The following is a 115,343-nucleotide window of genomic DNA, read 5'->3' on the forward strand; positions in this document are numbered from 1 at the left end:
ATGATGAAGGAGAACGCCAGCGTGGTGATAGCGAGATAGAGTCCTTTCAGGCGCAGTGACGGCGCGCCGACGATGAGGCTTGCGATCGCCGGAACGAGACCCGCACCGATAAAGCCGACCAATGGCGGCATCTGGTATTTTGAGACGAGAATGGCGTAGGCGTAGGCGCCGGTGACCAGAAAGCCGACATGGCCGAGCGAAATCAGTCCGGTATAGCCGGTAAGAATGTTCAGCCCGAGCGCGCCGACGACGGTGATCAGGATGATCGTGACAAAGGAGAGAGCGTAGGAATTCAGTGCGTAGGGCGCGACGATGAGGGCCACGACCAGCACCGCCGACCACATCCAGACCGGAGGTGAGTCGACCAGCGCGACGAGTTCGCCGTAGGTTTGTTTGTAGTCGCCGGTGCGCATCGGCTAGACCCTTTCGATATCGCGTTCGCCGAAGATGCCGAACGGGCGGATCATCAGCACCACGATGATCATGACGAAGCCCGCGACTTCCTTCATGCCGGAGCCGAGATAGCCGCCGGCGAGATTTTCCGTGATGCCGATCAAGAGGCCGCCGATGCCGGATCCGAGCACGGCATCGAGCCCGCCAAGGATGGTGGCGGGAAATGCCTTCAGGCCGAGCTGGAACATTGCAGGTGAAAGATCGTAGGAGATGGCGAAGAACACGCCGGCGATCCCTGCGATCACCGACGACGCGGCCCACGCCGCCGCATGCACCCGCGGCGCGCTGATGCCCATCAACAGCGCGGTCCGGTCGTCGGCCGCCACCGCGCGCATGGCGACGCCGAACTTGCTGTAGCGGAAGAACGCCCAGATGGCGACCAGCAGCAGGAGCAATGTCGTGATGACGGCGATCTGGCCGGTGCGGATGCCGATGGCGCCGAGGCGGACGATGTCCCGGCCGAAGCCGACATCGAGGCCGTGCGGATAGGCGTCCCAGATGAAATTGATCGAGGAGCGTAGGATCACCGCGAGCCCGATCGTGACCATCACGGTGGCGAACAGCGGTTCGCCCAACATCGGGCGCATCACCACGCGCTCGATGACGAGACCAAGCACGATCGCGGCGATGATCGCGCCGATGGAAACCAGGAACAAATTGCCGCCGGCCGTGGTTGAGATGGTCCAGGCGATATACGCGATGATCATGGTCATCTCGCCCTGCGCGAAATTGACCAGGCCAGTGGATTTGTAGATCACCGCAAATCCCATCGCGATCAGGCCGTAGATGGCACCGATGGCAAGGCCGGAGATCAGGAGCTGCGTAAGGTACTGCATCAGGCCTCCGCCGGATAAATGATGGCAAGCTCGCGCGCAAACTTCTTCTCGATCATGGCGCGGCGAACCTTCTGGGTCGCCGTGAGCTCGCCGTCGTCGTGGTCGAGCTCCTTTTCCAGGATGGCGAAGCGGCGGATGTTTTCGACCCGCGCGAAGCGCTTGTTGGTCTCGTTGACGATGCGCTCGACCAACTCATGCACCGCGGGGAGTTGCGACAGCGATTTGTAGTTGGTGTAGGGCAGGGCCCTGTCGCGCGCCCAGCGCCCGACATTGTCGTAGTCGACCTGGACGATGGCGCCGAGATACTTCTTTGCCTCGCCGACCACGATGGCTTCCTTGATGAACTCGCTGTCTTTCAGCGCGTTCTCAATCTCAGAAGGCGCGATGTTCTTGCCGCCGGCGGTAATGATGATCGCCTTCTTGCGGTCGACCACGGCTATCTCGCCATTGTCGAGGACATCGATGATGTCGCCGGTACGCAGCCAGCCGCCGGGTTCGAGAGAGGCGGTCGATGCGTTCTCGTCGAGGAAATAACCTTTGAAGACGCCGGGATTCTTCAGGAGGATCTCGCCGTCGCTGTCCTGCTTCCATTCCGTGTGTGGTAACGGCAGGCCGCAGCCGCCGAGCCGGTGGTGGCTGTCGGTCTGGATGAAGGCGACGCCGCCGGATTCGGTCAGGCCATAGCCCTGCGACACCGGGCGCCCGATGATGTCGAAGAACCGCAGCGTCTCCGGCGAGATCGAAGCGCCGGCGCACAGCCGGTGGCGGCTGCGGGCAAACCCGAGATGGCGCTGGATGTTGCGGAACATCAGGAGGTACAGCGCTGCATAGGTCAAACGGTGCAGCCAGTTTTCCGATCCGTCCTGCCGGCGGTCCGACAGCTTGCGGCCCCAGGCCAGACAGGCATTGGTAAAACGCTGACGCAGCTTGCCGCTTTCGCCGAGCCGGAACAGAAAGCCCTGCTGCAGCTTTTCGTAGATCCGCGGCACGCCGACGAAGAAGGTCGGCGCGATCTCGCGGATATTGAGCGCCACCGTGTCGATCGATTCGGCAAAGCTGACGGTGCCGCCAAGGACAAGCTGCGTCACCGCCCCGTAGCAGCGCTCGGCGACGTGGCAGAGCGGCAGATAGCTCACCGCCTCAAACGGCTTGTCCGCGATGCCGACCGTCTCGGCATAGACATAGGCGGCGTAGATCAGGTTGTGGTGGGTGAGCATCGCGCCCTTGGGCGGACCTGTCGTGCCCGAGGTGTAGACGAGAATGCAGACGTCGTCGGGCGCGCCTTGCGTGATCAAGCGGTCCAGCGTCGCGTCGGCATCAGGATTGTCGCGTGCAAAGGTCCTGCCGCGCTCGCAGAGCTGTTCGAATGACATCAACTGCGATTGTCGGTAGTTGCGCAAGCCCTTGGTGTCGATGCAGACAATGGCCTCGAGCGCGGGCAAGCCGTCCTGGTTGGCCAGTGCGTCGAGCACCTTGTCGGTCTGCTCCTGATCGCCCGTGATGATGACGCGCGAGCCGGAATGGCGGACGATGTATTGCAGCTCGACCCAGGGATTGGTCGGGTAGATGCCAACCGCAACAGCGCCGATCATCTGGGTGCCGAGATCGGCATAGAACCATTCAGGCGTATTCTCGCCGGCGATCGCCACGCGGTCGCCGGGCTTGATGCCGAGCGACATCAGCCCGAGTGCGACCGCACGCGCGGTCTCGTAATAGTGATTCCACGAATAGGGATTCCAGATGCCGTATTCCTTCTCGCGCAACGCAAGCCTGTCGCGATGCAGGGCGGCGCGCTGACGCAACAGCTGCGGAATGGTGATGGCGGCATCCCTTAGCGCAACCCGCAGCTGGCTGGAGCCGGATGATTGCGCGGCCGCTTTTGCGGTTGCTTGCATCGGCGGGTGTACCGTTCGCATCGTGTCCAGCGTCGACATCAGGCGTTCACCCTGGTCTGCGCCGCGGGGCGGTGGCCGCCGAGATAGGCTTCCGCGACAGTCGGGTTCTGCCTCACTTCGGCGGGCGTTCCTTCGGCGATCTTGCGGCCGAAATTGAGGACGTGAACGCGGTCGGAGATGTCCATCACGATCCGCATCTCGTGCTCGATCATCAGCACGGTGATTCCGAGCTCGTCGCGGATATCGAGCACGAAGCGCGCGATATCCTCGGTCTCCTCCTGGTTCATGCCGGAAACCATTTCGTCGAGCAGCAGCAGTTTTGGCTCGCAAGCCAGCGCACGCGCCAGTTCGACGCGCTTCTGCTGACCGTAGGACAGTGTTCCCACCACGGCGTCACGGATGTGCTCGATCTCGAGGAATTCGATGATGTGCTCGATGCGCTGCCGCGCCTCGATTTCCTCCCGCCGGGTGCGGCCGAAATACAGCACGGCGTGGAGCACGTTGGAGCGCAGATGGGTATGGCTGCCGGTCAGGATGTTCTCGACCACGGTGCCGTGCTTGAACAACGCGAGATTCTGAAACGTGCGCCCGATGCCGATCGCGGCGAAGCGCCAGGGCGAGATGGTCGAAAGGTCGCTGCCGTCGAATACGATGCGGCCGCCGCTCGGCCGCAGCACGCCGGATATCATGTTGAACAGCGTAGTCTTGCCGGCACCGTTAGGGCCGATCACGCTGCAGATTTCGCCGGCAGCGACATCTAGGCTGACATCGGCGACGGCCTGCAGCCCGCCAAAGCGCTTGCTGAGAATTTCGGCCCTGAGCAGCGCCGTCACGACAGCCACCTCTTGCGCCGCTTGTAGTGCTTGACATCACGCAGGCTCTTGCGGCCGGAGGAGGAAACGCCGAGATAGAATTCGCGGACGTCCTCGTTGGCGGAAAGCTTTTGCGCCGTGCCATCAAGCACGACGCGCCCGGTTTCCAGGATGTAGGCGTAGTCTGCGATGTCGAGCGCCCGCTGCGCGTTCTGCTCGACCAGCAGCACCGTCATCTTCATCTCACTGCGCAGGCGGACGATCACCTCATAGATGCGGTCGATGATGAGCGGCGCGAGTCCCAGTGACGGCTCGTCGAGCGCCAGCAGCACCGGATCGGTCATCAGGGCGCGGCCGATCGCCAGCATCTGCTGCTCGCCGCCAGACATGTAGCCCGCGATCTGCTCGCGGCGTTCGAACAGCCGGGGAAACAGCGCAAAAACCTTGTCGCGCCGCTCGCGCGCCTCGGCCTTGCTCCTTGTATAGCCGCCCATCTGCAGGTTTTCCTCGATGGTCAGCGCCGGGAAGACGCGGCGGCCCTCGGGCACCTGCACGATGCCGCGCCGCACCAGCTCGTCGGGGGCGAGGCGGTGCACCTCGTCGTTGCGGAAGCGGACCGCGCCGTTCTCGATCGCGCCTTCCTCGGTGTGGAGAATGCCCGACATTGCTTTGAGCAGTGTCGATTTGCCGGCGCCATTGGAGCCGAGCAGGGCGACAATGCCGCCCTCGGGGACGGCAATCGACACATCGCGGATCGCCTCGATCGCGTCGTCATAGACGATGCGGATGTTGCGGAATTCGAGCAGCGCGGGCCTCTCGGGTGCCGTTTCTTCTCCCATCGCGCGGGTCTGGGTTGCCAGGGTCATCGCAGCGCTCTCAGCCGGCCAGCGGCACGCGCGGCCGCCGGGCGAGGATCGCATCGGTGACCAGCTTGGCCGTTTCCGCGCACGCCTGCGTACCGCCATTGCCATATTGCTTGACGGCATCGCCGACGCACCACAGGCCATCGATCCCGGTCTCGCGTGGAAGATCGTAACCGGCGCAGCTTCGTTGCGCCGGCCAATCGTCGCGCATCACGCGGATCGACAGGATTTTTGCCTTGTCGAAATTCGCAAACTGCTCGCGCAGGTCCTCCAGCGCCAGCGCGGTTTCTGCTTCTGAGTCGAAGTCGCCGAGTGCGGGGACAGGCACGGCATAAGCGACATAAAGATGCCAGCCGGCCGGCGCCAGTTCCGGGCAGGTCGCGGTGAGGTTCGCCATGTTGCAGAGCCGGCGCGTCTTGCCAAAAGTGACGATGCCCGGGTGCGAGATCAGCGGCTCGTGGCTTGCGATATTGATGACGATGTTGGCGGCCGGGCGCAGGTCCCTGCGCACGCGTTCGACATAGTCAGGCGGAAACGCCGCTTCGCCGCCGAGCGTGACGGTTGCCTTGGGACCGGCATTGCTGATGATGAGGTCGGTATCGATCCGCACCTCCCGGCCGTCCCGCATGACGCTGACCCCGTCGACGCGGCCGCCGCTGCTGTGAATCTTGACCGCCGGCGTCGCGAGCCAGATGTCGCCATTGCGTCTGATCACCGAGGCCAGCGAATTCCAGACGCCGATCGTTCCCTGCGGACAAAAGCCGAAGCGCTTGAATGCACCCTTGCTGGTGAAATAAGTGAGGAAGGCGCGCGCCGGCAGTTCGGCCGCGTTGCAGGCGAAGATCGACGCGCAAAGGTTACGGAAGAGGGCGTGTACGGTGGCGTTGCTGGTGTAGCCCTTCAACCAGTCTTCGGTTGATTGGCGCCCATCCGGCAGGTTGCCGGAGCGGGCGTCGGCGAATTTTTCCAGGATGCGCGAAGCCTGCTTGGTGAGTTGTCCAAGCAGCAGCGACCAGCCGCCGCGGCCGACATCGATCAGCTTGCCGTCGATGAAGAAGGAACTTGCGGGTTCGGGCGCACGGATGTCGAGGGGGGCGCCGACCGTGTGAAAAGTCTCCTCGAACACCCCGCCGAATTCGATGGCGATCGCGCCGATATTGACCTGAAAGCCGTCGATCTCTTCAGTTGAGGCGCGCCCGCCAATCCGGTCCTTGTCGTCGATCACAAGCGTGTGTAGCCCGGCATGAGCCAGCCGGGCCGCTGCACAAAGCCCACCGGCGCCGGCACCGATCACCACAACATCCACCCGTTGCTGGTTCACAGCCAATCCTCCCGAGAGCCGCGGCCGCCAGTTCGAGCCGACGTGTCCGGCTTGTCTTTGGGAAGGAGGATATTATAATCCGACTGTCCGTTCAATCAATTTTTTGATCTAAGTCAATTCGATCGAGCGACCTTCTGGGTTGCGGTGGATTGAGCGTACGGCAGCAAGCCTTTGCTAGGCCGTTGGTGTAGGAAAAGAAGTGCGGTGCATCGGACGGTGCCGGTGGCCGGAACAATTGAGAGCTTAGGATGGCCCGGACGCGCTCGGAGAATTACGACGACATTCAGCGCGGCATCCTGACGGCTGCCTGCGATCTGTTTGCCAAGCAGGGATACATGCGTGCCTCGATCGCGGAACTGGCTGACGCCTGCAAGCTGTCACGGGGCGCGCTCTATCACTATTTCGAGTCCAAGGAAGCGATCCTGTTCGCGATCCTGGATGCGCATGTCCGCCAGATGATCGCCGATGTCGAAGCGGCGATGGCCCGCCAATCCACGACGGTGGACCGCTTCCGCGCCGCTATCCGCGCCATCGTCGAGCTCAACGCGCGCTCGTCGAACGAGCAGCGCCTGATCCTGAACGATCTATCTTTCCTTGCTCAAGCCGAACAGCAGGCCATAAAGACGCTGGAGCGCCAGCTGGTCGACACCATCTCGGATCTGCTGATCCGACTCGATACGGAGGGCAAGATCGTCAAACGGTCGAAGAAGGTCTACACCATGATGTTGTTCGGCATGCTCAACTTCAGCCACACCTGGTACGATCCCAAAGGCGACATCGAGCCGCAGGAATTCGCCGACATGGTGGTGGACCTGTTCCTACACGGTTTTACAGCGCCGGCCGCGACAGGGGCGCCCTCCCGCAGGCAACATGCCTGAACTCAACTTTTTGCCATCAGCGCGAAATAGCTCGGTTTCGTCGCTTAAGCTGCACGAAGGTACGAAAACAGTGCCTCCGCAGTAGTAGGTTTCACGAAGTAGCGGACCAGCGACTCGACCGCCGATCGCATGGCGGCACATTATCTCCAGACACGGCACGACAGTCGTGAGCAGTAGGAATTGGGGGCTTCCAACCTGGCCTGCTGGAGCATCCTCTGAACGAGATCGGATCGTCGTTCGCGATGAGGAGAAGCGTCTGCCGGCGGACACATCGCGCCGGGCAGATCGTTGTGACGCGACTGCGGAGAGCATATTGCGCTCGGAATAAACGTTCCAGAGGCCGCGCATCTTTCCTAAAGATGCTCCGACCAGGAGTCAGTGATCCATGGCTCAAGCTGTTCGGGCTGCAAGTCCAGCCCCGTGCCGGGACCATCCGGAACCGCGAGCATGCCGTGCCCGTTAACTGATGGTGTGCCGGCAAGGCGCAGAAGCGGGTTGTCCATCATGTCGTACTCCACGAATGGATACGCGGCGCAAGCTCCGCCGCGGCGCGGTTCAAGCACAGCCGACATTTGAAGCGAGGCGTGGAAGTTTACGGCCGTGCCAAACACATGGGGCATGATGGGCAGGTCATAGGCTTGCGCGAGCGCCCAAACTTGACGAAAGCCGCTGTAGCCTCCGCATATCGAAAGGTCGGGTTGAAGGATATCAAAGGTGCCTGCGGCAAGAAAATCACGAAAGGCGCGCACGCTTCCGAGTGCTTCTCCGCCAGCGGTGGCGATCGTCGTGGCGCGCGCAAAGGATTGATAGCCCGGGATGTCTTCCGGCTGAACCGGCTCTTCGATCCAGAGCAGGTCGGCGCCTTCCATGAACTTTGCCGCGCGGATGGCGGCCGCTGCAGTATAGCCCTGGTTGATGTCGACCATGATGCCGATGTCGGGGCCAACCTGCCTGCGGAGCGCGTTTGCCATGATGCCATCGGCTCTCGGCTCAACGCCGCCCCGGGGTTTGATGGCCTTGAAGTTCAGCGCAAGATACTGGTCGACCTCGCGCTGATATTCCCTGTAGGGATCAGGCTGCGTTCGCACGAATGGTCCGCTCGCGTAAGCAAACACTTCGTTGCGTACCGCCCCGCCCAACAGCGTCGCCACGCTGATATCATGCATTTGCGCGGCAAGCTCGTGCAAGGCGATATCGATAGCCGATATCGCCATCATCGCCGCGCCGCGCCGATCATAACCGATCGCGCCGCACATCGATTGAAAGTGGCGGCCATACTCGGCGGGCGATTTCCCCAGGATCAGTTTGGCCAACCGAGCGCGGATAAAGGCGCCGGCGGCGTGAGGGGAATTGCCGGCCTCGCCCCAGCCGGCGAGGCCGCTATCCGTGCATATCTGGACAAGCAACGCGTCCCGTTTCCGGAACAGGTTGAGTGCGTTTCCCATCGGCTCGGCTAGCGGGAAGCTAAGATTGAAGCCACGGAGTTCAGTAATCTTCATGACAGCTCACTGGGTGTATGTGAGGGACAGAGGTCAGCCCGGCTGAATATTCCCCTTCTCGACGATGCGGGTCCATTTTGCGACTTCGTCATCAATGCGCGCCGCAAACTCCGACGGCGAGCTGCCAACAGAAACAAAACCAAGTTCCGTCACCTTGGACCGGAGTGGCTCGCTCCTGAAGGCCTTGCCGGCGACCTCGCCAAGCTTGTCGATGATGGGAGGCGGCAGCGCCGCCGGGCCGACCATGCCAAAGATCGGCATGGCGTCGACGGCCGGCAGACCGGCCTCTGCCATTGTGGGTACGTCGGGCAACTGTGCGACGCGGTCGCCTCCCGTAACTGCCAGCGCGCGAACCAGGCCCTGACGTACCTGCTGTGCAATCGCTGCGACGGTGCCGAACGTCATTTGTACCTGGCCACCAATCAGATCGGTGATGGCCGGCCCGCCTCCGCGATACGGCACATGAAGAATGTCGATCTCCGCTGCCTGTCGCAGTTGCTCTCCGGCCAGATGAATCGCGGTTCCAAGCCCGGCGGAGGCGAAGTTGATCTTGCCGGGCTGAGCTTTGGCGAGCGTGACAAATTCCTGCAGGCTGCTAGCGGCCACAGAAGGATGCACGACAAGAACGAGAGGCGAGGTCGCCAAGAGCGAGATCGGCGCAAAGTCCTTCTTGGTGTTGTAAGGAAGCTTGGTGCGAAACAGGCCGGGATTGATGACAAACGCGCTATCGACAACGCCGATGGTCTCGCCTTCAGCAGAGGCGGCCGCGATCGCCTGCGTACCGACCATGCTCGCGCCGCCGCCGCGATTATCGACGATGAAGGGGTGGCCCAGCGCACGCTCCAATTCCGGTGCAATCAGCCGCGCAATGATGTCGGAGGCGCCACCAGCGGCATACGGAACGATGATCTTTACAGGTCGTTGCGGGTAAGTCTGCGCTTCGGCTCGCCGCAGCAACGGCGAAACAGAGAGCGCAGCCGCCAGTCCTGAGCCGACGATGGTTCTTCGCGTCAATGAGCGCATTGTTCTTCTCCGTGGCCAGCCATCAATCGTTGAATTTGAAACCGGGTAGGGGCTCTCCCGGCGATCCCGGATCGGAAATCGAATCGCAATTGGACTGGATCGGGCTTCCAGCCAGGGCGGCCTGAACGAATGCAAGTTCGTCGGAGTAGGCTGCATGGACCGTTCCGTTGTGGGTCACGCCGGCATAGGTCTTCCAAACCACATTGCTGTTGGCGGCGCAGAGTGCTGCAACCGCAGCATATTGGCGTTGCGGCGGTATCAGCTTGTCGGCCAGACCTGTAGCGAGAAAGACCGGTACCGGCATTCGAACCGGACTCATTTCTATGACAGCGCCTAGACGATCCGCGATCTCTGGATCTTTCAGGCTGTTCGCCATGGTCAGGCCGTTGCTGCGAACGATTTGTCCAAGCTCTGCAGTGCATCCCTCCCGGGCCGCTTGCAGTAATGGCTTCCCCATTTCAGTAACTAGGTCGTCCGGCTTTATCGCGTCGTCCCGGAGAGCGCCGGCGATCATCATGAGAATGGTGTATTGCGGCGGAGATGAACGCGCCAAAGTCTGTTCGCTTGAAGCCTTCTTGGCCGCGTCGGGAAACCGGGAAACGATGCCGGTTGCGATCGATGCCTTGATATTGAGGTCGGGCGCGTAGGACGGCGCGAGACGTGTCGCTCCGAGCGAGGCGCCGGAGCCTTGCGACTGACCCGTAATGATGATGGCGTTGGCGATCTGCCCGTTCGAATGGCCGAGCGCCGCTCTTGCGGCATCGAGCAACGAGCGTCCCTCTGCTTCCCAATTGAGATAAGGATGTGGGCCGGGGCCGCCGAGACCCTGGTAGTCGGTCGCAACGACAGCAAAACCTTGTTCCAGCCAATTGTTGATGTACGCGCCATCGCGGGGCCGATGCCTGCTCCAGGATGGGGCGCACCTGTCGGAGACGCCGAGCGTGCCGTGCGCCCACGCAACAAGCGGCCATCCGCCTTGCGGCGCGGGTCGCTTCGGAAGATAGAGCGTGCCGCTGATCGGAATGATGCCGGACCGCCACCTTGCATCTGTCGAAGTGTAGAGAATTCTTCTGGCGGTCGCGGCCGCAACGATCTCGGGCTGATCTTGTATTCCTTCTTCGCGCAGCATGAGACCCGGCTTCTCGGGCAAAGCGCCGGTCCAACGGTAGAACGGCGACAAGTCCTGGTCACCAACGGTGGGCCCCTGGGGCAGTGAGTCGGCTGCGGCGTACGATGCGCCCGGATGAGGCGAGGCGCAGAGAGCGAGTGCCATGACGCCGATCCTTGCGAGTGCTTTCATTGCCTGCTTCCTCCTTTTGGCGCAGCTCGTGAGGCTGCACTCCTTTTGTACGCCGTCGCGTTGCTCGCTGCGGCGCTAAACCCTGCGTACCCGTCGATTGGGAGCTATTCCACCTGCAGTCCGATCCGGCGGACGACATCTCCCCACTTGTCCGATTCCGTCTTGAGCAGCGCAGCGGCTTGAGCCGGGCTTGTCGGACGCGGGTCGAGGCCGACCTTGGTGAACTGGCCGACCGCGTCGGGCTCCTGCAGCAGGGCATTGAGTGCGGCGTTGATCTTGGCGACGACGCCGTCCGGCATGGCTGCCGGGCCGTAGAGCGCGAACCACGTCTCGACCTGATAGTTGGGCAAGCCTGCCTCGGCCGAACTCGGCACGTCCGGCAGCAGCGGCGTACGCTGCCGCGATGGGACGACCAGGGGCCGCAATTTCCCGTCGGCGATGTAGGGCGCCGAGTTGCTGACTGTGTCGACCATCACCTGCAGCCGTCCGCCGAGCACGTCAGTCAGCGCCGGTCCATTGCCGCTATAGGGAACGTGCAGCATCTCGAACCCCGCCATGTTCTTCAGCAGCTCGCCGGCGAGATGCAGAATCACGCCCGTTGCCGAACCGTAGGCGAGCTTGGTCGGGTTGGCCTTGCCGTAGGCGATGAGTTCCTGCAGGTTGTTGGCAGGCACGCCCGGATTGACCGAGACCACCAGAGGCCCGGTGCCGATCAGCCCCAGCGAACTGAAGTCGTTGATCCCGTCATAGGGTGCGAGCTTGCGCAGATGCGGGTTCACCGCATGGGTGGATACGCCGCCCAGCAGCAGCGTGTAGCCGTCGGATGCCGACTTCGCGACGAATTGCGATCCAACAATCGCGCCCGCGCCCGGCCGGTTCTCGATGACGATCGACTGCCCCAGCCGGTCGCGCATGCGCTCCGCGATGAAGCGCGCGACAACGTCGCTGCTCCCGCCGGCTGCATAGGGCACGATCAGCTTGATGATGCGGTTGGGGTAATCGCTCTGTGCGCGGGCAAGCCACGGGGTTGCGAGTGCGCCGAGCAGGCCGAGGCTAGCTCGCCGCGTCAGCCCTTTCGCCGTTGTCATCCTGTCCCTCCCGGTTCTTCGCCGTTCGCAAGCCGCGCGGCGTTATTTTTCGCCCTTCGAGCATGCCCGCCGTTTCCGCCCTTAGCAGGCCGAAACCGCCCGCAATCGACCACCACATGTGGTCGGCGCGATGGACGATCAGGCATTCGAGGCTGCGCTGCATCAGGTCGCCCTCGTAGGAATGGCCGAGTGCGATGTGCGCGATCTCCTCGGGTAACCCGACTGCGATACAGACATGGGCGCCGTACACCGGGTGGCGCAGCGCGGGCGAACCGGCCTGCGATTTATCCGCTTCCCATCGCTTGCGGTTGGCGGGATCGAACTCCCAGGCTTTGCCGACATCGTGCAGCAGCGCGCCTGCCAGCACGATGTCGCGGTTGACCGCGGCTTCGGGGAATTCCTGCGCAAACTCGTCTGCAATCGCCATCGCGATTCGGGCTACGCTGCGCAGATGTGTCGCCTGGCTGCCGCGCTTCAGCGCGAAGACCCCGGGCGTCGCCTCTCCGGGAATGGCGGTAACGCGCGGAAAATCCGTTTCCGCCAATGCATAGGCCCAAGCCTCGATCGCCTTGTGGCGCAGTTCTGCATTATGGATCTGCGCAAGTTCCGGCAGATCCTCGAGCACCGTCGCGCGCAGCGCATCCGTGACGGGGCGGGGTAGGCGTCGGTCAAGGAAATGCATGGACAACCATCATTCGTCTCAAACGGATGTTGCCGCCGCCCACAACATAGTTTCAAATGCCGATTTGGTCATAGTTCATGCCTTGGAGTTATATATGGCGATCACCGTGCGGGAGATGGACGTGTTCCGCTGCGTGATGCAATCGGGCTCGGTGACCAGCGCGGCCATCACTTTGAACATTTCCCAACCGGCGGTCAGCCGTATGCTGCAACAGGCGGAGGAACGTCTCGGTTTCAGGCTGTTCGAGCGCGAGAAGAAGCGGCTGAAGCCGACGACCGAGGCGCAGTCGCTTTTCGCGGAAGTCATGAATGTGTTCGCGGCGATCGAGCATACCCAGCGATTGGCGGTTGAGCTTCGCGGCGGTCGGGCGGGCCTCCTGACGATTGCGATCGTGACCGGGTTCGGTCACACCATTGTGCCGCAAGCGGTTCGGCGCTTTCGCGCTGAACGGCCAGACGTCTCCGTTGTCATTCAAACGTTGACCGGGCCAGAGGTAGTCACCCGCGTCGCCCAAGGGCGAGCTGATCTCGGCCTGACTGTCGGCCCGATTGGGGATCCGTCGCTTGACAGCACAATTCTCTGCACGACCAAGCTCGGCTGCGTGCTGCCGGTCGGTCACCGGCTTGCAGCCAAGGCTGCATTGAGCGCGTCTGATCTTGCGGACGAGCCAGTGATTTGTCCGGGCCCGCATTTGTCGATCGGGGCCGCGATCGTCATTGCCTTTGCCGAGGCCAATCTACGCCTGCGCATAGCCATCGAGGCGTCGCAGTCGAATATCGCCTGCGAGTTGGTACGTGCCGGTGCCGGCATCGCGATACTGGACGGCCTCGGCCTGCTCAGTGCGCGAACCAATGACCTCGTCACGCGTCCATTCGCACCGCGCCTGCAAAGTGTCGCACGGTTGCTGAAAGGCACAAAACGGCCAGCTTCTCGTCTGGTGGAAGAGTTTGCCAGCGTCGTTCAGAGGGTGACAGCCGAGAGCGGCTTGTAACGAAGCAGAATCTCATCTGGTTGACGGAAGTGATTGCATCGCAATCTCAATCACAGAAGCTTTCGCAATCTTGCTCTGAGTGGCGCGCCAGCGAGGCTACAACGACTGCGAACCGAAGCTAAATTCTCCAATCTTCGGTTCGCGGTAGGCGCGATAACAAACTCGCGCGATAGGCTAGTCTATTTTCCCACCCGCTGCAGCCTGCAGTGCTATCTCGGCCCTCGGAATACACCTGATTTATAGAATCCCAGATGGCCATTGGGTGTCCTTCGTCGGTGTCGTTGACCTCTTCCCGCACGAACGGCGAGGGGTGAACTCCTTCGTCGGCATCGCGACGGTCGCCATGCGGCGCCGCTTGTCGATGACGACGGTTGCCACTGTGAAGGCTTGGGCAGCACGGAGTTTCGAAAGCGTCCGTCGCAGGCGACATCGGTCGGTTGCTTGAAATGTTCTTTATTTGTTCTGGCTAGCCAATGTCGTCGCTGCTGATATCTTGCCAGCGCTGGATTTGCCTATTAAAAGAGGCATTTCTGTCAATATTTGATAAAACAACTCTTATATGAGGCATTGCATTGAGCGGTACTGGCTATTATAGTGGGCATATATAGTTGGAATCGGCAGATTGACTATTATAGGATGCAAGTATGGACCTTGTCGAACTGGGGGAGCGTGTGAAGGCGGCCCGTAAATCCAAGGGATGGTCGCAGACCAAGCTGGCACAAGCAGCCGGCATCAGCCGCGCACGCCTGGAGGCGCTTGAGAATGCACGCCTTGCGGAAATGGGAATCAAACATCTGCTTCGCATCTTGAATGCGTTGGATCTCGACCTGCGGTTGACGCAGTTTAATCGCGGTCGCCCGACACTTGAGGATCTGGCAGCGGAGGAGGCTCGCTAATGCTCCGCGTCTGGACTGACCGGCAGTCCGCCGGACATTTGGACCGCCATGGACCGCGTGGGACAGCCTTCGTCTACGAGCCGAAAGTGGCAGCCGAACGTGCAGTCTCGATCACCATGCCGGTGCGAACAGCATCTTGGAATACGCAACATGGTCTCGCGCCGATATTCGACATGAATCTCCCGGAGGGGGCGCTCCGAGCATACCTCATGCGAAGTTTTGCCAAGGCGGCCGGAACATTTGATGATCTCGATTTGCTGGCAGTCGTTGGACGAACCCAGATCGGGCGCATTCGTTACTCCGATCTCGATGCAGAACTGAATGAGGACGTTCCATTCCAATCGATCGACGAGATCCTCAGCGCAAAGCGCGGTGGCGAGTTGTTCGCTTATCTGCTTGAGAAGTTCGCGGTCCATTCAGGGCTTTCGGGCATCCAGCCCAAGGTGATGATCCGCGCTGTCGAGGACGCGGGAAGTGCGGGTGATCGCCAGTCTCAGAGCTTCCGCAGCGCTACGCACATCGTAAAGTTCTGGGACCCGAACGAAAATCCCGAGCTGGCTGCCAACGAACATTTCTGCCTGTCGGCCGCAAAGGCTATAGGATTGACCGTTCCGGATTTCCAGCTTTCGGACAGCGGTGCCGCCATCGTTGTGAAGCGCTTCGATCTGCGGCTTGATGGCATTTATCTGGGCTACGAGGACTTTTGTGTCCTCAACGGTGTGCCCACTACCGAGAAATACAACGGTGGCTACGAAACGCGCTTATTCAAGCGTGCCCGCGAATTCATTGATCCGGCCGGACAGCGCAACGCGCTAGAGGATCTATTCAAGCTGTTTGTCCTCAATTGTGCACTTCGCAATGGTGACGCACATCTTAAAAACTTCGGTGTCATCTATGAAGATGTGAACGGTCCTGCACGTCTTGCGCCGGTCTATGATCTCGTCAGCACGGTGCCCTATTTGCCGAAGGACGGCATGGCGCTTACATTGAATGGCTCGACCGACTGGCCGGACCGCAAAGCGTTGGTGCGTCTTGGTCAAACCCGCTGCGATCTTTCCCTGCAGGCGATCAATAAGATCATTGAGCAGGCCGCGGACGTTCTGGCGAAGTTGGCACCGGAGGTAACGAAGTATTTCAGCGAGAATTCTGCTCATCGCGAGATCGGAGATAAACTTCTGGCGGCTTGGCAGACCGGCATTCGCGAGAGTCTTGGCTTTTCGAGTGACGTACTCGGATAGCAAGACGCTTTGCGACGTCGGCGCAGATGCGGCACCGTCTCAGGGCGTATGCTGCTACAGGCGACCGTGGTTTCTTCCATGGAGCCCGGATGACATTGAATCGAACCATGCCACTCTCGTTGGTTCGTTCGCGTGCAGCATGCAGCAGTGGCTCGGCGCCCGCGCAAAACCTCTAGAAGCAGGTTTTGCTGAGCATGGGTATTGTGCCTCCGCGCTACATCGGCTTGGCAACAGCGTAAGCATGCCAGCACCGGTGCTCCGCGCGTGGTTGGCAAACAGGATCGCAGGGGAGCCCAGGCTGGAAGGCAACTTTCCTTGCAGCCTCCAGGGAAATGTCTATCCCGGCTTGACAAGCGTCCATGCGCGTTCTCATTATGTTCTCATGAAGATTTCCGTCAGATCTCGCGGGTGAACGGTCGCGATGGCTACGACAGCCACGATCCTTCATGCAGACCTGGACGCCTTTTATGCCTCGGTTGAGCAGCTGCTCGACCCTTCGTTACGCGGTAGACCCATCGCGGTCGGTGGCGGGGTTGTGCTTGCCGCTTCTTACGAAGCCAAGGCCTTCGGGGTTCGTAGCGGCATGCCGGGACGGCAGGCACGTGAGCTATGTCCACAACTCATCTTTGTCAGCGGCCATTTCAAGGACTACCAACGGCTGGGCGACGCCGCCATCAAGGTGATCGGCGATTTCACACCCCTCGTCGAGCGGATTTCCATCGACGAGGCCTTTGCCGACGTTGCGGGCTGCACCCATCTTTTCGGTGCACCTGCTGAAATTGCGGCGGCAATCCGCCGGCGCGTACGCACCGAGCTTGGCCTGCCGATCTCAGTGGGTGTCGCGCGCACCAAGCATCTGGCGAAAATCGCTTCGCAGGTGGCCAAGCCAGACGGGCTTGTGGTTGTCGATCCCGACACCGAACTGGAATTCCTTCACGAACTAACCGTCGAACTGATGTGGGGAGTGGGTCCGGTCACGAAGGCGCGGTTGGCCGAGATCGGCGTGTTGACCATCGGGCAGTTGGCCAAGACACCAGGATGGTCGCTCGAACGGTTGCTCGGTCCCGCGACAGGCGAGAAACTCGCGGCGCTGGCGTGGAATCGCGATCCGCGGCAACTCAAGCCTCATCGCCGGGCCCGATCGGCCGGGGCGCAGTCAGCGATTGGCAGAAAGCCGGCCGAAGAGCAGGTTATTCGACCCACCCTGCTTCACCTTGCGGACCGCATCGCCGCGCGGCTCCGGGCGAAGTCCAGGCCCGGCCGAACCGTGACGGTCCGCGTTCGCTTCGCCGACCTGCACTCGGTCACGCGCTCGGTAACGCTCGGTGCGCCGATCTCCGCGACCGTGATGCTCGCTGGACTTGCCGAGGAACTGGTGCGCGCGGTCCTCGCAGATCACCCGGACGAGAAGATCATCTCGCTGTTGGCGATCTCCGTATCGCATCTCGAGGAGAACTGGGATTTGGAGCTGGAGCTTCCGCTCGGACTTGAAGATGAAGCGCGCCGTCCCGGCAGCAGGCTAGGCATGGCCCGTTGGACGGCAGACTGTGCTGTCGACAAGATCCGCGATCGCTTCGGATGGGATGCGATCGGATACGGCTCGGCAACGCTGGGTGTTTCGCGTTCGGTGCCTGACGAATTTCGTAAACTCGCCGAAAAGAATTTGTAGCCTCCGCCGGCACCTGGATCACGCGCTGGATCGGCGAAGTGTTTCCTGCGCGGCAACGCGCCGATAGGCGGCGAGGCCTACTGTTTCGGTCTTGCGCTCGGACTCGCGGCTGTTTCCCCTGGTGCCGCAGCTTTACCGCCTGCGCTTCGCCGTATCGCTCGGCTTCAGTCATCAGCGCGCGGTATTGTCGCCCATGCACGGCCGTGGACTTGAAATGTTGCCAAAGCCGAAGCGCGTCGCTCCCCCGCTACTCAATCCCACTATTTTCTCCGCTGAACTAGGATTTTCCACGAATCCCTACGACTGAAGGTGGCGTCTTCGGCAGATGGGCGCTCAAGTCCGGATCTATGCCTTTTATGAAGTCGCTCGGCCAACTGCGTGGCTTAAATTGCGTCTATATTGGAGGGGACTAACGCTCATTTCCGTGCGGAACATGAATATGAAGGCTGAGGTCGATGCATACCCGAGACGCAACGCAATCTCCGTGATCGGGAGTTCGCTGCCCAACAATTCAATCGCCTTGAACAGGCGGACACGCTGACGCCAGGCGCGCAAGCTCATGCCCACTTCGCGTTCAAAATGCCGGGTCAGAGTTCGTGCAGACATCCCAATCTCGCGCCCCCATTTGTCAGCGTGACGAGGATTGGCTGGATCGGCATAGAGGGCTTCACAAAGTGCAAGCAGAGCCGGGTGGGTGGGCCATGGCAGTGCTCCTGCGATGGGAGTTGCCCGTAGCAACTGATCAAGGATGAGTGCGGTAACGCGGTCGGCATAGTGACGATCTTCCTTCTTAAGCGAGGCCGCCTCTACGATGAGTGCCTGAAGAAGAGAAGACACATGAATGACCGTTGTCCCGGACGTCATGCCTTGGCTTGCTTCATCGGCTACCCACAGGCTTCGGAATTCCGCGCCCATGAGGGAGCCGACCGAGTGCTTCGTGCCGGTCGGCAGCCAGACGGCTTGTTCCGGAGAAATGACGACACTCCTTCCTTCGGCGCTGACGGTGAGCGCGCCTGAAATCGCGTAGACAAGCTGATTCCAGGTGTGACTGTGTTCGGCGAAGTAGCTTCTCGCGGGAAGCGACTGCACCCGAACGATCAAAGGCTTCGGCGATCCAAGGCCCTGCGGGGCATCGACCGTCTTCCAGCCAGCGTTCCTGGGTGATCTGTGACGTTTCATCGACATAAATTGGCATTCTGTAGAAGGAAAGGCCAGCGATTTCTCCCTACTCTGAGATCAGCGATCGCGTGCGGTTGTGGCGGTGAGGTTGACGCGCCAGAAGGCCAGGGAGAGACAGATGAGCGTCAGTCGGCGGGGAATCTTGGTGTCGGGAGCGGCTCTCGCAATCGGCGGCTTGTCCTCAACGAAATCCGGTGAGGCTTTGGCAGGCACTGTCCCGCCAGACGTCCCCGAATGGATGCGTGAACAGGGTAGGCCGATCCTGTCGCCGGCCTACGGACTGCCGTCGAAATTCGAGAAGGAGGTTGTGCGACGCATTCGGGAGCCTCGCGCCACCGACACCGAGGCCTTCAGCGTCACGCCGTTGCAGAACCTCCACGGCATCATCACCCCGAATGGGCTGGTGTTCGAACGTCATCATGCCGGGGTGCCCGAGATCGCGCCCGATCAGCATCGCTTGCTGATCCACGGCCTGGTGGACCGGCCGCTGGTCCTGACGATGGACGATCTCCTTCGGTTTCCTGCGGTCACCCGTATTCACTTCCTGGAGTGCTCCGGCAACAGCTCCACCGAATGGAGAAAGTCCGGCTACCATTCTGTCCAGCGCACGCACGGGCTGTTGTCCTGTTGCGAATGGACCGGGGTACCGCTCTCGACGATCTTGGGAGAGGTCGGACTGAAGCCGGATGCCAAATGGATCCTGGCCGAGGGCGCCGATTCGGCCGCCATGACGCGCAGCGTGCCGATTGAAAAAGCGCTCGACGACGCGCTGCTCGTCTATGCGCAGAACGGCGAGATGCTCCGGCCGGAGCAGGGCTATCCCGTTCGGCTGTTCCTTCCCGGCTTCGAGGGAAACATGTCGGTCAAATGGCTGCGGCGCCTGAAGATCGGCGATCGTCCGTGGCACACGCGAGAAGAGACCGCGCGCTACACCAACCTGCTTGCGAACGGCAAGGCGTATCAATTCGCATTCGAGATGGACGTAAAGTCCGTCGTGACCTTCCCGAACGCGGATCGCAGCTTCAAGGCCCCCGGGTTCTACGAAATCTCTGGAATCGCCTGGTCGGGACGCGGCCACGTCACGCGTGTCGACGTTTCGGTCGATGGCGGCGCCACATGGCGGCGGGCCACGCTGCAGGAGCCCGTTCTCAACAAGTGTCTGACTCGCTTTCGGCTGGCATTCGACTGGCAGGGCCAGCCTCTGGAGATCCAGAGCAGAGCCTACGACGACAAGGGCTGGATGCAGCCCACCCGTTCGAGCCTGATCGCCGCGCGGGGAACGAATCCCCGGTACCACTTTAACGCAATTCAAGGCTGGAAGATTGCCGCTGATGGAGGCGTCACCAATGCGAGCACTTAGCGCCTCCGTTGTTGTTGCCCTGGTCTTCTTCGCCGGTTCTGCGCTCGCGCAGCAAGCGCGGCTCGGCCTCGGCACGCCGGCTACGCTCGAACAGATCCGCGGCTGGGACATCGACGTGCGCCCGGACGGCGCCGGGTTGCCGCCAGGGAAGGGGACCGTCGAGCAAGGCGAAAAGGTCTATGCCGAGCAATGCGCCGCCTGTCATGGCGAGAAGGGACAGAATCCGGCGAAGGGCTTCGACCGACTTGTGGGGGGCAAAGGAACGCTGGCGACGCCAAAGCCCGTTCAGACGGTTGGCAGCTACTGGCCCTACGCAACAACGATTTTCGACTACGTTAATCGGGCCATGCCATTCACGGCGCCGAACACGTTGACGGCGGACGAAGTCTATTCGGTCGTGGCCTACCTGCTCTACGTCAACGACATCGTACCGCGGCAAGCGATCATGGATGCGCAGGAATTGAAGAAGGTGAAGATGCCCAACGCGGAAGGCTTCATTGCCGATGGGCGACCCGACACCGAGGACTTGAAATGCAAGGCGGATTGCAAATAGCCGGATCTACGCCGATGCCGAGCTTAACCGCGGGGCATCTCATTGACTGGCGGAGCAGTCGCAGCATGAACTTCAATTTTCCCGCTCTCAACCATGAGGCGGCGACGGCCGTTCGTCGAGAGCGCAGCAATGTCGTAAGGCTTGCTGTGGCTCAGGCCCTCGCGGGCGCCAATTCTACGGTCGTCTACGCAACCGGGGCTGTTGTTGGCGACATGCTGGCGCCCACCAAGACGCTGGCGACACTGCCGGTTTCCGTTTTTGTCGTCGGCATGGCCCTCTGCACACTACCGGCGGGCGCCGTCACCGAACGGTATGGCCGGCGTACAACATTCCTGCTCGGTGCAGGCAGCGGCATCCTCGCGGGCCTGATCGCGTTTCTTGCGGTCCTCCGAGCGTCGTTTCCGCTGTTCTGCACGGCGACTTTCTTCGGGGGCGTCTACGCCGCAGTGGTGCTCTCCTTCCGCTTTGCTGCTGCCGATTGCGCAGCGCCGGAACGGCGGCCCCGTGCTCTTTCCGCTGTGATGGCCGGCGGTGTATTCGCTGGTGTGATTGGCCCACAACTTGTGACGCACACCATGAACCTGTGGGGGCCTTACCTCTTTGCTGCGACGTTTCTTGGCCAAGCGGCGGTTGCGGCCTTCTCCGTAGTCATCCTGGCGGGCGTTCAGCTTCCTCCGCCAACTGCAGCTCACCAAAGCGGTGGAAGGCCGCTCGCTATGATTGCCCGCCAGCCGCGTTTTATCCTGGCAGTGATCTGTGGGATTGTCTCCTACCTGCTCATGAATTTCATCATGACGGCAGCTCCGCTGGCGATGAAGTTCTGCGGGTTGTCCCAGGAGTCAGCCAATCTTGGTCTGCAGTGGCACGTCATCGCGATGTACGCTCCTAGCTTTTGGACAGGACGCCTTATCGCGCGGTTCGGGTCATCCGCTGTCGTCGCCGTCGGGCTGACGCTCATCGCTGCCTCGTCGTCGGTGGGTCTGCTCGGCATCGACGTCGCGCATTTCTGGGCGACGCTGATCTTGCTCGGGATCGGTTGGAATTTCGGCTTCATCGGTGCTTCGGCGATGGTTCTGGAGTGCCATCGTCCCGAGGAAAAGGCGCGGGTCCAATCGCTCAATGACTTCGTGGTCTTTGGCACGATGACGGTCGGTTCATTCCTCTCCGGCGGGCTGCTGTCGTCCTTCGGCTGGTCGACTGTCCTGGTTCTGTCGTTCGTACCACTGCTGATCGCGTTGTTGGCGCTAATTGGCTTTTCGTATCGAGCCAACGTACAGCAAACCTAACCAGCATGGCGCTTGCAGCCTTGCCGATACAAAGGTCTTTGAGCCAGCCGGCTTGAGCGAGAAACGTTTCGAGGAGATGCGACATGAACGAAGCGGAGGCCCCAGTTCCATATATGGAGCGAACGCGCCACTATTACCGTGCTCTCGGTTACGCCGACGACTATGTCTGGGCGGCCTTTGATGATGTCCCCTTCACCCGGCCTGCCAAGCCAGTGTCGGACCTGCGTGTCGCGCTGATCACTACGGCTAGTCCGCTGGATTTCGATGGCGTGAAGCGGGTCTGGTCAGGTGCCGTTTCGCCGCCGCCGGAGAAGCTGCTTACCGACAATGTTGCGTGGGACAAGGAGTCGACCCACACCGATGACCGGGCCAGCTTTTTGCCGATAGAAGCCGCTTTCGAATTAATCGCCAAAGGAGTCATCGCCGGACTGACCCCGCGCTTTCACGGTGTGCCGACAGAATACAGCCAGCGAAAAACAAAGACCACTGATGCGCCTGAGATCCTGGCGCGCGTTCGACAAGATGGAGCGGATGCTGTAATCCTTTGCCCGCTTTGCCCCGTTTGTCACCAGACCGTGAGCCTGGTGGCTCGTCATCTCGAAGCGAGTGGAATCCCGACCGTCATTATCGGTTCGGCGCTGGACGTTGTGGAGCATTGCGGCGTTCCGCGATTCTATTTCACGGATTTTCCGCTGGGTAATCCGTGTGGGCATCCTTGGCGACCCGACATGCAGCGCGAGATCCTGCGCCAGGCGCTTGCCCTTTTTGAGACAGCGGAGGCGCCGCGAACGACTGTCAAGTCGCCATTTGCCTGGAAGGAAGAGGGGGGCGTTTGGCGGGCTCGATACGGTCGGGTCGACCCAACTGATCGAGAGCGGCTGCTCAAACTGGGCGACGAGCGGCGCCGTAAGCAGGCAAGAGCCAAGCAGGCGGCTGCCGATAGAGCATCATCCGAATGACTGCGAACTCGAAGGGACATTCCGTGAGCGTTCTTGAGGACCGATACGGGAACCGGTTGAGCACCAGCTCCAGCAACGCCCGCGACGCTTATGTGGTCGGCGTTGACAAGCTGCTGTCGGCCGGCTGGGACATTGATCAAGCCTTCCGTGAGGCGATCGCGTCCGATGAAAACTTTGCCCTTGCGCACATCGCGCTTGCGCGGAGCTTGCAGGTTCTCGGTCGGGGCCACGAAGCAAAAGATCCGCTCAAACGCGCGTTGGCGCTCGCCCCAGCTACGACAGCGCGCGAGCAAAGTCATATTGCGATCTTTGCCAGGATCCTGGGCGGTCGAGGCGCTGAAGCTGTTTCGATGATCGCCGAGCACATCAAGGATTGGCCACGCGACGCCATGGTGCTGGCGCCGGCCACCGGTGTGTTCGGTTTGATCGGCTTCTCGGGCAAGGCCGGGCGCGAGGTTGAGCAGCTAGCACTGCTGGAGCCGCTTGCCACGCACTATGGCGATGACTGGTGGTTTCGAACGGTACTCGCGTTTGCCGAAATCGAGCTGCATAAGCTCGATAGTGGTTTTAAGAACATCGAGGCCGCACTTCGCGGTTTTGCTCGCAACGCACACGCTGCGCATATCAAGGCCCACCTGTTCTACGAGAAGGGGCAGCGCGAAGAAGGGCTCGCCTATCTGGACCAATGGAATGCCACCTACCCACGAGAGGGGCAACTGCATTGCCATATAAGCTGGCATCTTGCCCTCTGGTCGTTGGAGACCGGAAGGCGGGATCAGGCATGGAAGGTCTATCGCGAAGCGCTGCATCCCGGCGGTTCGTGGGGCCCGCAGATCAATGTCCTCACCGACTGCGCTTCGTTCCTTGCGCGGGCCGAGATGGCAGGTGAGCCGCGATCTCCGGAATTGTGGAGAGAAATCAGCCAGTATGCGGCGAGGTGGTTTCCCAATTCAGGGATCATCTTTGCCGATATGCACAGTGCACTTGCCTTTGCAATGGCTGATGATACGGAGGCGCTTGCGAGAATCGTCGAGAACCCAAAGGGACCCGCTGCGGACATTCTGGTACCCATCGCGCGCGGCTTCGACGGTTTAGCGAGGGGCGACTGGACGCGGGCCGTCGATGAACTAAAGCCCGTTTTGCAGGCCCATGAAAGGGTAGGAGGTAGCCGCGCCCAGCGCGACCTCTTGGAATATTCCGTGACCTGCGCCTTGCTGCGCAGTGGTCGCGCCGACGAAGCGCGGCGCCTGATCGCTTCACGACGACCTCAGAATGCGGCGAGCGGCCTTCCGCTCGCCGGAATCTAAACCCGACCACTGCAGCTTTCCTGCGAGGAGAATTCCTGGAGGGGCGAGAAATTGAAAGAGGCGGCAACATGAAGCGATCCTATCGCGTCGCGCAGGTCTCAAAACCCGGCACGCTCGAAATTGCGGAACGCGAGACGCCGTCGCCAGGCGCGGGAGAGGTGCTGATCTCGGTTGAAGCCTGCGGGGTATGCGGCGCGGACGCTGCCGACATAGACCGGGCTGATCCCGCGCTGCGACCGCGGCGCGTCCCTGGTCACGAAGTGGTGGGTCGGATCGCAACGCTCGGCGCCGGAACGCCATCGATATGGAAGATCGGTCAAAGGGTTGGTGTTGGAAGGCTTGGCGGGCATTGCAACGAATGCGTCCAGTGCCGCCGGGGTGAATTTCAGCTCTGTCTCAATCAGCCGGTCGTCGGATCGTCTTGCGATGGCGGTTACGCGGAGATGATGAACGCCCGCGCGACCGGGCTCGTTTCAGTTCCGGATGAATTGAGCTTCGAAGAGGCCGCACCACTGCTTTGCACGGATGAAGTCCGGCCAAGCCAACTTCAGAATGGTGTTGACCATGAGGGAGGAGCGAAATGCGCATCAATGATGATCTGACGATTCCGGTGATAGTCCATGCCGCGCAGCTTCCATGGACATCAAGCCCGGCGGCCGGCGTCGACCGGCGTATGCTGTTTCGCATCGGCGACGAGGTGGCGCGCGCCACCTCGATCGTGCGATACGCACCGCGCAGCGCGTTCCCCCGCCATACGCACGGGGGCGGCGAGGAGATCGTCGTTCTCGACGGCGTCTTCCAGGACGAACACGGCGATTACCCGGCGGGCAGCTACTTCCGCAACCCGCCCGGGACTTCGCACGTTCCCGCATCGAAGGACGGTTGCACGATCTTCGTCCGCCTTTGGCAATTCCGGGAGAGCGATGACGACCAGATCGTACGACGGCCCGCGGAAGGTCGTCCGCTCGAGCCGAGATCGGGGGCGGCGAGCGCGATCGAATTGTTCGACGACGCATTCGAGAACGTACGTTTCGAGAGCTGGATGCCGGGCAAGGCGATCATGGTCGAGAACGCACGCGGGCTCGAAATGCTTGTTCTCGCGGGGAGCCTGTCGATCGGCGACCAGATGCTGACCTCGCAAAGCTGGGTCCGCTTGCCGGTCGGACAAGCGCTGCGCGCCGTCTCCGGTCCGGAAGGCGCGAAGGTCTGGGTGAAGGAGGCTCCCCTGCTTCATCCGGACGTCTGCCGACTGCCTTGAAGCGATTAGACCGAAGGAAAATTCAGAAGGCTCATTGATTTTGCTCATCTATTCAGCGGACTTTGATTCCGCCATTCGGTTCGATCCCTCCCGCCCCAGCCAGGGCTCAAAACGCCAGTCCGGCACGACCGCGGCGCCCTCTCGTGCCGGGTGCGCGGCAACTCGCCGGCAACCCGATGCGCACAAGCAGATTGCGGCGGACTCCGTTGACGACGCCGCGCAGGGACACGACATATCCTGTGCCGTCGATCCAGGTCACCGCTCGGGAGCAAGATATGAACGCGCCGCCAAAAATCGATCCCGTTACCGCGCGTTCTGACCGGGACGTGCTGCACTGGCTGACAAACGACACACGCGATGAGCGCTTCATTGACAATATTTTCGCTGAGATGTGTATCCGGGTCCAGCGAGCAGGCATTCCCGTCAAGCGGGCGTCGCTTCATATCCTGATCCACCATCCGCAATGGCTTGGCGCACGGATCATGTGGGCCGACGGGATGCGCGAGGCGGAGATTGCGAGGGTCGACTACGACGTCAGGGAGCGATCCGAGTACATCGGCAGTCCCGCCAACGAAGTCCATGACGGTGCCACCGAGGTGCGCGAGAATCTCGAACGGGACCCGTCACTGGGCCGCAAGCATGCCGTCTTTGACGAGATGCGGGCGAAAGGCCTGACCGACTATGTGGCGTGGCCGCTATGCCATACGCTCGGCAAGCGGCATATCGTGACCTTTGCAACCGACCGGCCAGGAGGTTTCGACGACGCGCATATCGCCAGCCTGTTGGAACTGTTGCCGGTTCTGGCGCTGGTCAGCGAAATCCGTGTCAAGAACCGGCTGGCGCGAACGCTGCTCGAAACCTATGTCGGGTCGCATGCCAGCGAGCTCATTCTAGCCGGCGCCACCAGGCGCGGCAGCGGGACGACGGTACGCGCCGCCATCATGATCTGCGATCTGCGTGATTTCACCAGGATCTCCGACAACTGGCCGCGCGATGACGTCATTGATCTTCTGAACGGCTATTTCGATGCGATGTCGGAGCCGATTGCGCGACATGGCGGGGAAATACTGAAATTCATCGGCGACGGTCTGCTTGCCATTTTTCCGCTCAGCCAGTCGTCGGCCTGCGCAAATCTGCTGCATGCCGTGGCTGAAGCCCGTCAGGCCATGCTTGTCCTCAACGAAAAAAATAGCGAAACCGGTCGTGAGCCGCTGAATTACGGCATCGGCGTCCACGTCGGAGACGTCATGTACGGCAATATCGGGTCGCGCAGCCGGCTCGACTTCACGGTCATCGGTCCTGCGGTCAACATGGCTTCGCGTCTCGAAGCGCTCACCAAACAGTTGGGAAAAACGGTGCTGCTGTCCCGCGCGTTCGCTGATTTCGTCGAAAACGATTTCGATCTCGAACGCGTCGGCGAATATCCGGTGCGCGGCTTCAACGACCCAATCGAGCTGTTTGCGTATCACGGCTGAACGACGATCTATCGCCAGGTGCCGGGCCGCCCCACGGGACTCGTCAAGCGGCCATTGTAAGCGAATGTCGATCTCGGCGGTTGCTAATCCCGCGACGCCGCCGCCCAGACACTGAAAAGACAGTAGAGCCACAGCTTTAGAGCCACTGATTCGCGTGCTCAGGCCATTCAGCGCAGTCGCTCCCAGATGTTGCCGGGACCGATCCTCTGTGGAGGCAGCTTCTATTTGGAAACGGCTGCCAAGCTATCGAAATCGCTACGGGCCGTCTTGAGCTTTTTCCAAATGCGCCTTGAAATCATTGGATAATTTGGCTTATTTTGATTCCGCCATTCGGAAGTTCGATCTCTCCCGCCCCGGGGCAGGCGCTCTGCCGAATTCGGCACCCTCAATTGCCATTGGCGCGGGAACAATGCACGGCCGCAAGAACGGTGCTATTGAGATGCTTCCCTTGCGACATCAACGGAATGCATCACCATCCAGGCACCCATGACCCCGTTCTTGTCGCGCTGTCAGTCCTGATCGCCGCGCTTTCTTCCTATACCGCCCTGGATCTCGCGACTCGCATGCGGGCCGCTTCCGGCTCCGCCAGCCTGGGCTGGCTTGGGGCTGCGGCCGTCGCCATGGGTGGCGGCATCTGGTCCATGCATTTCGTCGCCATGCTGGCGTTCAGCCTGCCCGGCGTCGAAATTTCCTACGATCCGCTCCTCACGCTCCTCTCGCTCGCCCTTCCCATTTTGGTCGCTGCCGCCGCGTTCGTCGTCGTAAGTCAGCGGTCGAATGCGCTCGTCGTTTCCGGCATTGGAATGGGGCTCGCGATCTCCGGCATGCATTACACCGGCATGGGCGCCATGCGGATGGCGGCTTCGATCCACTACGATCCCCTCTGGGTTGTGCTTTCCATAGCTATTGCGATCGGCGCTTCCATCATTGCGCTGTGGCTGGCCTTTCGCACGACGAGCGTGCTCGAGCGCATATCGGCCGGCGCCGTCATGGGCCTGGCGATCTCCGGGATGCACTACGCGGCCATGCGGGGCTCCTCCTTCGTTGCCACGGATGCCATTCTTGGCCGCGCAGTCCACGGCGCGGTTGGGCAGGCGCCGCTCGCGTTCCTGGTCGCGGGCACCACGATCGTCGTCCTCGTCATCGGGCTCGCCGCGGCCGTGTACGACCGCGCCTCGGCAGAACGTGCCGATCGCGAAGCCGAGGCACTCAGGCGAAGCGAGGAGAAATTTCGTCTGCTGGTGGAGGGGGTGGCCGATCACGCCATCTTCATGCTCGATCCCGAAGGGCGGGTGGCGAACTGGAATCTCGGCGCGCGCCGGCTGATCGGCTACGGCGACGAGATCATAGGTACCCACTACGCCATCCTTCACACCGAGGAAGACCGCGCGTCCGGCGTTCCTGATGCCGAGCTTCACGACGCAAAGCGGGAAGGCAAGTCAGAAGGCGAGGGCTGGCGCGTCCGCAAGGACGGCAGCCGCTTCTGGGCCGAGGAGACGATACGCGTGGTGCAAAACGAGCGTGGCGAGGCAATCGGTTTCGCCAAGATCGTGCGCGACGTGACGGAACGGCGCCGAGCCCAGGAAGCGCTGGAGCGCACCCGCGACGCGCTCGTGATATCGCAGAAGATGGAGACTGTCGGACAGCTTACCGGCGGCGTCGCCCACGACTTCAACAACATACTTGCCGTGATCCTGGGCAGCCTCGAACTGGCGAAGAAGCGCCTCCAGCCGGAAGATCCCAGGATTCATCGGCTGCTCGATAACGCGATTCAAGGTGCGCTGCGCGGCGCCTCGCTGACCCAGCGCATGCTGGCGTTCGCGCGCAAGCAGGACCTCAAGCCCGTCGTCGTGGATGTCCCGGAGCTGGTGCGCGGAATGGCGGCTCTCCTGAAGTTTGATCCAGCCATCCGGGTCGAGACCCGTTTCCCGATCGAGCTTTCGAAGGTGAAGGTCGATGCCAACCAGCTCGAGCTCGCGATCCTCAACCTCGCCGTCAATGCGCGCGATGCGATCGCGGCAGGTGGCGGGGTCATCAGCATCGCTGCACGCGAAGAGCATGCCATCGATGGCCTTGCCGAGGGACGATACGTCGCGCTCTCGGTGAGCGACACCGGATGCGGCATGGACGAGGAGACGCTCAGGCATGCGCAGGAGCCGTTCTTTACGACCAAGGGCGTCGGCAAGGGGACCGGTCTCGGCCTCTCGATGGTGAAGGGATTGGCCGAGCAGTCCGGAGGCGTGTTGCTGCTGAAGAGTCGCATCGGTGAAGGGACCACGGCCGAGATCTGGCTGCCCGCCTCTCAGGACGAAAAGCTGCCGGCGCCCCATGCGGCGGAGCCGTTGCGCGCCACGCCGCGCAGCAGTCGCCCGCTTTCCGTGCTGGTCGTCGACGACGACCTTCTCGTCCTCGACAGTGTCGCTGCGATGCTCGACGATCTCGGTCACGCCGTGATCGAGGCGCGCTCCGGCGAGGAGGCAGTCCAGCTTCTGCGCCGAATGCCGAAGATTGACATCGTGGTGACCGATTACGCCATGCCGGGGATGAACGGGTTGCTGCTTGCCGAGGCAGTGGCCGCCGAGCGGCCGGGCACGCCCGTGGTGCTCTGCACAGGATATGCCGAACTGCTGGGCTCGGTGCAGCCTGATCTGCCGCGCATTTCCAAGCCTTTCGATCAGGCGGCGCTCTTGGCCGCCATTGATGAGGTGATGCGCGCACAGGCAGCTTCGCGCTCGGTTTTGACCTTGCACCCGAAGAGAGCCTGACGTTGATCGGTCTCATCGCGTCTCAGTGAGCCGCCGGAGCGGCGGCTCTTCAGAAAGTCTTGCCGTCTCGTTTGCCATTGATCCATCCTCTTGGCCTAGAGGATTGCGGATTCAATGCCGTCATTTGTGAGATGCTTCACAGACATCGCAGGCCCAGGTTTGATAAAGACCTCCGCGCGGCCTGTCCCGGTGTCGGACCAAAACATGGACATCCGCAAGGACGATCCTGGCGCAAAGCGGACATCGTGAAATGTCAGCTCTCTCAAGCGCAGATACCGTTGCAAGTGCAAATCGAACAAACCCAAGCGCCTGCCGCGCGGTCGATAGACTGTGCTGTGAAGGCTTTGCAGCGGGGGAGCGATCTCCCATAATACTGACCCAACAATGCTTAGTGAGTATTAGACGAGTGGTATTATAGTACGGGTGTTGGGGCAGGCGGCGGATCGCTTCATTCACCCCTCATTGCGAGGAGGTTTATTATGGCCGATCGCGCGCGCAATAAGAACGGACTCGGCAAAGCCGTTACGTTCAACGTGATCACGCCGATGAATCGCTTCGGTACTTACGTTGTCCGACTGGCGCTTTGGATATTCGATCGCTGGAAATCAACTCAGAACACGGCCAAGGCGCTGGCGTTTTTGCCCTTCGTTCATTGGGTCGTGGTCAAGCGTGATTGCTTTCCGCGGGTCGACGACGGTCAGCCGGCGGAAAAGCTGAACTACGATTACTTGTTCTTTCTGAGCACGTTCAACGGCCCGTGGGGGCCTTACATCGAGGCCTTCGCCGACGTCCTCTATGTGCCGCTCGACATCGTATGGTTCTGGAGCATTCGCTATCCCATGGCGAGGCCCGTCGGGCCACTGAAGACGTACATTAGGCGCAATCAGGTCGAGTCGGATCACTCGTATAGCGCTTACCCTGGCGCTTCGGTACGCGACGTTCGCGCGGGCCTCGAAGTGCGCCGCGAACTCGATCAGTTTGCGAAAAATTCGTGCGACCTGGCGCCCGATAAATTTGAGACGGAGTTCAACCGCCTGCTCATGAGTGTGCAGAACAAGTTGGGTACGTTCGGTCCCATACCGGAAAAGTAATCCGATCGAGCGGAGTTCGCGTATGGCAAATCAAAACGGCGGAAAATACGGCTTTACGGGTCTGTTTCCAATCAAGCCTGGGAAAACAGCCGAGCTGCGCACATTTCTGCGTAAGCTGGACGAGAGCTTGAAATATCCGCGCGGTTCTCCCTTGAGCGAGGTGTCGATCGTCCACATGGCCCGCTTCGTTGTGATCGACAGACTTGCCTATCAGGGCACGCCGGCGAAGGTCGATGCACTCAAATCAGCCTATCTGCTGTTCGCCTGTGACTTCGATGGTTTCAGCATCGACGTTCTGATCCGTGCAATGGTCAAGTATATTCCGTGTGAATTAGAGGCCATTTGGCGGCACTGCCGTGGCTTTCCCGGCATCGAAAGCTGTGACGATCTCGCTGCGTATTTCGAGCAATGCCAGGTTACGACCAATTTGCTATTGGCCGACCGGCCCGACGCGAGCGTGAACGATATTCTGAAGGGACTGATGTATCGGCGCCGGCTGGTGAAGTTCATCAAGCACGTTCAGAAAGCGCAGCCAAGTCCGGCAGAACTCAAAGCCCGTTTCGAGAAGATGTGGCGAAGCCTGCAAGCGGTCAGGCCGAGCGCAGGGAAGTTGTAACGGCATAGCGATTGATAGTGGGGCCTGCGATGTTTGATTTCTCCAGTATTCAAGGCAATATTCTCCGCGGCTACGCCTCCTTTCAGCATGCACGTTTCATCTGCTTAGCGATTGGTGATGTGGGCGATGCCAGACGGTTGATGCAGAAACTGCTGGATGGGGGCCAAATTACTCCCGGCCAGTGGCAGGAAAAGCCGGACGCGACGCTCAATCTCGCCCTGACCTTCGAGGGACTGCGGGCCTTCGGCCTTCCGGAAGAAAGTCTCGCGACTTTTCCTGCTGAATTTCGCGAGGGCATGAAGGTTCGTGCAAAGGTGCTCGGCGATGTCGGCAAGAGTTCGCCGCAACATTGGGATGAGCCCTGGAAGACGAGCCGTGTGCATATTTTGGTGATGATCTATGGCAGGACGATGGATGCGCTTGAGGAGCGCTGCCGAACATTTAGGAAATTGCTGCCGGCTGGCATAACTGAGCTGGGTCCCGATCAAGCCGCCGAATCTTTCAGCAATGATGGCGGGAAGACGCGCCGTGAGCATTTTGGCTTCGCCGACGGGCTGAGCAATCCCGATGTCCAGGACGTACCGCGCGAGGCGGCGGCCAGCAAGGATATAGGCAATCCCGATCACAGCGGGCGATTTGGAAAAATTCCGTTGGGGGAGTTCATCCTCGGCTACCCCGGCGAAGGCGGCGATCTCGCGCCTATGCCGCTGCCGAACCTGCTTGCGCACAACGGGACATATATGGTGTTCCGCAAGCTCGCACAGAATGTGCTGGCGTTTCGAGACTACATCAGAGCGCAAGCAGAGTCGTTTTCTCGGACAATCCCCGGTGGTCTGCCGGATGGCGTAAGCGCGGAAGATTTTCTGGCGGCCAAGATGATGGGACGTTGGCAAGACGGATCTTCATTGATCGAGCATCCGCATAAGCCGGTCAAGTCTCTCGCCAATTCATTCGGCTATGCCGACGATCCGGCAGGCGCGCGGTGTCCACTGGGAGCACATGTGCGGCGCACTAATCCGCGCGACGCGCTCGGGTTCGGCGGCAAGACGATGAGCCGGCACCGTCTGATCCGGCGCGGCATTACCTACGGCAAGTTTCTTCCGGCCGGCGAGCGGGATAATGAAAGCCGCGGCATCATCTTCATCGCCTTCAATTCCGGCTTCGACCAGTTCGAGTTCGTGCAGCGGTTCTGGGTTAATTTTGGCGACGATTTCGAGCAGGGAAATGACACCGATCCGATTGTCGGCGTTGGCCGACGCGGCCAAATGGTGATCCCGGGTGATGAGGCCACGGGGCGGCGGCCATTTATCTGTTTCGACATTCCGCGCTTTGTCGAAACCAAAGGCGGCGATTATTTCTTCGTCCCGAGTCTCGCCGCGCTCAGGTTGCTGGCCTCCGGCAGGGTTCATGCGTCATGACCCGGTCCGGCACCCGTCGGCAGTTCGACGCTCGCGCGAGCGGGAAGCGGTTCATGGTGCGCCTCTTCGGAGATCAGCCGGTCAGCCTCGGCTTTCACGCGCTGCGCCGCTTGGCAGAATTCGGGCAGATGCTGCTGGCGATCGTGCGCCCGGCGCGAGCGGGCGACGCGCGGACATCGTCCGCGACGCCGGCGCGATATCGGCAGATTGTGAATGCGCTGGAGCTGCCGCCGGACCGGCCAATGCCGTTGCATGAGCTTGAGCGTGCCGTGCCTGGCGAGGCATCCATGATCCGGAGCATGGCGCGGATCGCCGCAGAAGCGGTGATTACCAACTACTGCGAGATGAAGGTCTCGGATTGCTCCGTCCCTGCGATGCGCGATCAGCATGCCAAAACGCATGGATGCGTGAAGGCGGAATTCATCGTTCGCGACGATCTTCCTGCCGAGTTTACGACGGATCTGTTTCGTCCGGGCGCCCGCTATCCGGCCATGGTCCGGTTTTCCAACGGCCGCGGCACGGCGGGCAGCGACCGGAGGATCGACGCGCGTGGCTTGTCCATCAAGCTTCACGAGGTCGGCAGAGATACTATTCTTCGCACGTTGGCGCCCGACAAGGCGCCCGCCGGCGAACATGATTTCGCGCTCAGCAGTTTTCCGATCTTCTTCTGTAAGAACGTGATCGACTATACGCTGTTGATGAACGCGGTGAGTGCACCACATGCAACCTGGCGCGAAAAACTCGGCAAGGGGCTGCGATGGCTCGAGTTCGTCGTCCGGTGTCCGCGCCAGTTTTACCTATTCGTGCGCACTGCGGTGGAGGGTCTGCTGACCATCCGCAATCCGCTGACTGCCACCTATCACAGCATGTCGCCGTTTTTGTTCGGCGAGCACAAGGTCGTGCGTTATTTGGTCGGCCCTCCCGGTCGCCAAAATGGCGGCGCCGGATGGAGAATGTTTGCGCTTTGGACCCGGTCGCAAAGCTTTCTCCAGGATGCGCTTGTGAGGGATCTGGATCCGCATACGCATCGACCCGGCGATCATGCCGTCGTGCTCGATTTCTCCATACGGATACGGCACGCCGCCACGCCGGATGACGTCGAGGATGCCTCGCGGTGGTGGACCCGCCCTCAAGACGAAGTCGTGCGATTGGCTAGGATTGTCATTCCCAAGCAGAGCTTTCTGGCGCAAGATCAGCTGTACGACTGCGAGCACATGGTGTTCAATCCCTGGAATTGCCTGCCCGAGCACAGGCCGCTCGGCAGCGTCAACCGGATGCGCCTCGCGGTCTATCTTGCCTCGCGGCAGGTGCGACGGAAACTGAACATGGTGGCGTCATGAGCAGCCAGTTGAGGCCCGATCGGTCGGACGGACTTCAGGTGCTGCGGGCGCCGCCGAATGCCGAGAACGAAGCTCTGCACGCCGAACGCCGGCAGCTTACCGTTGTATTTATCGACATCGTCGGATCGACGCCCCTCAGCGAGCGGATCGATCCCGAAGAGTTTTTCGCGGTCATCAGAACCTACCGCGATATCTGCGACGAGCAGATTCGCCGCTACGGCGGTCACATCGCCAGAATGATCGGTGACGGGTTGCTCGCATTTTTCGGCGTCCCGCAAGCCCATGAAAATGATCCCGAGCGCGCGGTCCGCGCCTCCCTGGCGGTCGCCGCAGCGATAAAGGAGCAGAAGTTTCTGCTGTCGGATGGCAGCTTCGTCCGCCTGGGCGTACGCATCGGGGTCAACACCGGGGTGGTCGTCGTCGGCAGCGTGCCCGGCGAGCCCCCCAATCGGCGGGAAGTGTTCGGCAGCTCGGCACATGTCGCTGCTCGCCTGCAAGGGCTCGCCGGTGAGAATGGTGTCGTGGTCGGTTCGAGCACTTACGAGCTGACCCGCGGAACGTTCAGCTACGCGCCGCTTGGCAGACGATCGCTCAAGGGCGTGGAGGAGCCGGTCGAAGCCTGGCGTGCAGATGCTCTAGCGTCCAGCGAAAGCCGGTTCGACAGGGCGCAGAGGTCGCCTCTTGCCCCGATGATAAACCGAACCAGCGAAAGCGCATTGCTTGCCGAGATGTGGCAGCAGACAATAGCGGGCTGGGGACAGGCCGGCGTCGTTTCCGGCGAGCCCGGCATCGGCAAGTCACGCCTGATCCGCCAGTTCCGCAGTTCCCTCGATGCATCTCCGCGTGATGTTCTGTCGCTGCAGTGCTCGCCGTTCCACGTCAACACGCCGCTTGCGCCTGAAATCGAGAGACTTACGCGCGCGGCCGGCATCCAGGAGGCCGACGATGCTGAACTCGCGTTGGCAAAATTGCGATCGCTTTTGGCAAGAGCCATCCCCGATGTCGAGCACGCACTTCGTTACTACGGAGCGATCCTGTCGATACCCGCCTGCTCAGGATACGAGCCCGCGGATCTCGGATCTCCCTTTGAGCGCGAGCGTACCCTTCAGGTGTTCATCGATGTTCTCATCGCAGCCTCGCGCAAGCGACCGATCCTCGCAATCGTCGAGGACGTCCAGTGGATTGATCCGACCAGTATCGAGCTGCTGGTACGCGTGATAGCTCACTGTTCCGGCGAGCGGATCATGATCCTGATCACGCATCGCGATGACTACCGGGCCGACTGGTTGTCGGGCGCGGCAGTTCGACGGATCGCTCTCCAAAAACTGCCGGTGCACGAATGCGAGCAGATGGTCGCCGCCATCGCAGGCAGCGATTTCGTTCCGCGCCGGATTACCAGCCAGATCGTGGAAAGAACTGATGGCGTACCACTCTTCGTCGAGGAGTTTACGCGGGCCGTCGTCGATTCCGGAGCGGTCCCGCGCGCTGCTGACGGCCCGGTCCTGAACGGGAAGTTGCCGGAACCTCTGGTGCCCGCAAGTATTCACGATTCACTGATGGAGCGTCTTGATCGTCTCGGTCCTGCCAAGCGCGTCGCGCAGATCGCTTCCGTCTTCGGAAGGAAATTCAATGATGAAGGCATTTCCAGCGTACTTCCAGGTAAAGGCCAAACGCTGAAACACGCGTTGCGGGCGCTGGAGAACGCCGGGATTGTGTATCGTATCGAGGAGCCTCAAGGCGCGGTCTTCACGTTCAAGCATGCGATGATACAGGAAGTCGCCTACGCGTCGCTGCTCAAAGAGGAAAGGCGCGAGCTTCATGCGCGAGTCGCATCGTGGTTGCTTCAGGAGGTAGCCATCGGAGAGAGCAGCCAGCCTGCCGTGCTCGGCTATCACTATGCGCGTGCTGGCAATATTCAGGAGGCAGTCGAGGCTTGGCTTCAAGCGGGCAAATCCGCGCTGCGCCGATCAGCCACCAAGGAGGCCGTGGCTCATCTTCGCGAAGGCCTCTCGCTCATACCCAAGCTGCCCGCTTCACCGCGGCGCTTCGAAGCTGAAATCGCCTTGCAATCCAACTTGGCGATGGCGTACACCGCCAACGCAGGGTGGTCAGATCCGAACGTCTATGGCCCCTACAGTCGCGCACTCAAACTTTGCGCGAACCATGGCACCATCCGCGAGAAGGCGACGGTGCTGTGGGGAAGTACCATAGCAAAGCTAGTCAACTGCGAGCTCACCAAGGGCCTCGAACACGCGCAGGATTTCGTCCGCCGGGCCGAGGAATGGCGCGATGACGAGGCTGCCCTCATGGCGTACGCCGCTGCCGTGATCGCCAATTTCTTTCTCGGCCGTCTGGAGCAAGCGAGCGAGCTCGCGGCGCTGATCGGCGCCCGCTACAATCGTCTTGAGCACGGCAAGCTGGTCCAATTCTATCAGCATGATCCAATGATCGTTTCGCTGGTCTATTCCGGACACATCGAATGGCTGTTGGGTCGGCCCGGCCGGGCCAGAGAGTGCTGTGAGACGGCGCGGCAGCTTGCGAATGAGATCGGGCATCCGTTCATGCTGGCATTTGCCTCGATTCTTGGCGTTTCCGATCACTGGTATGAGCGCGACCTTGCGGCCAACCTTGCCAGCGTCGAGCGCGGCATGAAAGTTGCTGATGAGTACGGCTATCCGATGTACCGGGTCATCGGTCCGTTGTGGGCAACCGCTGCGCTAGCGGAGCGTGGCCCTGCGCCGAAAGTGCTCGAACAACTGTGCGGGTTGCTAGGCAAGCTACCAGCCCGGTGCATTCAGATGCCGCTCTACCGAATTCTGCTCGCCGCTGAATTCGGACGAATCGGGCAGATAGAAAAGGCTCGAAGCTTCGCTGCTTCGGCCGAATCCCTGATGAAGCAAACCGGCGAACGCTGGGCTGCTCCCGAGATTTTTCGGATTCACGGCTCGCTGCTGTGTTGCGAACCCTTGCGAGACGACCGTGCGGCCATGCGCCTGTTCAAACGCTCGCTTACCTCTGCCAGAAAGCTCGGTGCGGTCGGTTGGGAATTGCGTACGGCGATCAGCATCGCACGTTTGATCTGCGCTGGCGAGAGCGCGTCGGGATGCGCAGAGGCACGAGACCTGCTGATATCGACCAAGGCGAAATTTGCCTCCGCGGAAACTTCCCGCGACCTGGGCGAGGCTGATGACCTGATAAGAGCGTTGGCCTAGCAAGGCGTGCGGCGACAAGCCGCTTGAGACATGCCGTCCTGGCAGCTTTAAGGGGTCCGAAAACGGCGAGCGACACCCTTCGCGCCGCTCGCAGTCTTTCCGACGGCCCGATCAGCGCACGGTGCGCTCGACGGCGATCGCGGTCGCTTCTCCGCCGCCGATGCAGAGCGCAGCGACACCGCGCTTTAGGTTCCGCGCTTCCAGCGCATGCAGCAGCGTCACGATCAGTCGCGCGCCGGTGGCGCCGATCGGGTGGCCGAGCGCGCAGGCGCCGCCATTGACGTTGAGCTTTTCGGCGGGAATGCCGAGATCCTTCTGCGCCGCCATCGCCACCACCGCGAACGCTTCGTTGATCTCGAACAGGTCGACGTCGGAGGCAGCCCAGCCGACCTTGTCGAGCAGCTTGCGGATTGCCGGGATCGGCGCGGTGGTGAACCATTGCGGCTCCTGGCTGTGGGTGGCGTGGCCCTTGATCTCGGCGAGCACCGGCAACCCGTCGCGATCGGCGAGCGAGCGCTTGGCCAGAATCAGTGCGGCGGCGCCATCGGCATTCGCGGAGGAGGCGGCCGGCGTAATGGTGCCGCCCGCGCGGAACGCGGGCTTCAATCCGGGAATCTTGGCGGGATCCACCTTGAGCGGATGCTCGTCATTGGCGACGACACGCGGACCCGCTTTCTCAGCCAATGTGATCGGCGCGATCTCGGCCCTGAACGCGCCGCCCTCGACCGCCTTGCGGGCGCGGGTCAAGGTCTCCATCGCGTAGGCGTCCTGGTCCTTGCGGGTGAACTGATAGGCCTCCGCGGTGGCCTCGCCGAAGTCGCCCATCGAGCGGCCGGTCTCGTAGGCATCTTCCAGCCCATCCATCATCATGTGATCGATGATCCGGTCATGCCCGGCGCGATAGCCGCCGCGCGCCTTGGCCAACAGATAGGGCGCGTTCGACATGCTCTCCATGCCGCCGGACAGCACGATCGAGGCCGAACCGGCATTGATGATATCGTGCGCCAGCATCGTCGCCTTCATGCCGGAGCCGCACACCTTGTTGACCGTGGTGGCGCCGGTGGCGTCAGGCAGACCCGCGCCGCGTGCTGCCTGGCGTGCCGGCGCCTGGCCCTGTCCGGCCGGCAGCACATTGCCCATGAACACCTCCTCGATCCGCTCCGGCGCGAGTTTCGCTCGTTCCAGCGCCGCGCCGATCACGTGAGCGCCGAGCCTGTGCGCGCTGAAGGGGGACAACTCGCCCATGAACCGGCCAAGCGGCGTGCGGGCGGCGGAAAGGATGACAACGGGATCGGGGCTCGCGGCCATTGCGGGTTCTCCTGTTCGATCGCTGTTATATGACGATAATCATATATTGCGGCATTGCAATAGGATGCCGCCGCTTTCCGCAACGAGGCGCTAGATCTGAGCGTTTTCCAGCGAAAGCCTGTCCCGGACTTGATCCGGGGTGGACACCGGTTCGCGTCAAGAAAACGCGTCAAAACAACGATCTAGAGCCGGTTCTGATTCAATCGGAACCGAAAAGGCTCTGGCCGCGAATTCCGGCAGGAGCGATGCAGGGAAACGAGGGGTGATCTCCCCAGCGCCCTATCTTTCGTTTCCCTATATCGTAAGGATTATCACCAATGATCCGTTATCTACTCCAACGCGCTCATTGTGGCAGCGACCGGTTCCCTGTTTCATTTCCGCGGGGGACGATGCAATCCACTCCGAAAACTGAACTTCGATGAGCGCCTATGATGCGCCCATGGCCCACATCCGAAGTCAGCCCGGGCGCCGTTTCTCTTTTGCTAGTGATTTCTTGTGTGCGGATCGCAGAAGCGCCGATCCAGGATGGCCCAATGGCAACCGGCGCAAATGCCGAAAATCAATGGCTAGTGAGATATGGATGACCTGACCGCTATGGGCGAATCCGGAGTAATCAATTCGACGGGACTGTCGAAGCAGACACGCGCCGCAGCGATCGCGACTTGGGTCCGGTTGCTCACGCCCAGCTTGCGCATGATTTCGCGGACATGGACTTTCACGGTTGTTTCGGTCATGCCGAGCTTGCGACCGATCACCTTGTTGGGATCGCCTTGGCAGAGGCAAGCGAGCACCGCGTACTGCCGCTCGGTAAATTCGGGCGCGTGCCGTGCGCCGTTTAGGCCATGGTCGCGCTGCACGCTTACCGCCTTACCGTCGAAGAGGGACCCTGGCTGGTCGTAAGGACCGTCCTCGGGCCCGAGAGGGGGCGCCTGCGTCTGTTGTTCAGGCTCCGGAAGCGCTTGCTCCTGGGATAGGTCCGGTTGTCTGTATTCGAGAGGCGCCGGCGGGCTGAAGGTCTGGCTGGCCAGGATGGCGGTCGCTGGAAAGTAGGTGCCACCATGGAGGACGAATGAAAGGGCGTGCAATGCAAGCTCGGGCGCCATGGAATTGCTGAAGTAACCCCGGGCTCCGCAACGGATCGCGGCGAGAACGGTGGCGGGATGTTCATCGTCGGAGATGATGGCGAGTGCCGCCTCCCGGCGAAGGGTATGCAACACCTGTATCTCGGTGAAGACCTCGTGGGGGGAGGGGGCGCCGACGCTGTAAATCAGCATCTGGCATTCGCTCCGCTCGATAAGTCTTGTATGCGCCTCATCGGGATCGAGCGAAATCAGCTCGACCTGTTCGTGGCTGGCCCAGGGACTTAAGAAGCTCTCCGCTCGAGCTCGTCGAAAGGCCATTGCGTCTACAATAAACACAGTCTTCTTTGGTGGGACTGACATAACGCGCCCCCAGAATGTAATACTGATGATATTGATGGACTCTTTCAGAACCGCACGTAGTCGCTATGAATTAGTTCACTCTGCATCTTAATTGTTCAAAAAAACTTTACCCTCGTTAGCGGGGGATGCCAAGGAGACCAAATGTGACCGGATGTCGTCAAAATCCGGTCATTAAAGTGTGCTTTTTCATTCCCCAATTGCAAAAAGCCGCACCGCGCAACCTTCGCTAATATATCTTTCGATACGTACGCCTGCCCTGACGAAGCAGGTACGATAGTATCGTTGTCGGCCTCGCACGGCACGGAACCAAACGATGTTTGTCAGCAAGCTGCCCCCAAAGCCGGATTTCGAAGTGCTGGCTGCCGCTGCTCCGGCTTCCGCAGATCGCCGCACATTCGTTCTCGCCCTGATGGGCAACCTGATCTGTAGCTGGTCGAATAACGAAAGTCTCTTCATCTACGTACTGATGATCCTGTTGCGGACGGACGAAGCGTCGGCTGCCGTCGTGTTCGCGACGCTGAATACGACTCGCGCGAGACTCGATCTGATCCAGCGGTTGGCCAAGATCAGAATAACCGACAAGGCGCTCGCCAAGAGTCTGACCGCACTTATCGAGCGCTTTTCGGAATCCACCAAGGTTCGAAATGAATTGAATCACTGCATGTTCATCTTCGATGCTTCGGGCGCCATTACCCATACCCAGTCGATGCGATTGGCGGAAACAAAGTCCAGCCTCAGGTTCGGAGAGATCAAGGCGCTGGACGAAAGCCGTCTACAAGAGATGGTGCGGACGACCCACGAAATGACGAAGATCAATCGCGATATCTGGGATCTCCTACCGCGCCTTGAAGCACATGTTCACGGCGTGAAGCCACAAAGCGTGCCGCGCGACGCGGCTTAAGCGGTCCGGCGACGCCGGGTGGTCATGTCTCGTCCCGCCGCTGTTCACTCCGGTATCCATTCGTTCTGAGCGCCAATCGTGCCGATGGTTGATATCGCAAGATACAGCCAGCGATCGAATGCGTGCATGTTGTTGTCGAAGATGTGGCGGCATTCTGACCGGGCTGGCATTCGCAATCACGCGGGTGTCGGCGGTCGGAAGAAACCGACGTTAAAGAGCACCGCCGCGCTTCGAAGACCGCAGACTTAGAAGATCAGCGTTCTCCGTTCCGCCCGCGATGCTCCAAACCAACAGGAGCACGTCATGTCTTTTTGGGATCCCAACGATCAGGACCAGAAGCAAGACCAGGACCAAGACCAGGACCAGAAGCAAGATCAGTTGCAGGCGCAGGCCAATCTCCAGGCTCAATTGCAGGGCCAGGGTCAAGGCCAGGGTCAGGGCCAGGGCCAATTCCAGGTCGCGGTACAGTCGCTTGAATCCAAGAGCGACAACGAGAACGATAACGACAATGACAACAAGAATGAGAACGAGAACTGGAGCGCCAACGGTAACCTGAACTTCAACGAGAACAAGAACGAGGTCGACAACGAGGTAGATAACGACCTCGACAACAAGGTCGACAATGACGTCGACAATAAGATTGACAACAACATCGAAAACAAGATCGAAAACACCGTCGAGAGCAAGGTGGATGTCGATGTCGATGTGGATGTCGATGTGGACACAAGCGGCCTGAGCACCCCGGTCATCGATCTGAACCACTTCACGGCGCACGATTCCATCGTCATGCCCGACGTGGTGAACCAGAAGATGGACGACGGCAACCAGTTCAACATCGATCAGGTCAATAACCTGGCCGATCAGGACGTCAACACCTCGAACGCCACCTACAACGGCGGCGGATCGTATTGCTATCCGGGCTCTGGTTTCGAAATGGATGCCAAGATCGAGGGCGGCACGTCCAGGATCGACGCCGGCGATATTGGAGCGCGTGCAGATGTTTCTTCCAGCGCCGATGCAGCTATCAACCAGTCTGCATTCGACCAGAACATCACGCAGGGTGCCAACATCCAGTTCAACAGCATTACCATCCAGGCTGCCGGTGTCGATCTGACCGACAGCGATACAGCTTAGTTCTCGCGTTCGACCCGCGCGGCGTTAGCCGCGCGGGTCATTTCTTTGCAAATCATTTCATTTCAGTCGCCGCAGTTGCCGACAAGAAACTGTGGGGCCGTCGTGCGACCCTGACGGTTCACGGCAACAGGGGAGGTTCCCATGGCCTCAGCGAGCTTCGTCGAAATCATTTCCCATTTCGCAGGATATCTCCGGATCTTCGAGGACATCGCCCGCGATCGCGTCCAGTACGATGAGACGCTCGCACCCGGTCCCTCCGGCGACTACACGACGCTGCGACCGAACTACCACCATCGCTACGCGCCTGAGGATATGGACAGCGCGGCCGGCCTGGTGCCGGAACTGATAGCCGACGATCCGATGGATCTGATCCGCGGCCGTCCGCTCAAGCTGCTCAAAGGTCCGCAGGACCCCGATTTCGATTTCTTTCCGACGCCGCTGAAACCGAACATCGTGCTCCCGTCAGCGGGCGGCGGTGGTGGCGGCGGAGGCGGCAGCGAGCTTAACATCAGGGTGAAGTACGAGGACGGCGGCGCGGAGATTCAGCTTACGGTCCACCAGTACAACTTCATGCACGACGAGGACTTCAATCTGCCGGCGGATTTCCTGGTTGCGGCCGAGCCCTTGATCATGAGCCTCAACAGCAATGCGATGGCCACCATCGAGCAGTTGGTGGCCAATGCCAACGCCGAGGTTCCCACCGATTGGCAGATGCCGCAGAACGATGCCGGCGTGACGGATTTCCTGAAAGCTCATGACGCCGCATGGGCAGACCGCGACGGCACGCCGGACGAGAATTCCGTGCCTGCCGGTTACTATGTCAACGGCGAACTGCAGGAACCGCCAACGGAGCCGAGGCCGCCGGCCGAGCTGAAGGAGTTGCCGGACACCGGCGACGGCATCGGGCAATGGGCGTCGATGGGCGGCAACTACAGCATCAACGCGGCGCTGCTACTCGATGTTGGCGAGGGCGCCCGCACCATGGTGGTGTTGGGGGACTACTTCAAGACCGATGCCATGTTCCAGACCAACACGACCATCGACAACGATCAGGTCAGCGTGTCGGGCGGGGAGGGCACGCCATCGGTGACCAGCGAAGGCAATGTCGCGACCAACATCGCCAATTTCGTCCAGAACCCCAGCATCTACGCCGACCTCCCGTCCTACTGGGCGGGGCCGAACTGGATCGTCGATGTGGTCGACGGCGACTACTATAGCGTCAATGCGGTGACCCAAACCAACTATCTCTCCGACAACGATGTGGCAACGCAGGTCAGCAGCGAAGGCCACTACAACCTCGTCGGTGGCCACAATCAGCTCGGCAATCTGGCTCAGATTTTTGATGGTGACATTCAATACGACCTGATCATCATCGAGGGCGCCTATCACGGCATGAACGTGATCTTTCAGAACAACATCTTGTTGAACAACGACAATATCGTGATGTCGGCCGATGGCGCCGATCCATCTCAATCGGTGAGCTCAGGTCACAACAAACTGTTGAACGAGGGAGCTATCGAGAATTATGGCGGCGACACCTTCGACGTACTGACCCCAGGGCTCCAGCAGATCCTGGATCTGCTGGCCGCCGGCGTAACGTCGATTGATCCTGAGCTGGGCAGTCTCATCGCCGGCAATGGCGGCCCTCTGCGCGTGCTCTACGTCAAGGGAGACTATTACGACATCAATGCGGTTTGGCAGACCAACATCACCTCCGACATCAACGTGCTGTATCAACTGCAAAACGAGCCGTCGGCCGATCTGATGGCGCTTGAAGCCGACGGGGGCGTAACGCAGTCGGCTACCACCGGCGGAAATGAACTCGCCAACGACGCTGCGATTGTCGATGTCAATCCCGACGTCATTTACGTCGACGGCCATATCTACACCGATTCCATTCTGGTGCAGGCCAACCTGCTGCCGGTGGATCAGGATGATGCGGTCAATGGCGATACCGATACCCTGGTGACTGAACTTATCGCGTTCGTCGACGACACCCAGGACCAGACAAACGCGAGCCCGGCTGTCGTTACCAATTCGGTGCAGGCAGATCCGATGGCGAGCGTGCTGCATTAGCGACAAGCAGGATGTTTTGATTATTGGAAGTAACGGAGTTTCCAAATGTGGGGTTGGGATGATCGTCCAGGCGGGAGTTGGCGCTTGAGGGAGTATGACGAATCAACGCCGCATATGGCAAAGATAGTTCCGCTTCGCCCCTGGTTTGATGAGCCCACTCCGCATCCCAAGTATCCGCCGGTCGAATCTGCGCGCGAGAAGGCATCTCCGGCCGAAGCCAGAGTCGCGGACCCGCCGGCAGTCGAGCCATCCCTGCGGGAGGAAGCCAAGACCCCGGCGCCGGGATCCACCGTCGTGATCGAGCAGCAGACTCCTGCACCCCCGCTGCAGCGTGGCGGCGACAGGGACGGTGGCGGCTCCTCCGGCGGTGGTGGCGGTGGCGGAGGCGGTGGCGGCACGCCGCGGCTCCAAAAGCGTTCCGGCGACAATGAATTTCGCGACGTACTCGGCAAGGGCCTTGCGAGTGCCCGCCGCAACCTGGTGACCGTGGGGATATTCTCGATCGCGGTCAACCTGCTGGTGCTGGCGATTCCGATCTACCTGTTCAACATGTCCGATCGCGTGATGACCAGCCGCAGCACGGACACGTTGGTGATGCTGACCATCATCGTGGTCGTCGCGATCGCAGCGCATGTGCTCATGGATATGATGCGCCGCGTCATCCTGATGCGGGTTGCGGTGGAGACCGAGGCCCGATTGGGTGGACCGGTCTTGAGCGCCGCCGCCAAGGCCGCGCAGAGCGGATCCAGCCGCGAATTCCAGACCTTGGCGGACCTCCAGCATTTGCGCGCGTTCATTACCGGCCCGGTATTGCTGACGATGTTCGATACGCCGGTGTCGCCGGTCTATTTCGCCGTCGTGTTCCTGATCCATCCGCAGCTCGGATTCATCGTACTGGGCGCAGGCGTCGCGCTGGTCATTGTGGCGCTGTTGAACCAGCGGGTCACCGCGATGCCGTTCAATCAGGCCAACAACTACGGCGCCAGGGCAAACCTGCAGGCGGAATCGATGGCCCGCAATGCCCAGGTCATCAACGCCATGGGCATGATTCCCGAAGGCGTGCAGGTGTGGGGCCGCGAAACCGTGGAGTCCCTTAAGGCGCAGGTGATCGGACAGGACCTCAACATCCTGATGACGGGCGTGTCGAAATTCCTGCGGCTGTGCACCCAGATCGCGATCCTCGGCTGGGGAGCCTGGCTGTCGCTGGAAAACCAGATCACCAGCGGCATGGTGATCGCTGCCTCGATCGTGGCGAGCCGCGCGCTGGCGCCGCTGGAGGGGACTATCGAAGGCTGGCGCAACTTCGTGCAAGCGCGTTCAGCCTATGCCCGCATCAAATCCCTGCTGCTGAACTCGCCGCTCAACCTGGAGCGGCTTCGGCTGCCGCGTCCGGCAGGGTACCTCAGCGTCGAGCGCATTCTCTACGTGCCGCCGCCGAACAAGAAGGTGATCCTGAACGGGATCAGCTTTCAACTGAAGCCTGGAGAGTCCCTTGCCATTGTCGGAGACTCCGGTACCGGCAAAACCATGCTGGCCCGCATGCTGGTCGGATCCATCATTCCAACCGCCGGCAGCGTAAGGCTGGACATGATGGATCTGCGTAACTGGGATCCGCGCCAGTTCGGCGAGAGCGTCGGCTACCTGCCGCAGGATGTGCAACTGTTCCCTGCATCCATCAAGGCCAATATCGGCCGGATGCGCGAAGACGCCCGCGACGAGGATGTGTTCGACGCGGCCGAGGCCGCCGACGTGCACGAACTGATCTCGAGCTTCGCCCAGGGCTACGAGACCATCGTCGGCATGGACGGCAGTCCGCTGTCGGGTGGCCAGCGGCAGCGCATCGGGCTGGCGCGCGCGTTCTATGGCAACCCGCGCCTGCTCGTGCTCGATGAGCCGAATTCGAATCTGGACGCGAATGGCGAGCGGGCGCTCGCCAAGTCGCTGCTGCGCGCCAAGGAAAAGCAGATCACGGTAGTGACGATCACGCAGCGCGCGGCGCTGCTGATGAGCGTCGACAAGATCATGATCCTGCATCAGGGCGCGGTGCAGGCGTTCGGAAGCCGCGACGAGATCATCCCCATGATCACCGGGCGCAAGCCGAACAATCTCCCCAACGGCGATCCCCCTCCTGCGTTGAATTCATAGGGACGTCAGCCGGTTTGACAGCAACGAGGTTACGCGATGGCCAGCAGGAAAATTGCGGACCGCTCCGCAGTATCACAAGGCACCTGGTACGATTCGCTGCCGCGATCGACCAAATTTCCGACGGTTGCCGGCGCGCTGATCATGGCCGTGGTGCTGATGGGGTTCGGCGTCTGGGGCAACACGGCGCCGATCGCCGGCGCGGTGGTCGCGTCGGGCGTGTTCGTCGTTACCGGACAGAACAAGATCGTCCAGCACCTCGAGGGCGGCGTGATCCGTGAGATCTTCGTGCGCGAAGGCGACAAGGTGGAGGCTGGACAAATACTGCTCGAACTCGATGACACGGCGGCACGCGCTGAGTTGCAGCGGCTGTTCCTGCGCCGCATCCGCCTGTCGGCCATGGATGCAAGGCTGCAGGCCGAGATGAGGGAGGAGGCGGATATCACGCTTCCGCCGGAGATCGTCGCTTGGCTGGACAAGTCGCCCGAGGCGAAGGAAATCGTCGACAGCCAGCAGATGACGTTTGCGGCGCGCCGTAACAACCTCAATAGCGACGTCAAGAGTATCCAGGAGAGCATTAACGCTCTGGAGGAGCGGATCCGGGGATCGCGGGTGCAACTGGACGCGGTCAAGCGCCAGATCGTCCTGCTCGATGAGGAGATCGTGACCAAGGACCGCCTGGTGCAAGCCGGACTGGTGCGCAAGCCGGAACTGATGGTGCTGCAGCGGTCGAAGGCCAATCTGGAAGGCGAGGTCGGCCGCATCATGGGCGACATCGGCGATGCCAAGGAACGCATCGCCCGCGCGCTCGAGCAGATCAACGGCGTGCGCAAGACCGCGATCAAGACCGCGGTCGAACAGATGCACGAGGTCCGCGGCGAGCTCGCCGACGTCCGCGAGCGGATGCTGTCCGCCAAGGGCGTACTCGACCGGGTTCGCGTCACGGCCCCGGTGAGTGGCGTCGTTGTCAAGCTGCGCTATCACACGCGGGGCGGGGTGGTCGAGGCCGGCAAGAACATCATGGAGCTGTTGCCGGTGAAGGACGAACTCATCATCGAGGCGCGATTGCGGCCGCAGGACATCGACAGCGTCAAGCACGGACAGGCCGCGATGGTGCGGCTGACGGCGCTGAACCAGCGCATCACGCCGATGGTCTCCGGCGACGTCGTGTACCTGTCGGCCGATACGCTCGCTGACGAAAAGAAGTCCCAGCAGGTCGGGCCGACCGACATCTATCTCGTCCGCGTCAGGCTCAACAGCGAAGAGAGCCGGAATCTTCCGGGCTTCAGTCCGACGCCGGGCATGCCCGCCGAGGTCTACATCAAGACGGCGGAGCGCACGTTCTTCCAGTACCTCATGAGGCCCATCTACGACAGCTTTATGCGCGCATTCCGGGAGCGCTAGGCACACGACAGGAACTCAACACGCACCTTGGAAAGGCGTCCGCCGTGCATATCGACATCATCGAAACCTTGCCCTCGCTGGCGAAACTCGAGGACAACTGGAACGCCGTCTACGACGCGGACGACGAAGCGCAGATATTCCTGTCATGGAAATGGCTCAAAGGCTGGTTGTCCTGCATCCCGGGACCATGGTTCATCCTGGCAGCGAAGGCCGGTGACGCCGCCGATCTGCCTTACGTGGCGTTCTTTCCCTTGCGGCTGCAGACCAAGATCGAGAAATCCGACATCGTCTGCGACATGCGGATGGCAGGTAATTTCGCTGCCGACTACACCGGCTTGATTTGCAGGCCCGAGATGGAGAACAAGGTCATTCCCGCTTTTGCCCGCTACGTCAGGCAGATGAACTGGACGCGCCTCAACCTGGACAATCTGCGGATGTCGGAGCGGCGCGTGCGGTTGCTGCTGGCCTGCTTTCCGAAAGCCGGCTTTCGCTACACGGAGCTCAACAGGATCAACAAGGTCGACGGTATCGATAACGGTCTGTGCCCGTATGTCACGCTGCCGAAGAGCTGGGATGCCTATCTCGAATCGTTGAGCCCCAATACCAGGCAGAAAATCCGGCGTCTCCTGAAGCAGGTCGACGCGAAGGGTGAATATCGAATAACCGTTGCCACGCCCGAGACGTTCGCGCAGGATCTCAAGACCCTGCTGGGATTCTGGGAGACAAAGTGGCGGCCTCGGAAGGGAGATCGTGTCGATAGCCTGGTTCAGTCGAACGGCGTCATGCTGACGCGAAGTTTTGAATCTGGTCTGGTGTACCTGCCGACGTTCTGGCACGGCGACCGAGCCGTCGCGGCGCTGGCCACGCTGGTGGATCCGCGCAAGCGCACCTTCTCGTTCTACATGACCGGACGCGACGAGACGTTCGATGGACCGCCGCCGGGCGTGATCCTGCATGCCTTCAGCATTCGCCACGCGATCGAGCTTGGCTATGCCGAATACGACTTCCTGCGTGGAAACGAACCGTACAAATATTCGTTCGGCTGCGCGGAGCGCAAGATCCTCGGCACCGTTCTGGAGAGCAGGAACGGCAGGGATCTCGGCGGCGGGATCGACCGCAGGAGCATCCCTGACGTCCTGCAACAGGCGACTGAACTTCACCGGAAGGGGAAGGCTGCCGACGCCGAGATGGGCTACCGCCGGATTTTGGACGTGCAGCCGAAACACGCCGACGCGTTGCATCGGCTCGGCCAATTATTGGCGGCCAGGAGTGACTTCACCGCCGCCAAGCGGCTGTTCCGAACCTTGACCACGGTTCGCCCCGATGCGGCCAAGGCATGGCAGTGCCTGGGCCAGGTCTGCGAAAGCCTCGGTCAGCATGAGGAGGCGCTGCGTCAGCATCTCGAGTTCATGCGGCTGCAGCCGGATTCGCCGGACGGGTTCGTCGCGGTCGCCAGATGCATGTCGAAGCTCGGGCGGTTGGCGGAAGTCAACGCCGCGCTGTTGGCCGCGATCGAACCGGCGAGTGGACCGTCGGTGAGGAAGTGGCGCGATTGGCGAAGCATCCCGAACCGGCAGGCTGCGCGCGAAAACTCCATCTCGGCGTAGGGCAGAACTGTCTGAACTGTCCCGTTGGCAGCGCGCGGTGGGGAGGAGGACAGCATGCTCGCGATGACAATAAAGGTCGGTCGTTGGCTGACGGCCGTGATGACGTCCGGGACGCCACCGTTCGTCAATCGCATGGTGCGCCGGTGGATTTCTCGCCATGCATTCGAGACCGAACGTATTTCCTCTCCGGCGCATAGATGAACCGGCGAAGGCGCTCGGCCCCAAGGATGCGATTGCCTAAACAGCCACCCGATCACCGGACTGCGTTACCTGAACGGACACGCGTCAGGATGAGCGCACTCGGAGCGGTGCGATGCCCAAAGTTCGCCGGCCGGGAAGGGGTGGTCATCGGCTCCGGTCGCTATCGCAGCACCGTCCGCATCATGTTCGACGGTTTCAAGTCGCCGATCTCGCTGCACAGCACCTACGTCGAACCGGTGGTTGAGGAAGAAAGTGTCTCCCGCCCGGGCCGGAACGCTTCGCCCCCCGGATCTCACCGCTAGATGTGTGTGTCCGGTGATTCAACGACGCGCCGAAGGCGGAGGGAAGGCGGCAAGTTCCGCCTGGCTGGAACTGTGGCGCCCGCAGATCGTTGGATTGGCGTCGGGCGAACATTCGTTCGTGATCCCGAGCGGGTTTTCTCATTCTGTTGCCGAGGTGCCGTCTGCTGCAAAGCTCATCCATCCTCATTCCTGGCGAAACCGTCTGGAGAAGGTGCAAGGCAGGGCGGCTGACGATCCTCAATGATGCCGCCGCATATTTCGCCGCTTTGCGGGAAGCGCTACTGCTCGCAACGCGGCAGGTGTACATCATCGGCTGGGACATCCACAGCCAGACCCGGTTTGTCGGGCCTTCCGGGTACGCCGACGACGGCTATCCGCAAGAGCTCGGTGCGTTTCTGAAAGCGCTGCTGAAGACGAAGCCCGATCTGCGGATCAACATCCTGAACTGGAATTTCCCGGCCCTCTATGCCGCGGAGCGGGAATGGAATTCGGCCGCCAAGTTCACCGCGCACGCGTCGGACCGGCTGCGCTTTTGTTTCGACTCCAGCCTTCCCTTAGGCTCAGCGCAGCATCAGAAGATCGTCGTCATTGACGGTGCGCTTGGCTTCGCCGGCGGTCTCGATCTGACGATCCGGCGCTGGGACACCAGCGCGCATGAGACGCGTCATCCGCTTCGTACCGATCCCGACGGCAAACCCTATCTGCCGTTTCACGACGTGCAGTGCATGGTGGATGGCGAAGCTGCGGCCAGCCTGACGGAATTGGCGGAGAACAGGTGGCACGCCGCCGGCTGCACGGTCGAAAGACCCGCAGCGACCAAGGGCGAGCGCTGGCCGGCCTCGGTCCCGGTGCAGTGCCGGGGAATGACGGTGGGCATCGCCCGGACCGAGATAGCCACCGCGCGCGGTGGCGGCGTGAACGAAGTCGCGCGGCTGTTCGAAGCCTCCATCAACGCGGCCGACCGCTTGATCTATATCGAAAACCAGTTCACCAGCGCCACCGACATCGCGCGCCTCCTGGCGCAGCGGTTGCTGGACGTGCCGCAGCTTCGCGTCCTGCTCGTCATGCCGAAGATGCATTCGTCCTGGTTCGAATCGCAGGCCATGCAGAGCGGGCGCGGCGGATTTATCGCCCAGTTTGTGTCGGCAGGCGTCATGGACCGGGTCCGCTTCGTCTATCCATCGACGCGGGATGCCGGGCAGGCGGCCGCGGTCATGGTGCACAGCAAGGTGATGATCATCGACGATCGCATCCTGCGCGTGGGATCGGCCAACCTCAACAATCGCTCGATGGGGGCGGACACGGAATGCGACCTGGCCTTCGAGGCGACTTCCGACGCGCATTGTGAATATATCGCCTGGCTTCGCCGTAGTCTGATCGGGCATTTCTGCGGCGTCGATGAACGCGAAATCGAACGCCACGAAGCCGACCTATTCGGATTTCTCGACCGCCTGGCGGAGGACGACGGCCCGAAATCGTTGCAGCCGATCGATCCGGCCGCGTCGGTCGGCGGCGTGGCGGTCATGGTGCAGCCCGTCGCCGATCCCAGGGAACCGCTTCACCTCGACCGCGCCGCCAATCGCATGTGGACGGCAAAAACCATTTTGGCCGTATCCGGCCTCGCTGCGGCGCTCGCCGGCCTGGCGCTGGCCTGGCAGTACACATCGCTGCGCGATTTCGCCGATGTCGGCTTCGTCTCCTCGATCATCTCGCAACCGGCGCGGTCGCAATTCGCGCCGCTATTTGCGATTGCCGCCTTCGTCGTCGGCGGGCTAGTGGTTTTTCCGGTGCTGGTACTGATCGCCGCGACCTCTGCGGCGCTGGGGCCGTGGATGGGTTTCCTGAGCGCAAGCGCCGGCGTGCTGCTCAGCGCGCTCACGCTGTTCTCGATCGGGCGCGTGCTGGGCCAGGCGCGCTTGCAGCGGCTGCTCGGGCGCCGGGCCGCGCGGGTTCAAAGCAGCATCATCGGCAAGGGGGTTATGGCGGTCGCCATGATCCGGATGGTGCCGATCGCCCCGTTCTCGATCGTGAACGTGGTGGCGGGCGCCAGTAAATTGAGCCTGCGCGATTTTATGCTCGGCACCGTGCTCGGCATGGCGCCGGGAATCGCTGTCATGGCCGCGCTCGGCGCGCAGATCGCGGATCTGGCGCGAAACGCCTCCTGGATCAATGTGCTGCTGCTGGCGCTGGCGATCCTCGCCTGGATCGCGCTGTGCCTTGGCGTGCAGTTCCTGGTGACTTGGCTGGCGGGACGAAGAACGTGATGGCTACGATTCGCATCATGACGTGGAACGTTCACGGCATCTTCCACCTCAATCCCGGGTTCGATCTGGATGGCGTCTGTTCCGTCATTCGCCAGTGGTCGCCTGATATCGTGGCCTTGCAGGAGGTCGATTCGCGCGGAAGAACCGACGATCCCTTTGCCCTTCTGGCGAAAGCCGTCGCCGATCACAGCGTCGACGCGCGATCGATCGTCACCGAGGACGGCGACTACGGACAGGTGCTGTTGAGCCGCTGGCCGTTCGCCGAGCCGCCGAGAATTTCCGACGTCTCGTATCAGGAGCGGGAGCCCCGGAGAGCCATTACCGCGCGCATTTTGTCTGATCATGGCGAGATAAGGGTCATTGCCACGCATCTCGGCCTGAGCATCCATGAAAGGCACGCCCAGGCGCATGCCCTGGCCGAGTTGGTGCAGCCGACGCGGACGCTCGTGCTCGGCGATTTCAATGACTGGTTCTGGGTGAAATCGGTGCGGGGCGTGCTGGCGCGGATTTGCCCGGTCCGAACGCGGCTGAGGACGTTTCCGGCGCGCTTGCCGATGATGCGGCTCGACCGAATCTACGCCTCGCCCGATCTCGTGATCCGTTCGGCCTGGACCGATCGCAAGGCGCGCACCTTTTCGGACCATCTTCCCGTCATCGCGGATGTTGCGTTTCCGGAATAGAGGTCCGCATCAGTCGGGTTTGGCCGGGTGCTGCGTTCTCGGGTGGCGCTCATGCAGCAGGCAGGCCAGATCGTGACGCAACTCGGAGCGGTTGCGCATCGCGGTTTCGAACAGCGCCTCCTGAATGTCCCGGGGCATGTCGCCCCAAACCGCAATCGCGGCCTTGCCGAGCAATGATGCAAAGGTCTGTTCGTCGGTCATGTCGATCCTCCCGATTTTCGACGTTTGACCGAAACGAAGGTTCCCCATGGACTGGAATCAATCCGACTTCGTCCGCCGTCGATACCGCGGTCACGGACCAAGCGGCCGCCCGAGCCGGCCGACACCCGGCAGTTTCAAAGCGGGGCGGCGGATGTCGAGGCCGAGAACGCCTCCGAAAAAATTGAGCTCGATGCCTTCGATCCATCCGATCGTCAGTCCAAGGTAACCTCCGAGCGAAGCAAACACGCCGGTCCGCGACGACGTGAAGCCAACCCAATTGCCATGGTAAGGATAATCCTTGCCGATCGCCGTCGGCGGCAACACCGCTTCAAGTTCCGGAACGGCATCCAGTATCGCCTGGATGAACGTGTTGGAGTTCGGACCCGGCCAGGCGCTGTAATCTCCATTGGCTCGAAACTTGTAAGTCTCGATGACCGAGCGGATTTTGGGAATCAGCGCTTCCGCTTTCGGACCATCGACGCTGACGACCGTTTCGGGGATCTCGCCAAACCAGCGCCCGTCGGCCTGGAATCCGTCGATCCGGATCGGCTCACCCCAGGCCGTGTAATCGTAGCGGCTGTAACGACTGGCCCCGCGCTCCTTCACGACGATCCAGGTGTGAACCGCGAATATCCCGCGCCAGCGTACGGTTCTTGCCGCGAATACCCTGACCACGGCATCGGTGTGTTCGGAAGCGTTTGTAAGAAGTCCGGCGCTTGAACGGTCCGCCGTTTGCCAGTTCTCGCGCCTGTCGCCGAGCAGGTATTGCACGGCGGAAACCGCCATGGGAACGAGCATGACCAGAAGGAAAATGACGAGGTATCTCTTCACGGCGGGAAATCAATGTGAGGGGGCACCTGATGTAATGGCTTCAACTCTGATTTCCAGTTCGGCGCTGCGCAATTCCGCGATCAAAAACGAAGAATGCCGAGCGCAAAAAGCAGGCCGATGGTCACGGCTGCCGAAAGCAACAGCGAGCCAAGACATCCCAGCCTGTTCGAGAAAAACAGGAACATTACGCTTCTGCGCCTATGATTTCGCTTCTCCGACCGTGTCGGCCATCTTCGCGCCGCGCTGACCCAGCGGCTTGTTTCCGCCCTCGGTGCTGTCGGCTGCGGTCTGATGCTCGATCTCCGCATTGAGTTCGGCACCGAGCAGCACGACGATCGTGGATATCCACATCCACATCATCAAGCCGATCGCGGCCCCGAGTGAGCCGTACGTCGCGTCGTAGTTTGCGTAATTGGAAAGGTAGAACGACAGCAAGGCCGATCCCGCAAGCCATGCCAGCGTTGCAACCACGCTGCCGACGCTCAGCCAGCGCCATTGCGGCGAGCGGCGGCTCGGTCCGAACCGATAGAGCACCGCGAGGCCAAACAGCATCGTCAGGACCAGGACAGGCCAGCGTCCGAATCGAAACAGCGCATCGGTGACGGCCCCGAGCCCGATCGTGGACAGAACGATCGGAAGCGCGACGACCGAGCCGATGGCGAGAAGCACCGCGACCAGACCGCCGAAGGTCAATGCAAGGGAAACCGCGTTGAGCTTGAGAAAGCCACGCTTCTCGTCCTCGTCATAAACCACATTGAGCGCATCGATGATGGCCTTGATGCCGCCATTGGCGCTCCACAGCGCAAGCAGAAAGGAGAACAGAAAAGCCAACCCCAGCTTGACGTCGCCCTTGGCGAGCACCCGGTCGACCTGGTCTCTGACGATGCCGAGCGCGCCCTCCGGCAGGATACCCGCAAGCATCGTCATGTGGTCGTTGATCGTACTCGCCTTGGCGAACAGCGCGTAGGACGAGACAAGGGCGGTGATCGCCGGGAAGAGGGCAAGCAGGCCATAGAAGACGACGCCTGCGGCAACGGCGAGCAGCCTGTCTTCGCCGACCTGCTGGTAGGTCCTGATCAGGATATCCTTCCATCCGCTCCAGGGAATTTGCCACGGAGATACCGCGCGGCGGCCGCGGCCCTGATCGGCTGGAGATCCTGAAGTATCCGGCTCGCCCTCGGCTGGCTCAGGCTTGGTGTCGTGCAGGTAACTCACATGGCTCACCCGCGTCTCTACGCTTTTAATGCGCAGAGAGCGGCGACGTTCCTGGATCAAGTCGCGATCAGCAGGTGGCGACACCACGCCGGAGCGCGGTGTCGGCTGGTGGCGATCTAGCGGCCCCAGCGCAACACCACGGGATCGAGCTGGCGGGCGATTTCGATGAGACCCGCGCGCGCCGCCGGGTGAACCCTTTGCAGGGGATGACGAACCGCGTCCGAACCGATCACGCCGCCTTCCTTCATCAGTATCTTGGCGGCCTGCAAGCCGCACTGACGGTTCTCGTAATTGATCAGCGGCAGCCAGCGCGCATAAGCTGCCATCGCCTCCTCGCGGCGGCCTGCGAGATAGGGATCGATGATCTGCCGGATGCCATCGGGATAGCCGCCCCCGGTCATGGCGCCGGTTGCGCCTGCGTCGAGATCGGCCATCAGCGTGATCGCTTCCTCGCCGTCCCAGGGGCCTTCGATGTTGTCGCCGCCGGCCGCGATCAGATCGCGAAGCTTCGCCGCCGCCATCGGCACCTCGATCTTGAAATAGCGGATATTCGGAATTTCCCGCGCCATGCGGGCCAGCAGGTCGACCGAAAGCGGCGTCCCGGCAACGGGCGCATCCTGGATCATGATGGGAATGTCGATGGTGTCGGAGACGGTGCGATAGAACTCGAAAATGGCCTTTTCCGGCACGCGGAACGTGGCGCCGTGATACGGCGGCATGATCATCACCATCGCCGCGCCCGCGTCCTGGGCCTGGCGGCTGCGCTCGGCGCAGATGCGCGAACCGAAATGCGTCGTCGTCACGATCACCGGCACGCGGCCGGCGACGTGCTCCAGCACCGCGACCATCACCTTTTCGCGCTCGGCATCGGTGAGGACGAACTGCTCGGAGAAATTGGCCAGAATGCACAGGCCGTTCGAGCCGGCGTCGATCATGAAATCGATGCAGCGCCGCTGCCCTTCGAGATCGAGCTCTCCGTGGTCGTCGAAGATGGTCGGAGCGACGGGGTAGACGCCGCGATAGGGCCGTTGTGCAGTCGAGGTCATTTAGGGATGTTCCGTTCGAAAGGGATCAGTGATTGTATGGCCGTCCCATTCATTCATCAACATGATAGGCTCGCCACGATCGGGCAGCCAGACAAGGAAAAACACCGATGGGGGGAGTTCTGGAGGGCATTCGTGTCCTCGATTTCGGGCGTTATATCGCAGGACCGTATTGCGCGACATTGCTGGCGGAGTTCGGTGCGGAAGTCATCCGGGTGGAAAAGCGCGACGGCAGCGAGGACCGTTTCGTGGCGCCGGTCGGCGAAGGCGGCGAGGGCGCGTTGTTCCTCCAGGTCAACCGCAACAAGAAATGCATCACGCTCGATCCGATGAAGCCGCAAGGCCAGGAGGTGATGCGCCGGCTGGTTGCGACATCGGACGTCGTCGTCGCCAACCTGCCGCCGCAGACGCTGCGCGCGATGAAGCTCGACTATGAATCGCTGAAGGCGATCAAGCCGGACATCATCCTGACGACGGCGACTGCCTTCGGTGGGCCGGGGCCATGGTCGGACCGCGTCGGCTTCGACGGCGTGGGCCAGGTGATGTCGGGCGCGGTCTACATGACGGGCAAGGGCGATCCGCCGTATCGCGCCGCGGTGAACTGGGTCGATTTCGGCACCGCGCTGCATTGCGCGTTCGGTACGCTCGCCGCGCTGATCGAGCGCGGCAAATCCGGGCGCGGGCAGATCGTCGAGGGCGCGCTGCTCGCAACCGCGCTGTCCTTCACCAACGCAACGCTGATCGAGCAGGCGGTGATATCTGCCAACCGCGTGCCCACGGGCAATCTCGGCCAGACCGCGGCGCCCGCCGACATCTACCGCACCAGGGACGGCTGGGTGTTGTGCCAGGTCACAGGGCACCCGCTGTTCATCCGCTGGGCCAGATTGATGGGCGAGGATCACTGGCTCAGCGATCCGCGCTTTGCCGACGACATCAAGCGCGGCGATCACGGTCCCATCATCAGTGAGCGAATGGCGCGCTGGTGCGCCGAGCGCACCACGCAGCAAGCCGTCGATACGCTCGGCCAGGCGATGATCCCGGCCGGTCCGGTCTTGAGCCCGCAACAGGTGCTGGAGCATCCGCACATCCGCGCCGCCGGTTTCATGCAGGATGTCGACTACCCCGGCTTGCCGAACCCCGCGCCAGTGGCGCGCGCCGCGGTGCGGCTGTCGGAGACATCAGGCGAAATCGTCACGCGCCCGCCGACACTCGGCGAGCACACCGATCGCGTGCTGGCCGACATCGGCTACGACGCGGATGCGATTGCAGCGCTGCGAAAAGACGGGATTATTTAACATGCAGGGTGGGCGAAGGAGCGTGAGCGACGTGCCCACCATCTATCGTCGAGCTCGCTTCTCGATGGTGGGCACGCTTCCGCCTTCGCTCATGGAGCTACGGCGGACGTGGTCGCTTTGCCCACCCTACGGGCCACGACGGACGTGGCTCTCCCTTCCTTGCAAAAGCTTGAAGTTTAAAATATATGCTGAACCCTGATCCTGGAGGCTTGACCGATGTCCCAATTGTCGCGTTCCTCCCATGCGCTCGTCACCGGCGGCGGGCGGGGCATTGGCCTTGCGATATCGGCGGCGCTGTCGAAAGCTGGTGCAACGGTAACAGTGCTCGGGCGCAACCGCGCGACATTGGATGAAGCGGTTGCGTCCGGCGCGGCGCAGTTTGCAGCGGTCGCTGATGTCGCCGACCAGGCTTCAGTCAAGTCGGCAGTAGCGGAAGCCGCCGCGCGGCAGCCGATCGACATTCTCATCACCAATGCCGGCGCGGCGGAGTCCGCGCCGTTCGGCCGCTCCGACGCGGCGCTGTTCCAGCGGATGATGGACGTCAATTTCATGGGCGTGGTCCACGCCACGCAGGCCGTGCTGCCGGGAATGTTGGAGCGCCGCCGCGGCCGGATCGTCGCCGTCGCGTCGACCGCCGGCCTCAAGGGCTACGCTTATGTCTCGGCCTACAGCGCGGCGAAACACGCGGTGATCGGCCTTGTCCGTTCGCTGGCGCAGGAGACGGCCAAGAGCGGCGTTACCGTGAATGCCGTGTGTCCCGGCTTCACCGAGACCGATCTGCTGGAAGGCTCGATCGACAACATCATCAAGAAGACTGGCCGCAGCCGCGAGGAAGCGATTGCGGAGTTGTCAAAGCACAATCCGCAGGGACGTCTCGTGGCGCCGTCGGAAGTAGCTGATACCGTGCTCTGGCTCTGCGGCGAGGGCGCCGGCGCCATCACCGGACAGGCCATCGCGGTTGCCGGTGGCGAGGTCTGAGCGGTCAACGACAATGCAATTCAGGGAGATCCCATGAGCAAGCCTGCCAACCCCGTCACGCTGCCGCTGGCCGACTACTCGCCGAAACATTTTGTGCTGACGGTCGTGGATCGCGTCGCCACGGTGACGCTCAATCGTCCCGAGCGAAAGAATCCGCTGACGTTCGAAAGCTATCGCGAACTCACGGACTTTTTCCGCGCCTGCGCGATGGACGATGAGGTCAAGACCGTCGTCGTGACCGGTGCCGGCGGCAATTTCTCCTCCGGCGGCGACGTGTTCGAGATCATCGGTCCCTTGATCCAGATGGACACCAAGGGACTGACCGGTTTCACCCGCATGACCGGCGACCTGGTGAAAGCGATGCGCGCGTGTCCGCAGCCGATCGTCGCCGCCGTCGAAGGCATCTGCGCCGGAGCGGGTGCGATCATCGCCATGGCGTCCGACATGCGCTTGGCCGCCACCGGCGCCAAGGTCGCGTTCCTGTTCAACAAGGTCGGGCTCGCCGGCTGCGACATGGGCGCCTGCGCGATCCTGCCGCGCATCATCGGGCAATCACGGGCGTCGGAACTGCTCTACACCGGCCGCTTCATGACCGCGGAGGAGGGCGAGAAATGGGGCTTCTTCTCCAGGATCGTCACCCCGGAACAGGTGCTGCCGCAGGCGCAATTATTGGCCAAGCAGATTTCGGAAGGACCCACCTTCGCCAACACCATGACCAAGCGTATGCTGGCGATGGAATGGGCAATGTCGGTGGAGGAAGCGATCGAGGCCGAGGCGGTGGCGCAAGCGCTCTGCATGACCACGGAAGATTTCGCGAGGGCGTTCGAGGCGTTCTCGAACAAGCGAACCCCGGTGTTCCAGGGGAATTGAGGCCCGCAGTACCGTAGCCCGGGTGAGCGCAGCGATACCCGGGACCGCTGCCCGCATATCGCTTCGCTCGTGCTGGACTGCGAACTGGCGAGATCCCCGGATGTCGCTCCGCTCATCCGGGCTACGAAGGGCCGAAGGCCCCCTTGCCCCGAAATTATTTTAGGCTTAAAGTAATTCGGAACTAGCCCGACAGCCTGTTTCGGAGGCGGTAGATGAAGATCGCGATAATCGGCGGCGGACCGGCCGGTCTCTATGCCGCGATCCTCTTGAAGAAACAGCGGCCGCAGGCCGAGATCACCGTCTACGAGCGCAACCGCGCCGACGACACCTTCGGCTTCGGCGTCGTATTCTCCGACGCCACGCTGGATAATTTCGAAAAGTACGATCCGCCGAGCTATCGCCGCATCACCGAGGAATTCGCCTATTGGGACGACATCGCCGTGCATTTCCGCGGCACCGTCCACCGCGTCGGCGGCAACGGCTTTTGCGGCTGCTCGCGCCGAACGCTGCTGTTGATCCTGCAGGAGCGCGCCCGCGAACTCGGCGTGACGCTGTTGTTCGAAACCGACATCGACGACGAAGCCCGCTTTGCCGACACCGATCTCATCGTGCTCGCCGACGGCATCAACAGCCGCTTCCGCGACAAGCACATCGAGCATTTCCAGCCGCAGATCGACCTGCGCTCCAACAAATTCGCGTGGATGGGCTCGACCCGGCCGCTCGACGCCTTCACCTTCATCTTTCAGGAGACAGAGTGGGGGCCGTTCATCGCGCACGCCTATCAATACGAGGCGGGGCGCTCGACGTGGATCTTCGAGACCGACGCCGAAACCTTCCAACGCGCCGGCCTCGAAGGCCTCAGCGAACGTGAGTCCGCCGATCGCATGGCCGAAATCTTCGGCTGGTTCCTCGACGGCCATCCGCTGCTGATCAACCGCTCGACGTGGCGCAATTTTCCGATGATCCGCAGCCAACGCTGGATCAAGGACAACATGGTGCTGCTCGGCGACGCCAAGGCGACCGCGCATTTCTCGATCGGCTCGGGCACCAAGCTCGCGATGGAAGACGCGATTGCGCTCGCCGACGCCATGGCGCAGGCGCCGACCGTTGACGCCGCGTTGCAGACCTACGAGCAGGGGCGGCGCGAGGAGGTCGAGAAGATCCAGCATGCCGCCGACGTGTCGCTGGTCTGGTTCGAGCATGTCGACCGCTTCTGGGATTTCGATCCCGTGCAGTTTGCGTTCGGCGTCATGACCCGCGCCAAGGCGATCACTTACGATAACCTCACACTGCGCGCGCCGGAGTTCGTCCGCGAGGTCGACAAGGCGTTTGCGAAGCAGGTTCGCGCCAAAGGGTTCGATGTCGACCTCGACAAGCCAGTGGCGCCGATGTTCCAGCCGCTCAGGCTGCGCGAGATGGAAGTCGCGAACCGCGCGGTGGTGTCGCCGATGTGCATGTATTCGGCGAAAGACGGCGTGCCCGGCGATTTCCATCTGGTGCACTACGGCTCGCGCGCCATCGGCGGCGCGGGACTGATCTTCACCGAGATGACCTGCGTCGGCCGCGACGCCCGCATCACGCCCGGCTGCACCGGTCTGTGGAACGACGAGCAGCAGGCCGCCTGGACGCGGATCGTCGATTTCGTCCACGCCAATTCGGCTGCGAAGATCTGCCTGCAACTCGGACACGCCGGCCGCAAGGGCGCAACCAAATTGATGTGGGAGGGCATGGACCGGCCGCTGGAAGAGGGCGGCTGGGATACGATCTCGGCGTCTCCGTTGCCCTACTTCCCGGACAGCCAGGTGCCGCGCGAAATGGATCGCGCCGCGATGGACCACGTCAAGAAAGAGTTCGTGGCGGCCACCTTGCGTGGCGAAGCCTGCGGGTTCGATATGCTGGAGCTGCACTGCGCCCATGGCTATCTGCTGGCGAGTTTCGTCTCGCCGCTGACCAACCAACGCACTGACGAATATGGCGGCGCGCTCGCCAACCGGCTGCGCTATCCGCTCGAAGTGTTCGAGGCGATGCGTGCGGCGTGGCCGGCGCACAAGCCGATGTCGGTTCGCATCTCGGCGACCGACTGGGCCGCGGGCGGCATCACCGGCGACGATGCGGTTGCGATCGCGCGCGCCTTCGCCGAAGCCGGCGTCGATCTGGTCGACGTCTCCACGGGCCAGACCGTGCGCGATGCGCAGCCGGTCTATGGCCGCATGTTCCAGACGCCGTTTTCCGATCAGGTCCGGAACGAAGCCCGCGTCGCGACCATGTGCGTCGGGAACATCACCACCGCAGACCAGGTCAACACGATTCTGGCCGCCGGTCGCGCCGATCTCGTCGCGCTCGCCCGGCCGCATCTGGTCGATCCGTCCTTCACGATGCGGGCGGCCGCCTGGTATGGCGCCGACATCGCCTGTCCGCCGCAATATCTGCCCGGCAAGGAACAAATTTTCCGCAACAGCGTGCGCGACCGGCAGGATTTCGAAGACCTCAAGGTTAAGGCTAAACCGAAAACCCGCGCTGAGCTGAAGGCCGAGGCGACAAAGCCGCTTGCAGCCGAATAGGCTGAATGGCAGGCTCCCTCGCCCCGCGCCAGCGGGGAGAGGTCGAAGAATAGAGTGGAGTTACGCGCATGAAAGCGATCATCGTCGGAGGCGGCATCGGAGGCCTTACCACCGCGCTGATGCTGCGCGCCCGCGGCATCGATTGCGAAGTGTTCGAGCAGTCCGATACCATCCGCGAACTCGGCGTCGGCATCAACACGCTGCCGCATGCGATCAGAGAATTGACCGCCCTCGGCCTGTTGGACCGGCTCGATGCTGCCGCTGTTCGTACCGATCAACTGTACTATCTCAGCCGCCACGGCCAGGAAGTCTGGCGCGAGCCGCGCGGCCTCGATGCCGGACACGACGTGCCGCAATTCTCGGTCCACCGCGGTCGCCTGCAAAGCGTGATTCATCGCGCCGTCGAGGAACGGCTCGGCCACGAGGCGATCCACACCGGTTGCCGTCTCGGCTCGTTTGCGCAGCACGAGGGCGGCGTGGTCGCTCACTTCTTCGACCGCACCGGCGCCCATGTCAAAACCGCGCGCGGCGATATCTTGATCGGCGCCGACGGCATTCATTCGCGCGTCCGCGAGATGCTGTTTCCCGACGAGGGGCCGCCGTGCTGGAACGGCCTAATGCTGTGGCGTGGCGCGCGCGACTGGCCAGCCTTCCTGACCGGCCGCTCGATGATCGTGGCCGGTGGGTTGAATGCCAAGGTCGTGGTCTATCCGATTGCGGAAGGCTCGAGTCCATCGAGCCGGCTGACCAACTGGGCGGTGCTGGTGAAGATCGGCGACGGCAATTCACCGCCGCCGCGCCGCGAGGACTGGTCGCGGCCCGGCAAGCGCGAGGAACTGATGCCCCATGTCGAGCGCTTCAAGGTGCCGTATGTCGACGTGCGCAGCCTGATTTCGGCGACGCCGGAATTTTACGAATATCCGTGCTGCGACCGCGATCCCCTGCCGTACTGGACCTGGGGACGCGTCACGCTGCTCGGCGACGCCGCGCACCCGATGTATCCAGTCGGATCCAATGGCGCCTCGCAGGCAATCCTTGACGCGCGGGCGCTCGCCGATGAGCTGGCGCGTGCCGAGCATCCGCGCCAGGCGCTGGTCGCCTATGAGAAGAAGCGCCTGCCGATGACGGCGGAGATCGTGCGCGCGAACCGCCGCGGCGGCCCCGAGGGCGTGATCGACGCCGTCGAGCAACTGGCGCCGGACGGCTTTACCGACATCGAGAAGGTGCTGAGCCACGCCCAGCGCGAAGCCATCGTCCGCGGCTACGCGTCCAAGGCCGGCTTCGCCCCGCCGCAGGTCGGGCTCGCGGCGGTGCGGGCGTAGGGAGCAACGTCCTCATCCTGAGGAGCGGCGTCTCTGCCGCGTCTCGAAGGATGAAGGCTCGGCTGTGGCCTCATGGTTCGAGACGGCGCTGAAGAAGCGCCTCCTCACCATGAGGGTCAAAGAATTCACGCGCCCGGAGGCGGCGGCAGGAAGTGGATGTTGTGCTCGGCCGCCAGCGCCACCACAGCGTCCGGCTTCTGCTCCTTCATGTTGTGGATCGCCCAGAACAGGTCGTAGAGCCGCCGCGTCGGTGAGACCCAGAACAGCGTCTTCGTGGTCCGTCCCGACTTGTTGAAGATGCCGTGCGGCTTGCCCATCGGCAGGCGAACCAGATCGCCGGGGGTGGCCTGCGTGTCGGCGCCATCGAGGAAGAAGTCGAGCTGGCCTTCCAGGATGTAGAGATACTCGTCCTGATCGGGATGGATGTGCGGCGGCACAAAAGTATCGGGCGGGAGCGTCGCGTGCCAGGAGAAGGAATGCTCGGTGACGCTCTTCGGCACATATGTCTGGCCGAGGATGCTCCAGGTGATTCCCTGGATTCCCTCGTTGGCGCGGGTAATGCCGGCGATTTCAGTCTTCATGGTCTCGCTCCCTCTCGATTGTTATTTCGCGGGCGTGCAATCCTTGGCATAGCGATCGCCGTAGTTGGAAAACACCTTCTCGACGATCTCGGTCTGGAATTTACCGTCCGGACGCTTGGCGACCTTGGTCAGATAGAAACTCTGGATCGGATAGCCGTTGACGTTGAACTTGAAGTCGCCGCGCAGCGAAGTGAACTCGGCCTTCCTGAGCGCGGCCGAGACCGCATCTTTGTTCTTCAGATCGCCCTTCACCGCCTTCACCGCGCTGTCGATCAGCATGGCCGTATCATAGCCCTGCATGGCGTAGGTGCCGGGCACGCTGTTATAGGCGGCCTCGTACGCAGCGACGAATTTTTTGCTGTGGGGGTTGTCCATGTTCGGCGCCCAGTTGGCGCCGCCGAACATGCCGACGGCGGCATCCTGTTGCGCGGGCAGGGTCGATTCGTCGACCGTGAACGCCGACAGCACCGGGATCTTGTCGGCGAGGCCGGCCTGCCGGTACTGCTTCACGAGGCCGACGCCCATGCCGCCCGGCATGAAGGTGAACAGCGCATCGACCTTGGAGGAGGCGATCTTGGTCAGTTCGACCTGGAAATCCAGCGTGCCGAGCGGGGTGTAGCTCTCCTCGACGATCTCGCCCTTGTAATCCAGCTTGAATCCGGCCGCCGAATCCTTGCCGGCCTGATAGTTCGGCACCAGCACGTAGATGCGCTTGTAGCCGCGGTCCTGGGCGACCTTGCCGAGGATCTCGTGAACCTGGTCATTCTGGTACGAGGTCACGTAGAAGAACGGACTGCACTCCTTGCCGGCATAGCTCGACGGCCCCGCGTTCGGGCTGATCAGGAACGTCTTGTTCCCCGTCACTGGCCGGTGAATGGCCTGCAGGATGTTGGAGAAGATCGGCCCGACGACGAAATCGACCGTCTCGCGCTCGAGCAGGCCCTTGGCCTTGGTCACGGCGCCATCGGGCTTGAGTTCATCGTCGACGACGATCACCTCGACGTCCTTGCCGGCCATCTTGCCGCCGAGCTCCTTGACCGCGAGCTGGAAGCCGTCGCGGGATTGCTGGCCGAGTACGGCCGCCGGGCCAGACAAGGTCGTGATCACGCCGATCTTGATCTTCTCCTGCGCTGCGGCGGGAGCGGCGGCAAACCCCAGCAAAACGGCAAGTCCTGTCAGCTTCAACGACTGCTTCATGATTATTCCTCCGTTTGGCGGCGCTGCAGCCAAAACCTACGCTACATCAAATGCTCGGGGTGCAGCTTATTCTGACGGCGACGGCACCCGCAAGCGCAACGCATCCATGCAAGCCATGCGCCAATTGCTTGAAACTTAAAGAAATCTGGGCAATGATCCCAAGCTGAGCTCTGTTCGAGCTCGCCGAACGTTAAAACGCAGACAAGATAGGATCATGACTCTCGATTCAGAGACCAAGGCCGTCGAGCTCCCGGAGCATCATGGCGACGAACTCAGGCTGTGGCTTCGCCTCCTGACCTGCACGACCCTGATCGAGGGCGAGGTACGCAGCCGCTTGCGCGAGCGCTTCGACGTCACGCTGCCGCGGTTCGATCTGATGGCCCAGCTCGACAAGGTGCCGGAGGGCATGACGTTGTCGGATGTCTCGAAGCGGATGATGGTTTCGAATGGCAACGTCACTGGCCTCGTCGAGCGCCTGGTCGAATCCGGACATCTCGACCGCCGCACCTCGGAGGTCGACCGCCGCGTGCAGGTGATCCGTCTGACCAAGGCCGGTCGTGCCGAATTCCGCAAGATGGCGGCGGAACACGAATTATGGATCGCCGATATCTTCGGAGACCTGACGCCGAAGGATGTCCGCGAGCTAATGCGCCTATTGGCCAAGACCAAGACTTCGGCGCAGAAGTCCGCGAGGGCGCGGGACGATCGAGGCTGACACGGGAAGGGTGTCGCTGGACGCTAGTTCATCCCGCGCAGGGTCGCCGACGGCGTTTCGCCAAACTTGGCGCGATAGGCGCTTGCCATCCGGCTGAGATGTGTAAAGCCGAGCTCGAATGCGATATCGGTGATGCTGTCGCTGGGGGAGGCGATGGCCAGTCTGATGTTGAGGTGCGCGAGGCGGATGTCGCGCAGCATCTCGGAAATCGATGTACCAAAATGCCGCCGGAAGCCGAGCTGCAGCGCGCGGATGCCGGTGCCTGCGGCGGCGGCGAGCTGCGCCAGATCGAGTGGTTCTTCCGCATGCGCATGCAGGAATTCGCGCGCCCGCTGTAACGACTGCGGCAGCGCTTCGGTCCGGCCACCAAACCGGTCGATCGCGTCGCTGGCGCTGTGGCGCTGGCCGTGGAGCAAAGCACCCAACAACGTCTCGCGTATATTGGCTGCTGTTATCGGCGACAGCCGCTGCTGCGGTCCGAAGCGCTCGGCGAGATCGACGAACTCAAAAATCTGCGACTGAAGCGCGCGGCCGGCTACGGAGGAGAGATCGACCGCGGGCTCGAACTCGACCGCGCCTGCCGGTCGCCCCGATAACGCCGCGGCCCGTTGCTCGATCAGGCGGCGGTCGACCAGCAGAATGATCTGGGCGCAATTACCTTCCCAGGTCATCCGTGTCGGGATCGTCGGCGACAGGAGTGAAGCGTAGGCGCCGGGAGCGGTTGCGATGTCGCGCGAGGCGGTTTGGATCCGCGCTGAACCGTGCACGGGAATTTGCAACAGGAAGAAACGTTCGAGACAGCCGGGGTCGATTGATACCGATCCGCCATAAGCGACGTAGTTGACAGAAAATCCGCCAAAAATCGCACAGTTATGCAGCGCAAAAAATTCGGATGAGGCGCGGGTGGGCTTTAGCTCATGCGGGCAGAATATGCGTCCAATCGCGTCGGCGGCGCCATCGACGCTATCGGTCGAAACGCGGTTGAATGCCGCCAGGCGGGCGGTCGGGTCATGCCTGACAATGCTGGTGCCCGTCTCCACGGCCCGGCCCTCTGCATTATTTGAAGCCTATAATATCTTGGGGCCGGATGGTTGGGAAGGCGATTTGACGGCGACTTATGCCTGATTGGAAGGCAGCCGATCGTATCGCGCCGCAGCAATCCAAAATTCCGCGATGGGTTCGGCCGGATTCGTTTTCCGGCTAGACGGCCGTCCCGCTGCGTTAGAGCCTGCGCGAACCGTTCTGGGCCTCGCAACCACACCAACCGCGACAGAGGAGATGGCGATATGGCAGCACTCGAAAAAGGCATCACCGCCAACGGCACCGGCTACGGCGGCAAGACCTGGAATATTCTCGGTCAGGTCTACTTCCCCAAGGCCGTGACAGATTCAACCTTTGCGTTCGAGACCAACAGCGAGCCCGGTCAATTCGTGCCGGTGCACGTTCACCCCACACAGGATGAATTCATCCTGGTGCAGGAGGGCGTTCTCGATCTCAAGCTCGACGGCGTCTGGGTGCAGGCCAAGGCCGGCGACCTGGTTCGGATGCCACGCGGCATCCCGCATGGCTACTTCAACAAATCAGACAAGCCGGCCCGTGCGCTGTTCTGGGTGTCGCCGATGCAGAAGCTCGAAGCGCTGTTCGACCAGCTCCACAATCTGACCGACCCCGAAGAGGTGGTCCGGATCTCGGCGCAGCATGAGGTGAACTTTTTGCCGCCCGAGGCCAACGAATAGCTCGCTGAACTCATCCTTGTTGGAGACGTCGTCATGGTCAGCCGAAAGAAAGTCTGCGTCATTGGCGCCGGTGTATCCGGACTTGCGGCCGCAAAAGCCTTCGCCGCGCGCGGTCATCAGATCATGATCGTCGAGCGCAGCGGCGATCTTGGCGGCGTCTGGGAACCGGCGCGGTCCTATCCCGAGGTGCAAACGCAGAGCCCGAAGGATTTGTACCGCTACACCGACAAAGCGATGCCGGATTCCTATCCGGAATGGCCGAAAGGTCCGCAGGTCCACGCCTATCTGACTGAATACGCAAAGGACAACGATCTCCTCGGCGCGATCCGATTCAACACGACCGTGGTGCAAATGGATCGCCGGCCCGACTCTGCGCCGGGCTGGCGGCTCGATCTGCGTGGGCCGGACGGCCGCACCACTCCCGAAGACTTCGATTTCGTCGCGGTATGCACCGGGCAGTTCAACGAGCCGCAGACGCTCAGCCTGCCGGGCGAAGACGCCTTCAAGGCGCAGGGTGGGCGTATCCTGCACTCCTCGCAATATAACGACCCGGCGATTGCCAAAGGGCGCAGGATCGTCGTGCTCGGCGGCTCGAAGTCGGCGACCGATATCGCCGTCAACGCGGTCAATTCCGGGGCGGCCGAAGTGACGCTGGTGTACCGCGAGCCGGTGTGGCGGATTCCCTATTTCATCGGCGGCCTGGTCAATTTCAAACGCATTCTCTACATCCGCGCGCAGGAGGAGATGTTCCGGAGTTGGGGCATCGGCGCGATGTCGCGGTTCGCGCATGCGGTGGCAAAGCCGCTCGTCTGGGCCAACTGGCGCGGGCTGGAGAGCCTTCTGAAAATTCAACTCAAGCTCGGCAGATGCGACATGGTGCCGAAGGAAAGGATCGAAGACGGCGTCAACTGCTCGGTGCCGATCGCGACGCCGGGATTCTTTCCGATGGTCGCGGACAAGCGCATCAAGGCTATCAGAGGTAGTTTTGAGCGCTATGATGGCAATACGATCGTGATGACTGGCGGGCAGCGCGTCCGGGCCGACGTGGCCGTGCTCGCGATCGGCTACAAACTGGGTGTGCCGTTCCTGCCGCAGGCTTACCGAGACAGACTGGTCGATCCCGACGGGCAGTATCGGCTCTATCGGCTGATTGCCAACCCGGATCTGCCCGAAATGGGATTCGTCGGCTTCAACTCCAGTTTCTGCACGGTGTTGTGCGCAGACCTCGCCGCGAACTGGCTGGTGCGCTATGCCGATGGCCAGCTCGCCCGTCAGCCGACGCCCAAGGAGATGCGGGACAACATCGAGATGATGCTGCATTTCAAGCGCGTCGAGCGGCCGGCCGCCGGCATCTATGGCGGGCTGTGCGTCGCGCCCTATCACTTCAAGCATTTTGACGAATTGCTCGCCGACATCGGCGTATCCGGACGCCGGCGCAATCCGCTGGTGGAGAAATTCACCCCGCCCGATGCCGCCGCCTACGGCCGCTTCCTCGCCGCGGCGCCGGACTACCGGGCCGCCTGAGGGGCGAGTTCCCGGCCCGGGCACGCGGCCGTTAATCTCTGCCGTGGGAATACGCGATTCCACTCTTGATTCCACCCTTGCGAAAAATTGTTTTAAGCCTAAAATGATTTGCGAGACGGCGTTGCCGGGCGTCCTCGTTATTGATCTCGAGTCTTTCATGGATGGAGCGAGGGGAGATTGAAAATGTCAGGTAGCACTCCCAGCCGGACCCTTGGTCGGTCTCTTGGCCCGTCGGGCCACGTCGACGATTTTACGCGGCGAAATCTGCCGCCATCAGAGCAACAGCCGGATCTGCTGCTCGAACGGCCGGAATTTCAGTATCCCGAATATCTCAACGCCGCGGTCGAACTGACCGACCGGATCGTCGAAGAAGGCTGGGGCGACCGGGTCGCACTGATCGGCAACGGCCGCCAGCGCACCTACAAGGAATTGGCCGACTGGTCGAACCGCCTCGCGCATGCGCTGGTGGAGAATTACGGCGTCAAGCCCGGCAACCGCGTCCTGATCCGCTCCGGCAACAACCCCGCGCTGGTCGCGGCGTGGCTCGCGGCCACAAAAGCAGGCGCCGTCGTCGTCAACACCATGCCGATGCTGCGCGCCGGTGAATTGAGCAAGATCGTCGACAAGGCGGAGATTGCGCTGGCGCTGACCGACAGCCGCATCGCCGATGAACTGGTCGCCTGCGCGAAGACCAGCCGCTTCCTGAAGCAGGTGGTGAACTTCGACGGCACGTCCAACCATGATGCCGAGCTCGACCGGGTAGCGCTGAACAAGCCGGTCCGGTTCGATGCGGTGAAGACAGGGCGCGACGACGTCGCCCTGCTGGGATTTACCTCGGGCACGACGGGCGAGCCGAAGGCGACGATGCATTTCCATCGCGACCTCATGATCATTGCGGATGGCTATGCCAGGGAAGTGCTCAACGTTACGGAGGACGACGTTTTCGTCGGCTCGCCGCCGCTGGCCTTTACCTTCGGGCTCGGAGGGCTCGCAATCTTCCCCCTGCGCTTCGGCGCAACGGCGACGTTACTGGAAAACGCCTCGCCGCCCGAAATGGTCAAGATTATCGAGACCTACAAGGCGACGATCTGCTTTACCTCGCCGACCGCGTATCGCGCGATGCTGACGGCAATGGACAATGGCGCCGACCTGTCGTCGCTGCGGCTGGCGGTTTCCGCCGGCGAGACATTGCCGGCGCCGGTGTTCGAAAGCTGGACGGCCAAGACCGGCAAGACCATTCTCGACGGCATCGGCTCCACGGAACTGCTGCACATTTTCATTACCAACCGGATCGGCGATGCGGTGGCGGGGACGACGGGACATCCCGTGGCGGGCTACGAGGCAAAAATCGTCGACGATGACATGAACGAATTGCCGCCCGGCACCATCGGCAAGCTTGCGGTGCGCGGGCCGACCGGCTGCCGCTATCTCGCCGATGCGAGGCAGTCGAACTATGTGCGCGATGGCTGGAATCTGACGGGCGACACCTTTGTCCGCGACGCGAATGGACGACTGTCCTTTGTCGCCCGCTCGGACGACATGATCGTCTCCTCCGGCTACAACATTGCAGGGCCCGAGGTCGAAGCGGCTCTGCTCTCGCATCCTGCCGTCGCCGAATGCGGCGTGGTCGGCGCGCCCGACGAGGCGCGGGGCATGGTCGTCAAGGCTTACGTGGTTCTGGCCGGCGGCGCTGCTGCCGACGCTGCGCTGACGCAGGCCTTGCAGGATCACGTCAAGCAGACGATTGCACCCTATAAATATCCGCGTGCGATCGAATATGTCGCGCAACTGCCGAAGACCGAGACCGGCAAGCTGAGGCGCTTTGCGCTAAGGCAGATGGCCGCGGCCGGCCCGGCGTCGCCAAGCGTTGCCGCGGAATAATTTCCAACCTGATGGAGAAAAGCCGGTGACCGCCCCCAAAGGCCCCACACTGAGCGTGGTGCCTCATCCCACGACCGACACCTCACCGCCGGGCCCGCAAGTGCTGCAGCCGAGCGGCTGGCCGATGCCGAAAGGCTACGCCAACGGCATGGCCGCCGATGGCCGGCTTGTGGTGACCGGCGGCGTGATCGGCTGGGATACGCAGGGCCGCCTGGAGCCCGATTTCGTCGCGCAGGTGCGCCAGACGCTATCCAACATTTCCGAGATTCTTGCCGAGGGCGGTGCCAGACCTGAGCATCTGGTGCGCCTGACCTGGTATGTCGTCGACATCGAGGAATATCTCGCGAGCCTGAAAGAGCTCGGCCGCGTCTACCGCGAGATCTTCGGCGCGCATTATCCGGCAATGGCGCTGGTGCAGGTAGTGCGCCTGGTCGAGAAGGAAGCCCGCGTCGAGATCGAGGCGACGGCGGTGGTGCCCCGCTGAAACCCGCTTATCGGGTGTCGGCCTAGAGTATGATGAAGTTATTTGATTGCGACCACGAAGAAGGTGCGCTCCCTCTCCCGCTTGCGGGGGAGGGTTGGGGTGGGGGTGTCTCCGCGGGCGACACTGCCCGAGTGGAGAGAGCCCCCACCCGGCGCTTCGCGCCGACCTCCCCCGCAAGCGGGAGAGGTGAACCGCGTTGCGGCTAAACTCATCTAACCAAAAACATCATACTAGAGCTCTGTTCTCAGCTTCCAGAGTTCCGGAAAAAGTTCGACCTCGAGCATCTTGCGCAAGTAGGAGACGCCCGACGTGCCGCCGGTTCCGCGCTTCAGGCCGATGATGCGCTCGACCGTCGTGACGTGGTTGAAGCGCCAGCGGCGGAAATAGTCTTCGAAATCGACCAGCTTTTCTGCAAGCTCGTAGAGCATCCAGTGTTTCGCTGGCGACGCATAGATGGTCTTCCAGGCCTTCAAAACCTCGTCGTTTGGCGTGCGGTTGACGCGCCAGTCGGTTCGGCGCGCGTCTTCGCCGATATCAAAGCCATTGCGCGCCAATAGCAGCAGCGCTTCGTCATAGAGGCCCGGCTCAGCGAGAATTTCCTCGAGCTTTGCCATGATGTCGGCGCGGTGGGCGTGCGGGCCAAGCAGCGCCAAATTGCGATTGCCGGCGAGAAACTCGATCGCGCGGTACTGGTACGACTGAAAGCCCGAGGATTGCCCGAGCTGATCGCGAAACTCGGTGTATTCGCTGGGGGTCATCGTCCGCAACACATCCCAGGCGGTATTGAGCTGCTCGAAGATCCGGGCGATGCGCGACAGCATCTTGAAAGCGGGATGCAACTGGTCGTGGCGGATCGCCTTGATGGCGGAACGGATTTCGTGGATGGCCAGCTTCATCCAGAGTTCGGACGTCTGGTGCTGGATGATGAACAGCAGTTCGTCATGCGCGTCAGAGAGCGGCTCTTGCGCGTTCAGAACGCGTTCCAGATGCAGATAATCGCTGTAGGACATGCGCCCGTCGAACGACATCTGGGCTGCCTCACGCGAGGAGTCGTCGGGCTTGCCAGTCATGTTACGAGCCCCTTTTTGCGGTAATCCGCGGTATCCCAGCGGCGATTGGTCAAGACGTCGGCGATGACGTCGACCGCTGCGCGAACCTCGGCTTCTCCGATGTAGAGTGGCGTAAAGCCGAAGCGCATCATGTCCGGCGCGCGGAAGTCGCCTATCACGTCGCGCGCGATCAGCGCCTGCATGATCGCGTAGCCATCCGGGTGACGAAATGAAACCTGGCTGCCGCGCCGCTTTGCGTCCCGCGGCGAAGCCAGCGTCAGCTCGGGACAACGTCGTTCGACTTCGCGAATGAACAGGTCGCCAAGCTGGATCGATGCATGGCGCACGTCGGTCATGCTGACGCCGTCCCAGACGTCGAGGGCGGCGTCGAGCGCGGCCATCGCAATGATCGGAGGCGTACCTACCCGCATTCGCTCGATGCCCGGCCCGGGCCGATAGTCGAGGTCAAAGGCAAAGGGTGCATGATGACCCATCCAACCGGAAAACGCCGGCCGCGCCGTATCGGCGTGCTTCGGCGCAACATAGATGAAGGCCGGCGCGCCAGGACCGGCATTGAGATATTTGTAGGTGCAGCCGACGGCGAAATCGGCTTCGGCTCCTTCCAAGTCGACCGGAATCGCTCCCGCGGAATGCGCCAGATCCCAGACCGTCAAGGCGCCGGCGGCATGCGCCCTGCGCGTCAGCGCGCTCATGTCGTGCAGCCGGCCGGTGCGATAGTCGACCTCGGTCAGCATCAGCACCGCGATCGTCTCGTCGATGGCGGCTTCGACGTCTTCGGGGTCCACGACCTTCAACTCGTAGCCACGGTCGAGCGATTCAAGCAGACCGCTGGCGATGTAGAGATCGGAAGGAAAGTTGCCGCTATCCGACAAGATCACGCGCCGCGACGGATTGAGTTCGAGCGCCGAGGCCAGCGCTTGGTAAACTTTGATGGACAGCGTATCTCCCACTACCACCGTCCCGTCGGCAGCGCCGATCAACCGGCCGATGCGGTCGCCGACACGCCGCGGCTGCGTCATCCAGCCGGCGACGTTCCAGCCCTTGATGAGGTGCTTGCCCCATTCCTCCGATATCATGCGGCCGACGCGATCGGCGGCCGCAACGGGCAGGGGACCGAGCGAATTGCCGTCCAGATAGATCACGCCATCCGGGATGGCGAACAGGGATTTTGTTCGCGTGAAATCGGTCATGTCTTTCCCCGGTCCGCGCCCCCTGGAATTATTCGCGCTGATATCGATTATTTCAAGCTTGAAATTTATGGGCGGAAGGTGCGCTTCCCGGTATAGACTGGTTGCCTGCGGGCATCGATCGGACATCGGCCCGGCCCACGAGATCGAATGGAACGAACCGCGTGATTTTTCATCAGATTTCCGACTGGAACGATGCCTACGCGAATGCTCCAAACATTCCGGGCGGGGAACGCTGGCCGGCGGCGTGGGTGCAGCCCGCGCAGGACTATCGCGACGCCCTTCAAGGCAGCAGCCGCGCGACGCTCGATATCAGCTATGGCGAGCGCGCACGAAACCGCTTTGATCTCTTTAAGCCGGAAGGCCGGCCAAAGGGCTTGGTCGTCTTCGTCCATGGCGGATTCTGGAAGGCGCTCGACAAGAGCTTTTGGTCGCATCTCGCGCGCGGATCGGTTGAAAGCGGCTATGCGATGGCGATGCCCTCCTACACGCTGTGCCCGGCCGTGCGCATCTCCGAGATCACGCGCGAAATTGCCCCGGCCGTCGAGCGTGCCGCCGCGATGGTCGAAGGTCCGATTTTTCTGGCGGGCCATTCCGCCGGCGGGCATCTGGTGACGCGCATGATCTCGGTGACGTCGCCGCTCCCGGACGAAGTCCGGGCGCGCATCGGCCACACCGTCTCTATTTCCGGCGTTCATGACCTTCGTCCGCTGATGAAGGCCGCCATGAACACGGACCTTCGGATCGACGAGGCCGAGGCGCTCGTGGAAAGCCCCGCATTGCTGGAGCCGATGCCGAATGCGCGCGTAACATGCTGGGTAGGCAGCGCCGAGCGCCCGGAATTCGTCCGCCAGAACGCGCTCCTCGCCAATATCTGGACCGGGCTCGGCGCGAAAACCTGCGTGATCGAAGAACCGGGCCGGCATCATTTCGATGTCATCGACGGGCTCGCCGATCCCTGTCACCAACTCACCAGGACCTTGTTGTCGCCGTAGCCTGCTGAATTTGTGAAATGAACGGTGGTCGCGGTGGCCTTGCCACCCGGTGGTTCTGACCTGCCAATCATGCTGCTTGAAATGTCTGTACGGCCTGACGTGCACCGAGTGCGTAGAGCTTTGCGAGCGCCTCGGTGACGGCGCTGCGCATGCGAGGATCGTTACCGAGCGTGCCGAAGATGGAGCCGACCTCCAGCAGCGCGGGAGCAAGCCGCTCTGCAACCGGGCCGGCACGCTCGGCGATATCAGCCAACTCTCGCGCAAGGGGATCGCGCACGTCGATGGCGCGGCCTCGCTCGTCGGCCCCGGTGACGTAACGCATCCAGCCGGCCACCGCGAGCGCGTGGGTATCGATCGGCAGCCCCAGCCGCAGCCGATCCTGCATGGTAGCGAGCAGCCGTTGCGGCAGCTTCTGCGAACCATCCATCGCGATCTGCCAGGTACGATGGTGCAGGGCCGGGGTTGGAGAAGCGCTGCAGCAGCGATGCGCTGTAGGCTGGCAGGTCAGTGCCCTCAGGCATCGCCAGCGTCGGCGCGGCGTCTTGCATCACCTGTCGGGCAAACGCCACAAAGCGATGGTCGGTCATGGTTGCGGCGATGGTCTCAAAGCCTGCGAGATATCCGAGATAGGCGAGCGCCGAGTGGCTGGCGTTGAGCAGCCGCAGCTTCATATGTTCGAACGGCGTTACATCCGAAACCAGTTGCACGCCCGCAGCCGCAAAGTCCGGCCGTCCGGCCGGAAAGCGGTCTTCAACGATCCATTGCGTGAACGGTTCTGTGATAATGGGCCATGCGTCGATCATGCCGAGCGCTGAAGAGATCTCCGCCCGGTCGAGGTCCGTGGTCTCCGGCACGATCCGGTCCACCATGGTCGAAGGGAAGGCCACCTCGGCTTCAATCCATTTCGCGAGATTGCGCGATCGCAAGCCGGCGAACTGCGTCACGATCCGTTCGACCGTTTGGCCATTGGCGGAGAGATTGTCGCAGGAAAGAACAGTGAAGGGGGCTTCGCCCGCGATCCGCCTGCGCGCGAGCGCGGCCACCAGGTATCCGATGGCCGAACGCGGCGTGCCGGGATTCTGCAGGTCATGAACGATGTCGGGATGACGGTCGTCCAGATCGCCGGTCTGCGGCGTATGGCAATAGCCCTTCTCGGTGACCGTTAGCGAGACGATACGCGTGGCCGGGTTGGCCATGCGCGCGATCAACTGGCCGGGTTTTTCGGTGGCGACGTCGATAGCGAGAACCGAGCCGATGATGCGGTGATCGGTGCCCGCGCCGGAGCGAACAGCCAGTGTGTAAAGGTCGTCCTGCGGGGCGAGGGCATCGCGTGTCGCCGGGCTGCGCAAGCTGGCCCCGATGATTCCCCAATCCAAAGCGCCGCCCGCCAAGAGGTCATCAATCACCACCGCCTGGTGCGCCCGATGGAACGCGCCAATTCCGAGATGAACGATGCCTGGCGAGATCAGCGAGCGGTCATATGCCGGTTGCCGGATGTGGCCGGGAAGCCGAGGAAGGTTGGCGTTCGAAAGGCGGAAATTGCCGTCTTTCGGGCCGGATGGCGGGTTTTTTGCCGCTTCGCTTGACATGAGAAGCTCAATCCATCAAACTTTGGTCAATTGGTAAGGCCAATTGTCCAGATTTATTGGCCATACCCCCACCAAAGCAAGAAAAATCGATTCGCTGGGGATCGTCAGGGAGAGCCGAGCGTGCCGCTCGAAGCCGTGGAAGCGCGACGTCTTTATCGCCAGGTTGCCGATCAGCTTCGCGCCTTGATCGACAGCGGCGAATACCGCGTGGGCAGCCGTCTTCCGACCGAACGCGATCTTGCCGAACAATTGAAGGTCTCGCGGCCGACGGTACGTGAAGCCCTGATTGCTCTGGAAGTCGAGGGCCGGGTTCGGATTCGCGTCGGTTCGGGGATCTATGTCAGTGAGTCGGCGGCGCTCGCACCGCCTTTGCCATTGGCGGGCGAGATCGAAGGCCCATTCGAACTGCTGCGTGCCCGCGAATTCCTCGAAGGCGCCATTGCCGAACAGGCGGCGCGGGTGGCGACAGCCGAAGATATCGCGCGCATCGACGCTTCGCTGGAGGCAATGGCCACCGTGCAGCATCCCGGCGAAGCCTCGATGATCCATGACCGCGCGTTTCACATCGCGGTGGCAGGATGCCTCGACAACGCCGTGCTGGTCCGCGTGGTCGGTGAGCTGTTCGACCAGCGGCTCAATCCCTATTTCGCCAAGCTCGCGCATTATTTTGAAAATCCGGAATCCTGGAATGCGGCGCTGGCCGAGCACCGCGCGATCCGCGATGCCATCGCCGCGCACGATTCCGATGCTGCCCGCGTGACGATGCGCGAGCACTTGGCGCGTTCGCAGGCCCGCTTTGCGCAAAATTTCGGAGCGGAAGCTTCGTCCACCTCGCGCATCCGCGCAAGCAGCGGCTGAACAACGAGAATTCGAACGGTTCGGCGCGAATGTCGGTCCGGTTGGGTAACAAAAGCAAATTGTAACGACGGAGGAAACTCACGTGCTGAAAAAATTGACGATTGCATTCGCGGCGTCTGCTGCGGCGCTGCTGGCCGCAACCACCTCGGGCCTGGCGCAGACCAAACTGAAATGGGCCCACGTTTACGAAACCTCGGAGCCGTTCCACACCGCGTCCGTCTGGGCCGCGGGCGAGATCAACAAGCGCACTAACGGGCGCTACCAGATCGACGTCTATCCGGCTTCGCAGCTCGGCAAGGAGACCGACATCAACCAGGGGCTTGCGCTCGGCTCCGTCGACATGATCATTTCCGGCTCGAGCTTCGCCGCGAGGAGCTTCCCGCCAATCGGCGTGACCTATTATCCCTACACCTTCCGCGATGCCGATCATCTCCTGGCCTATACCAAGAGCGATGTCTTCAAGGAGCTCGCCAAGGGCTACGAGGACAAGACCGGTCATCGCATCGTGGCCGTGACCTATTACGGAGTGCGCCAAACTTCCTCGAACAAGCCGATCAAGACCTGCGCCGACATGAAGGGCCTCAAGATTCGCGTGCCCGACGTTCCGGCGTATCTGGCGATGCCGCGCGCCTGCGGCGCCAACACCGCGCCGATCGCCTTTGCGGAAGTCTACCTGGCGCTACAGAACGGCACCGTGGAAGCGCAGGAGAATCCGCTCACCACGATCGAGGCCAAGAAGTTCTACGAGGTGCAGAAGCACATCGTGCTGACCGGCCATATCGTCGATCACCTCAATACGGTTGTGGCCGGCGCGCTCTGGAAGAAGCTGTCGGAAGAAGATCGCAAAATCTTCACCGACGTCGCGCAGGAGGCGGCGGCGAAAGCCACCGCGGAAATCAAGGCCAACGAAGCCAAGCTGGTCGACTTCTTCAAGCAGAAAGGGCTCACGGTCACCGAGGTCAACAAGGATGAGTTCCGCGACACCGTGATGAAGAACGTGAGCTTCGAAAGCTTCAACTATCGCAAGGCCGATTGGGAACGCATCCAGGCGGTGAAGTGACGACGCAGTCGTCATCCCGGGGCGGCTCGGAGAGCCGAACCCGGGATCTCGAGATTCCGGGTTCGGCTCTTCGAGCCGCCCCGGAATGACGCGAGAGCCAAGTTGGGGAACAAGCGCATGTCGGCGGTTGAAGTGCACAAGCAGATCACGGCGGACGAAATCGCCCATACCTTCGAGGACGAAGTCCCCAAGGGGGCCGATCTCAGCGGATACGCGCCGGAGGACTGGCTCGCGCTGGTGATCTTCTGGATCATGGCGCTGTCCGTCTTCCTGCAGTTCTTCACCCGCTATGTCCTCAACGACAGCTATGCCTGGACCGAGGAGATCGCGACCTATTGCCTGATCGGCGTGGTCTTTATCGGCTCGGCGATGTGCGTTCGGCTGTCGCGGCACATCCAGGTCGATCTGCTGTTTCGCTATCTGCCGCATCTGCCGGCGCGCGCGCTCTCTACGCTCATCGATCTGATCCGGATCGCGTTCTTCGGCTACGCGATCAAGCTGGTCTGGCAATTCATCGAAGTCATCGGCGACGAGCGGATGACCACGATCGAGTTCCAGAAGGGCTTCGTTTACTACGCCGTGCTGCTCGGCTTCGTGCTGATGTTCGCGCGCTCGATCCAGGTCGCGGTCGAGAACTGGCGGCGCGGTTACTCCATCCTGGAGCGACCCGGCGCATTCGACGGAACGGAAGGCTGACGCCATGCTGCTGCTGCTCGGAGGATTTCTGCTGCTCATGCTGGTCGGCCTGCCGGTCGCGCTTTCGATGGCAGTGTCGTCGCTGGTCTACATTCTGGTCACCGGCATCACGCCGGATGTCACGCTGGCGCAGCGCATGATTGCCGGCGTCGAAAGCTTTCCGCTCCTCGCCGTGCCGTTCTTCATTCTGGCCGGCAATCTCATGAACATCGCGGGCGTTACGGGGCGCATCTACAAATTCGCGGTCGCGCTGGTGGGCTGGATGCGCGGCGGCCTCGGCCATGTCAATATCGTCGGCTCCGTGATCTTTTCCGGCATGTCCGGCACCGCGATTGCCGACGCTGCAGGGCTCGGCACCATCGAGATCAAGGCGATGAAGGATCACGGCTACTCGACCGAGTTCGCGGTCGGCGTCACCGCGGCATCCGCCACGCTTGGTCCGATCATTCCGCCGTCGCTACCATTCGTGATCTACGGCATGATGGCGAACGTTTCGATCGGCGCGCTGTTTCTGGGCGGCGTGATTCCGGGCGTGTTCATGACGTTGGCCATGATGGCGACCGTGGCCTATTTCGCCCACAAGAACGGCTGGGGCAGCGATACGCCGTTCTCCTGGCCGCAACTCGGCTCGGCCGCGATCGAAATCCTGATCGTGCTGGCGTTCCCGGTGGTTGTTTGGCTGCTGGTCGTCGCCGGGCTCTCGGTGAACATGGCGGTCGGAATCGGTCTCGTGGCGCTGTTGGCGCTCGACTGGTATTTCGATTTCTCCGCCGTGATGGCGCTGATGGCGCCGGTGATCCTGATCGGCGGCATGACGCTCGGCTGGTTCACGCCGACCGAAGCCGCGGTTGCCGCGGTGATCTGGTCGCTGTTCCTCGGGCTCGTGCGTTACCGCTCGATGACGCTGCAGACCGTTGCCAAGGCGACGTTCGACACCATCGAGACCACGGCATCGGTGCTGTTCATCGTGACCGCGGCCTCGATCTTTGCATGGCTCTTGACGGTGTCGCAGGCGGCGCAGACGCTGACGGATGCGATGCTCGGTATCACCCAGAACAAATGGGTGTTCCTGCTGCTGGCGAACATCCTGATCCTGTTCGTCGGCTGCTTCATCGACACCATCGCCGCGATCACCATTCTGGTGCCTATCCTGCTGCCGATCGTGCTCAAGCTTGGCATCGACCCCATCCATTTCGGCCTGATCATGACGCTGAACCTGATGATCGGTCTGTTGCACCCGCCGCTCGGCATGGTGCTGTTCGTGCTGGCCCGCGTGGCGAAATTGTCCGTCGAGCGCACCACCATGGCGATCTTGCCGTGGCTGGTGCCGCTGCTGCTGGCGCTCGTCGCCATCACCTACATCCCGGAGCTGACGCTCTGGCTGCCTAAATATATGGGACTCTCAAAATGACATCGATGGCTTTAGCCGCAACCCTGTTCGGCCCGGAAGATCTGCGCATGGTCGAGCGGCCGCTTGAGCCGCTTCGCTCTGGCATGGTGCGCATTCGTTTTGGCGCCGGCGGCATTTGCGGCTCGGACATGCATTATTACCGCCATGCCCGCACCGGCGATTTTGTTGTGACCTCGCCGCTGGTGCTCGGCCATGAGATTGCGGGTGAGGTGGTCGAGATCGCAGGCTCGGCGCCGGACGTAAAAGTCGGCGATCGCGTCGCCGTCAACCCGTCGCGCTGGTGCGGCCATTGCAAGCCGTGCCGCGAAGGCCGGCCCAATCTCTGCGAAAACATCTTCTTCATGGGCTCGGCCTCGAAGACCCCGCATATGCAGGGCGGCTTTGCGTCTTACTTCGACGCCATCCCGGCGCAGTGCGTGAAGATTCCGGACCACGTGACCTATCAGGCGGCGGCGCTCGCCGAGCCGCTCGCAGTCTGCCTGCATGCTGTCGCCCGCGCCGGGGACGTGACCGGCAAGCGCGCCGTGCTGTTCGGCGCTGGCCCGATCGGTCTCCTGACCATGCTGGCGGCGCAGCGCGCCGGGATCGCTGAAACGACCGTCGTCGACATCGCGGCGGCGCCGCTGGCGTTCGCCACGAGATTGGGCGCCAACCATGTCGTCGATATCTCCGGCGGCGAAGAGGCGCTGAAGGCGCAGGCTGCAGCGCAGCCGTTCGATGTGGCGTTCGAGGTCTCGGGCACCGCGGCGGGCTTGGCCAGCGCGATCGGTGCGGTCAGGCGCGGCGGCGTCGTGGTTCAGGTCGGCAACCTGCCGGGCGGACAGATTTCGGTGCCGGCGAATGCGGTGATGGCCAAGGAGATCGACCTTCGCGGCTCGTTCCGCTTCGGGACGGAATTCTTCACGGCGGTCGAACTGATCGCCGACGGCAGCGTGGACGTGCTTTCGCTGGTGACGGCGCAACGCCCGCTCGCGGTCGCGCCCGATGCGGTGCGGCTGGCGCTCGACCGCTCGCAGAGCGTCAAGGTCGTGCTGACCGCTTGAGCGCCATACTCATTTCAGGAGCTTCCGCATGATGCTGCAGGGATGGCGGTGGTACGGACCCAACGATCCCGTATCGCTCGACGATATCCGCCAGGCCGGCGCGACCGACGTGGTGACGGCGCTGCATCAGGTTCCGATCGGCGAGGCCTGGACGCGCTCAGCTGTCGAGGAGCGGAAGAGCCTGATCGAGAACTCGCAACCGGGCCGCTCACAGCTCGCCTGGTCAGTGGTGGAATCGATCCCGATTCCTGATGACGTGAAGCGGTTAGGGGGCAAGGCAACCCGCTCGATCGAAGCGTGGATCGCGAGCATGGAGGCGGTCGCCGCCGCCGGTATCAAGATCATCTGCTACAATTTCATGCCTGTCGTGGACTGGTGCCGCACCGATCTCGAATGGGAACTGCCGAACGGCGCCAAGGCGATGCGCTTCGACCATGACCGTTTCGCGGCGTTCGACCTGCACATCCTGCAGCGGCCGGAAGCGCCTGCGGAATATTCCGAGGCCGCGCAGCGCCGCGCCAGGCAGGTCTATGAAGCGATGACGCAGGCCGATATCGACGTCCTCATCACCAACATTGCCAGCGCGCTGCCGGGATCCACCACCGATCCCCTGACCATTCCGCAATTTCGCGACCGCCTGCAGCAATACCGCGGCATTGATTCCACGGTGCTACGCCGGCACTTAAGCGAATTTCTCGCGCGCGTCGCGCCGGTGGCGGAGCAGCTTGGCGTCACGCTGACGCTGCATCCGGACGATCCGCCGCGTCCGCTGTTCGGCCTGCCGCGCATCGCGTCATCGGCGGAGGATTATCAGGCGCTGTTCGACGTGGTGCCATCAAAAGCCAACGGCATCTGCTTCTGCACCGGTTCACTCGGCGTGCGCGCGGAGAACGATCTGCCCGCGATGGCCAAGCGCTTCGCCCCGCGGATCGGCTTTGCCCATCTGCGGGCGACCAAGCGGGAAGCCGACGGCCTGTCATTCTTCGAGTCCGATCATCTCGATGGCGACGTCGACATGATCGCGGTGTTGAAGGCTTTGCTGGCGGAGAACCGAACGCGTTCGCCGGAAAATCAGATCGTGTTCCGGCCGGACCACGGCCACCGCATGCTCGACGATCTCGCCGCGACCAAGCGCACCAATCCCGGCTACACCGCGATCGGGCGCTTACGTGGCCTAGCCGAATTGCGCGGCGCCATCCACGCCATTGAACACGCCGGGTAACTGCACTTCCGTCCGCTTCAGCCCTTGCGCTTCGCCGCTTCGAAGGCCGCCAACCGCGCGGCGAACTTGCCGTTTGCAAGGCCAGCGCGCGCGAGGATAGTCGGGGCGGGCAGCGCCTGGGTATACGCGTGCAACGGCCGACGATGAGCAGTGCGAATGCGTATAGTTGTGGAACTGGCAACTACACCCGCAAGGGTTCGATTCATCCCGCGATCTACTGCACGACGTTCCCGATGTGCTTGCTGGACGCACGGCCCGATGAACGTTCGAACTCATGAGAGCCGTCCATCAGGTGCATTACCTCGATGCAATCGGCGTTCAGGCGGTCGTTGTCGACCAGCCGCCCCGCAAGCACCTTCGCCTGAGACGGATCGTCGGACTGTACATCGACCCAGCGCTGGAGGCACTTGAAGCTGTGACCGTCGGAATTCAAGAGATCTTTGTAGAAGGAGACGCGGTAATTGCTCATCTTGGCACTCCCCGTCGTACCGGCATCTAGGCGCTAGCTTATACTCTCAGGCGCGGACGTCGGCCAGCCGCTCGCTGGGCAATGACGACGATTTAATTTAACCCGCTCTTTGGGATGCCAGTGTGGGGTCTGGCTGCAGCCGCTGGATGCGCGTCACGCGAAAAGCTACCGGAGGGATGCCAAGGGGCGACGGCGCACGCCCTACCTGTCAGCGGCAAAATACATCGCGCCGAGGTCGCGAGCGCGCAATCTGCCTCGCCGGATCGACCACCGCTCGAGGCTGTTTTGCATCGCCTCGGCGAGCGCCGGATGCGCGTTCAATCGCTTTTCCGGCACGCATGCGATGATCGCATTTCGATCCTGGACGCCCTGTTCGTCGATGATCCAGGCTGCCAGCCGGTCGCCGGCAAGCCGCGCGGCGATACGATCGGGTACCGGGTCGATGTCGTTCGCGACCAACACGTTCATCACGATGCGGCCGCCGGGCGCAAGCCGCGCGCGGATGGCATCGCAGGTCTCGACGTCGAATTCATCGTCAAAGCGAAAATCCGGACCTCCGACATCGATGGCGATCCCGTCGTAAAGCAGATCGTCGTCGAGAATGAACTTCCGGAAATCGGATGCGATCAGCGGCAATCCGTCCGGCAGCCCAAAATATCGCTGGGCGATCACGAAGCTGATCGGATTGTTGTCGACGATCGTCAGCTCTTTTCCGAGACGCGCCAGCCTGGTCGCGAGATTCCCGCCGCCGCATCCCAGGACGAGAATGTTGGTCGCGCGATGCAAGAGCTCGTCCATGAGCCTGACATAGCTGAAGACGCTCTCGCCGTCGGGCGTGGCCTGGCTCTGCCTGATGCCTTCCTCGAAATAGATCAGTGTTCCATCCGCGGTGCATTCGACGATCTCGATCGCGCCGTTCCTGCCCCGATAACGCCCCAGCAACCGCACCTGACATCACCATGCATCAAATAGGATGTATGAGCCATCGTTTATCATGTAGCATGCCTGATGCCAAATCGCTCATGGCGGATGTCCCTGGCGTGTGTGATGTGCTGAACCTCTGAATTGATGCTTGAGCCCGTAATTTAGACGGTATATCCGTATTAATCCGGAATCGGAGAACCCGTCCCATGATTACCGCCAATCAACTCAGGGCCGCGCGCGCACTCCTGAACATAGATCAGCGGCAGATGGCCGATCTCGCGGATCTTTCCGTGCCGACCATCCAACGCATGGAAGCCAGCGATGGCGTCATCCGCGCCAATGTCGATTCCCTCATGAAACTGGTTTCCGCGCTTGAGAGCGCCGGGATCGAGTTGATCAATCCGGGCGCCGCGAGCGCGACCGGGGGGCGGGGCGTACGCCTTCGCGAACATGTCACAAATCCGAAGATGAAGGTCAAGACCGTGCGCCAACCCAAGAAGGTACTGGAGCGGGTTCGATAGCTTTCCTCACGACGTCACGGCGTTCGCGCCCGCCTGTTCCAGCAGTGCAAGAAGACCGCGCAGCATTGCGACCGGGGTGGGCGGGCAGCCCGGAATGTGCAGGTCGACCGGGACGACTTCGGAGACGCCGCCGACGACCGCATAGCTGCCGGCAAAACATCCGCCGTCCCGCGCGCAATCTCCGACCGCGACGACCCATTTTGGGTTCGGCGTCGCGTGATAGGTGCGCTCCAGCGCCTCGCGCATGTTCTTCGTCACCGGTCCCGTCACCATCAGGACGTCCGCATGACGCGGCGAGGCGACGAACCGCAGGCCGAACCGCTCGACGTCGTAATAGGCGTTGTTGAGCGCGTGAATTTCCAACTCGCATCCGTTGCAGGATCCGGCATCGACCTCGCGTATCGAAAGGCTCCGGCCGAGCCGCCGCCGCGCCGTCTGGCCGACGGCGGTCGCAAGTTCCGCTACCGCGGCATCGGCCGCCGATGGCGCCGGCTCGGTGAGCGGCTGGCGAAACACGCTTTCGAAAAGCAGCTTGCGCATCGCGTAACGTCCTTACAGATCGTGGCCCGAATAGGAGCAGTTGAACGACTTGTTGCAGAGCGGAAAGTCAGCGACGATGTTGTTCTCGATCACGGCTTCCAGCAGCGGCCATTGAAACCATGAGGGGTCGCGCATGTGACATCGCTCGATCAGGCCATTGCGCAAGCGCAGCCAGACCAGAATGTCGCCGCGGAATCCCTCCACGATCGCCATGCCCTCGCGTACCTCTCCTCCAAGCGGGACTTCCTTGCGTATCGGTCCCTCGGAAAGCCGGCTCAGTATCTGGTCGATCAGCGAAAGGCTTTGCTCGACTTCGCGGATCCTGATCCAGACACGGGCGTTGACGTCGCCTTCGTTCAGGACAGGAACGTCGAAGTGCAGGCTGTCATACGGCGGATAGGCCAGCGCGCGGCGCGCATCGAACGACCGGCCCGAGGCGCGGCCGACATAGCCGCCGGCTCCATATTGGCTCGCCAGTGAAGTTTTCAGCGTGCCGGTATCGACGGTGCGATCCTGCAGCGAAGCGGTGTTGTCGTAGAGTTCGACCAGCGCGGGAAAGCGCAGGCGGATATTGTCCAGCGCGGCCTGGATGGCTTCCATCCCGTCCTTGCCGATGTCGCGGGCCACGCCGCCGGGCACGATGACGTCGCGCATCAGGCGATGGCCGAAGGCCGCACCGGCTGCACGCAGTACGCTCTCGCGCAACACGCCGCAATGCGCGTGCATCAGCGCAAAGGAAGCGTCGTTGCAGATCGCGCCGATGTCACCGAGATGGTTGGCGAGCCGCTCGAGTTCTGCGAGCAGCGCCCGCAGGAACACGGCGCGCTCCGGCGCCTTGAGATCAAGTGCGGCTTCGGCGGCGCGCGAAAATGCGTAGGCATAGGCGACGGTGCTGTCGCCCGAGGCGCGGCCGGCGAGCCGAACGCCGCGTTCGAGGCTCGCACCGGTCATCAGGCCGTCGATGCCCTTGTGGACATATCCCAGCCGTTGCTCCAGCCGGACCACGGTCTCGCCGCTGGCAGTAAAGCGGAAATGTCCGGGCTCGATGATCCCGGCATGCACCGGGCCGACCGGAATCTGGTGCAGGCCGTCGCCTTCCGCGGCGAGAAAGCGATAGGGCGCCGCCTTCGGCAGCGCGTCGATGCGATCGCCCAACGGGAAGCGCACGCCCCAGCGATTGTGATCGAGCCAGGGCCGTGCATCGGAAGAGTCCTCGGCGGACAATCCGAACAGATCGTGGATGGTGCGCTCCAACCGCCGGGCCGGCGGGTGATGCCGGCCTACGGAAGGAAAGCGACGATTGGGGCAATCCAGGCTGATGACCGCGATGTCAGCGGCCTGCCCATCCATGATCGCCATGTGAACCGTTGCGGGATCGCCCCACAGGCCAAGCAGGCTCCAGCGTCCATGCGCCAGTTCGCTCGCCGCAAACGTCCAGACCGAAGCATCGACCACGACGCGCAGCCACGGGCTGTGTTGCCCGACCTTGCGGCCTTCCAGCGACAGATCGATCAGCGATGGCATGTCAGTCCTGTCCTCTATCCAAGGAGTTGGGCCACGTGCTGGAACCAGACCACCAGCGGGGCGGGAAGATAAATCCCTGCGCCCAATACCAGTGCGAGATGCGCGAACATCGGAATGTAGGATGCGTCGGCAGGCGCCGTGCTGCCGCGCGGTTCGCCGAAGGCGACGCTGGTCAGGCGCAACGTCAGGGCGCCGAAGGCCAATAGCAGCCCGAACACCAGTACGATCGCAAGCAATGGCTGCCTTGCAAAGGTCGAGCTCACGACCAGGAATTCGCTCATGAAGATGCCGAGCGGCGGCAGTCCCGCGATTGCGACGACGCCTACCACCAGTCCCCAGCCGAGCGCCGGATGGGTCACGGTCAAGCCGCGGATCCGCGAGATCCGCTGGGTGCCCTTGATCTGAGCAATATGACCCACAGCATAGAAGATCGCCGACTTGGTCAGGCTATGCATCACCATGTGCAGCAGCCCGGCGAAATTGGCGAGCGGGCCGCCCATGCCGAACGCGAACACGATGATGCCCATGTGTTCGATCGAGGAGTAGGCGAACAGGCGTTTGATATCGCGCCGCCGGTATAGCATGAACGCCGCGAAGATCAGCGAGACCAGGCCCATCGTCACCATCAGCGGACCGGGCGCGATCGAGGCCGGGTTGGCCGCGAGCAATATCTTGAAGCGCAGCAGCGCATAGAGCGCGACGTTCAGGAGCAGACCCGACAACACGGCCGATATCGGCGTCGGACCCTCGGCGTGCGCGTCGGGCAACCAGGCATGGAGCGGTGCGAGGCCGACCTTGGTGCCGTAGCCGAGAAACAGGAACACGAACGCGACGTTGAGCAGGGCCGCGTCGAAGTTCGCGGCGCGCTCGACCAGTAGCGTCCAGACCATGCCGTCCTGACCTTCGCCCATGACCGGGCGCGCCGCCATATAGACCAGGATGGTGCCGAACAAAGCGAGTGCAATTCCAACGCTGCCGAGGATGAAATATTTCCAGGCGGCTTCGAGCGCCGCATGGGTACGGTAGATGCCGACCATCAGCACCGTCGTGAGCGTCGCGAGTTCGACCGCCACCCACATCAGGCCGATATTGTTCGAAACGAACGCCAGATTCATGCCGAACATCATGGTCTGATACATGGCGTGGTAGAAACGCAGGTACGTCGGCGTCAGCCGTCCGGTTTCGAGTTCATGCGCGATATAGCTCGCGCTGAAGATGCTGGTGGTGAATCCGACGAACGTATTGAGCACGATGAAGACGATGTTCAGGTCGTCGATCAGCACATACGGTCCGGGGGAGGAACGTTCCATCACGAACAGGCAGAGCGCAGACAGGAAAGTTGCGAGGCTGGCCAGGACGTTCAGCCGCGCCGTCAGACGGTAGCCGGGCAGGGCGGCCAGCAGCGCCGCCGAGCAGATCGGTATCAGCAGAACCGCTGTGACCGGGTCGAAGAAAGGCAAGGTCATCGGCGTTCGCCCCGGAAGTCGTCGAGCGCGGAGACATCCACCGAATCGAAGCGCTCACGGATTCGGAACAGGAAGATGCCGATCACGATGAACGCGATCAGGATCGAGAAGGCGACGCTGATCTCGACCACCAGCGGCATTCCCTTGGCCCCGGTTGCCGCCAGTACCAGTCCGTTCTCGAGCGACATGAAGCCGACAACCTGGCTGACCGCGTTGCGGCGCGTCACCATGACCAGAAGCCCGAGCAGCACCACCGACAGGGCGAAGGCGAGATCCTCGCGCGCCAGCGGGTCGGCGTCGCTCGTCACCCGCAGCATCAGAACCAGCGAGAGCGCGACCAGGCCCATCCCGGCCAGCATGGTCGGGCCGATTCCGACGGCGGATTCGATGTCGCGGTGAATTCCGAGCTGCTTGACGATGCGGTGCAGCGCCACCGGAATGACGATTGCCTTGAACACCAAGGCGATGAACGCGGTGACGTAGAGATGGGGCGCGTCCTGGATGAAGGCCTGCCAGGCGACCGAGAGCGACAGCACCAGAGCGTGGAGCGCGAAAACGTTGAGTAGCGAGTAGAGACGGTCCTGATACAGCATCATAAGGCTGATCAGCACCAGTCCGCCGGCCAGCGTGTGCGAAACGTCGAAGGCGAGGCTGTGCATCTGCATCAGAAACTCCTCGAGACGAACAGGAGCAGGGTGCCGAGCAAGCCCAGCATGAGCGCCGCGCCGAGGAACTGCGGAACACGAAACACCCGCATCTTTGCGGTCGCGGTCTCGAACAGCGCGAGCAGGAAGCCGGCCAGCGCGAGCTTGACGATGTAGGCGCCGGCGCCGATCGTGTAGGACAGCGCTCCGCTGCCGTACAGCGCGATCTGCCAGGGGGAGAACACGCAGGCGATCAGCGAGACATAGAGCAGCAGTTTGAGGAACGCGCCGAGCTCGATCATCGCCAGATGGCGCCCCGAATATTCCAGGATCATCGCCTCGTGCACCATGGTGAGTTCGAGGTGCGTCGCCGGATTGTCGACCGGAATGCGGGCGTTCTCCGCGATCGCCACCATGAACAGTGCGACCAGCGCCATGCCGAGCGACACCCGCAAGCCCACGTAGGACGACGCCAGGAAATGCGCGACCGTCGAAAGCTGGGTCGAGCCGGCGACGAGCGCCAGGCAAAACACGATCAGCAGCATCGCGGGCTCGGCAAGTGCGGCGATCATGACTTCGCGGCTGGAGCCGATGCCGCCAAAACTGGTGCCGACGTCCATTCCGGCGAGTGCGAGGAAGAAGCGCGCGCTTCCCAATAGCGCAACGATGGCGATCAGATCGGCTGTCCAGTTGAACAACAGTCCGGTCGCGAAGGTCGGCACCAGCGCAGCGGCCACCCAGATCGCGGCGAAGGTGATGTAGGGCGTGACGCGGAACAGCCATGATGCGTTGTCGGCGAGCACCACCTCCTTGCGCATTAGCCGGAGCAGGTCGCGATAGGGCTGAAAGATGGAGGCGCCCTGGCGGCGTACCAGCCGGGCCTTGATCTTGCGCACATAGCCGGTCAACAGCGGCGCGAGCAGCAGCACGAGCAGCATCTGCACACCTTGCACGATGATGTCGGAGATCACGACCATATCGCGAGCACCAGCAGCAATGTGACGAGGGTGACAAAGACCAGGCTGAGATATCGCCGGATGGTCAGGAACTGCAGGCGGTTGAGCCGCGTGGACAAGAAGCCGACGGCATCCGCAATCGGCGCATACATTCCGCTCCAGACCAGGTCGTGCAATTCGATCCTGAGCCGCGCCGGCCCGATATCTCCCGGCGGCGGCATTGTGACGTGATCGCGGGCGTGGAAGACCAGCGTGCCAAACACCCGGCGGATCGGTTGCGCAAAGCTGACGCCTGAATATTGCGCGGCGGGTGCCGCGTCGGAGAAACCGCATCCCCAGGCCGGCCCCCGTCGTAGCGCGCGCGAGGCGAAGCGGTGAATGAAATAGACCGCCAACGACGCGGTTGCCGTGATGAACACCATCACCAGCAATCCATTGTATGAACTGCGGCCCTCCGCGATCGGCACGATCGAAAGCCAGGGTTGGCTGGCCTGCGCCGGCATGCGGCTGCCGACAATTTGGGAGGCGACCGGCGCAAGGGCGTCGATTGCCAGTCCCGGCAGGATTCCGGTCAATAGACAAAGCACGGCGAGGATGAACATGGCCGCGAGCGAGAAGCGGTCGACTTCACGGGCGGTCTCTGCCGCTGGGCCGCGGGGGCGACCGAGAAAGGTCACGCCATAAGCCTTGACGAAACAGGCCGCCGCCAGCGCCGCCGCCAGCGCGAGCATCGCGCCGACCGCCGGCACCATGATCTTCAGCGCCCATTGCGGCAGCTCCGGGCTTTGCAACACCGCCTGGAAGATCAGCCATTCGGACACGAAGCCGTTGAACGGCGGAAGCGCCGAGATCGCAACGCAGCCGACGAGAACGACGAAGCTCGTGAACGGCATGCGGTGAATGAGGCCGCCCAGTTTGTCCATGTCGCGCTCGCCCGTCGCAGTCAGCACGGCGCCGGCGCCGAAGAACAGCAGGCTCTTGAAGAAGGAGTGGTTGAGCACGTGAAACAGGGCAGCCGTGAAGGCGAGCGCGGCGGCGAGATTCATGCCATTGGCCTGGAACGCCATCGCAAGGCCGAGGCTGACGAAGACGATGCCGATATTTTCGATGGTGCTGTAGGCCAGGAGGCGCTTCAGATCCTTTTCCATCATGGCGTAAAGAATGCCCATGACGGCGGTGATGCTGCCGAGGAACAGTACGACCGCGCTGACCGGCCATGTCGGCTGTCCCAGCAGATCGAACATGACGCGAATGAAGCCGTAGATCGCGACCTTGGTCATGACGCCGCTCATCAGCGCCGAAACATGGCTCGGGGCCGCGGGATGGGCGAGCGGCAGCCAGACATGCAGCGGCACCAGGCCAGCCTTCGAACCGGCGCCGAGCAGCATCAGGATCAGCACCAGCGTCGCTGAGTATGGCGCGTGCTGCGCGGCGCGTATGGCCGCAAATCCATAGTCTCCGGCAGGCCCTGCCAGCAGGCCGAACGCCAGCAGCAAGGCAAGCGTGCCGAAACTCGCCATCACGAGATAGACGTAGCCGGCTTTGGCGTTGCCCGGTTCGCGATGGTGCGCCATCACCAGCGCCCAGGACGCCAGCGACATGAATTCCCAGCACAGCAGATAGGAAAATGCGTCGTCGGCCAGCACCACGAGATTCATGCCGGCCAGAAAGGCGGGAAAGAACGGCAGTACGCGATGCGGCGCGGGATCATGATGGCCGTAACCGAGGCCGTAGAGACTTGCCGATGCCCCGCCCAGATTGACGACGATGAGGAAGAACGAGGCCAATGCGTCGAGACGGAAATGCGCCCCAAGCCACGGCAAGCCCACCGGCAAGGTGAGGGTGGTGGCGTCCGTGGGGCCGCCGAGCAGGTTGCGCAACGCGCCGATCAGTGCAATCGCGGATACCGCCAGTGTCGCGCCGTAGATGACGGCCGTGACGGTCTTCGAGCGGCTCAGCGCGATCGCCAGCACGGCCAGCCCAAGCAACCCGGCGACACAGACCATTTGCAGAGCGACGGCCGACATTATTTGCGCGACCTCGCTCCGCTCGATGCCTTGATTTCGGGTCGCGCGTTGGAAGATCCGTAATCGGCCTTCAGCCGCACGCCGCGTCCGCCGTCGGCGCTGCTCGCCCCGGCATCGATCAATTCTATGCCGGCGCCCTCGAGCGCGGTGATCAGCTTCACCAGCGAATCGACATTGCCCCGGACCATGGTCTCACTTGCTTCCATGCGCTGGATGGTCGGCACCGAAAGCCCCGATAGTGCCGCGAGCCGACGCTGATCGATGCCGAGAAGCACCCTGGCAGCCCGTAATTGAGCCGCAGTGATCATCAGTCTGCCTCGCCGGCAAGGCTCGGGCCAATTATGGACGTCATTCCTGCATCCTAAGTATTGATGTTCAGATGTCAACAAGTGATATCTCAGATATCTATTCTGAGGGGTGCGTTTGAGGACGAAGCGTGCTGGCTTCTGGCCCGATCCACGTGGCGTTCCCCGGATGCTGCGCAGCGCGCCGCTTCTTGGCGGCGTGATGTGCTGCTGATCCGGGGTCCTTGCTCGGTGCGCTGGGGTCCCGGTTCTGCGGAGCAGCGCTACGCGCTGCGCCGCGTCCGGGACACGGAGACTAATTACGCGTCCTCAATCCTGCGCCGCCGGCTTGGTCGCGAACTGCGGAAACATCGCCGCGACGACGGGGCCGTCGGTGCGCCAGGAATGGCAGCCGCCGATGAAGAACGGACGCTGGCCGGAGTTCTGCTGGTTCTCCAGCGTGTCGCGGCCTTCCGGATTTCTGCCATAGGACATGGTCTGATACAGCGTGGTCACGGCGGGGCCGAGCAATTCGGCGAGATGCGTGCAGGTCTCGATCCGGCCGATCTTGCGCCGCACCGTCTCGCGCCAGCCCGGCCCTATCCGCTCGCCGACCAGGCGCTGCAAGATCGGCTCGACCTCGATGCAGGTCGGGTAGGGCGTGGCGCGCATCATCGCCTCCGCCTCGCGAATGGTCATGCCGTCGTCGATCGCCAGCCGCAGGCCGATATCGTGGACGGGATCGCCCGGCTTCAGTTCGCTGCGGAAACGATCGGCACGCTGGGTGAAAGGCTTTGTATCCCGCAGCCACGCCTCGACTTCCCAGAGCCCGTCATCCCGCAGGAAGCCTTCGCATTCGACCGATCGCGTGTGCATCAGGCGGCGCGATGGCTTGCCGTTTTCCAGAGACATCAGTCCGTATCCTGCTTCGATGCGTCGCTTCAGCCGAATTTCACGATCATCTTGCCGAGCGCCGATCGCGACTGCATGGTCTTGAAAGCCTCGCGGAAATTCTCGAACGGCACGATCTTGCCGACCACGGGCAGCAATTTTCCCGATGCCAGCCAGTCGAACAATTGCGCCATCAGGCGGGCGTGAGTTTCCGGCTCGCGCTTCTGGATCTGGGCGAGGTCGACGCCGAGCAGCGCGCCACCTTTCAGCAGCGGCAGGTTGAACGCCAGCGCTGGAATGGTGCCGGAGGCGAATCCGACGACGAGGTGCCGCCCGCGCCAGGCGATCGAGCGGAACGCCTGCAGCGAGACTTCACCGCCGACAGGATCGAAAATGACATCCGGCCCATGTCCGCCGGTCAATTCCTTCAGCGTCTCCCGCCAATCCGCCTGGGTGTAGTCGATGGTCTGATCGGCGCCGTGACGAACCGCGAAGTCGCGCTTTTCCGGCGTTGAGGCCGCGGCAATCACCCGCGCGCCCATCAGCTTCCCAATCTGGACGGCTGCGATGCCGACGCCGCCGGCCGCGCCCAGCACCAGCAATATTTCGCCTTCGCGCAGCGACGCGCGGGCATCCAGCGCGTAAAGCCCGGTCAGGTAGTTGGCCTGAAACGACGCCCCAGCCTCGAACGGAACTTGCGGCGGCAGGTGCTGGAGCGCCGCAGACGGCACCGAGATATATTCGGCGAGCGCGCCGGAACGGGCCATGCCGATCACCGGCATGCCCGGCTTGAACGCGCCGATATTGTCGGCGACGGCATCGACCGTTCCGGCAAACTCCGTTCCTGGCACGAACGGCAGCGGGTCCTTCGTCTGATAAAGGCCCTGCACCTTCAAGCCATCGACGAAGCCGACTGCCGCGGCGCCGACCCTGACACGGACTTCGCCCGCGGCGAGGCCGGGCGTATCGATCTCCTTGATCGAGATTCCGTCGATCGAATTGTAGTTCTCGACAACGACCGCCTTCATGCAAATTCTTTCATGCGTTTTCTCTTCATATCCCAAGACCTTGCGCCGGTGTCTTGAGGCGCCTGCAGATACTTGAGGTGAACTCTATTCGGCAGCTTCGGCCTGCCGGTCGATCGCCAGCGCGCCTTGCTTGATGAGCGGAATCAAGTCGCGCCCGATCGCCATCGTGTCGTGCGGATTCTCGAAACCGCGCAGCAGGAAGGAATGAATGCCGAGCCGGTAATATTCCAGCACGGCTGCCGCGATCTGCTCGGGTGTTCCGACCAGGCATGATGTATTGCCGGGAGCGCCGGTGGCACGCGCGATCCCCATCCATAGCCGCTCGTCATGGACGTCGCCGCGCGCGGCGTAGCCGAGCAGGCGTTCGGCGGAATGATTGGTCGGCTGCGGCGCGGCACCGGTCTTACGCTCGACATCCGCCAGCAGGGCGTTCGCCTTGTCCCACGCCGCGCCTTCGCTGTCCGCCATGATCGGCCGCAGCGACATGTTGAAGCCGACGCTGCGCCCAAAGGCAGCTGCGCGACGGCGGAAATCCTGCACCCGTTCCCGCGTTTCCTTCAGCGGCTCGCCGAAGATCGCGAACACGTCGCAATGTTTGGCGCCCATCTCCAGCGCGCCCTCCGACGAGCCGCCGAAAAACAGCGGAGGGAAGGGTTGCTGATAGGGCTTGATGTCGGAGAAACCGCCCTCGACGCGGTAGAATTCGCCCTTGTGATCGATCGGGCTGTCGCTGGTCCAGAGTTTTTGCATCACCTCCAGATATTCGCCGGCGCGGCGATAGCGGTCGTTCTTGGGCAGGAAGTCGCCTTCGCTCGCCTGGTCCGCGTCGCTGGTGCCGGCGATGATATGCAGCGCCATCCGGCCCTGCGAGAGCTGGTCGAAGGTCGCGACCTGCCGCGCGGCCAGTGCGGGGGCCACCGAGCCCGGCCGGTGTGCGATCAGGAACTTGATCCGCTCGGTGTGATCGGCGGCATAAAGTGCAATCGCAAAACCTTCGGCGGCGGAAGCGTAATAGCCGACAAGAACGGAATCGTAGTTCCACTGCTCGTGCAGCCGGGTGAAATCGACCACCCATTGCCGCGATATTTGTCCCTTGATCAGGTGAACCGCGACGCCCTCCTGCTGGGTGCCGATCATTCCGATGATTCTTGCGGGCATGGGCGCTTCCCGGTTTTTGGTTTGACCGAATGAAACGCGCATCGTCGTGCGAATGCAAGCGCTTAGCGACTTGTGTTTAGGCGTCGCCTTCGCGCTCCGCGCCCACTGCCGCCAGCGCTTCGCCATGCCGGCGTGACAGCGCCGAGGTAATGTTGCGCTCGGTCAGGTCCATCAGGCGATGCATCGCGCGCCGCGCGCCGTCGGGATTGCGCGCCCAGATCTCGTCGAGGATGGCGCGGTGATAGGGCAGGCTCTTGCGCGGCGCGCCCGGGTTCAGCGTCGAGAGATCGAACGACATCCGCAGCGCCGCCTCGACGGTGGCGCCGAAGGCGACCAGAAAGTCGTTGCCGGTCGCCGTCAGGATGCCGCGATGGAAGCGCAGATCGGGCTCGGAATAGGCGCGGCTGTCCATCCCCGCGGCGTCCATCTCCCGGTATGCCCGTTCGATCCGGGCGAGGTCGGTGTCCGAGCCGCGCTCGGCGCAGATCGCGCAAGCCTCAGGTTCGACGATCCGGCGCACCTGCGTGAGCTGGCGGGCGAACTCTTCCGTCGGACGCAGCGCCCATGTCCATTCCAGAAGCTCTGCATCCAGCATGTTCCAGTTAATCCGCTCGCGGACATGGGTGCCGGCCTTCTGCCGCGCCGCAATCAAGCCCTTTGCCTTGAGGATGGACAGCGATTCCCGGATCGAGGTACGGCTGACGCTGAATTGCGACGCGAGCTCGATCTCGCGCGGCAGCGTGCTTCCCTCCTGCCACGTGCCGGAGACGATGAGCTTGGCGATTTCCCGCGCGACGTGGGTGTTGGACTGACGGAGTTCGACGTCCCTGGGCAAATCGTGGACCCTCAAGCCTTGAAATAATATTGTCTGCTTTATTGCGATGTGATGTCAATTGATACCATAAAAATAGTGCATCTGAGAGAAGCATCCTTTTGACAGCACATTTTATGTCGGTCATATTATCCAAAAAGACCGTCAGGGAGGCTGCCATGACCAAGAAGAATTCGAGCCATACATCCGCGGGCTTCAGCCGCCGAACGCTGCTTCAGGCCGGCGCCGCCACCCTCGGCGCGGCCGCATTTCCGATGCCGGCTATTGCACAAGCAAAACCGTTTGCCGGCGTCACGCTGCGCGGCGCGTCCTTTCAGCACCGCTTTTTCACGCTGCTGCAGAACTACATTCCGGAGTTCGAGGCGCAGACCGGCATGAAGGTCGATCTGCAGCTCTCGGCGTTTCCGGTCTACAACCAGCAGGCCAACCTCGAATTGTCGTCGGGCGGCTCGGCGTTCGATTTCGTCAATGTCACCTTCATCCTGGCCGCGCGCTGGGTGGCGGCCGGCTTGCTCGCCAATCTCGACGAATTCACCACTGATCCAAATCTGACGCCGGCGGGATGGAATCCGAAGGATTTCGTCGAGGGTGCGCAGGTGCCGTACCGCGACGCCAAGGGCGCCACCTACGGCTATTCCTGGGAAGGTGGGGCCATGGTGATGGGCCTGTCGCGCATGGACCTGATGGAGAAAAAGGGACTCAAGATTCCCAGGACCTTTGCCGAACTGCAGCAGGTCTGCGCCGAGATCAACGGCACCGACAACGTCAACGGCATCGTCAGCTTCCAGCTCCATCACTGGTGCCTGCCGCCCTATATCCAGGGCTTTGGCGGCAACATCTTCCGCAAGCCGCCTGCCGACATCATGCCGACGCTGAACTCGCCGGAAGCGATTCGGGCCGTTGAATATTACGCGAACCTGCTGAAGAACTACGCGCCGAAGGGCGTACTCACCTACACCGAGGATCAGGCGCGGCAATCCCACATGACCGGCCGCTCCAACATCTTCATTCATTCCAGCGCCTGGATTACGCCGATCCTGCTCTCGAACGACAGCAAGGTGAAAGACACCTCCCGCGTCGTCAGGATGCCCGCCGGGCCTGTGCACGACTACCCGGCCGCCAACAGCCAGGGTCTCGGCATTCCCAAGAACGCCAAGAACAAGAAAGCGGCGTGGGAATTCATCAAGTGGGCGCTCAGCCCCGAAATCTCGATGCGGCTCGTCAAGGAGCACGGCCATTCCTCGGTCTGCCGCAGATCCGTCATCGAGAGTGAGGAATACCGCAAGCTGAACACGGTCAACGGCCAGGACCTCGGCGCGCTCTATCTCGAAGTGCTGGGGCTGCCGGCCAAGGGCGAGAACTACATGGCCTATCGCACCGTGAAGGAGTTCCCGATCGTTGGCGATGTCCTCAACAAGGCGTTCGAACAGGTGGCGACCGGGCAGCTCGCAGCCCAAGCTGCGATGAATGCAGCGCAGGAGCAGGCGGTCGCCAATCTCCGCCGCGCCGGGACCGCGCTTTGAGCGGAGAAGGACTGGTCGACGCCGAGCGCCGCCGCTTCAATCGCATCGCGCTGGCGCCGAGCCTGATCGTGTTGTTCGTGATCGCAGGCTTGCCTGCGATCTATCTTGTCGTGACCAGCCTGACGCCGTTCCAACTGGTCAATCCCGGCTCGTCGACAGATTTCAGCTCGCCCTTGCGGAACTATCGCCTGCTCCCGGGCGACCCGCGCTTCGTCAATTCGCTATGGGTGCAGGCCAAGCTCTCGTTCTGGGGCGTGCTGTTGCAGGTCCTGCTCGGCATGCTGCTGGCGCTATTGCTGCACACGCAGTCGCGCGTCGTGGAATTCGCCCGCACCCTGTTCCTGATTCCGATGGTGCTGCCGCCGATCGTCGTGGCGATCATCTGGAAGCTGATTTACACGCCCGACATCAGTCCGCTCTACTACGCCGCAAGCCTGCTCAACGTGACCATGCCGTCGCTGACTTCGAGCGTCGATTTCGCGCTGACCGCGATCATCATCGCCGACACCTGGGAATGGATGCCCTTCACCTTCCTGATGGTATTGGCGGCGCTGCAGACCATTCCGGAGGAATTTTCCGAAGCCGCCCTGGTCGACGGCGCCAACCGGCTGCAGATCTTCTTCTACATCACGCTGCCCTTCATCACGCCGATCCTGGTCATCTCGGGCATGTTTCGCCTGATCGACAGCGTCAAGGCATTTCCGCTGGTGTTCCTCCTGACCGGCGGCGGACCGGGCAGCGTCACCGAGGTGACCAACTACTATGCCTATCTGCTCGCCTTCGACTTCAACGAAATCGGCTATTCCAGTTCGGTCACGATCGTGATGCTGCTGCTCGTCGTCGCGGTCAGCCTCGGTGTGGTGTGGATGGGCCGCCGCCGCGAGGCCATGGCATGAGTGGGGGCATGAGTGGCCCGGTCCGCCGTTCGGCCAGCCCGCGCCGGCTCGTTGCGATCGGCGTGACGCTGATCGTGCTGCTGTCGCCGTTTCTCTGGCTCTTGCAGATGAGCTTCAAGTCCAACGACCTGATCCTGCAGTTTCCGCCGCCCTTGATCTTCACGCCGACGCTGCAAAATTATGCGTCGCTCTGGCAAGGCGCGTTCGCGGCCTCCTTTGTCAACAGCCTGATGAGTGCGTCATTCTCCACGGCGCTGGCGCTCGTTCTCGGGGTGCCCGCGGCCTACGCGTTGTCGCGATGGGCGGGGCGAGGAAAGCACGCGCTGAGCTTCGCCATCCTGGTGACGCGAATGGCGCCGCCGATCGCATTCACGATTCCGTTCTTCCTGTTCTATCGCTGGATCGGGCTGCTCGACACCGTCACCGGGTTGGTGCTGGTCTACACCAGCTTCAACCTGCCGCTGGTGATCTGGATGATGCAACCGTTTTTTGAAACCGTGCCGTCGTCGCTGGAAGAGGCGGCGCTGGTCGACGGTGCGTCGACACGGGTTGTCTTCCTCCAGATCGTGCTGCCGATGGTCGCGCCCGGCATCGCCGCCACCGCGATCCTGTGCTTCCTCTACGCCTGGAACGACTTCTTCTTTGCGCTGATCCTGACGCGGACCAACGCGCGCACGGCGCCGGTCGCCGTGGTCAACTTCATGAACTACGAGGGATGGGAGTGGGGCAAGATCGCCGCGGGCGGCTCGCTGGTGATGGCGCCGGTCCTGATCTTCTCGCTCGCCGTGCGTCGCTATCTGGTGAGCGGGCTGACAGCGGGCGCCGTGAAAGGGTGATGGCGATGCGGCTTCCGACCGGTGCTTCACGATTTGTATTCATCTTTGCCCATCCGGCCGGCCATGTCGGCGCGCCCCGCCATTACACGCCTTACTTCCAGGGCAATGGGCTGGACTGGCACATGGTGCCGCTCGACATCGCGCCGGAACATCTCTCTGAGACGATCCGCACGTTCGCGAAATCGCCGAGCGTCGCCGGCTTCAATCTCACGATGCCGCACAAGCCGGCGGCGTTCGAGCTATGCGATGCGGTCGGGCCGGCCGCAGAGTTCGAAGGCGTCGTCAACACGATCCGGATCGAGGCTGGCGGTCGGCTGGTCGGCGAATCCTTCGATGGCGGCGGTTTCCTGAATGCGGCGCGCGAGGCGAGGATATTCGATCCAGATCGTCGCTGCGTCGTGATCGGGGCGGGGGGAGCCGGCCGCGCGATCTGTCACGCGCTCGCTGCCGCCGGACTAAAGCGGCTGCGGATCCTGAACGAAGCGCCGGGTCCGGTCGAAATTCTTGCCGCAAAACTCCGCAGCCGTTTCGAAGATCTCGAAATCAGCCTGGACGAAAAATTCGACGACGCCGGCCTGCTCGTCAACGCTACCTCGCTCGGGCTTCGCGAGACGGACGCCCTGCCGATGAATCCCGCGAGGCTGCCGGATGATTGCGCCGTATTCGATATCATCGCCGCCCGTCGGACGGAGTTCATGCAAGCCTGCGCCGCGCGCGGCCTGAAGGTGGTTGATGGCGTCGCGATGATCAAACACCAACTGCCCCTGCAGACTGCATTCTGGCGCGGCGAATCCTGAGCCCATCGCGGATCGCAACCGCGTGCCATCACGCCAAAGTTCCCGATTTCGCCGATCGACCTCCGCGATGCGTAAGATGAATTGCTGCGCTGCGCCAGATGCGGGACCAATGCACAGATTAGTGCGTTAGCGGCCGAACGACGCTACGCAGTGGGAATCCGGCATGGAAGATCTTCTGTCAAAGGTCGAGCAGGCGTTTGATTGGGCGCCACAATGGCTGGTCGGGCTTGGCCTCGTTGTCGGCGCCATTGCCGTGGCGCTGTTGGTGTACGGTATTGCCGCAAGAATCATCAAGCGCGCGCTGCGGATGCGCTGGCCGGCCGTCACGCTGCTCCTGCAAAGGGTCTCCGGCCCGGCGCGGCTGGCGCTTTGTCTCGTCGCCGTGGCGCTGGTGCTGCCGCTGGCGCCTTTGAACGACGTGCTGCGTGAACAGCTCAGGCACTTCTTCATCGTTGCCGTGATCGCGCTGATCGGATGGATCACGGTTCGCGCCGTGGACATGGGGGCCGCGCGCTATCTTCAGCGCTTCCGCCTCGATACCGATGAGAATTTTCTCGCCCGCAAGCACGTCACCCAGGTGCGTGTCTTCAAGCGCGTGATCCATATCTTGATTGTCATCATTGCCGTTTCCACCGCCCTGATGACCTTCGAGTCCGTCAAGCAGTACGGCGTCAGCCTGTTCGCCTCCGCCGGCGCGGCCGGCCTGATCGTCGGCCTTGCCGCAAGGCCTTTGCTCAGCAACCTCATCGCCGGCGTTCAGATCGCGATCACGCAACCGATCCGGATCGAGGACGCCGTCATCATCGAGAACGAATGGGGGTGGATCGAGGACATCGCCTCGACCTATGTCGTGGTCCGGTTGTGGGACTGGCGCAGGATGGTGGTGCCGCTGTCCTACTTCATCGAGCGTCCCTTCCAGAACTGGACCCGCGATACCCAGTCGCTGATCGGGGCCGTTACGCTTCATGTCGATTATTGCACCGATGTCTCGCGGATCAGGCACCGGCTTGAGGAGGCCGTGCGCGAGTCCAAATTGTGGGATGGCGCGGTGGTCAATCTCCAGGTGGTGGAAGCCAGCCCGCGGGCGATCGAGCTTCGGGCGCTGGTCAGCGCCAGATCCGCGCCGCAAGCCTGGGATCTGCGCTGCGAGATCAGGGAAAAGCTGCTCACCTTCATTCGCGAGGAGATGCCGGAAGCCTTCCCGCGCGAACGTGCCATGATATCGCCCCGGCTCGCCGACTTCGGCGACAGTTTCGAGCGCGGCGATGCGCAGTCCCGTCCGGTCCCGGCGACGGCCCACAGCTAGCTCCTGCAGGCGAATTCCCGGCTCCGATGTCCTCGCCGAAACTGCCGAATGAGGCCTTGCGTCCGCTTGTTCGGGCTGTAATGGATACGGCTGAACCACGTCCTCACCTATATCCAGAAGAAGAGATCGATGAGCCAACTGATTGTCCGTGCCGGTGAATTTACTTTCCAGGCCCGTTTCGAGGAGCAACTGGCGCCGAAGACGGTCGCTGCCTTTCGCAAGGCGATGCCATTCGAGAGCCAGGCGATCCACGTCCGCTGGAGCGGCGAGGGTGTCTGGATGCCGCTCGGCGATCTCGATTTCGGCGTCTCCTACGAGAACCACACCAGCTATCCCGCGCCCGGCCAGATCATTCTTTATCCCGGCGGCATCAGCGAGACCGAAATCCTGCTGGCCTATGGCGGCGTGCACTTTGCGAGCAAGATGGGCCAACTCGCCGGCAACCATTTCATTACCCTGACTTCGGGGTTGGAGAACCTGACCGCATTCGGCAAGGCCGTGCTGTGGAAGGGCGCGCAGAAGATCCGCTTCGAGGAAGTCTGATCATGGCGGCGCCGACCTATCCGCGCGACTTTCGCGGCTACGGGCGCAACCCGCCCGATCCGAAGTGGCCCGGCAACGCGCGGGTTGCGGTGCAGTTCGTGGTCAATTTCGAGGAAGGCGGCGAGAACAATGTTCTCGACGGCGATCGCGCCTCGGAGGCTTTTTTGTCCGACGTATTGGGTGCGCAGCCCTGGCCCGGACAGCGCCATGCCAACATCGAGTCGATGTTTGAATATGGCTCGCGCGCCGGCTTCTGGCGGCTGTGGCGGGCGTTCACCGGGCGCAATTTGCCGGTCACCGTGTTCGGCGTCGCAAAGGCGTTGCAGCGAAATCCCGACGTGGTTGCTGCCATGAAGGAGGCCGGCTGGGACATCGCCAGCCACAGCCTCAGATGGATCGAGCACAAGGACATGTCGGAGAACGAGGAGCGCACCGAGATCGCGGCGGCGATCCGCGTCCACACCGAGGCAACCGGCGCCCGCCCGCTCGGCTGGTACACCGGGCGCTCCTCGATCAACACCTTAAGGCTTCTGATGGAGGCCGGCGGTCTGCTTTATCTCAGCGACTCCTATGCCGACGACCTGCCGTACTGGATCAAGTCGCGGGGCTCCAAGCCGCATCTGGTCATCCCCTATACGCTCGACGCCAACGACATGCGCTTTGTCAACGCGCAGGGCTTTGGCGGCGGCGATGAATTCTTCACCTACCTCAAGGACAGTTTTGACGTTCTTTATGCGGAAGGTGAGAGCGCGCCGAAGATGATGTCGGTCGGCCTGCATTGCCGGGTCGTCGGCCGCCCCGGGCGCGCGGCGGCGCTGATGCGGTTTCTCGACTACATCGGAAACCACGAGCGCGTCTGGGTACCGACGCGGCTGCAGATCGCGCAGCACTGGCACGCCAATCTGCCGCATCCTGCCGATAGCGCTTTCGATATCGGATGAAGCAATGCTCGGCGATGAAATCGTAAGCCGTATCAATCAGCTCGGAACGATTTCCGAGACGCCCGATCATCTGGCGCGGATATTCCTGTCGCCTGAGCATCGCATCGCGGCCGATCTCATTCTGTCGTGGATGCGGGATGCCGGTATGGAAGCGCATCTCGACGCCATCGGCAATGTCTGCGGCCGTTACGAAGGCGACCGCCCGGGACTGCCGTGCCTGATGTTGGGCTCGCACTACGACACCGTGCGCGATGCCGGCAAATGGGATGGGCCGCTCGGGGTGATCACCGCGATCGCCTGCGTCGCCGATCTGAACCGGCGCGGCGTGCGGCTGCCGTTCGCGATCGAGATCGTCGGTTTCGCCGATGAGGAGGGCGTGCGGTTTGCCTCGACGCTGCTCGGCAGCAGGGCGGTCGCGGGAACCTTCGATGCAAGCGTGCTCGACGCGCGCGACCGTGACGGCGTCTCGATGCGCGAGGCGATGGTGCAATTCGGCCTCGATCCTGGTGAGATCGGTGCGGCGGCGCGGGCGCGGCGCGAGCTGCATGCCTATGTCGAGCTGCATATCGAGCAGGGGCCGGTGCTGGAACAGCAAGACATTCCGGTCGGGGTAGTGACGGCCATCGCGGGCGCCACGCGGCTCGCCGCAAATCTCTCCGGCATGGCCGGCCATGCCGGCACGGTGCCGATGGCGCTGCGGCGCGACGCGCTGGCGGGCGCTGCCGAATGCATCGTCGCGGTCGAGCAATTCTGCAAGGCCGATGGCGCCGGCCTGGTCGGCACCGTCGGCGTGATCAACGCATTGCCGGGCGCAACCAACGTCATTCCGGGGCGTGTCTCCTTCACGCTCGACATCCGCGCGCCGGCCGATCCGCACCGCAAGCGCGCCGTCGCCGAGATCGTGCAGCAGATCGAGGCGATCGCGGCGCGCCGTGAACTGTCGCTGCAGATCGACGTCACCCATGAAAACCGCACCGTGCCCTGCGCGCCATGGCTGAAGGCGCAAGTCGCGGAAGCGGTTGCGGCCGAAGGCTATGGCGTGTTCGAACTGCCGAGCGGGGCGGGGCATGACGGCATGGCAATGATCGATATCGCCGATGTCGCCATGCTGTTCGTGCGCTGCCGCGGCGGGATCAGCCATAACCCGGCCGAGCATGTCGAACTTGCCGACGCAGATGCGGGGGCGCGCGTATTGCTGCGGCTGATCGAGAATTTCCGGCCGAGGTAAAGGCGGCAGGCCTAAGTTTCAGCGTTCGTCTGGATTAAATTTGCGCACCTGCAAGAGCTGACCTGAGCGCTGCTGCGATGCTGGTTTATGACAATGCTGTGACATCACAATTCATCTGACAGAAATACGAATCGACGATGTCATGAGTAGCAACACGTGATAATCGACACCACGGGACGTCGTTGATCCAAGCCTATGCATCGTCATATTTCATTTTCATCACATCACGAATACAGATTTTATCAGGGTCCGTTTGCCTCCTGTGTCGCCAACGGTATTCAGGCCGTCAATTTTCTCGGTGATCGGTTCCTGAGAAAATATCGCCCACCGGCTGGGATCGAGGAGCTGTACAGGCACTCGGTCGACAGTGCCTTTTCTCCGACGGAAGACTTTCTGGTCACGGGGGCGCCGCACGCATCCGCCTATTATCCCCGTGACTTTGCCTGGTTTTATCCCGACGTGCTCGATCCCGAGACCATCGTGGATTCCGAGGATGCTGTCCGCAGGGTTCGCTTGCTCGAAAAAAGCGTCCGGCTGATGCTTGAGGCCGTTCGCTCCAATGTCGTCACGACGACCATTGTTCCCGCAGGCCGCGATCGGTACATCGGCATCAATTACTTCTCGCTGCCGTCGGATACGCTGTTGGGCATCCTCGCGGGTCTGGAACAGATCGTGCGCGCGGACCAAAGGACATCTTCGTTTTTGGCGATGGCGCAGGGAGCCTATGCCGGCCGCTTGTTGCTTGGCGAGTATCGGAAGGACCTGGAGAAAGCGATATTTCAACTTGCCGGCTCGTTGCAGCCGTTCGACGACAACGGCCTCACAGCTTTGCTTTGTGACGTAAACGCACCCCGTTCCGCGGCAACGGATACCCGCGCCGAGCGCCGGCGGTTCGTCACCAATGCATGCGTCTACGCGACTTTTGTGCGCGGCATACGTTTAGGGGTGATCGACCGGATCGAGCTGGAAGGACTGCTCGGACGCGAGCTTTCACAGTATAAAAAGGAGTTGCTCGGGCTGTTCGGCAAGCATGGCTATGTCAGGCATTCCCTGGATTCCAGGAGCGAACCGGGGGCGTCTTCCGTTGCGCTCGACTTCGTCAATGTGCACCAGGGATTTTGGGATCTGAGCGAGGCGGGCGAACGCGCGCTGTTTGCCGCCACGACGGATCTGATACTTGGCGAGCCGCGGTTTCGAATCCCGGACACATTTCACTTCCTGGTGTCCACGGATAACCCGCAGAACAAAGATGATCCACAAGATCGCGGCTCCGGCCTACCAGGGGCGTTCCTGCTGGCCGACGTTCAACGTCGAATTCGCCGATCGCATGCTGGAGTACGATGAATTTTCCGGCACCGACAAGTACCGGTCCTGCGCCCGCGATATTTTGAGGGATATCCGTACCGCGACCGAGACGCACGGCGGATATCAGGAACTGCTGTCGGAAAACGGCCTCAAGTATCGCACGTGGGCCTATCAGGGAGCCGTCGCGCACTCCTGGTTTCCCCGTTTCCTGACGGTCTGGAGGAGGGCATACGGGACCCCGCTGCTGAGCTGGAATTCGCAATCTCTCGAGGCGGCCTCTGCATAGCGAGGCGATGCCCGGCGCCAGTACAGACAAGTTGTCGTTCAGCCCGTGGCAGGCACGCGCAATTGCGGTTTGCTTAGATAATGAGCAGGTGCCCGTCCAGAATGCGTTGGACGGAAAGCGCACCGCCTCAGCATCGACAATCAACGAATTGAAACAACGATCAATTTTGCCGCCGTCGGCCGCCGGCCGCCATTGTACACAATGGCACGCGCTTTGCTTGATTTCTCCCGAGGAGTTCTCTCGTTCGGGGCGCGTACGTCATGGCGAACTCAACAAAGCTCGCAGCGGAGCCGCAGCCGATCGAGCTCGATTGGGCCGCGACCGCGCTTCTCATCATCGACATGCAGCGCGATTTTATGGAGCCGGGCGGTTTTGGCGAGACGCTCGGCAACGATGTCAGCCAGCTTGCGCGCGCGGTGAAGCCGATCGCCGCCGTGCTGGAAGCGGCGCGCGCGGCCGGCATGCTGGTCATTCACACCCGCGAGGGCCATCTGCCCGATCTTTCCGACGCGCCGCCGGCCAAGGTCGAGCGCGGCGCGCCGTCCTTGCGCATCGGCGATCCCGGCCCGATGGGACGCATTCTCATTCGCGGCGAAGCCGGCCACGACATCATTCCCGAACTCTATCCGCTCGACAGCGAGATCGTGATCGACAAGCCGGGTAAGGGCGCGTTCTACGCCACCGAGCTCGGCGACGTGCTGCAGCGCTACGGCATCGAGAATCTTTTGGTATGCGGCGTCACCACTGAGGTCTGCGTCAACACCACCGTGCGCGAAGCCAACGACCGCGGCTATCGCTGCGTGGTGCTGGCGGATGGCTGTGCCTCCTATTTTCCCGAATTCCACGAGATGGGCCTGAAGATGATCAAGGCGCAGGGCGGCATCTTCGGCTGGGTTTCGGTTTCGGCCGCGGTGCTGGAGGCGCTTTTACCGGAGATTCCAACAACGGCAGTAGCGGGGGCATCACGATGAGCGCAACGGGGACATCAGGTACATCCACTTTCAAGCCGGCGCTATGGACGCCAGGCGACTGGAACGCCTTGTTCGGCTTCGGCACCAACATCCTGGTCAACATGCTAGTGCTGACCGGGCTGTTGCGCTTCGTGCTGAAGATGCCGGACAATATCGTTTTCGGCCGCATCCTGCCGGCGCTCGGCCTGATGATGTGCCTCTCGACGTTCTATTACGCGTATCTCGCCTACAGGCTGGCGCAGAAGACCGGCCGCAATGACGTCTGCGCGCTGCCGTCCGGCGTCAGCGTGCCGCACATGTTCATCGTCACCTTCGTGATCATGCTGCCGATCACGCTCAAGACCGGTGACCCCGTGAAGGGCTGGTCGGCCGGCCTGGTCTGGGTGTTCTTCCAGAGTTTTATTCTAATGATCGGCGGATTCATCGCGCCCTACATCCGGAAAATCACCCCGCGCGCGGCGCTGCTCGGCACGCTCGCCGGTGTCTCCGTCACCTTCATCTCGATGCGGCCGGCGCTGGAAATGTACATGACGCCGCAGATCGGCCTGATCTGCTTCGCCATTATCCTGGTGAGCTGGTTCGGTGGCGTGAAATATCCGAAGGGTATTCCGGCGGGCCTCGTCGCCATTGCCGCCGGCATGCTCATCGCCTGGGGATCGAACCTGTTCGGCCTCGGGCTCGGCGGGTTGAGCCTGAAGGGCCTCAGTGATGCCTTTGCCAATTTCGGCTTCTCGGTGCCATTGCCGGCCTTCGGCCATGTGTTCTCCGGCTTCGAATTCCTCGGCATCATCCTGGTAACCGCGATCCCGTTCGGCATCTACGACCTCGTCGAAGCCATGGACAATGTCGAAAGCGCGGAAGCGGCCGGCGACGAATATCCGACCACGCGCGTGCTGACCGCCGACGGCGTCGTCAGCCTGATCGGCTGCCTGATGGGCAATCCCTTCATCAACGATGTTTATATCGGCCATCCCGGCTGGAAAGCGATGGGCGGGCGTATCGGCTATTCGGCCGCGACCGGCATCATGGTGGTGCTGCTGTCGTGGTTCGGCATCATCTCGGTGCTGCTGGCGCTGGTGCCCGTGGTCGCGATCTCGCCGATCTTGCTCTATATCGGCATGCTGATCGGCGCGCAGGCGTTCCAGACCACGCCGCTCAAGCACGCTCCCGCGATCGTGCTGGCGCTGACACCGCATCTCGCGGCGTGGGCGAAGCTGCAGATCGACACCATGCTCGGTGCGAGCATGGCTGCGGCGCAAACCGTCGGCGGTCTCGCCGCCGACAAGGTCGATGCGGTCAAGACGGCCGCCATATCAGCGCTGCCCCAACAGGGCGTGCTCTATCCCGGGCTGGAAGTGATGGGCGGCGGCTCGATCCTCACCGGCCTCGTGCTCGGCGCAATCGGCGTGTTCGTGATCGAACGCGACTTCATGAAGGCGTCGGCGTTCGCACTGGCCGGCGCCATCATGACCTATTTCGGCTTCATGCACGGCGAAGCCGTCGGCATCGGTGGTGGTCTCGGCGTCACGCCGGGGGTGGCGCTGGCCTATGCCGTGATGGCGGCGGGACTGTTTGCGCTGGCGAAGACCAGAGCGAGTGTTGCCTATGGCGCGCGTCCGGAAGTGCCCGCCGCAGCTCCGGCGGAGTGAGCTCTCTCCCCTCATGGTGAGGAGCGCCAACGGGTCGCGCGAATGCGCGCCCGATGACAGGCTCCGCGCGTCTCGAACCATGAGGCCACAGGCGGGGCCTTCATCCTTCGAGACGCCACTTCGCGGCTCCTCAGGATGAGGGGAGAGAGCGACGCTGTCGATATCTATCCCTTCACGAACACCAGCATCGTGCCATTGCCCTCGGCCGGCGGCACCACCACACCGTCGGCGCTCTTCACGCCGACAGCGCCGAGCGCCTTTTCCGCCGCCGCGAGATCGGCCGCGATCACAAGCCCCGCGCCGCCGCGCTCGGGCAGCCCCGCCAGCGGGACGTCAGGGTAGCGTGTGCCGAGCTGGGTCTTTGTCAGGAATATGAAATCGGCGCGGTCGCCGCCCGAGGGGACCGCAATGACGCCGTCCGGTTCGACCCGTGCCTCACGATCGATCATGCTCGCGAGCTGCGCGGCGTCATCCGCCGGCTCCGGGGTGACGATCAGCACCTCCTTCAGGCGCTTGGCGCCATTGGCATGCTTCATCAGTTCGGGAATCCAAACCGTCTCGCGCGTCTTGTGCTGGCAGGCAAACATGCGCACGCCGCCGGGCGCTTCCGCCGTCGGCCATTGGAAGGTGCGAAACTTGGCCGCGGATACCGTGCCATCGGGCATCGTCACGGGACGTTCGAAATCGGTCGGTCCAATCGGCGGATAGCCGCGCGCGCGAATTTCTTCCGCGCCTTCGGCGGAATCCACCGCCGTGAACGCGATGCGCTCGATGCCTTCACCATTCTTCTCCAGATACGTCCGCGCCGGAGCATTATGTTCTGTCGGCGTCAGCACGCCGAGCAATTCCATATAGTCGGGATCGAACATGATGGTGTAGTTGCCCGATCCCATATGTGCGCTGTGGGTGCCGCGCGGCGACACGGTGAAGCCGAGCCGCTTGTAGTTTTCGGCGGCTTTGTCGAGATTTTTCACCATGACCACGGCGTGATCGATTCCGATGATGTTTTTGAGTGCCACTCTTTTGTTCCCTGAGGCTCGTTAGCGGTCTAAGCTAATCCGAACGATCAGTTGCCTGCAAGAAAGGATCATGATGAACACGAGCAACGTCCGCTGGCCCGATTCACTATGGGCGGCCGTGACGCCATCGGGGCCTGATTTACCGGAACTGATCGGCTCGCAGCAGGCCGACGTGATCGTGATCGGCGGAGGCTTCACCGGGCTTTCCACCGCGCTGCATCTGCGCGAAGTGGGCGTCGATGTCGCGATTGTCGAAGCCGCGGAGCCGGGCTGGGGTGCATCGGGCCGCAACAATGGCCAGGTGATCCCGACGCTGTCGCGGCCCGATCCGGAAGATATCATCGCAAAGCACGGCGAGGCGGGAGAACGGTTCGTCGGCATGTTGCGCGACAGCGCTTCTTATCTCTTCGACGTGACAAGGCGCTATAACATCGAGGCCGAAGGGGAGCAGGCCGGCTGGGTTCAGCCCGTGCATTCGCCCGGCCGCATCAAGATCGCGGAACGGCGGGTGCGGCAGTGGTCGAAGTTCGGTGCGCCCGTTGAGTTGTTGTCGCGCGAGCAGACGCGCGACATGCTCGGCTCCGATGCATGGTTCGGCGGCTTCTGGAACAGAAGCGGCGGCCACATCAATCCGCTGGCACTGGCCCGTGGCCTCGCGCGCACCGTGCTCGGCCTCGGCGCGCGCATTTACGCGCGTTCGCCGGCGGAGAGTTTTGAGCGCCGGGGCGACCGCTGGGTGGTTAAGACGGCGAAGGGGGAAGTTTCCGGCCGCGCGCTTGTCGTGGCGAGCAATGCCTATAGCGGCGAGTTCTCCAAATCGCTGGTGCCTGAGATTGCGCGCGAGGTGATGCCGGTGCTGTCGTGGCAGATGGCGACGCAACCGTTGTCGGACAACGTCCGCAACACCATCATCCCCGGCCGGCAGGCGATGTCGGATACCCATGGCGAACTCTACTTCGCGCGCTATGACGCGCGAAACCGCCTCGTCACCGGCGGCGCGGTGATCGGCCCCGGCAACAAGGAGGAGCGGATCAAGGCGCGCGTCACCGAGCGCCTGCAGCGGCTGTGGCCGCAGATCGGCGAGGTCTCGTTCGATTATGTCTGGAACGGCTATGTCGGCATGACCACGGATTTCCTGCCGCGCATCCATCGGCTTGGTCCCAACGCCTATGGCTGGACCGGCTGCAACGGCCGCGCCGTGTCGCTGACGATGCCTCTTGGCAACGAACTCGCAAAGGCCGTCCGCGGCGTGCCGGAGAGCGAGCTGGCACTTCCGTTCACCGAGCCGGTGCCGATCATCGCGCACGGCATTTTGCGCAAGCTGGCGCCGCTGATGCTGCTGGTCTACCGCCGGCGAGATGCCAGGGAGATGGCGTGATCTTCTCCCTCTTCCCCGCGAACAGCCGCAAGGGGGGAGGGAGCTACTACACCGCCTCCGTGTCGTGCTCCCTCGCGAATTCCCCGCCCGGGATGGAATCGAGCAGCGCGCGCGTATACGGATGCTGCGGGTTGCCGAACACCTCTGCAGCCAGCCCGTGCTCCACCACCTCGCCATCCTTCATCACCGCGACGAGGTCGCAGATTTGCGCCGCCACGCGCAGATCATGGGTGATGAAGACGATCGAAAGCCCGAGCCGCGTCCGCAATTCGGCGAGGAGCTTTAACACCTGCGCCTGCACGGAAACGTCCAGCGCCGACACCGGCTCGTCCGCCACCAGCACGTCCGGCTTCAGCGCCAAGGCACGGGCGAGGCCGATGCGCTGGCGCTGGCCGCCGGAGAATTCGTGCGGATAGCGGTCGCCGGCCGAAGGATCCAGTCCGACCAGTGCGAACAGCTCCTTGGCGTGCGCGATGGCTTCCGCCCGCGGCGTGCCGTGCACGGTTGGCCCCTGCGCCACCAATTCCGCCGCCTTGCGGCGCGGGTTGAGCGAGGCGAACGGGTCCTGAAACACCATCTGGATATGCCGCGTCTCGCGACGCACCTCTTCGCGCGGCATTTTCGCCCAGTCGCTGCCGTCGAGCACGATCGATCCCGTATCCGGATCGATCAGCCGCACGATGCAGCGCGCCAGCGTCGATTTGCCCGAGCCGGATTCGCCGACAATGCCGAGCGTCGCCCCGCGTGGCAGATTGAGCGACACGTTCTTCACGGCCGCCGTCACCCGCGCGCCGCGCCCGAGAAAGCCACCGGTGCGATAGGTCTTCGAGACATCGGTGATCGTCAGGATGTTGTCAGAGGCAAGTGCCCGCGGGGGAGGCGCGTTCAGTGGTGGCACCGCGGCAATGAGCTGTTTGGTATAGGCGTGCTGTGGATGGTGCAGCACGTCGGAAGCCGTACCCTGTTCGACGATGACGCCGTGCTGCATCACCACCACGCGGTCGGCGATCTCGGCGACCACGCCGAAATCATGGGTGATGAACATGACTGCGGTCCTGCGGCGCTGCTGCAGGTCGCGGATCAGTTTTAATATCTGCGCCTGCGTCGTGACGTCGAGCGCCGTCGTCGGCTCGTCGGCAATCAGGAGTTTCGGATCGAGCGCCAGCGCCATCGCGATCATGGCCCGTTGGCGCTGCCCGCCGGATAGCTCATGCGGGTAGGCCTTTGCCGCCAGCTTCGGATCGGGAATGCGGACGTCGGCGAGCAGGGCCAACACTTTCGCGCCGATCTCGGCCTTCGACAATTCGGTATGGATCGAGAACATCTCGGCGATCTGGTCGCCGATGGTGCGCAGCGGATTGAGCGCCGTCATCGGCTCCTGGAAGATCATGGCAATGCCGGCGCCGCGGACCTCGCGCATTTCAGCAACCGAAGCTGCGCAGAGGTCGCGGCCCTCGAATAGCATCCGGCCGCCATCGATCGTCACCTCATTGGGCAACAGCCGCATGATCGCATTCGCCATCATCGACTTGCCGGAGCCGGATTCGCCGACCACGCAGAGGATCTCGTTGGAAGCGATTTCCAGCGACACGCCCGATAGCGCATGCGCTCTATCCGCGCCGCCGGGGAGGCGGACGCTCAAGCGATCGAGCGAGAGGATGGTCTCGTGCTCGCTCATCGGCCTTTCAGCCTCGGATTGAGCGCATCATTGAGGCCCTGGCCGACCAGCGACACCGCGAGCACGGTAACGAGGATGGCGATGCCGGGGATTGCCGAGACGTACCATTGCACCCGCAGCACATCGCGGCCGAGGCCGATCAGATTGCCCCAGGACGCCACGTTCGGATCCGACAGCCGCAGGAAAGCGAGCGCGCTTTCGAGCAGGATCGCGACCGCCATCACGACGCTTGCGTAGACGATGACGGGCGGCAGCGCATTGGGCAGGATCTCGCCGAAAATGAGCTGGATATTCTTCATGCCGAGTGTCCGCCCGGCCTGGACGAACTCGCGGTTACGCAGCGACAAAAATTCCGCGCGGGTCAGCCGCGCCGGCGCAGGCCACGACACTACGCCGACGGCGATGGTGACCGTCGTCAAGGTCGAGCCGAACACCGCGACCAGTACCAAGAGCAGCACGAAGTTCGGCAGCGTCTGGAACGCTTCGGTGATCCGCATCAAGACATTGTCGACCCAGCCGCCGTGATAGCCGGCGAAAGCGCCGACGAGAATGCCGATCAGGATCGCGATAGCGGTTGCGACGCCGCCGATCAAAAGCGATATCCGCGCGCCGTAGAAGATCTGCGCGGCGATATCGCGTCCCGAATTGTCGGTGCCGAGCAGGAAGCGCGGGTTGGAGAACGGCCAGACCAGCGGCCGGCCGGCGAGCGCCAGCGGATCGCGCGGGTAGAACCAGCCGGCGGAAATCGCCATCGCGATCACGATCAGGAGCAGGATCAGGCCTGCGACCGCGGCGGGACTTCGGAAGTAGCGCTTGACCGCGTCCATGGCGTCAGCCCTCCGCCGTGATGCGCGGATCGAGCCGCGCATAGATGAGGTCGACGACGAAGTTTACGGTGATGACGAGCAGCGCCGAGACGAAGACGATGCCAAGCAAGGTATTGAGGTCGCGCTGCACCACAGACTCGTAGGCAAGCCGCCCGAGCCCCGGCAACGAGAACACGCTTTCGACCACCACCGATCCGCCCAGCATGGTGCCGGCCTGCAGCCCGATCAGCGTCACCATCGGCAACAGCGCATTGCGCAGCACGTGCCGCGTCACCACGCGGGTCTCGTCGAGGCCCTTTGCGCGCGCGGTGCGGACGTAATCGAGATTGAGAACCTCCAGCATCGAAGCGCGCATGATACGAAGATAAATGGCGAGAAAGATCAGCCCGAGGGTGAGCGTCGGCAGCACCAGATGGCTCGCGATATCGAGCACGCGCCCGATGCCGGTCCGCATCGTCCCGATATCCTCGAAACCGCCGGGCGGAAGCCATTGCAGATAGACCGAGAACACGACAATGGCCATCAGGCCGAACCAGAACGAGGGCGTGGCGTAGAAGATCAGGCCAAGCGTGGAGATCAGCGTATCCGGCCAGCGGTTGACGCCACGTGCGGCGATCACGCCGAACACCAGGCCGAAGAAGAACGCAAACGACAGCGACGCGGTCATCAAAAGGATCGTCGGCGGCAGCCTTTCCAGGATGACCGAGGCCACCGGCTTGCCGTAGATCGAGGAAAAGCCGAGGTCGAGCCGCACCAGCCGCCAGAGGTAATTGCCGAGCTGGGCCGGGATCGAGAGGTCGAGCCCATAGAATTTGCGCAGTTCCTTGGCGGTCGCGGCATCGCCGCCGCCCATCTGCGCCATCATGGCGTCGACGGTGTCGCCCGGTGCGAACTGCAGCAGCAGGAACACGCCGATCAGGATCAGGATCAAGGTCGGGATCGAGGCGGCAAGCCGCCGCCCCGCAAGGCTCAGAATGCGCATAGACCTATCTTGGCGGATATCGGCTTAAGCCGAAAGCCAAAGATCGTGCCAGCTTGTCGATCCCCAGCGCGGGGTATTGGAATGGTTGCGTGCCTTCGCCGTAATCGTGGTGACGAAAATTTGCTCGATCGGCATCCAGACCGGCAGCTCCGTGTTCACTTCCTTGACGAATTGGGCGTAGAGCGCCTTGCGCCTGGCCGGATCGACTTCGGTTGCGGCATCGTCGATGGTCTTGTCCACATTCTTGTCTTCCCAGCCCCACTGGTTGGTCCATGGCGCGCCCTTCGGCTGGCCGGAGCGATACCAGACCGTGGTCGAGACCGCGGGATCGTTGCGGTATTGGTGCCAGCCGGTGGCGAGATCGAAGGCGTGCTCGTCATAGACCTGCTTGAGGAAGCCGCCGCCGTCGTTACGCACGATCTCGATGGGGATGCCGATCTCGCCCAGCGACTGCTGGATGAAGGTCGACCACAGCGAGATGTCCTCGCCCCACGGCGCGGGCAACAGCTTTAGCGTGAAGCGCGTGCCGCCGGTGCCCGGCTTGAAGCCGGCTTCATTCAGCAGCGCGGCGGCCTTGGCCTTGTCGTAAGGGTATTGCGGCGTGTTCGGGCCCGGATAGAAATCGGTCGAGGTCGAGGGGATCGGCCCGGTGCCGAGCTTGGCGAAATCGCCGAGAAAGTTTTCGATGAAGAACGGCACGTTGATCGCATGCGCGATCGCACGGCGGACGCGGATGTCGGACAGTTCCTTGCGGCGGAAGTTGAACTCCAGCGTATTGGTCCGCGCATTGCCTTCATTGCCCTTGGTGGAGACGATGAAGCGCTTGTCCTTGGAAAGCCGCGCCAGGTCCGAGAGCGTTAGTCCCGAGAACGGCGAGTAGTGCAGCTCACCGGCCTCCATCTGCGCGGCCGCCGCAGAGCGGTCGGTGATCACGCGCCAGACGATGCGATCGAGATACGGCGCGTTCGGGCGCCAGTAATTCTCGTTGCGGTCGGCGATGACATATTGCCCGCGCTCATATTTGACGAACTTGAACGGCCCGGTGCCGACCGGCGCGAGGTTGGTCGGGTTCTGGCGGATATCGCCGCTCTCATAAAGATGCTTGGCCGAGACGTAGCCGAGGTCGGGCAGGGCGCGGAGCAGCAGGTTCAGCGGCATCGGCCGCTCGTATTTGAAGATCGCGGTCTGGGCATCAGGCGTTTCCACTGCAGTGAGGAAGAGCTGCAGCGTCGATCCGTAATTGAGGATCTTCTTCCACATGTTCATGGCGGTGAATTCGACGTCGGCCGAGGTGAACGGCTTGCCGTCGTGCCAGGTGATGCCCTTGCGCAGCTTGAACGTCACCGTCTTGCCGTCGGGCGAGGCTTCCCAGCTTTCGGCGAGCACGCCGACCGGTTGGCCGTTGGCGTCGAGATCGACGAGGTTTTCCTGGATCTTGCCGCCGATAATGTAGACGCCGGTGGAAGCCTGGATGCTCGGATTGAGCTGGCGCTGCTCGGCGCCGTAATGGACGTTGAACACGCCGCCCTTGCGCGGCGTCTCCTGCGCAAAGGCCCGCATCGGATTGATCACGTTGGCCGCGATGGCTGCCGACGTCAGCAGCGCGGTGCGGCGATTGATCTCAA

Annotated in this window: 98 protein-coding genes and 2 pseudogenes (2 of these 100 only partly in view); 58 read left to right on the forward strand and 42 right to left on the reverse strand. The window is 62.3% G+C overall.

Annotation, left to right across the window (positions count from 1 at the left end):
* The 6 genes in view from V1292_RS16745 to V1292_RS16770 are tightly spaced (at most 10 nt apart) and all read right to left on the reverse strand, a layout consistent with a single transcriptional unit that may run on beyond the window.
* On the reverse strand, nt 1-413 hold the start of the coding sequence (locus V1292_RS16745; RefSeq protein ID WP_334373824.1) for a branched-chain amino acid ABC transporter permease. The gene continues 634 nt to the left of window position 1, outside the view; the window shows 413 of its 1,047 coding nt (coding positions 1-413); its start codon is at nt 411-413; the stop codon falls past the left edge of the window.
* Nucleotides 414-416: 3 nt separating this feature from the next.
* Complete coding sequence (locus V1292_RS16750; protein WP_334373825.1) at nt 417-1,289, reverse strand: branched-chain amino acid ABC transporter permease; 873 nt, start codon at nt 1,287-1,289, stop codon at nt 417-419.
* Entirely contained in the window at nt 1,289-3,223 is a 1,935-nt protein-coding gene (locus tag V1292_RS16755) for an AMP-dependent synthetase/ligase (RefSeq protein ID WP_334373826.1), read from the reverse strand. Before V1292_RS16755 ends, V1292_RS16750 begins: the two co-directional genes overlap by 1 nt.
* A complete protein-coding gene (locus V1292_RS16760) occupies nt 3,223-4,017 on the reverse strand; it encodes an ABC transporter ATP-binding protein (RefSeq protein ID WP_334373827.1) in 795 nt (264 codons plus the stop codon). The genes V1292_RS16755 and V1292_RS16760 overlap by 1 nt, the downstream gene beginning before the upstream one ends.
* Nucleotides 4,014-4,862 carry an ABC transporter ATP-binding protein gene (locus tag V1292_RS16765; RefSeq protein ID WP_334373828.1) on the reverse strand — a complete coding sequence of 283 codons (849 nt, stop codon included), beginning with the start codon at nt 4,860-4,862 and terminating at the stop codon, nt 4,014-4,016. The genes V1292_RS16760 and V1292_RS16765 overlap by 4 nt, the downstream gene beginning before the upstream one ends.
* A 10-nt stretch (nt 4,863-4,872) precedes the next feature.
* The gene (locus tag V1292_RS16770; RefSeq protein ID WP_334373829.1) at nt 4,873-6,180 is read right to left on the reverse strand and encodes a phytoene desaturase family protein; all 1,308 of its coding nucleotides are present in this window, start codon (nt 6,178-6,180) and stop codon (nt 4,873-4,875) included.
* Between the two features lie 248 nt (nt 6,181-6,428).
* On the opposite strand from V1292_RS16770, the gene V1292_RS16775 reads away from it, so the two are divergent.
* Complete coding sequence (locus V1292_RS16775) at nt 6,429-7,058, forward strand: TetR/AcrR family transcriptional regulator (RefSeq protein WP_334373830.1); 630 nt, start codon at nt 6,429-6,431, stop codon at nt 7,056-7,058.
* A 353-nt stretch (nt 7,059-7,411) separates the two neighbouring features.
* Here V1292_RS16775 and V1292_RS16780 read toward each other — a convergent pair whose 3' ends face one another.
* From V1292_RS16780 to V1292_RS16800, 5 genes are all read right to left on the reverse strand, one after another.
* Nucleotides 7,412-8,557 carry a mandelate racemase/muconate lactonizing enzyme family protein gene (locus tag V1292_RS16780; RefSeq protein ID WP_334373831.1) on the reverse strand — a complete coding sequence of 382 codons (1,146 nt, stop codon included), beginning with the start codon at nt 8,555-8,557 and terminating at the stop codon, nt 7,412-7,414.
* A gap of 33 nt (nt 8,558-8,590) precedes the next feature.
* A complete protein-coding gene (locus V1292_RS16785) occupies nt 8,591-9,580 on the reverse strand; it encodes a Bug family tripartite tricarboxylate transporter substrate binding protein (protein WP_334373832.1) in 990 nt (329 codons plus the stop codon).
* A gap of 22 nt (nt 9,581-9,602) precedes the next feature.
* The gene (locus V1292_RS16790; RefSeq protein WP_334373833.1) at nt 9,603-10,880 is read right to left on the reverse strand and encodes a lipase family protein; all 1,278 of its coding nucleotides are present in this window, start codon (nt 10,878-10,880) and stop codon (nt 9,603-9,605) included.
* Between the two features lie 104 nt (nt 10,881-10,984).
* Nucleotides 10,985-11,968 carry a Bug family tripartite tricarboxylate transporter substrate binding protein gene (locus V1292_RS16795; protein ID WP_334373834.1) on the reverse strand — a complete coding sequence of 328 codons (984 nt, stop codon included), beginning with the start codon at nt 11,966-11,968 and terminating at the stop codon, nt 10,985-10,987.
* Nucleotides 11,934-12,650: an HD domain-containing protein gene (locus V1292_RS16800; RefSeq protein ID WP_334373835.1), complete on the reverse strand. Its 717-nt coding sequence runs from the start codon at nt 12,648-12,650 to the stop codon at nt 11,934-11,936. Before V1292_RS16800 ends, V1292_RS16795 begins: the two co-directional genes overlap by 35 nt.
* A gap of 94 nt (nt 12,651-12,744) precedes the next feature.
* On the opposite strand from V1292_RS16800, the gene V1292_RS16805 reads away from it, so the two are divergent.
* The 4 genes from V1292_RS16805 to dinB all read left to right on the forward strand — a co-directional run bounded on the left by V1292_RS16805 (nt 12,745) and on the right by dinB (nt 17,444).
* Complete coding sequence (locus tag V1292_RS16805) at nt 12,745-13,641, forward strand: LysR substrate-binding domain-containing protein (RefSeq protein ID WP_334373836.1); 897 nt, start codon at nt 12,745-12,747, stop codon at nt 13,639-13,641.
* A 644-nt stretch (nt 13,642-14,285) separates the two neighbouring features.
* Entirely contained in the window at nt 14,286-14,537 is a 252-nt protein-coding gene (locus tag V1292_RS16810; RefSeq protein ID WP_334373838.1) for a helix-turn-helix domain-containing protein, read from the forward strand.
* Nucleotides 14,537-15,775 carry a type II toxin-antitoxin system HipA family toxin gene (locus V1292_RS16815; RefSeq protein WP_334373839.1) on the forward strand — a complete coding sequence of 413 codons (1,239 nt, stop codon included), beginning with the start codon at nt 14,537-14,539 and terminating at the stop codon, nt 15,773-15,775. The genes V1292_RS16810 and V1292_RS16815 overlap by 1 nt, the downstream gene beginning before the upstream one ends.
* 421 nt (nt 15,776-16,196) lie before the next feature.
* Complete coding sequence (gene dinB / locus V1292_RS16820) at nt 16,197-17,444, forward strand: DNA polymerase IV (RefSeq protein WP_334373840.1); 1,248 nt, start codon at nt 16,197-16,199, stop codon at nt 17,442-17,444.
* A 354-nt stretch (nt 17,445-17,798) separates the two neighbouring features.
* On the opposite strand, the gene V1292_RS16825 is transcribed toward dinB, so the two are convergent.
* On the reverse strand, nt 17,799-18,629 hold the full coding sequence (locus V1292_RS16825; RefSeq protein ID WP_334373841.1) for an AraC family transcriptional regulator: 831 nt from the start codon (nt 18,627-18,629) through the stop codon (nt 17,799-17,801).
* A gap of 112 nt (nt 18,630-18,741) precedes the next feature.
* Here V1292_RS16825 and soxC point away from each other — a divergent pair, with 112 nt between their 5' ends.
* The 14 genes from soxC to V1292_RS16895 all read left to right on the forward strand — a co-directional run bounded on the left by soxC (nt 18,742) and on the right by V1292_RS16895 (nt 37,263).
* Nucleotides 18,742-19,983, forward strand: a complete 1,242-nt coding sequence (soxC, locus tag V1292_RS16830; RefSeq protein ID WP_442895616.1) for a sulfite dehydrogenase — start codon at nt 18,742-18,744, stop codon at nt 19,981-19,983.
* Nucleotides 19,955-20,536 (forward strand): c-type cytochrome, encoded by a 582-nt coding sequence (locus tag V1292_RS16835; protein ID WP_334377075.1) that lies wholly within the window; start codon nt 19,955-19,957, stop codon nt 20,534-20,536. Before soxC ends, V1292_RS16835 begins: the two co-directional genes overlap by 29 nt.
* A 65-nt stretch (nt 20,537-20,601) precedes the next feature.
* Nucleotides 20,602-21,822, forward strand: a complete 1,221-nt coding sequence (locus tag V1292_RS16840; protein ID WP_334373843.1) for an MFS transporter — start codon at nt 20,602-20,604, stop codon at nt 21,820-21,822.
* Nucleotides 21,823-21,905: 83 nt separating this feature from the next.
* Nucleotides 21,906-22,781: a glycine reductase gene (locus V1292_RS16845; RefSeq protein WP_334373844.1), complete on the forward strand. Its 876-nt coding sequence runs from the start codon at nt 21,906-21,908 to the stop codon at nt 22,779-22,781.
* A 56-nt stretch (nt 22,782-22,837) separates the two neighbouring features.
* On the forward strand, nt 22,838-24,088 hold the full coding sequence (locus V1292_RS16850) for a tetratricopeptide repeat protein (RefSeq protein WP_334373845.1): 1,251 nt from the start codon (nt 22,838-22,840) through the stop codon (nt 24,086-24,088).
* Between the two features lie 68 nt (nt 24,089-24,156).
* A complete protein-coding gene (locus V1292_RS16855) occupies nt 24,157-24,690 on the forward strand; it encodes an alcohol dehydrogenase catalytic domain-containing protein (protein ID WP_334373846.1) in 534 nt (177 codons plus the stop codon).
* Nucleotides 24,669-25,346 carry a cupin domain-containing protein gene (locus V1292_RS16860; RefSeq protein ID WP_334373847.1) on the forward strand — a complete coding sequence of 226 codons (678 nt, stop codon included), beginning with the start codon at nt 24,669-24,671 and terminating at the stop codon, nt 25,344-25,346. The genes V1292_RS16855 and V1292_RS16860 overlap by 22 nt, the downstream gene beginning before the upstream one ends.
* 275 nt (nt 25,347-25,621) lie before the next feature.
* The gene (locus tag V1292_RS16865; protein ID WP_334373848.1) at nt 25,622-26,821 is read left to right on the forward strand and encodes an adenylate/guanylate cyclase domain-containing protein; all 1,200 of its coding nucleotides are present in this window, start codon (nt 25,622-25,624) and stop codon (nt 26,819-26,821) included.
* A gap of 464 nt (nt 26,822-27,285) precedes the next feature.
* Nucleotides 27,286-29,586 carry an MHYT domain-containing protein gene (locus tag V1292_RS16870; RefSeq protein WP_334373849.1) on the forward strand — a complete coding sequence of 767 codons (2,301 nt, stop codon included), beginning with the start codon at nt 27,286-27,288 and terminating at the stop codon, nt 29,584-29,586.
* Nucleotides 29,587-30,065: 479 nt separating this feature from the next.
* Entirely contained in the window at nt 30,066-30,677 is a 612-nt protein-coding gene (locus V1292_RS16875) for a hypothetical protein (RefSeq protein ID WP_334373850.1), read from the forward strand.
* A gap of 22 nt (nt 30,678-30,699) precedes the next feature.
* Complete coding sequence (locus V1292_RS16880) at nt 30,700-31,293, forward strand: hypothetical protein (RefSeq protein WP_334373851.1); 594 nt, start codon at nt 30,700-30,702, stop codon at nt 31,291-31,293.
* A gap of 29 nt (nt 31,294-31,322) precedes the next feature.
* On the forward strand, nt 31,323-32,711 hold the full coding sequence (locus tag V1292_RS16885; RefSeq protein WP_334373853.1) for a Dyp-type peroxidase: 1,389 nt from the start codon (nt 31,323-31,325) through the stop codon (nt 32,709-32,711).
* Nucleotides 32,712-32,839: 128 nt separating this feature from the next.
* Nucleotides 32,840-34,051: a hypothetical protein gene (locus V1292_RS16890; protein ID WP_334373854.1), complete on the forward strand. Its 1,212-nt coding sequence runs from the start codon at nt 32,840-32,842 to the stop codon at nt 34,049-34,051.
* Entirely contained in the window at nt 34,048-37,263 is a 3,216-nt protein-coding gene (locus V1292_RS16895) for an ATP-binding protein (RefSeq protein WP_334373855.1), read from the forward strand. Before V1292_RS16890 ends, V1292_RS16895 begins: the two co-directional genes overlap by 4 nt.
* Nucleotides 37,264-37,374: 111 nt before the next feature.
* On the opposite strand, the gene V1292_RS16900 is transcribed toward V1292_RS16895, so the two are convergent.
* A complete protein-coding gene (locus tag V1292_RS16900) occupies nt 37,375-38,571 on the reverse strand; it encodes an acetyl-CoA C-acyltransferase (RefSeq protein ID WP_334373857.1) in 1,197 nt (398 codons plus the stop codon).
* Between the two features lie 566 nt (nt 38,572-39,137).
* The gene (locus V1292_RS16905) at nt 39,138-39,971 is read right to left on the reverse strand and encodes a response regulator transcription factor (RefSeq protein WP_334373858.1); all 834 of its coding nucleotides are present in this window, start codon (nt 39,969-39,971) and stop codon (nt 39,138-39,140) included.
* A 355-nt stretch (nt 39,972-40,326) separates the two neighbouring features.
* Between V1292_RS16905 and V1292_RS16910 the strand changes: the two genes are divergently transcribed.
* The 9 genes from V1292_RS16910 (at nt 40,327) to V1292_RS16950 (ending at nt 52,724) form a co-directional block, all read left to right on the forward strand.
* On the forward strand, nt 40,327-40,914 hold the full coding sequence (locus V1292_RS16910) for a hypothetical protein (protein WP_334373859.1): 588 nt from the start codon (nt 40,327-40,329) through the stop codon (nt 40,912-40,914).
* Between the two features lie 303 nt (nt 40,915-41,217).
* Nucleotides 41,218-42,048 carry a hypothetical protein gene (locus tag V1292_RS16915; protein ID WP_334373860.1) on the forward strand — a complete coding sequence of 277 codons (831 nt, stop codon included), beginning with the start codon at nt 41,218-41,220 and terminating at the stop codon, nt 42,046-42,048.
* A 141-nt stretch (nt 42,049-42,189) separates the two neighbouring features.
* Entirely contained in the window at nt 42,190-44,124 is a 1,935-nt protein-coding gene (locus V1292_RS16920; RefSeq protein WP_334373861.1) for a hypothetical protein, read from the forward strand.
* 114 nt (nt 44,125-44,238) lie between these two features.
* A complete protein-coding gene (locus V1292_RS16925; RefSeq protein ID WP_334373862.1) occupies nt 44,239-46,269 on the forward strand; it encodes a type I secretion system permease/ATPase in 2,031 nt (676 codons plus the stop codon).
* A 36-nt stretch (nt 46,270-46,305) separates the two neighbouring features.
* On the forward strand, nt 46,306-47,670 hold the full coding sequence (locus V1292_RS16930) for an HlyD family type I secretion periplasmic adaptor subunit (protein ID WP_334373863.1): 1,365 nt from the start codon (nt 46,306-46,308) through the stop codon (nt 47,668-47,670).
* 44 nt (nt 47,671-47,714) lie between these two features.
* Complete coding sequence (locus V1292_RS16935; RefSeq protein ID WP_334373864.1) at nt 47,715-49,277, forward strand: GNAT family N-acetyltransferase; 1,563 nt, start codon at nt 47,715-47,717, stop codon at nt 49,275-49,277.
* A gap of 290 nt (nt 49,278-49,567) precedes the next feature.
* Nucleotides 49,568-49,780 (forward strand): hypothetical protein, encoded by a 213-nt coding sequence (locus V1292_RS16940; RefSeq protein WP_334373865.1) that lies wholly within the window; start codon nt 49,568-49,570, stop codon nt 49,778-49,780.
* A gap of 146 nt (nt 49,781-49,926) precedes the next feature.
* Complete coding sequence (locus V1292_RS16945) at nt 49,927-52,044, forward strand: VTT domain-containing protein (protein ID WP_334373866.1); 2,118 nt, start codon at nt 49,927-49,929, stop codon at nt 52,042-52,044.
* Complete coding sequence (locus tag V1292_RS16950; RefSeq protein ID WP_334373867.1) at nt 52,044-52,724, forward strand: endonuclease/exonuclease/phosphatase family protein; 681 nt, start codon at nt 52,044-52,046, stop codon at nt 52,722-52,724. The genes V1292_RS16945 and V1292_RS16950 overlap by 1 nt, the downstream gene beginning before the upstream one ends.
* Nucleotides 52,725-52,733: 9 nt before the next feature.
* On the opposite strand, the gene V1292_RS16955 is transcribed toward V1292_RS16950, so the two are convergent.
* The 4 genes from V1292_RS16955 to V1292_RS16970 form a co-directional block, all read right to left on the reverse strand.
* Entirely contained in the window at nt 52,734-52,925 is a 192-nt protein-coding gene (locus V1292_RS16955) for a hypothetical protein (protein WP_334373868.1), read from the reverse strand.
* Between the two features lie 90 nt (nt 52,926-53,015).
* Nucleotides 53,016-53,723 (reverse strand): DUF3750 domain-containing protein, encoded by a 708-nt coding sequence (locus V1292_RS16960; protein ID WP_334377076.1) that lies wholly within the window; start codon nt 53,721-53,723, stop codon nt 53,016-53,018.
* Nucleotides 53,724-53,954: 231 nt separating this feature from the next.
* On the reverse strand, nt 53,955-54,980 hold the full coding sequence (locus tag V1292_RS16965; protein ID WP_334373869.1) for a YihY/virulence factor BrkB family protein: 1,026 nt from the start codon (nt 54,978-54,980) through the stop codon (nt 53,955-53,957).
* A gap of 107 nt (nt 54,981-55,087) precedes the next feature.
* The gene (locus V1292_RS16970) at nt 55,088-56,017 is read right to left on the reverse strand and encodes a dihydrodipicolinate synthase family protein (RefSeq protein ID WP_334373870.1); all 930 of its coding nucleotides are present in this window, start codon (nt 56,015-56,017) and stop codon (nt 55,088-55,090) included.
* Between the two features lie 107 nt (nt 56,018-56,124).
* Between V1292_RS16970 and V1292_RS16975 the strand changes: the two genes are divergently transcribed.
* The 5 genes from V1292_RS16975 (at nt 56,125) to V1292_RS16995 (ending at nt 63,040) form a co-directional block, all read left to right on the forward strand.
* Nucleotides 56,125-57,309, forward strand: a complete 1,185-nt coding sequence (locus V1292_RS16975; RefSeq protein ID WP_334373871.1) for a CaiB/BaiF CoA transferase family protein — start codon at nt 56,125-56,127, stop codon at nt 57,307-57,309.
* 216 nt (nt 57,310-57,525) lie between these two features.
* Nucleotides 57,526-58,287 carry an SDR family NAD(P)-dependent oxidoreductase gene (locus tag V1292_RS16980; protein WP_334373873.1) on the forward strand — a complete coding sequence of 254 codons (762 nt, stop codon included), beginning with the start codon at nt 57,526-57,528 and terminating at the stop codon, nt 58,285-58,287.
* A gap of 33 nt (nt 58,288-58,320) precedes the next feature.
* Nucleotides 58,321-59,157 (forward strand): enoyl-CoA hydratase family protein, encoded by an 837-nt coding sequence (locus V1292_RS16985; RefSeq protein WP_334373874.1) that lies wholly within the window; start codon nt 58,321-58,323, stop codon nt 59,155-59,157.
* 212 nt (nt 59,158-59,369) lie between these two features.
* Nucleotides 59,370-61,718: a bifunctional salicylyl-CoA 5-hydroxylase/oxidoreductase gene (locus V1292_RS16990; RefSeq protein WP_334373875.1), complete on the forward strand. Its 2,349-nt coding sequence runs from the start codon at nt 59,370-59,372 to the stop codon at nt 61,716-61,718.
* A 68-nt stretch (nt 61,719-61,786) separates the two neighbouring features.
* Nucleotides 61,787-63,040: a flavin-dependent oxidoreductase gene (locus V1292_RS16995; protein ID WP_334373876.1), complete on the forward strand. Its 1,254-nt coding sequence runs from the start codon at nt 61,787-61,789 to the stop codon at nt 63,038-63,040.
* 125 nt (nt 63,041-63,165) lie between these two features.
* Here V1292_RS16995 and V1292_RS17000 read toward each other — a convergent pair whose 3' ends face one another.
* A complete protein-coding gene (locus V1292_RS17000) occupies nt 63,166-63,621 on the reverse strand; it encodes a cupin domain-containing protein (RefSeq protein ID WP_334373877.1) in 456 nt (151 codons plus the stop codon).
* A 21-nt stretch (nt 63,622-63,642) separates the two neighbouring features.
* Complete coding sequence (locus V1292_RS17005; RefSeq protein WP_334373878.1) at nt 63,643-64,818, reverse strand: ABC transporter substrate-binding protein; 1,176 nt, start codon at nt 64,816-64,818, stop codon at nt 63,643-63,645.
* Between the two features lie 214 nt (nt 64,819-65,032).
* Between V1292_RS17005 and V1292_RS17010 the strand changes: the two genes are divergently transcribed.
* The gene (locus V1292_RS17010; RefSeq protein ID WP_334373879.1) at nt 65,033-65,533 is read left to right on the forward strand and encodes a MarR family winged helix-turn-helix transcriptional regulator; all 501 of its coding nucleotides are present in this window, start codon (nt 65,033-65,035) and stop codon (nt 65,531-65,533) included.
* 23 nt (nt 65,534-65,556) lie between these two features.
* Here the strand turns inward: V1292_RS17010 and V1292_RS17015 are convergent, their stop codons facing one another.
* The gene (locus V1292_RS17015; RefSeq protein ID WP_334373880.1) at nt 65,557-66,573 is read right to left on the reverse strand and encodes an AraC family transcriptional regulator; all 1,017 of its coding nucleotides are present in this window, start codon (nt 66,571-66,573) and stop codon (nt 65,557-65,559) included.
* 246 nt (nt 66,574-66,819) lie between these two features.
* On the opposite strand from V1292_RS17015, the gene V1292_RS17020 reads away from it, so the two are divergent.
* From V1292_RS17020 to V1292_RS17035, 4 genes are all read left to right on the forward strand, one after another.
* Nucleotides 66,820-67,269, forward strand: a complete 450-nt coding sequence (locus V1292_RS17020; protein WP_334373881.1) for a cupin domain-containing protein — start codon at nt 66,820-66,822, stop codon at nt 67,267-67,269.
* Between the two features lie 33 nt (nt 67,270-67,302).
* Complete coding sequence (locus V1292_RS17025) at nt 67,303-68,793, forward strand: flavin-containing monooxygenase (protein ID WP_334373882.1); 1,491 nt, start codon at nt 67,303-67,305, stop codon at nt 68,791-68,793.
* Between the two features lie 183 nt (nt 68,794-68,976).
* Nucleotides 68,977-70,674, forward strand: coding sequence for a benzoate-CoA ligase family protein (locus V1292_RS17030; protein ID WP_334373883.1), 1,698 nt, complete (start codon nt 68,977-68,979; stop codon nt 70,672-70,674).
* 25 nt (nt 70,675-70,699) lie between these two features.
* Nucleotides 70,700-71,158 (forward strand): RidA family protein, encoded by a 459-nt coding sequence (locus V1292_RS17035; protein WP_442895530.1) that lies wholly within the window; start codon nt 70,700-70,702, stop codon nt 71,156-71,158.
* 230 nt (nt 71,159-71,388) lie between these two features.
* On the opposite strand, the gene kynA is transcribed toward V1292_RS17035, so the two are convergent.
* On the reverse strand, nt 71,389-72,228 hold the full coding sequence (gene kynA / locus V1292_RS17040; RefSeq protein WP_334373884.1) for a tryptophan 2,3-dioxygenase: 840 nt from the start codon (nt 72,226-72,228) through the stop codon (nt 71,389-71,391).
* Nucleotides 72,225-73,418 (reverse strand): kynureninase, encoded by a 1,194-nt coding sequence (kynU, locus tag V1292_RS17045; RefSeq protein WP_334373885.1) that lies wholly within the window; start codon nt 73,416-73,418, stop codon nt 72,225-72,227. Before kynU ends, kynA begins: the two co-directional genes overlap by 4 nt.
* Nucleotides 73,419-73,579: 161 nt before the next feature.
* Between kynU and V1292_RS17050 the strand changes: the two genes are divergently transcribed.
* Nucleotides 73,580-74,410 (forward strand): alpha/beta hydrolase, encoded by an 831-nt coding sequence (locus V1292_RS17050; RefSeq protein WP_334373886.1) that lies wholly within the window; start codon nt 73,580-73,582, stop codon nt 74,408-74,410.
* Nucleotides 74,411-74,477: 67 nt separating this feature from the next.
* On the opposite strand, the pseudogene V1292_RS17055 reads toward V1292_RS17050, so the two are convergent.
* Nucleotides 74,478-75,999: pseudogene (locus V1292_RS17055) on the reverse strand (mannitol dehydrogenase family protein).
* 120 nt (nt 76,000-76,119) lie between these two features.
* On the opposite strand from V1292_RS17055, the gene V1292_RS17060 reads away from it, so the two are divergent.
* From V1292_RS17060 to uxuA, 6 genes are all read left to right on the forward strand, one after another.
* Nucleotides 76,120-76,857 (forward strand): FadR/GntR family transcriptional regulator, encoded by a 738-nt coding sequence (locus tag V1292_RS17060; RefSeq protein ID WP_334373887.1) that lies wholly within the window; start codon nt 76,120-76,122, stop codon nt 76,855-76,857.
* Nucleotides 76,858-76,939: 82 nt separating this feature from the next.
* Complete coding sequence (locus tag V1292_RS17065) at nt 76,940-77,917, forward strand: sialic acid TRAP transporter substrate-binding protein SiaP (RefSeq protein ID WP_334373888.1); 978 nt, start codon at nt 76,940-76,942, stop codon at nt 77,915-77,917.
* 117 nt (nt 77,918-78,034) lie between these two features.
* Nucleotides 78,035-78,613: a TRAP transporter small permease gene (locus tag V1292_RS17070; protein ID WP_334373889.1), complete on the forward strand. Its 579-nt coding sequence runs from the start codon at nt 78,035-78,037 to the stop codon at nt 78,611-78,613.
* Nucleotides 78,614-78,617: 4 nt separating this feature from the next.
* Entirely contained in the window at nt 78,618-80,024 is a 1,407-nt protein-coding gene (locus V1292_RS17075) for a TRAP transporter large permease (protein WP_028347458.1), read from the forward strand.
* Nucleotides 80,021-81,067 (forward strand): L-idonate 5-dehydrogenase, encoded by a 1,047-nt coding sequence (locus V1292_RS17080; RefSeq protein WP_334373890.1) that lies wholly within the window; start codon nt 80,021-80,023, stop codon nt 81,065-81,067. Before V1292_RS17075 ends, V1292_RS17080 begins: the two co-directional genes overlap by 4 nt.
* A 31-nt stretch (nt 81,068-81,098) precedes the next feature.
* Complete coding sequence (gene uxuA / locus V1292_RS17085) at nt 81,099-82,289, forward strand: mannonate dehydratase (RefSeq protein ID WP_334377078.1); 1,191 nt, start codon at nt 81,099-81,101, stop codon at nt 82,287-82,289.
* A 214-nt stretch (nt 82,290-82,503) separates the two neighbouring features.
* Here uxuA and V1292_RS17090 read toward each other — a convergent pair whose 3' ends face one another.
* On the reverse strand, nt 82,504-82,758 hold the full coding sequence (locus tag V1292_RS17090; RefSeq protein WP_334364064.1) for a hypothetical protein: 255 nt from the start codon (nt 82,756-82,758) through the stop codon (nt 82,504-82,506).
* A gap of 201 nt (nt 82,759-82,959) precedes the next feature.
* Nucleotides 82,960-83,706, reverse strand: a complete 747-nt coding sequence (locus V1292_RS17095; protein ID WP_334373891.1) for a class I SAM-dependent methyltransferase — start codon at nt 83,704-83,706, stop codon at nt 82,960-82,962.
* A gap of 182 nt (nt 83,707-83,888) precedes the next feature.
* Here V1292_RS17095 and V1292_RS17100 point away from each other — a divergent pair, with 182 nt between their 5' ends.
* Nucleotides 83,889-84,203 (forward strand): helix-turn-helix domain-containing protein, encoded by a 315-nt coding sequence (locus V1292_RS17100; protein WP_065748838.1) that lies wholly within the window; start codon nt 83,889-83,891, stop codon nt 84,201-84,203.
* A gap of 6 nt (nt 84,204-84,209) precedes the next feature.
* On the opposite strand, the gene V1292_RS17105 is transcribed toward V1292_RS17100, so the two are convergent.
* The 11 genes from V1292_RS17105 to V1292_RS17155 form a co-directional block, all read right to left on the reverse strand.
* The gene (locus V1292_RS17105; RefSeq protein ID WP_334373892.1) at nt 84,210-84,743 is read right to left on the reverse strand and encodes an NADH-quinone oxidoreductase subunit B family protein; all 534 of its coding nucleotides are present in this window, start codon (nt 84,741-84,743) and stop codon (nt 84,210-84,212) included.
* Nucleotides 84,744-84,755: 12 nt separating this feature from the next.
* Complete coding sequence (locus V1292_RS17110) at nt 84,756-86,267, reverse strand: hydrogenase large subunit (RefSeq protein WP_334373893.1); 1,512 nt, start codon at nt 86,265-86,267, stop codon at nt 84,756-84,758.
* Nucleotides 86,268-86,281: 14 nt separating this feature from the next.
* Complete coding sequence (locus tag V1292_RS17115; protein WP_334373894.1) at nt 86,282-87,733, reverse strand: hydrogenase 4 subunit F; 1,452 nt, start codon at nt 87,731-87,733, stop codon at nt 86,282-86,284.
* Nucleotides 87,730-88,392, reverse strand: coding sequence for a hydrogenase-4 component E (locus V1292_RS17120; RefSeq protein WP_334377079.1), 663 nt, complete (start codon nt 88,390-88,392; stop codon nt 87,730-87,732). Before V1292_RS17120 ends, V1292_RS17115 begins: the two co-directional genes overlap by 4 nt.
* 5 nt (nt 88,393-88,397) lie before the next feature.
* Nucleotides 88,398-89,354, reverse strand: coding sequence for a respiratory chain complex I subunit 1 family protein (locus tag V1292_RS17125; protein ID WP_334373895.1), 957 nt, complete (start codon nt 89,352-89,354; stop codon nt 88,398-88,400).
* A complete protein-coding gene (gene hyfB, locus V1292_RS17130) occupies nt 89,345-91,360 on the reverse strand; it encodes a hydrogenase 4 subunit B (protein WP_334373896.1) in 2,016 nt (671 codons plus the stop codon). The genes V1292_RS17125 and hyfB overlap by 10 nt, the downstream gene beginning before the upstream one ends.
* Complete coding sequence (locus V1292_RS17135; protein ID WP_334373897.1) at nt 91,360-91,668, reverse strand: helix-turn-helix domain-containing protein; 309 nt, start codon at nt 91,666-91,668, stop codon at nt 91,360-91,362. The genes hyfB and V1292_RS17135 overlap by 1 nt, the downstream gene beginning before the upstream one ends.
* 306 nt (nt 91,669-91,974) lie before the next feature.
* Nucleotides 91,975-92,556, reverse strand: a complete 582-nt coding sequence (locus V1292_RS17140; RefSeq protein WP_334373898.1) for a DUF2889 domain-containing protein — start codon at nt 92,554-92,556, stop codon at nt 91,975-91,977.
* A gap of 29 nt (nt 92,557-92,585) precedes the next feature.
* Nucleotides 92,586-93,563 (reverse strand): NADPH:quinone oxidoreductase family protein, encoded by a 978-nt coding sequence (locus V1292_RS17145; protein ID WP_334373899.1) that lies wholly within the window; start codon nt 93,561-93,563, stop codon nt 92,586-92,588.
* A gap of 84 nt (nt 93,564-93,647) precedes the next feature.
* Nucleotides 93,648-94,721 (reverse strand): LLM class flavin-dependent oxidoreductase, encoded by a 1,074-nt coding sequence (locus V1292_RS17150; protein ID WP_334373900.1) that lies wholly within the window; start codon nt 94,719-94,721, stop codon nt 93,648-93,650.
* A gap of 76 nt (nt 94,722-94,797) precedes the next feature.
* Nucleotides 94,798-95,556: a FadR/GntR family transcriptional regulator gene (locus V1292_RS17155; RefSeq protein ID WP_334373901.1), complete on the reverse strand. Its 759-nt coding sequence runs from the start codon at nt 95,554-95,556 to the stop codon at nt 94,798-94,800.
* A gap of 155 nt (nt 95,557-95,711) precedes the next feature.
* On the opposite strand from V1292_RS17155, the gene V1292_RS17160 reads away from it, so the two are divergent.
* The 11 genes and pseudogenes from V1292_RS17160 (at nt 95,712) to V1292_RS17210 (ending at nt 107,834) form a co-directional block, all read left to right on the forward strand.
* Nucleotides 95,712-97,076 carry an ABC transporter substrate-binding protein gene (locus tag V1292_RS17160; RefSeq protein ID WP_334373902.1) on the forward strand — a complete coding sequence of 455 codons (1,365 nt, stop codon included), beginning with the start codon at nt 95,712-95,714 and terminating at the stop codon, nt 97,074-97,076.
* On the forward strand, nt 97,073-97,972 hold the full coding sequence (locus V1292_RS17165; protein WP_334373903.1) for a carbohydrate ABC transporter permease: 900 nt from the start codon (nt 97,073-97,075) through the stop codon (nt 97,970-97,972). Before V1292_RS17160 ends, V1292_RS17165 begins: the two co-directional genes overlap by 4 nt.
* 8 nt (nt 97,973-97,980) lie before the next feature.
* Entirely contained in the window at nt 97,981-98,808 is an 828-nt protein-coding gene (locus tag V1292_RS17170) for a carbohydrate ABC transporter permease (RefSeq protein WP_156433648.1), read from the forward strand.
* A 5-nt stretch (nt 98,809-98,813) separates the two neighbouring features.
* Nucleotides 98,814-99,605, forward strand: a complete 792-nt coding sequence (locus V1292_RS17175) for a shikimate dehydrogenase family protein (RefSeq protein ID WP_334373905.1) — start codon at nt 98,814-98,816, stop codon at nt 99,603-99,605.
* A gap of 163 nt (nt 99,606-99,768) precedes the next feature.
* Nucleotides 99,769-100,911, forward strand: a complete 1,143-nt coding sequence (locus V1292_RS17180) for a mechanosensitive ion channel family protein (protein ID WP_334373906.1) — start codon at nt 99,769-99,771, stop codon at nt 100,909-100,911.
* A 129-nt stretch (nt 100,912-101,040) separates the two neighbouring features.
* Nucleotides 101,041-101,454 (forward strand): DUF3830 family protein, encoded by a 414-nt coding sequence (locus V1292_RS17185; RefSeq protein ID WP_057851712.1) that lies wholly within the window; start codon nt 101,041-101,043, stop codon nt 101,452-101,454.
* A 2-nt stretch (nt 101,455-101,456) separates the two neighbouring features.
* Complete coding sequence (gene puuE, locus V1292_RS17190) at nt 101,457-102,395, forward strand: allantoinase PuuE (RefSeq protein ID WP_334373907.1); 939 nt, start codon at nt 101,457-101,459, stop codon at nt 102,393-102,395.
* A 4-nt stretch (nt 102,396-102,399) separates the two neighbouring features.
* Nucleotides 102,400-103,623 (forward strand): allantoate amidohydrolase, encoded by a 1,224-nt coding sequence (locus tag V1292_RS17195; RefSeq protein WP_334373908.1) that lies wholly within the window; start codon nt 102,400-102,402, stop codon nt 103,621-103,623.
* 195 nt (nt 103,624-103,818) lie between these two features.
* A pseudogene (locus tag V1292_RS17200) lies at nt 103,819-105,214 on the forward strand (hypothetical protein).
* A 260-nt stretch (nt 105,215-105,474) separates the two neighbouring features.
* Nucleotides 105,475-106,185, forward strand: coding sequence for a cysteine hydrolase family protein (locus V1292_RS17205; RefSeq protein ID WP_334373909.1), 711 nt, complete (start codon nt 105,475-105,477; stop codon nt 106,183-106,185).
* Nucleotides 106,182-107,834, forward strand: a complete 1,653-nt coding sequence (locus V1292_RS17210) for a regulator (RefSeq protein WP_334373910.1) — start codon at nt 106,182-106,184, stop codon at nt 107,832-107,834. The genes V1292_RS17205 and V1292_RS17210 overlap by 4 nt, the downstream gene beginning before the upstream one ends.
* A 164-nt stretch (nt 107,835-107,998) precedes the next feature.
* On the opposite strand, the gene V1292_RS17215 is transcribed toward V1292_RS17210, so the two are convergent.
* Nucleotides 107,999-108,853, reverse strand: coding sequence for a VOC family protein (locus V1292_RS17215; RefSeq protein WP_334373911.1), 855 nt, complete (start codon nt 108,851-108,853; stop codon nt 107,999-108,001).
* Nucleotides 108,854-108,926: 73 nt separating this feature from the next.
* On the opposite strand from V1292_RS17215, the gene V1292_RS17220 reads away from it, so the two are divergent.
* A complete protein-coding gene (locus V1292_RS17220) occupies nt 108,927-110,231 on the forward strand; it encodes an NAD(P)/FAD-dependent oxidoreductase (protein WP_334377080.1) in 1,305 nt (434 codons plus the stop codon).
* Nucleotides 110,232-110,277: 46 nt separating this feature from the next.
* Here the strand turns inward: V1292_RS17220 and V1292_RS17225 are convergent, their stop codons facing one another.
* The 4 genes in view from V1292_RS17225 to V1292_RS17240 are tightly spaced (at most 24 nt apart) and all read right to left on the reverse strand, a layout consistent with a single transcriptional unit that may run on beyond the window.
* Nucleotides 110,278-111,909 (reverse strand): ABC transporter ATP-binding protein, encoded by a 1,632-nt coding sequence (locus V1292_RS17225; protein WP_334373912.1) that lies wholly within the window; start codon nt 111,907-111,909, stop codon nt 110,278-110,280.
* On the reverse strand, nt 111,906-112,736 hold the full coding sequence (locus tag V1292_RS17230; protein WP_334373913.1) for an ABC transporter permease: 831 nt from the start codon (nt 112,734-112,736) through the stop codon (nt 111,906-111,908). Before V1292_RS17230 ends, V1292_RS17225 begins: the two co-directional genes overlap by 4 nt.
* Nucleotides 112,737-112,740: 4 nt before the next feature.
* A complete protein-coding gene (locus V1292_RS17235) occupies nt 112,741-113,718 on the reverse strand; it encodes an ABC transporter permease (protein WP_334373915.1) in 978 nt (325 codons plus the stop codon).
* Between the two features lie 24 nt (nt 113,719-113,742).
* Nucleotides 113,743-115,343, reverse strand: the 3' portion of a protein-coding gene (locus tag V1292_RS17240) for an ABC transporter substrate-binding protein (protein WP_334373916.1). 16 nt of this gene lie beyond the right edge of the window; the window shows 1,601 of its 1,617 coding nt (coding positions 17-1,617); its start codon lies beyond the right edge, outside the window — the gene reads right to left on this strand; its stop codon occupies nt 113,743-113,745.

Origin of the sequence: Bradyrhizobium sp. AZCC 1719 (assembly GCF_036924525.1) — a bacterium.
GTDB lineage: Bacteria > Pseudomonadota > Alphaproteobacteria > Rhizobiales > Xanthobacteraceae > Bradyrhizobium.

What these genes read in the sequence shown, in the direction of transcription:
- V1292_RS16750 (WP_334373825.1), bottom strand. Translation starts at nt 1,289, where the DNA reads ATGCAGTACCTTACGCAGCTCCTGATCTCCGGCCTTGCCATCGGTGCC.
- V1292_RS16755 (WP_334373826.1), bottom strand. Translation starts at nt 3,223, where the DNA reads ATGTCGACGCTGGACACGATGCGAACGGTACACCCGCCGATGCAAGCA.
- V1292_RS16765 (WP_334373828.1), bottom strand. Translation starts at nt 4,862, where the DNA reads ATGACCCTGGCAACCCAGACCCGCGCGATGGGAGAAGAAACGGCACCC.
- V1292_RS16775 (WP_334373830.1), top strand. Translation starts at nt 6,429, where the DNA reads ATGGCCCGGACGCGCTCGGAGAATTACGACGACATTCAGCGCGGCATC.
- V1292_RS16780 (WP_334373831.1), bottom strand. Translation starts at nt 8,557, where the DNA reads ATGAAGATTACTGAACTCCGTGGCTTCAATCTTAGCTTCCCGCTAGCC.
- V1292_RS16785 (WP_334373832.1), bottom strand. Translation starts at nt 9,580, where the DNA reads ATGCGCTCATTGACGCGAAGAACCATCGTCGGCTCAGGACTGGCGGCT.
- V1292_RS16790 (WP_334373833.1), bottom strand. Translation starts at nt 10,880, where the DNA reads ATGAAAGCACTCGCAAGGATCGGCGTCATGGCACTCGCTCTCTGCGCC.
- V1292_RS16795 (WP_334373834.1), bottom strand. Translation starts at nt 11,968, where the DNA reads ATGACAACGGCGAAAGGGCTGACGCGGCGAGCTAGCCTCGGCCTGCTC.
- V1292_RS16800 (WP_334373835.1), bottom strand. Translation starts at nt 12,650, where the DNA reads ATGCATTTCCTTGACCGACGCCTACCCCGCCCCGTCACGGATGCGCTG.
- V1292_RS16805 (WP_334373836.1), top strand. Translation starts at nt 12,745, where the DNA reads ATGGCGATCACCGTGCGGGAGATGGACGTGTTCCGCTGCGTGATGCAA.
- V1292_RS16810 (WP_334373838.1), top strand. Translation starts at nt 14,286, where the DNA reads ATGGACCTTGTCGAACTGGGGGAGCGTGTGAAGGCGGCCCGTAAATCC.
- V1292_RS16815 (WP_334373839.1), top strand. Translation starts at nt 14,537, where the DNA reads ATGCTCCGCGTCTGGACTGACCGGCAGTCCGCCGGACATTTGGACCGC.
- dinB (WP_334373840.1), top strand. Translation starts at nt 16,197, where the DNA reads ATGGCTACGACAGCCACGATCCTTCATGCAGACCTGGACGCCTTTTAT.
- V1292_RS16825 (WP_334373841.1), bottom strand. Translation starts at nt 18,629, where the DNA reads ATGTCGATGAAACGTCACAGATCACCCAGGAACGCTGGCTGGAAGACG.
- soxC (WP_442895616.1), top strand. Translation starts at nt 18,742, where the DNA reads ATGAGCGTCAGTCGGCGGGGAATCTTGGTGTCGGGAGCGGCTCTCGCA.
- V1292_RS16835 (WP_334377075.1), top strand. Translation starts at nt 19,955, where the DNA reads ATGGAGGCGTCACCAATGCGAGCACTTAGCGCCTCCGTTGTTGTTGCC.
- V1292_RS16840 (WP_334373843.1), top strand. Translation starts at nt 20,602, where the DNA reads ATGAACTTCAATTTTCCCGCTCTCAACCATGAGGCGGCGACGGCCGTT.
- V1292_RS16845 (WP_334373844.1), top strand. Translation starts at nt 21,906, where the DNA reads ATGAACGAAGCGGAGGCCCCAGTTCCATATATGGAGCGAACGCGCCAC.
- V1292_RS16855 (WP_334373846.1), top strand. Translation starts at nt 24,157, where the DNA reads ATGAAGCGATCCTATCGCGTCGCGCAGGTCTCAAAACCCGGCACGCTC.
- V1292_RS16860 (WP_334373847.1), top strand. Translation starts at nt 24,669, where the DNA reads ATGCGCATCAATGATGATCTGACGATTCCGGTGATAGTCCATGCCGCG.
- V1292_RS16865 (WP_334373848.1), top strand. Translation starts at nt 25,622, where the DNA reads ATGAACGCGCCGCCAAAAATCGATCCCGTTACCGCGCGTTCTGACCGG.
- V1292_RS16870 (WP_334373849.1), top strand. Translation starts at nt 27,286, where the DNA reads ATGCATCACCATCCAGGCACCCATGACCCCGTTCTTGTCGCGCTGTCA.
- V1292_RS16875 (WP_334373850.1), top strand. Translation starts at nt 30,066, where the DNA reads ATGGCCGATCGCGCGCGCAATAAGAACGGACTCGGCAAAGCCGTTACG.
- V1292_RS16880 (WP_334373851.1), top strand. Translation starts at nt 30,700, where the DNA reads ATGGCAAATCAAAACGGCGGAAAATACGGCTTTACGGGTCTGTTTCCA.
- V1292_RS16885 (WP_334373853.1), top strand. Translation starts at nt 31,323, where the DNA reads ATGTTTGATTTCTCCAGTATTCAAGGCAATATTCTCCGCGGCTACGCC.
- V1292_RS16890 (WP_334373854.1), top strand. Translation starts at nt 32,840, where the DNA reads ATGCTGCTGGCGATCGTGCGCCCGGCGCGAGCGGGCGACGCGCGGACA.
- V1292_RS16895 (WP_334373855.1), top strand. Translation starts at nt 34,048, where the DNA reads ATGAGCAGCCAGTTGAGGCCCGATCGGTCGGACGGACTTCAGGTGCTG.
- V1292_RS16900 (WP_334373857.1), bottom strand. Translation starts at nt 38,571, where the DNA reads ATGGCCGCGAGCCCCGATCCCGTTGTCATCCTTTCCGCCGCCCGCACG.
- V1292_RS16905 (WP_334373858.1), bottom strand. Translation starts at nt 39,971, where the DNA reads ATGGCCTTTCGACGAGCTCGAGCGGAGAGCTTCTTAAGTCCCTGGGCC.
- V1292_RS16910 (WP_334373859.1), top strand. Translation starts at nt 40,327, where the DNA reads ATGTTTGTCAGCAAGCTGCCCCCAAAGCCGGATTTCGAAGTGCTGGCT.
- V1292_RS16915 (WP_334373860.1), top strand. Translation starts at nt 41,218, where the DNA reads ATGTCTTTTTGGGATCCCAACGATCAGGACCAGAAGCAAGACCAGGAC.
- V1292_RS16920 (WP_334373861.1), top strand. Translation starts at nt 42,190, where the DNA reads ATGGCCTCAGCGAGCTTCGTCGAAATCATTTCCCATTTCGCAGGATAT.
- V1292_RS16925 (WP_334373862.1), top strand. Translation starts at nt 44,239, where the DNA reads ATGGCAAAGATAGTTCCGCTTCGCCCCTGGTTTGATGAGCCCACTCCG.
- V1292_RS16930 (WP_334373863.1), top strand. Translation starts at nt 46,306, where the DNA reads ATGGCCAGCAGGAAAATTGCGGACCGCTCCGCAGTATCACAAGGCACC.
- V1292_RS16940 (WP_334373865.1), top strand. Translation starts at nt 49,568, where the DNA reads ATGAGCGCACTCGGAGCGGTGCGATGCCCAAAGTTCGCCGGCCGGGAA.
- V1292_RS16950 (WP_334373867.1), top strand. Translation starts at nt 52,044, where the DNA reads ATGGCTACGATTCGCATCATGACGTGGAACGTTCACGGCATCTTCCAC.
- V1292_RS16955 (WP_334373868.1), bottom strand. Translation starts at nt 52,925, where the DNA reads ATGACCGACGAACAGACCTTTGCATCATTGCTCGGCAAGGCCGCGATT.
- V1292_RS16960 (WP_334377076.1), bottom strand. Translation starts at nt 53,723, where the DNA reads ATGCTCGTTCCCATGGCGGTTTCCGCCGTGCAATACCTGCTCGGCGAC.
- V1292_RS16970 (WP_334373870.1), bottom strand. Translation starts at nt 56,017, where the DNA reads ATGACCTCGACTGCACAACGGCCCTATCGCGGCGTCTACCCCGTCGCT.
- V1292_RS16975 (WP_334373871.1), top strand. Translation starts at nt 56,125, where the DNA reads ATGGGGGGAGTTCTGGAGGGCATTCGTGTCCTCGATTTCGGGCGTTAT.
- V1292_RS16980 (WP_334373873.1), top strand. Translation starts at nt 57,526, where the DNA reads ATGTCCCAATTGTCGCGTTCCTCCCATGCGCTCGTCACCGGCGGCGGG.
- V1292_RS16985 (WP_334373874.1), top strand. Translation starts at nt 58,321, where the DNA reads ATGAGCAAGCCTGCCAACCCCGTCACGCTGCCGCTGGCCGACTACTCG.
- V1292_RS16990 (WP_334373875.1), top strand. Translation starts at nt 59,370, where the DNA reads ATGAAGATCGCGATAATCGGCGGCGGACCGGCCGGTCTCTATGCCGCG.
- V1292_RS16995 (WP_334373876.1), top strand. Translation starts at nt 61,787, where the DNA reads ATGAAAGCGATCATCGTCGGAGGCGGCATCGGAGGCCTTACCACCGCG.
- V1292_RS17000 (WP_334373877.1), bottom strand. Translation starts at nt 63,621, where the DNA reads ATGAAGACTGAAATCGCCGGCATTACCCGCGCCAACGAGGGAATCCAG.
- V1292_RS17005 (WP_334373878.1), bottom strand. Translation starts at nt 64,818, where the DNA reads ATGAAGCAGTCGTTGAAGCTGACAGGACTTGCCGTTTTGCTGGGGTTT.
- V1292_RS17010 (WP_334373879.1), top strand. Translation starts at nt 65,033, where the DNA reads ATGACTCTCGATTCAGAGACCAAGGCCGTCGAGCTCCCGGAGCATCAT.
- V1292_RS17020 (WP_334373881.1), top strand. Translation starts at nt 66,820, where the DNA reads ATGGCAGCACTCGAAAAAGGCATCACCGCCAACGGCACCGGCTACGGC.
- V1292_RS17025 (WP_334373882.1), top strand. Translation starts at nt 67,303, where the DNA reads ATGGTCAGCCGAAAGAAAGTCTGCGTCATTGGCGCCGGTGTATCCGGA.
- V1292_RS17030 (WP_334373883.1), top strand. Translation starts at nt 68,977, where the DNA reads ATGTCAGGTAGCACTCCCAGCCGGACCCTTGGTCGGTCTCTTGGCCCG.
- kynA (WP_334373884.1), bottom strand. Translation starts at nt 72,228, where the DNA reads ATGACTGGCAAGCCCGACGACTCCTCGCGTGAGGCAGCCCAGATGTCG.
- kynU (WP_334373885.1), bottom strand. Translation starts at nt 73,418, where the DNA reads ATGACCGATTTCACGCGAACAAAATCCCTGTTCGCCATCCCGGATGGC.
- V1292_RS17070 (WP_334373889.1), top strand. Translation starts at nt 78,035, where the DNA reads ATGTCGGCGGTTGAAGTGCACAAGCAGATCACGGCGGACGAAATCGCC.
- V1292_RS17075 (WP_028347458.1), top strand. Translation starts at nt 78,618, where the DNA reads ATGCTGCTGCTGCTCGGAGGATTTCTGCTGCTCATGCTGGTCGGCCTG.
- V1292_RS17080 (WP_334373890.1), top strand. Translation starts at nt 80,021, where the DNA reads ATGACATCGATGGCTTTAGCCGCAACCCTGTTCGGCCCGGAAGATCTG.
- uxuA (WP_334377078.1), top strand. Translation starts at nt 81,099, where the DNA reads ATGCTGCAGGGATGGCGGTGGTACGGACCCAACGATCCCGTATCGCTC.
- V1292_RS17090 (WP_334364064.1), bottom strand. Translation starts at nt 82,758, where the DNA reads ATGAGCAATTACCGCGTCTCCTTCTACAAAGATCTCTTGAATTCCGAC.
- V1292_RS17100 (WP_065748838.1), top strand. Translation starts at nt 83,889, where the DNA reads ATGATTACCGCCAATCAACTCAGGGCCGCGCGCGCACTCCTGAACATA.
- V1292_RS17105 (WP_334373892.1), bottom strand. Translation starts at nt 84,743, where the DNA reads ATGCGCAAGCTGCTTTTCGAAAGCGTGTTTCGCCAGCCGCTCACCGAG.
- V1292_RS17110 (WP_334373893.1), bottom strand. Translation starts at nt 86,267, where the DNA reads ATGCCATCGCTGATCGATCTGTCGCTGGAAGGCCGCAAGGTCGGGCAA.
- V1292_RS17115 (WP_334373894.1), bottom strand. Translation starts at nt 87,733, where the DNA reads ATGACCTTGCCTTTCTTCGACCCGGTCACAGCGGTTCTGCTGATACCG.
- V1292_RS17120 (WP_334377079.1), bottom strand. Translation starts at nt 88,392, where the DNA reads ATGCACAGCCTCGCCTTCGACGTTTCGCACACGCTGGCCGGCGGACTG.
- V1292_RS17125 (WP_334373895.1), bottom strand. Translation starts at nt 89,354, where the DNA reads ATGGTCGTGATCTCCGACATCATCGTGCAAGGTGTGCAGATGCTGCTC.
- hyfB (WP_334373896.1), bottom strand. Translation starts at nt 91,360, where the DNA reads ATGTCGGCCGTCGCTCTGCAAATGGTCTGTGTCGCCGGGTTGCTTGGG.
- V1292_RS17135 (WP_334373897.1), bottom strand. Translation starts at nt 91,668, where the DNA reads ATGATCACTGCGGCTCAATTACGGGCTGCCAGGGTGCTTCTCGGCATC.
- V1292_RS17140 (WP_334373898.1), bottom strand. Translation starts at nt 92,556, where the DNA reads ATGTCTCTGGAAAACGGCAAGCCATCGCGCCGCCTGATGCACACGCGA.
- V1292_RS17145 (WP_334373899.1), bottom strand. Translation starts at nt 93,563, where the DNA reads ATGAAGGCGGTCGTTGTCGAGAACTACAATTCGATCGACGGAATCTCG.
- V1292_RS17150 (WP_334373900.1), bottom strand. Translation starts at nt 94,721, where the DNA reads ATGCCCGCAAGAATCATCGGAATGATCGGCACCCAGCAGGAGGGCGTC.
- V1292_RS17160 (WP_334373902.1), top strand. Translation starts at nt 95,712, where the DNA reads ATGACCAAGAAGAATTCGAGCCATACATCCGCGGGCTTCAGCCGCCGA.
- V1292_RS17170 (WP_156433648.1), top strand. Translation starts at nt 97,981, where the DNA reads ATGAGTGGCCCGGTCCGCCGTTCGGCCAGCCCGCGCCGGCTCGTTGCG.
- V1292_RS17175 (WP_334373905.1), top strand. Translation starts at nt 98,814, where the DNA reads ATGCGGCTTCCGACCGGTGCTTCACGATTTGTATTCATCTTTGCCCAT.
- V1292_RS17180 (WP_334373906.1), top strand. Translation starts at nt 99,769, where the DNA reads ATGGAAGATCTTCTGTCAAAGGTCGAGCAGGCGTTTGATTGGGCGCCA.
- V1292_RS17185 (WP_057851712.1), top strand. Translation starts at nt 101,041, where the DNA reads ATGAGCCAACTGATTGTCCGTGCCGGTGAATTTACTTTCCAGGCCCGT.
- puuE (WP_334373907.1), top strand. Translation starts at nt 101,457, where the DNA reads ATGGCGGCGCCGACCTATCCGCGCGACTTTCGCGGCTACGGGCGCAAC.
- V1292_RS17195 (WP_334373908.1), top strand. Translation starts at nt 102,400, where the DNA reads ATGCTCGGCGATGAAATCGTAAGCCGTATCAATCAGCTCGGAACGATT.
- V1292_RS17205 (WP_334373909.1), top strand. Translation starts at nt 105,475, where the DNA reads ATGGCGAACTCAACAAAGCTCGCAGCGGAGCCGCAGCCGATCGAGCTC.
- V1292_RS17210 (WP_334373910.1), top strand. Translation starts at nt 106,182, where the DNA reads ATGAGCGCAACGGGGACATCAGGTACATCCACTTTCAAGCCGGCGCTA.
- V1292_RS17220 (WP_334377080.1), top strand. Translation starts at nt 108,927, where the DNA reads ATGAACACGAGCAACGTCCGCTGGCCCGATTCACTATGGGCGGCCGTG.
- V1292_RS17225 (WP_334373912.1), bottom strand. Translation starts at nt 111,909, where the DNA reads ATGAGCGAGCACGAGACCATCCTCTCGCTCGATCGCTTGAGCGTCCGC.
- V1292_RS17230 (WP_334373913.1), bottom strand. Translation starts at nt 112,736, where the DNA reads ATGGACGCGGTCAAGCGCTACTTCCGAAGTCCCGCCGCGGTCGCAGGC.
- V1292_RS17235 (WP_334373915.1), bottom strand. Translation starts at nt 113,718, where the DNA reads ATGCGCATTCTGAGCCTTGCGGGGCGGCGGCTTGCCGCCTCGATCCCG.